This window comes from Pseudomonas sp. LBUM1655, assembly GCF_059716085.1.
On record NZ_CP166801.1, the window covers coordinates 5,582,501 to 5,697,843 of the forward strand.

A 115,343-nucleotide genomic window follows, 5' to 3' on the forward strand; every position below is an offset into this window, starting at 1 on the left:
CAGTATCAGTCCAGGTGGTCGCCTTCGCCACTGGTGTTCCTTCCTATATCTACGCATTTCACCGCTACACAGGAAATTCCACCACCCTCTACCATACTCTAGCTTGTCAGTTTTGAATGCAGTTCCCAGGTTGAGCCCGGGGATTTCACATCCAACTTAACAAACCACCTACGCGCGCTTTACGCCCAGTAATTCCGATTAACGCTTGCACCCTCTGTATTACCGCGGCTGCTGGCACAGAGTTAGCCGGTGCTTATTCTGTCGGTAACGTCAAAACACTAACGTATTAGGTTAATGCCCTTCCTCCCAACTTAAAGTGCTTTACAATCCGAAGACCTTCTTCACACACGCGGCATGGCTGGATCAGGCTTTCGCCCATTGTCCAATATTCCCCACTGCTGCCTCCCGTAGGAGTCTGGACCGTGTCTCAGTTCCAGTGTGACTGATCATCCTCTCAGACCAGTTACGGATCGTCGCCTTGGTGAGCCATTACCTCACCAACTAGCTAATCCGACCTAGGCTCATCTGATAGCGCAAGGCCCGAAGGTCCCCTGCTTTCTCCCGTAGGACGTATGCGGTATTAGCGCTCCTTTCGAAACGTTGTCCCCCACTACCAGGCAGATTCCTAGGCATTACTCACCCGTCCGCCGCTGAATCCAGGAGCAAGCTCCTCTCATCCGCTCGACTTGCATGTGTTAGGCCTGCCGCCAGCGTTCAATCTGAGCCATGATCAAACTCTTCAGTTCAAACATCTTTGGGTTTTTAAGAAACCCTAAACTTGGCTCAGCAATCGTTGGTTACATCTTTGATTTCTCGCGGAGTAACTTGTGATGCTGATAATCTTGTTGACTATCAGTCTGACTCCACAAGCACCCACACGAATTGCTTGATTCAGTTGTTAAAGAGCGGTTGGCTAAGATCTTTCGTCTCAACCGAGGCGCGCATTCTACAGCAGCCTCATTTGCTGTCAAGTGATTATTTTCAGAAGTTTTCGAAGAATTCTTCAACAACTTCAACCACTTGCGCTTCCGATCTCTCGTTAGCGGGAGGCGAATTCTACAGCGTTACTCGCTGTTGTCAACACCTCTTTTTCTCCGCTTTCGACCGAGAAGATCGAACCGTTAAAAGAGCCAAACATCACCGCTCTTTCAACTCCTTCCAGGCTTCGATGAACTGAAGCAACCCACTGCCGAAAACCGTATAACTCATTGAATCTCAAGGAGTTTTCCGTTTCGACTGCGCCGGAAGTGGGGCGAATTATAGACTCCTAGAATTCGCCGTCAACCCCCAATCTCAACTTTATTCAGATTTCAGCGTAATTCGCGCAAACGCCTTCTTGCCAGCCTGGCAAACGTGGGTCGCACCCACTACGTATATAAAGGAACGATCAACGACCTCACCATCTATACGCACACCACCGGAAGCGAGCAGATCGCGCGCCGCCGCAGAGTTCTTCACCAGCCCTGCTTTATTAAGGACGGCAGCAATCGGCATATCCTCAGCAGAAGCCAATTCGATTTCCGGCAGATCATCCGGCAGCTCACCATCCTTCATACGGTTACCCGCTGCACGATGAGCATTAGCCGCAGCCTCCTCACCATGGAAGCGCGCAACGATCTCTTCCGCCAGCTTGATCTTGATGTCACGCGGATTAGCACCTGCCTCCACATCGGCGCGGAACGCATTGATCTCATCCATGGAGCGGAAGCTGAGCAATTCAAAGTAGCGCCACATCAACGCATCCGGAATCGAAACCAACTTGCTGTACATGACACCCGGAGCTTCCTGAATGCCGACATAGTTGCCCAGCGATTTGGACATCTTCTTGACGCCATCCAGCCCCTCGAGCAGCGGCATGGTCAGAATGCACTGAGCCTCTTGACCATAACCACGTTGCAGCTCGCGCCCCATCAGCAAGTTGAACTTCTGATCGGTACCACCCAACTCGACGTCCGCACGCAGAGCGACCGAGTCATAACCCTGAACCAGCGGATAGAGGAACTCGTGAATAGCGATCGGCTGATTGGTGGTGTAGCGCTTGTCGAAGTCATCACGCTCAAGCATACGAGCGACGGTGTATTGCGAAGTCAGACGAATGAAGTCCGCCGGCCCCATCTGATCCATCCAGGTGGAGTTGAAAGCAACTTCGGTTTTCGCCGGATCAAGAATCTTGAAAACCTGAGTCTTGTAGGTTTCAGCGTTTTCCAGAACCTGCTCGCGCGTCAGCGGAGGACGAGTTGCGCTTTTGCCGCTCGGATCACCGATCATCCCGGTGAAATCACCTATAAGGAAGATCACCTGATGCCCCAGATCCTGGAACTGGCGCAGCTTATTAATAAGCACGGTGTGGCCCAAGTGCAGATCCGGAGCGGTTGGATCGAAACCAGCCTTGATACGCAGCGGTTGGCCACGCTTGAGCTTCTCGATCAGCTCGGACTCAACCAACAGTTCTTCCGCACCACGTTTAATCAGCGCTAGCTGCTCTTCAACCGACTTCATAACAGACCCGCAAGGCTCAGATTCAAAGGGAACCAACCATACAAGATCGCGCACCAATTACAAGTTTTGCCCGGCGCACGGACACCAATCCACAGACGTGATGTCTGTAGACTTGCTTAAGAGATGATTTGGTTATATTTTATACAGTTATTTCATCTTCATCATGTCATTCATCTTTTCCAATTCATCACTATTCAAAGTCAAAACTACTTATGACCACTGAACCGTCTAAAGCGCCACCGCTTTACCCGAAGACCCACCTGCTCGCCGCAAGTGGTATCGCCGCCCTTCTCAGCCTGGCGCTCCTGGTATTTCCTTCCAGTGATGTTGAAGCCAAAAAGACGACCCTGAGCCTTGAACTGGAAAGTCCTGCTGAACAACTGACACAAGATCAAGACGCTGCTGACGCCGCTCAAGCCACAAATGAGCCAGTAGCCTCACCGTTTGCACAAATCGAAAACACAGAAGAAAACGCTCCGCAAACCGCGGAAGCCAAACCTGCGCCCGAACCTCTCGCGGAAAAACCGAAAGCGCCAGGTCACCGGGAAGTCGTCGTTTCCAAGGGCGATACGCTTTCGACACTGTTCGAAAAAGTCGGCCTTCCAGCCACAGCCGTGCATGAAATACTGGCCAGCGACAAGCAAGCCAAACAGTTCAGCCAGCTCAAACGCGGCCAGAAGCTCGAATTTGAACTGAACCCGGAAGGCCAGCTCACCAGCCTGCACAGCAAGGTCAGCGATCTTGAAACCATCACGCTGACCAAGAATGACAAGGGTTACGCCTTCAATCGTGTAACCGCAAAACCTACCGTTCGTACCGCTTACGTTCACGGAGTGATCAACAGCTCGTTGTCACAGTCCGCTGCGCGTGCAGGCCTCTCTCACAGCCTGACCATGGATATGGCCAGCGTATTCGGATATGACGTCGACTTCGCACAAGACATCCGCCAGGGTGACGAATTCGATGTGATCTACGAACAGAAAGTGGTCAACGGTAAAGCTGTTGGCAATGGCCCGATCCTGTCCGCCCGCTTCACCAACCGCGGCAAGACCTACACCGCCGTGCGTTACACCAACAAGCAAGGCAACAGCAGCTATTACACCGCCGACGGCAATAGCATGCGCAAGGCGTTCATCCGAACGCCGGTGGACTTTGCCCGCATCAGCTCGAAGTTCTCCATGGGCCGCAAACACCCTATCCTCAACAAGATACGCGCGCACAAAGGCGTTGATTACGCTGCGCCACGCGGCACGCCAATCAAGGCTGCCGGTGACGGCAAAGTGCTGCTGGCCGGCCGTCGTGGCGGTTACGGCAACACTGTGATCATCCAGCACGGCAACACCTACCGCACGCTATACGGCCACATGCAAGGCTTCGCCAAAGGCGTGAAAACCGGCGGCACGGTCAAGCAAGGCCAAGTAATCGGTTTCATTGGCACGACAGGGCTGTCCACCGGACCGCACTTGCACTATGAGTTCCAGGTCAACGGCGTTCATGTCGATCCACTGGGCCAGAAGTTGCCAATGGCCGATCCGATTGCAAAAGCAGAACGTGCCCGCTTCATGGCTCAGAGCCAGCCGTTGATGGCGCGTATGGATCAAGAGAAGGCCACCATGCTGGCTTCGAGCAAGCGTTAAGCCATGGCCCTTTATATCGGTGTGATGTCCGGAACCAGCCTCGACGGCCTGGACATTGCCCTGATCGAACAGACCTCGGCGATCAACCTGATCGCCACGCACTACATTCCCATGCCTGAATCCCTGCGCGCCGAGCTGCTTGGCTTGTGCGCCAGCGGCCCTGACGAGATCGCCCGCTCGGCGATTGCCCAGCAGAACTGGGTGAAGCTTGCCGCACAGGGCATTCACACCCTCCTCGACCAGCAACAGCTCAAACCGGAGGCGATTCGCGCGATTGGCAGCCACGGCCAGACTATTCGCCATGAACCGGCTCGAGGTTTCACCATACAGATCGGCAACCCTGCCCTGCTGACCGAGCTGACAAGCATCACCGTTGTCAGCGACTTCCGCAGTCGCGATGTCGCTGCCGGTGGTCAAGGTGCCCCTCTGGTGCCCGTCTTCCATGAAGCTTTGTTCGAAGAGCGTACCGGTAACCAGGCTGTCCTGAATGTCGGCGGCTTCAGCAATCTCAGTCTGATAGAGCCGACCAAGGCTGTAGCCGGTTTCGACTGCGGTCCAGGGAATGTGCTGATGGATGCCTGGATTCACCAGCAACGCGGTGAAAACTACGATCGCAATGGCCAGTGGGCCGCTACCGGCACCGTTGAACCAACGCTGCTGAAAGCATTGCTCAGTGATCCGTTCTTCATGACCAAGGGCCCGAAAAGTACCGGCCGAGAAGTGTTCAACCTGCCTTGGCTGGAGCAGCACCTCTCACGTCTGCCAGCCTTCCCTGCTGAAAACGTACAGGCCACGCTGCTCGAGCTGACAGCGTTGACCGTTGTCGAGTCGCTGCAAAGCGCTCAAACGGATACTCAAGAGCTGCTGGTCTGTGGCGGTGGCGCGCACAACGCCACATTGATGAAGCGATTGGCTGATCTGCTGCCGAACGCAAAAGTCGCCAGCACCGCCACCCACGGTGTTGATCCGGACTGGGTTGAAGCCATGGCGTTCGCCTGGCTGGCCCATTGCTGCCTCGAAGGTATCGCCGCCAACCGGCCAAGTGTTACTGGCGCCAAAGGGCTGCGCGTACTGGGCGCCATCTACCCCAACTAAACAAAACGCTGACAACAAAAAACGCCGCAGAACCCAAGGCTCTGCGGCGTTTTATTGTGTGCAGCGAAGTGCGATCAGATCGAGAACGAAGAGCCGCAACCACAAGTCGTGGTGGCGTTCGGGTTCTTGATCACGAAGCGCGAACCTTCCAGACCTTCCTGGTAGTCCACTTCTGCACCGGCCAGGTACTGGAAACTCATCGGATCAACCACCAGGCTCACGCCTTCGCGCTCGACGATGGTGTCATCCTCAGCCACATCTTCATCGAAGGTGAAACCGTACTGAAACCCTGAACAACCGCCGCCCGTAACGAATACGCGCAGCTTCAAGCGATCATTCCCCTCTTCATCGACCAGGCTCTTCACCTTGTGCGCAGCACCTTGGGTGAATTGCAAAGCCGTGGGGGTGAAGGATTCGACGCTCATGCTGACTATCTCCCGGCGTTACGCCGCCATAATGCGTGATGACGCGCATTATCCGCTTGTCCGAGAAAATCGGTCAACTATTGTTACGGTATATCAATAAACCCGACCAGCTGTTCAGCATGCAAAAAGGCCCGTTTGACGGGCCTTTTTGCTGTGTCGGATTAAGTGTTACGGCAGCATGCCGGCATGGGACAGACCCAAGCGCTCATCCAGACCAAACAGGATGTTCATGTTCTGCACAGCCTGACCCGACGCGCCTTTGACCAGATTGTCGATCACCGACAACACCACCACCAGATCGCCATCCTGCGGACGGTGAACCGCAATGCGGCAAACGTTGGCGCCACGCACGCTGCGGGTTTCCGGATGGCTGCCGGCTGGCATTACATCGACGAACGGTTCGTTGGCATAACGCTTTTCAAACAGCGCCTGCAGATCCACCGAGCGATCAACCACGGTCGCGTAAAGCGTGGAGTGAATGCCACGGATCATCGGCGTCAGATGCGGGACGAATGTCAGACCGACATCCTTGCCGCCCGCTGCGCGACGCAGCCCCTGGCGAATTTCCGGCAGGTGACGGTGACCTTTCACCGCGTAAGCCTTCATGCTTTCCGACGTCTCCGAGTACAGGGAGCCTACAGCCGCACCGCGACCGGCACCGCTGACACCGGATTTGCAGTCGGCGATCAGACGCGAAGCATCAGCCAGACCCGCTTCAAGCAGCGGCAAGAAACCCAACTGAGTAGCGGTCGGATAGCAACCTGGCACCGCGATCAGGCGAGCCTTTTTGATCTGCTCACGATTGACTTCCGGCAAACCGTAAACCGCTTCGTCCAGCAGCTCCGGCGCACCGTGCGGCTGACCGTACCATTTGGCCCACTCCTCGGCGTCTTGCAGACGGAAGTCCGCCGACAGATCGATAACCTTGGTGCCCGCCGCCAGCAGTTCACCTGCCAAAGCGTGAGCGACACCGTGCGGTGTGGCGAAGAACACTACGTCACAGGCGCCCAAGGTCTTGATGTCCGGCACGCTGAAGGCCAGGCCGTCGTAGTGGCCGCGCAGGTTGGGGTACATGTCAGCCACGGCCAGACCGGCCTCGGATCGGGAAGTGATCACCACCACTTCTGCCTGCGGATGCTGTGCCAACAGACGCAGCAGTTCGACACCGGTGTAACCCGTGCCGCCGACGATACCGACCTTGACCATAAACCTGCCCTCAACGAACCCACTGGAAAGCCGTCGATAATAGGGGCCACGCGGCCCTGCGACAACCGTCAAGGTGACGCGCGGACGCTCAAGCCTCTACTATCCGGCTTACCGTGAATAAGGGAATAACTAAAAATGCTCTATCTGTGGATCAAAGCGTTTCACATCGTCAGCGTCGTTTGCTGGTTTGCCGGCCTGTTTTACCTGCCGCGACTGTTCGTTTATCACGCGCAAAGTGAAGACACGGTCAGCAAAGAACGCTTCAGCGTCATGGAGCGCAAGCTGTATCGCGGCATCATGGGCCCGGCAATGATCGCCACGCTGATCTTCGGCGGCTGGCTGATCTATCTCAACCCGGGCATCTTCAGCATGGGCGGCTGGATTCACGCCAAACTGACCCTGGTCGTCTTGCTGATCGGTTACCACCATATGTGCGGCGCGCAGGTAAAACGCTTCGTCCGTGGCGAGAACACCCGCAGCCATGTCTTTTATCGCTGGTTCAATGAAGTGCCGGTTCTGATATTGCTGGCTATCGTGATTCTGGTCGTGGTCAAGCCGTTCTAACTTTAATAAGTCAATCACTTCGGGGTACTTCCAATGTCGCTGCCCGCTTTGCTCGAACAACGTCTGCGCCTGCCTGTGGTGGCGGCGCCGATGTTCCTGATTTCCAACCCTGAACTGGTGCTGGCCTGCTGCCGCAATGGCGTGGTCGGCAGTTTTCCCGCGCTGAACCAGCGCGAAAGCAGCGGGTTCAAGGCTTGGCTGGAACAGATCGAAGCGGGCCTCGCGGCGCTGGACAACCCCGCGCCGTACGCGGTGAACCTCATCGTGCACAACAGTAATCCACGCTTGCAGGCGGATCTGGCCATTTGCGTGGAGCACAAGGTGCCGATCGTTATCACCAGCCTTGGCGCGGTGAAGGAACTGGTCGATGCAGTGCACAGTTATGGCGGCCTGGTCTTCCACGATGTCACCACCCGTCGGCATGCCGAGAAGGCCGCCGAGGCTGGTGTCGACGGTCTGATTGCGGTCGCGGCCGGGGCCGGTGGCCATGCCGGCACCTGGAGTCCGTTTGCGCTGATCGCCGAGATTCGCGAGTTCTTCGACAAAACCCTGCTGCTTGCAGGATGTCTTAACCACGGCCATGAGATTCTCGCCGCACAGATGCTCGGCGCGGATTTGGCCTACTTCGGTACGCGCTTTATCGGCACCACCGAAAGTCATGCACCTGACGCCTACAAGGAGATGCTGCTGACAGCCAAAGCGGCCGACATCATCCATACTCCAGCGGTGTCGGGAGTGCCGGCCAGTTTCATGCGGCAAAGCCTGGAGGCGGCCGGTTTCGACATGGCAGCGCTACAAGGTAAAGGCGAAGTGAATTTTGGCGACAAGCTCAAACCGATCAGCGATGAAGCCAAAGCCTGGAAGACCGTGTGGTCAGCCGGGCAAGGCGTGGGGCAGATCGACGATCTGCCAGGCGTGGATCAGTTGATCGCTCGACTCGATGCTGAATATCGTCAGGCACAGGAACGCGCAGCACAGCTGCCGAAACGCTGGCCAAGGTAAAAATCAAGCCAGTCGCTCATGGACTGGCCTTACACTAACGACCTTTCATTCTCTTCGCGACAAGGATGCCTCGGCCATGAGCGAACCCCGTTACAAGATCGTTTTCGACGGTGCTCTACAGCCCGGTGTCGATATCACCACTGCCAAGCTCAATCTGGCGGATTTGTTCAAAAGCGATGTTGCAGCCATCGAGCGACTGTTCAATGGCAGTACCGTGGCGCTTAAGCGTGATCTGTCGCACAGCGATGCGCAGACTTATCTGCAGGCATTGAGCAAAACCGGGATTGACGCACGGATCGAATCTGACACGGCCATCGAGCTGAATCTGTCGGACGTCCACGAGCACTCCCCCGCTCCCGCCTACGCGGAACCGAACTCACCTTATGCGCCACCCCGCGCCAGTGTTGGTGAAAACCTTCCGGCATTCGCCGTGCTCAAACCGTTAAGCGTCGAAGGCCGGATCGGACGTCTGCGCTTTCTGGCCTGGACGATGGTCGTGACGCTGGTAAGCCTGCCAATTCTCAGCATTTTTGCGCTGATCGCCGTCGGCCTTGTCAGTTCCGACTCCACCAGCGGCCTGATCATCGGCGGCCTCATCGCGGCCATTCTGGGTTTGGCGCTCATCATCATCAGCATTTTGTTCACCGTTCAACGCCTGCACGATATCGGCTGGTCCGGCTGGCTCTGGCTGCTGAATCTTGTCCCGTTGGTGGGCAGCATCTTTCCTTTTGTGATCATGATTGTGCCGGGCAATACCGGTGCCAACCGCTACGGGCCACCACCTCCGCCCAACAGCACAGCAGTCAAGGTGCTGTGCTCTCTGTGGATCGTATTCATCGGGCTGTTTTTCGTAGGTGGAATGCTCGGCGGGATCTCCGCCATTCAGCAGGAATACGAAACCAGCCTCGAAAGCAGCTACGACAGCGGCTCGGTAACTACCGATGAAATCGACGTCGAGGTCGAACCGGCAGCGAATTCCGCCGACGATGCAGCCGAAGCGGCGCAGGCCCCTGTAGACTCTGCGAAAGAATGAACAGCGCTCCCCGCCGTGACACCTGCGTCGCTGGCGCGGAGCTGTTGCGATGGAGAAATGCATGACCCGTTACGCTCTGATCACTGGCGCCTCCAGCGGTATCGGCCTGGCCATGGCCGAAGCGCTGGCCCGGCGCGGCCGCAGCCTGATTCTGGTGGCACGACAGCGTGATCAGCTGGAAAGTATTGCGATCGAGTTGACCCAGCGCTTCGGCGTCGAGGTGCTGTTTCGCGCCTGCGACCTCGGTGAGCCGTTGCGCCTGTCCGGCTTTTTGCTGGAACTGGAAGAAGGTGACCGGCAGATCGATCTGTTGGTGAACTGCGCCGGCATTGGCACCTGTGGTCCATTCCTGGCTCAGGACTGGATGACCGAGCAGGACTTGATCGAGGTGAACATCCTCGCCCTCACCCGTTTGTGCCATGCGATCGGCAACAGCATGGCGCTGCAAGGCGGTGGGCAGATTCTCAACGTTGCCTCGGTAGCGGCGTTCAACCCCGGCCCGTGGATGAGCACCTATTACGCCAGCAAGGCCTATGTGCTGCACTTCTCCGAAGCACTGCGAGTTGAACTCAAACAGAGCGCGGTGAAGGTTTCAGTGCTCTGCCCCGGCCCGACCCGCACGGCGTTTTTCCGCACCGCGCAGTTGAACAGCGACAAACTCAAAGACAGCAAGTTGCTGATGAGCCCCGAAGAGGTCGCGCTGTACACCGTGCGTGCGCTCGACAAGAACCGCGCAATCATTATTCCGGGACGACGCAACCGCTGGTTCGCGTTTCTGCCGCGACTGGGTTCGCGCTGGCTCAACCGCACCATCGTCGGCATGGTCAACAAGGCTTACTGCCCGCGCTGAACTGTCCTACGGCAAAACACTGGGCGGGTTCTTTCCCCATGAGTACACTCAGACCAGCCCACACCACGGAGAAAACAGCAGTGGATACTCTGTTCACCAAGATCATCAACCGGGAAATCCCGGCCAAGATCATCTACGAGGACGACCAGGTTCTGGCGTTCCACGACATCGCACCTCAGGCGCCAGTGCACTTTCTGGTGATCCCGAAAAAACCGGTGCGCACCCTCAATGACCTGACCGAAGACGACAAGGCATTGGCCGGGCACATTCTTTTCACAGCCCAGCGTCTGGCGCTGGAGCTGGGCTGCGAAGACGGCTTCCGGGTGGTGATGAACTGCAATGAGAAAGGTGGGCAGACCGTCTACCACATTCATATGCACGTACTCGGTCAGCGCCAGATGAACTGGCCGCCGGGCTGATCCACGGCAAATCTGTGGGAGCGCCCTGCTCCCACATGACCCAGCGCAAACGCTCCCCGGCCGATTCGGTTAAACTGGCCGCCGAGATTCTTCCCGGAGGTCAGCATGACTACCCAACGTCACTACTCGCCGATTGACCGTCTTCTGCTGCAAGCCGATGCCGCGATGCGTACCTTGCTGCCCTTCAGCGGCCAGCCATACCGTCCGTCGCCAGCGATTCTGCAGCCAGACACGCAGATGAGCGACGAAGACACTCGCCACGTCGCCGGCCTGATGCGTATCAACCATACCGGCGAAGTCTGCGCCCAGGCGCTGTATCAAGGGCAGGCCCTGACCGCCAAGCTGCCGCAGGTGCGCGAAGCCATGGAGCACGCAGCCGAAGAAGAGATCGATCATCTGGTCTGGTGCGAACAACGCCTTCACCAGTTGGGCAGCCATACCAGCGTTCTCAATCCGCTGTTCTACGGCATGTCGTTCGGGATTGGCGCGGTGGCCGGGCTGATCAGCGACAAGGTCAGCCTCGGGTTTGTCGCAGCGACCGAGCATCAGGTGTGCAAACACTTGAACGAGCATCTGGAACAACTTCCGGCCGAGGACGAGAAGTCCCGGGCGATTCTGGAGCAGATGCGTATTGATGAGGAGCATCATGCGGAGAGCGCGCTGGATGCTGGCGGCTTCCGTTTTCCGGCGCCGGTGAAGTTCGGGATGAGTCTGTTGGCGAAGGTTATGACCAAGAGTACTTATCGGATCTGAAGCTTTAGAGGCTTTAAGGGCCTCACCGCTAGTAGGCTCACTCCTACAGGGTTATGTGTTTGCGCGATAAAAAAGGCGACTACCACTAAGTAGTCGCCTTTTTTGCGCTTGGATTTCTTACGTCGGCATGTTCCGCGCGTAGAAAATTTCGAGCATTTCGTGTTTCACACGCTCAGTCACTTGAGCGCGCTGCCCAGGAGACAGGCTGCTGGTGGCGTCGCCGAACAGGTAGTTGTCCAGTTCGAAGTCCTTCAGCAGCATTTTGGTGTGGAACAGATTTTCCTGGTACACGTTCACGTCGGTCATCTGGTACGCGTCGCGGGTGTCTTCGGACAGGTAGTTCTGAATCGAATTGATCTCGTGGTCGATGAAGTGTTTGTTGCCTTCAACATCACGGGTGAAACCACGCACACGGTAATCCACAGTCACAATGTCCGAATCGAACTGGTGAATGAGGAAATTGAGCGCTTTAAGCGGTGAAATGACACCACACGTCGACACATCGATGTCCACACGGAAGGTGGCAATGCCGTCGTCCGGGTGGATTTCCGGATAGGTGTGCACCGTGATGTGGCTCTTGTCGAGGTGAGCCAGGATGATTTCAGGCAACGGGCCCGGGGACTCTTCAATCTGGCTTTCAGTCGGGATTACCGGCTCTTCAGAAATCAGAATCGTGACACTGGCGCCCTGAGGTTCATAGTCCTGACTGGCAATGTTCAGGATGTTGGCACCAATGATTTCGACAACTTCGGTGAGAATCTGCGTCAGGCGTTTCGCGTTGTACTCTTGATTGATGTACTCGACGTAAGCCTGCTGGTCTTGCGGGGTTTCCGCGTAGCAGATGTCATAGATGTTGAAGCTCAAGGTCTTTGTCAGGTTATTGAACCCGTGGAGCTTGAGTTTGCTTTTCACCGTTGAAAACTCTCTGTGTATGCGGCCCGGCCGCGTGATCAAGCATGCCCGTCAAGTGCGAACAACGCACCTGCGTAGGACGGTCAACACCTCTTCGCGATGGCGATTTTGGTTATCTGTTCAGGCGGATGACACGTCGGTTGACCGATCACCGCCCTGAAAAAAGTCGCGCATTATGCAGACGTCAGGAGGGGGATCCCCAGAGTCTGCACTGCTTTTATGATAGTTGAATGTCGGTTCAACCGAGTTCGATGATTTCGTAATCGTGGGTGATCGCCACGCCAGCCGCACCGAGCATGATCGAGGCCGAGCAATACTTCTCGGCGGACAGTTCGATGGCGCGCTTGACCTGGGCTTCTTTCAGGCCACGGCCCTTGACCACGAAATGCATGTGGATCTTGGTAAACACTTTTGGATCTTCGGTTGCGCGCTCGGCTTCGAGGAAGGCTTCACAGCTTTCAACAGCCTGGCGCGATTTCTTCAGAATGCTGACCACGTCGAAGTTGCTGCAACCGCCGACGCCCAGCAGGAGCATTTCCATCGGGCGAACACCCAGATTACGACCACCGGCGTCCGGCGGACCGTCCATGACCACGACATGGCCACTGCCGGATTCGCCGAGGAACATGGCTTCGCCAGCCCATTGGATGCGTGCCTTCATCGCCCAGACTCCACTGTAAAAAAAGGGTCGCCAGCTTAGCACAGGGTTTTGCTCTGACCGCGCGACTGTTCCTAGGACGGATGCTCCAACTGCGTAGGTAATTTCTCGAATTTTCGACGAAGTGTCTGGTAAGCTGGCGCCAATTCGCTGGCGCCCCATGCCAGCTGTGTAGCGACCGCCTTCAGCGCCTCATAAAAAAATCAAACATCACCGTGCAGTCTTTTCGGGATACAACCATGGTTGCTATTACCCCCACACCCAAAATCAAGAACCTCGACAAGCTGTTGATGCATTGCCAACGTCGCCGCCATGCGGCCAAGAGCAACATCATTTGCGCTGGCGATCGTTCGGACACGCTGTACTTCATCATCAAGGGCTCGGTAACGATCCTGATCGAGGATGACGACGGCCGCGAGATGATCATCGCGTATCTCAACGCCGGGGATTTCTTTGGTGAACTGGGACTGTTCGAGCAGGCTGGTCAGGAGCAGCAGCGCAGCGCCTGGGTGCGGGCCAAGGTCGAGTGTGAGACTGCGGAAATCAGCTACGCGAAATTCCGCGAATTATCGCAGCAGGATCCGGACATTCTTTACGTGCTCAGCGGACAAATCGCACAACGCCTGCGCAATACCACGCGCAAGGTCGGCGATCTGGCGTTCTTCGACGTTACCGGTCGCGTGGCTCGTTGCCTGCTGGAACTGTGCAAACAGCCGGACGCGATGACCCACCCCGACGGCATGCAGATCAAGGTGACCCGTCAGGAAATCGGGCGGATTGTCGGGTGTTCGCGGGAGATGGTCGGTCGCGTTCTCAAGGATCTTGAGGAACGCAACCTGGTCAATGTGAAGGGCAAGACCATGGTGGTCTTCGGTACACGTTAAACGCGAACGCTTAAACGCTGTACATCTGCGCCAGCATTAAACGAAACAACTCATCGAGACGCGCCAAGGCCTGTGGCGCGTTGAATTTTTCATGCAGGGCAATGTGGCTTTGCGCGCGTACCCGCTGCTCCAGACCACAGGCTTCGTTGAAGCGATTGACCGCTGCCACCATCGAATCCCGCTCGTTATCCATCAGCATCGCACCGTGTACCAAACCCACCGGACGCTGTCCGCCCTGACTCTGGCGCCAGCGCTGGGCGGTGCCGACCATTTTGCGGCCGTCGAGGTTGACGTTGAAGCGACCGTCGCAAAACGCGCCCTCGATTTCTCCCAATGACGAAGTGCCGCCCAACTCATCCAGCAATTGGCAGATCGGATCGCACAGACGGCGGTAGCCGGTTTCGATGCGGTTGAGATCGCCTTCGCTGCGAGGCGGTGCGTAAACCAGTGCGATATTGATGGTCGCGGCCGATTGCGGGACCGGTTCGCCGCCGGTTTCGCGTAGCAGCACCGGCCAGCCGGCGGCGGCGGAGACTTCGCAGGCGTGTTCGAATCCGGGTAGGCGGTTCAAGCGGCGAGGCATGACCAGAGCGCGGTCGCTGGGCTGCCAGAATAGAAGGCCGAATTCGGCGTCGCCGGCACAGATCGAGGCCAGCAAGTCCTGTTCGGCTTGCAGGCCGGCTTCGATGGTCAGGGAGGTTGGCAGCGGCATAGCGGACTCCGGCAGATCTGGAATCTTTAGGGAACTGGCTGGCCTCTTCGCGGGCAGCCCGCTCCCACTGGGGGCGCGGGTGCCTGTGAAGGAGTGATCAGTCGAGGGTCGAACCACTCACCGAAACACCGCGCTCCGGGAAGAACAATCGTTGCAGCTCAGTACCCGGGCTTTCGGCGCGCATGAACGCCTCACCGACCAGGAACGCATACACGTCGCTGATCTCCATCAGCTCGACATCGGCACGGTTGAGGATGCCGCTCTCAGTGATTACCAGACGATCACGCGGAATACGCGGCAGTAGATCGAGGGTGGTTTCCAGGCTGACGTCGAAGGTATGCAGGTTACGGTTGTTGACCCCGACCAGTGGCGTGTCGAGGGTTTTCAACGCGCGCTCCAGCTCATCGCCGTCGTGCACTTCCACCAGCACATCGAGACCAACGCCTTTTGCCACGGAAGCCAACTCGGCCATTTTCACGTCGTCCAGCGCGGAGACGATCAACAACACACAGTCGGCGCCCAGCGCACGGGCTTCGACGATCTGGTATGGATCGATCATGAAGTCCTTGCGGATCACCGGCAGCTTGCACGCGGCACGGGCCTGCTGCAGGTAGGCATCGGCGCCCTGGAAGTAATCGATATCAGTCAGCACCGAGAGACAGGTCGCCCCGCCCTTCTCGTAGCTTTTGGCGATGTCGGCGGGAACAAAGTTCTCGCGGATCACGCCTTTGCTTGGCGAAGCCTTTTTGATTTCGGCAATCACCGCCGGTTGTTTTTTCTTGGCCTGCGCCAGCAAAGCCCGGGCGAAACCACGGGGTGCATCGGCCGCCTTGGCCAGACTTTCCAGCTCGCTCAGGCTGACACGAGCGCTACGCTCGGCGACTTCCTGAACTTTGCGCGCCAGAATGTTTTCCAGAACCGTCGGTACACTCATCCCTCATTCTCCACTTTGAATACCGCGGTAAAGGCACCCAGCTCCTCGAGTTTTTCCCGAGCGAGGCCGGTGTGCAGGGCGTCGTGCGCAAGCTCCACGCCCTGTTTCAAACTGCTGGCTACGTCGGCGGCGTACAGCGCTGCACCGGCGTTGAGCACAATCATTTCAGCGGCTTTCTGGCCGTTTTCAGTCTTGCGCTTGCCCAGCGCATCGCGAATCAACGCCAACGAAGCTTCCGGGCCGTCGACCGACAGGCCGTGCAGGCTCTGGCTCTTCATGCCTAGATCTTCCGGCTCGACCCAATACTCGGTGATCTCGTTGTTCTTCAGCTCGGCAACAAAAGTCGGCGCCGCCAGACTGAATTCGTCCAGACCGTCCTTCGAATGCACCACCAGCACATGCTTGCTACCCAGACGCTGCAAGACTTCAGCCAACGGCCGGCACAACGCCTGATTGAACACACCCACCACCTGATGTTTAACACCGGCCGGATTCGTAAGCGGGCCGAGCATGTTGAACAGCGTACGCAGGCCGAGATCGCGGCGCGGGCCGGCGGCGTACTTCATGGCTTTGTGGTGTGTCTGGGCGAACATGAAACCGATGCCGACGTTGTCGATGCAACGGGCGACCTGCACCGGCGTCAGGTTGAGGTAGATGCCGGCGGCTTCCAGCAAGTCGGCACTGCCACTCTTGCCCGAGACCGCGCGGTTGCCGTGCTTGGCCACGGTGCAACCTGCTGCCGCAACGACAAAAGAAGAAGCGGTGGATACGTTGAAAATATTCGCACCGTCACCGCCGGTGCCAACCACATCGACCACACCGTCGAGGGTCTTGAGTTCGACCTGATCGGCCAGCTCACGCATCACCGATACCGCGCCGACGATTTCGTCGATGCTCTCGCTCTTCATGCGCATGGCCATCATGAACGCGCCGATCTGTGCCTCGGTGCACTGGCCGGTCATGATTTCGCGCATCACATCGCGCATTTCATCGGTGCTGAGGTCGAGGTGATCGACGATACGGCCCAGGGCTGTCTTGATATTCATGGGAAGTCCTTAGCGCGTGCCGCCGGTTTGTTTGAGGAAGTTGGCAAACAGTTCATGGCCCTGTTCGGTCAGGATCGACTCGGGGTGGAACTGTACGCCCTCAATGTTCAGGGTCTTGTGACGCAGGCCCATGATTTCGTCGACCGAACCATCATCGTGTTGCGTCCACGCGGTCAGTTCCAGGCAATCGGGCAACGTCTCGTGCTTGACGATCAACGAGTGGTAGCGGGTGACGGTCAGTGGATGATTCAGGCCTTGGAAAACGCCCTTGTCCTCGTGGAATACCGGACTAGTCTTACCGTGCATCACTTGGCGGGCACGCACCACATCACCACCAAAGGCTTGGCCGATGGACTGGTGGCCGAGGCAGACGCCGAGGATCGGCAGTTTGCCGGCGAAGTGCTTGATGGCGTCGATAGAGATGCCGGCTTCGGTCGGCGTGCAAGGGCCAGGGGACACGACGATACGCTCGGGCTTGAGCGTTTCGATTTCAGCAATGGTCAATTCATCGTTGCGCACGACTTTGACCTCGGCACCCAGCTCGCCGAGGTATTGCACAACGTTGTAAGTAAAGGAGTCGTAGTTGTCGATCATCAGCAACATGGCGTTTCGAACCTCTTGAATTCTGACTTGAAGACAGCCTTCAGATGACTTGCCCGCAGGGCGCTGCACGATGTCGGACACGCAAGTGGCGTCGGCAAAGCGGCATTTCAAACGGGCAAGGAAGGCAAAGCGATACAGATCCGGCCGGGCCGGCAGAAAAGATTCAGGCGCGCCAACGCCAACGGGCGTGTGCCTTGATGACTTGATCCAGAAGTTTGCTGGTGATCAACACGGGGAAGGTCTCGTTCATACGTTCCGGCACAGTAACTTAGCTGGGCAGAGCGTGCAATATGGCGGGCCCTTCGGGGGAGAAATCCAAGGGAGGGTTCGCGACCGATGGCACTAGGCCGGAAGTTTTTGGTACTGTCGTTTCGTTCACCTACAACAATAAATAAAACGGACTTGCTCATGATCAAACAGACGTTGTTTGTACCGCTGGCCGGCTGCTTGCTCGCACTGGCCTGTGCCCAGGCGAATGCGGCGCCCAATCCTTATTCGAATTTCATTGTCTTCGGCGACAGCCTCAACGACGCCGGGACCTTCGCCGATAGCGGCGGCCCGGCGGGTTCTACTGAACGCTATACCAACCGTACCGGCCCGGTTTATCTGGATGGCAGCGGTGAGCTGTATTCGCTGAACTCCACCCAACTGCTGGGCGGACGCCTCGGCTTTACGGCGGATCAGACGGCCTCTTCCAGTTCGGCAGTGCGCGCCGACAATGGCCAGCCCGACGGTAATAACTGGGCGGTCGGCGGCTACCGCACGGATCAGATCCTCGATTCGATCACCACGCAATCAGCCACCGGTGAACGCACCCGCGCCGGCTACCTGCCGTCAAACGGTTTCCGTGCCGATCCGAATGCGCTGTATTACATCTCCGGCGGCGGTAACGACTTCCTGCAAGGTCGTATTCTCAGCCTGCCCCAAGCCAATGCGGCGGCAGATCGACTGGCCGATAGCGTGCAAACCCTGCAAACCGCCGGTGCCAAATACGTGATGGTCTGGTTGCTGCCTGACGTCGGTTTGACCCCGGCCATCAACGGCACGCCGTTGCAGGCGTTCAGCAGTACGCTCGCCAGCCAGTTCAACAGCCAGTTGACCACCCGCCTGCAAGGCATCAACGCCGAAATCATTCCGTTGAACATTCCGGTGCTTCTGTCCGAAGTGTTTGCCGATCCAGGACGTTTCGGCCTCGCCACAGACCAAAACCTGACCGCAACCTGCTTCAGCGGCAGCAGTTGCACGGAAAACGCCCGTTACGGCATCAACAGTGGGACACCGGATCCGAGCAAGCTGATCTATAACGACGGCGTGCATCCGACTGAAGCCGGGCAGAAACTGATTTCCGATTACGCCTATTCCCTGCTGGCCGCGCCGTGGGAATTGACGCTGCTCCCGGAAATGGCCCACGCCACCGTGCGCGCGCATCAGGATGAACTGCGCAGCCAATGGCAGGCGGACTGGGAAAACTGGCAGGCAGTCGGCCAATGGCGCGCCATTGTTTCCGCCGGCGGCCAGCACCTGGACGTCGACAGCCAAAGCAGCGGCGCCAGCGCCGACGGCAGCGGTTACAACCTCAACGTGGGTGGCAGCTATCGCCTCAATGAGGCTTTGCGCGTTGGCGTGGCAGCGGGTTTTTACCGGCAGAATCTGGAGGCCGGTCATAACGATTCGGACTACAAACTCAACAGCTATCTGGCTACAGCGTTTGCCCAGTTCCAGCAAAATCGCTGGTGGGCTGATGCCGCGCTGACTGGTGGCAAGCTCGACTACGACAACCTCAAGCGCAAGTTCGATCTGGGTGTCAGCGAGGGGGCGGAGAAAGGTGATACCGACGGCCATCTGTGGGCATTCAGTACCCGCGTCGGCTACGACATCGCCCAGCCGGGCAGTGAATGGCATCTGTCGCCATTCGTCAGCGCCGACTACGCCAGTGTCGACGTCGACGGCTACTCGGAGAAGAGCAACCGCGCCACCGCACTGACTTTCGATGATCAGGCGCGCGATTCGAAACGTTTGGGCGTGGGTATTCAGGGCAAGTACAACTTCACTCCGCAAACTCAGGTGTTCGGCGAGTACGCCCACGAGCGTGAGTACGAAGATGATGTGCAGAAGGTCAACATCGCGCTCAACACCCTGCCGGCCAACGACTTCACACTTGAGGGCTATACGCCGCAGAGTCATTTGAACCGCTTGAGCCTGGGCGTCAGCCACAAACTCACGGCGGATCTGGCGCTGCGTGGTGGGTACACATTCCGCAAGGATGATGACTTTACCCAGCAAGGGGTTAACGTCGGCGTCGTGCTGGACTTCTGAAGCGCAGGCACAAAAAAGCGGCGCCCTCTCAGGCGCCGCTTTTTTATGCGTATTCATATTCCTCTGTGGCGAGGGGATTTATCCCCGATCGGCTGCGCAGCAGTCGCAAACCGTTGTTCACGGTATACCTGAAAAATCTCTGTTGCAGGTTTCAGGGCCGCTCCGCGCCCCATCGGGGATAAATCCCCTCACCACAGAGGATCGCTCCCACAGGTTTTACGCGGATTCAGGCTTCTGGGGTTTGCTCGGCCAGGGCCACAGCGCGGAACATCGCCCGACGCTTGTTCAGGGTTTCTTCCCATTCCAGCGCCGGCACCGAGTCGGCAACGATGCCGCCACCGGCCTGCACATGAAGTTCGCCGTTCTTGATCACTGCGGTACGGATGGCAATTGCGGTGTCCATGTTGCCGTTCCACGCGAAGTAACCGACCGCGCCGCCATACACACCACGCTTGACCGGTTCCAGTTCGTCGATGATTTCCATCGCGCGAATCTTCGGTGCGCCCGACAAGGTGCCCGCCGGCAGAATTGCCCGCAGCGCGTCCATCGCCGTCAGCCCGGCTTTCAACTGGCCGGTGACATTGGACACGATGTGCATCACGTTGGAATAACGCTCGATGACCATCTTCTCGGTGAGCTTCACCGAACCGATTTCCGAAACGCGACCAGTATCGTTACGACCGAGGTCGATCAGCATCAAGTGCTCGGCGATCTCTTTGTCGTCCGACAGCAGATCTTCTTCCAGCGCCAGATCCGCCTCTTCGGTCGCACCACGCGGTCGCGTCCCGGCAATCGGGCGCACGGTGATCAGATTGTCTTCTACCCGCACCAGCACTTCCGGCGAACTGCCGACGACGTGGAAGTCGCCGAAGTTGAAGAAGTACATGTACGGCGTCGGGTTGAAGCAACGCAGTGCACGATAGAGATCAATGGGTGCAGCCTTGAAGTCGATCGACATGCGCTGCGACGGCACGACCTGCATGCAGTCACCGGCAAGGATGTATTCCTTGATGGTGTCGACGGCTTTTTCGTAATCGTCCTGGGTGAAACTGGAGCGGAATACCGGGTCAGCCGATTGCTGCTTGCTGAAGTCCAGGCCACGACGCGGGGTGATCGGTTGGCGCAGTTTCTCCAGCAGGCCCTGCAATTGCGCCTGACCTTGCTCGTAGGCATCCGCCTGAGCAGGGTCGGCCAGTACGATTGCGTGCATCTTGCCGGCGAGGTTGTCGAACACCACGACCGCATCGGAAACCATGAGCAGAATGTCCGGCACGCCCAGCGGATCAGGGTTCGGGCATTTGCCCAGACGCTTTTCCACATAACGCACGCAGTCGTAACCGAAGTAACCGACCAGACCGCCATTGAAACGCGGCAGACCGGCGATGGTCGGCACGTTGTAGCGAGCCTTGAAGGTTTCGACGAAGGCCAACGGGTCTTCGACGTCATGGCTTTCAGTCTCGACGCCATCGACGGTGATACTGACGTGATGGTCGTGAACCCGCAGCACGGTGCGGCACGGCAGACCGATGATCGAGTAACGGCCCCATTTCTCGCCACCCTGCACCGATTCGAGCAGGTAGGAGTTGGGCTGGTCAGCCAGTTTCAGGTAGATCGACAGCGGCGTGTCGAAGTCGGCCAGGGTTTCGCAGGCCAACGGAATGCGGTTGTAGCCATCAGCGGCCAAGCGCAGGAATTCTTCGCGGATCATGAGGTGCCTCGTGGTGTGAGGTGCTAATCAGTCAGGTAGGCAAACGTGCCGGCGGGCCGGCCAGGAACAAGTCAGGCGCGCCAACGCCAGCGGGCCAGGGCCTTGATGACTTTCATCCAGAGTTTGCGAGTGACCACCACGATGGCGTTTCCGGCAGGGGGTTGAACAGCGTCGGGCAACGTTATCCCACCGGCCAGATCCAGGCAACCGGGAATTAGCTTGCGCAGATCGTCAATCACCAGCGCCGGGGATTCTTCGGCGATTGGTCGGCCATGGTTATAGCCATAACTCAGCGCCACGCATTTGACCCCCGCCGCTTTCGCCGCCAGCACATCGCTGCGCGAGTCGCCGACGAACAGCGATTGCGAGGCCGGGATGTTGGCCATTTTCATCACGAAGAACAGCGCTGCTGGATCAGGCTTCTTCTGCGGCAGGGTGTCGCCGCCAATGATCCACTTGAAGTAGCGGCCGATTTTCATCTGATCCAGCAGCGGCGCGACAAAACGCTCCGGTTTGTTGGTGATCAGTGCCATCGCCACGCCCTGCTTGTGCAGCCATTTCAGGGTGTCGCGCACGCCGGGATAGACCACGGTCAGCTCATGGCTGGCGCCATAGGCTTCCATGAACACTTCCAGCGCATGTTCGGCCTCGACGTCGTCGACAGCCGAGTGATCAATACCGCCGGCCAGCGCACGACGCACCAACACTGGCGCGCCGTTGCCGACCCACTCGCGCACCGAATCGATGCCCGCAGGCTGGCGGCCGAGGCTGAGCAGCATGTTGTCCACCGCCGCCGCCAGGTCGGGAACCGAGTCGATCAGCGTGCCATCCAGATCGAACATCACCAACCGTGGCAGTTTGCCCGGGAACAGCTGCTCAAAACCGCTCATGGGCGTGCCAGTGCCAGTTCGGAACGCATCTTGTCGATGACTTCCTGATAGTTCGGCGCGTTGAAGATCGCCGAGCCGGCAACAAAGGTGTCAGCGCCAGCGGCAGCGATTTCACGGATATTGTTGACGTTGACGCCGCCGTCGATTTCCAGACGAATGTCACGGCCCGACGCATCAATGATTGCCCGCGCTTCGCGCAGTTTGTCGAGGGTGCCGGGAATGAATTTCTGTCCGCCGAAGCCTGGGTTGACGCTCATCAGCAAGACCATGTCGACTTTGTCGATCACGTACTTGAGCACGTCCAGCGGGGTCGCCGGGTTGAACACCAGACCGGATTTGCAGCCGCCCTCGCGGATCAGTTGCAACGAGCGATCGACGTGCAGCGTGGCTTCCGGGTGGAATGTGATGTAAGTCGCGCCGGCTTCGATGAAGTCGCCAACAATGCGATCCACCGGACTGACCATCAGGTGCGCGTCGATTGGCGCGGTGATGCCGTACTTGCGCAATGCCGCGCAAACCATCGGACCGATGGTCAGATTGGGCACGTAGTGGTTGTCCATGACATCGAAGTGGACGAAGTCGGCGCCAGCGGCCAGGACGTTGTCCACTTCTTCGCCGAGGCGGGCGAAGTCGGCGGAGAGAATCGACGGAGCAATTACGAAGGGCTGCATGACGCACCTTTTCTGAGCTAAATCACGATGGCGCGCATTGTATACCTCAAGTTTCCGCGCGCGCACCGTGACCGCGATGATCAGTAGGCCGCGCGGTAGATCTTCTCGATATCGATGGCGCTGAGCTTGCGCGGGTTATTGCGCATCAAGCGCTCGATTCCCGCGGCCTCTACGGCCATGGCCGGGATTGCGTCTTCCGGCACACCGAAACTGCGCAGACCGGCGGGGATTTCCACCGCCACACAGAGGTCGGTCATGGCCTGCACGGCTTTGTCCGCCGCTTCGCTGGCACTCAGATGAGCGGTCTTCACGCCCATGGCCTCAGCGATATCCTGCATCCGCTCGACGCAGGCCATCTTGTTCCAGGTCATGACATACGGCAGCAGCAAGGCATTGCTGACGCCATGGGCAATGTTGAAACGCCCGCCCAGTGGATAGGCCAGCGCATGCACCGCGCCGACGCCGGCATTGCCGAACGCCATGCCGGCCATCAGGCTGGCGGTGGCCATGTCTTCTCGGGCTTGCAGGTTGGCGCCATTGGCGTAGGCCTTGGGCAGTGCGTTGGCGATCAGCTTGATGGCGCCGATGGCCAGGGAGTCAGTGATCGGCGAAGCGTTGACCGACAGATAGGATTCGATGGCGTGTACCAGCGCATCAACGCCACTGGCCGCGGTGACACTGCGCGGACAGGTCAGGGTCATTTGCGGGCTGACCAGCGCCACGTCCGGCAATAGATAGTCGCTGACGATGCCTTTCTTCAGTTGCGCAACCTTGTCGGAAAGGATGGCGACGTTGGTCACTTCCGAACCGGTGCCGGCGGTGGTCGGGATGGCGATCAGCGGCGGGCCTTTGCGTGGCACCTGTTCGACGCCGAACAGATCTTCCAGCGCGCCGTGATAACCGGCATAGGCCGCGACACTCTTGGCGATGTCGATGGCACTGCCGCCACCGAGACCGATCAAGCCGTCATGCCCACCCTCGCGATAGACACGCATGCAGTCTTCGACGATGGCGATTTCCGGATCCGGCAGCACGCGGTCGAAAATCTCGTACTCGCGCCCCCCCAATTGCACCAGCGCCAGCTCCACGGTGCCGGACTTGACCAGCGCGGCGTCGGTGACGATCAGCGGATTGTCGATATCGAGACGGGTGAGTTCGGCCGCCAGTTGCTCGATGCCCCCCGCGCCGGTAATCAATTTGTGAGCGATTTTGAACTGGGAAAGACTCATCGTGCGCAGCCTCTTATAGATGTGGGAGCTGGGCACAAGATTAGCTGGAGATTTGGGGTTGTCTGCTATTCAGGTCGTGAATGACCCATCAAGGGCAAGATCAACAGCCCCTCACCCTAGCCCTCTCCCGGAGGGAGAGGGGACTGACCGAGTTGTACTCTCGAAGTACATCGACCTGAATGACCGAGTCGAACTCAGGCCTTGAACAGCACAACGATCTGCTCCCTTCCCCCTCGCCCCCTTGGGGGAGAGGGCTGGGGTGAGGGGGTAAGCTTTTGATCTGGCCCTTAAACCTGAGCGGTACGCAGTTTTTCGCTACGGCCGCGTAGCCATTCCAGGGTCAGCAGGAGGATGACGGAGAACGCGATCAGCAACGTAGCAGCCGCCGCAATCGTCGGACTCAAATTCTCACGAATTCCGCTGAACATCTGTCGAGGCAACGTCGCCTGCTCGGGACCTGCAAGAAACAGCGTCACCACCACCTCATCAAACGACGTCGCGAAGGCAAACAGCGCACCGGAAATCACCCCCGGCGCAATCAGCGGCAAAGTCACCCGACGGAACGCGGTCAACGGCGAAGCGCCAAGGCTGGCCGCGGCACGCACCAGATTGTGGTTAAACCCCTGCAACGTCGCCGACACCGTGATGATCACAAACGGCACACCCAGCACCGCGTGCACAACGATCAACGAGAAGAAGCTATTACCTAGCCCCAGCGGTGCAAAGAACAGGTAACTCGCCACACCAATAATCACCACCGGCACCACCATCGGCGAAATCACCAGCGCCATCACCAGTGCTTTGCCGGGGAAGTCGCCACGGGTCAGGCCGATCGCCGCCAGCGTGCCGAAGATCATCGCCAGCACCGTCGCGGCCGGGGCGACGATGATGCTGTTCTTCAGCGCGCGCATCCATTCCGCCGAGGCGAAGAAGTCGTGATACCACTGCAGCGAGAAGCCTTGCAGTGGGTACACCAGAAAACTGCCCGAGTTGAACGACAGCGGCACGATCACCAGCACCGGCAGAATCAAAAACAGCAGAATCAAGCCGCAGAGGATCCGCAAGCTGTAGAACCACACCCGTTCAATGGGCGACATATAAGGACTCAGCATTTCAAATTCCCCTTAGCTCAGGCGCAGGCGACTGGCGCCCACCAGCCAGCTGTAAATCAGATAAAGCACCACGGTCGCCAGCAGCAACAGCCCGCCCAGCGCGGTGGCCATGCCCCAGTTGATGCTGGTGTTGGTGTAGAACGCGACGAAGTAGCTGACCATCTGATCGTTCGGGCTGCCGAGCAGCGCCGGGGTGATGTAGTAGCCGATGGCGAGGATGAACACCAACAGGCACCCGGCGCCGACACCGGCATAGGTCTGCGGGAAATACACGCGCCAGAAACTGGCGAACGGATGGCAACCCAGCGAGATCGCCGCACGCATGTAGGTCGGCGAGATGCCTTTCATCACGCTGTAGATCGGCAGGATCATGAACGGCAGCAGGATGTGCACCATCGAGATGTAGACGCCCGTGCGGTTGAACACCAGTTCCAGCGGTTTATCGATGATGCCCATGGCCAGCAGCGCGCTGTTGATCAGACCGCCCGATTGCAGCAGCACGATCCACGCCGCGACCCGCACCAGGATTGACGTCCAGAACGGCAGCAGCACCAGAATCATCAACAGGTTGCTCTGGCGCGATGGCAGGTTGGCCAGCAGGTATGCCAGTGGATAGGCGAGCAGCAGGCAGATCACGGTGATGACCAGACCCATCCAGAAGGTGCGGGCGAAGATGTCCAGGTAGATCGCCTGATCCGGGGTCGCCGGGGCGATTTCACCGAGGTCGTCGATGCGGTGATCGACCGATGCCAGCAAGTAATACGGCGTAATGCTGCTGGTGTTGCGTTTCACCGCTTGCCAGTAGGCCGGATCGCCCCAACGTTCGTCGAGTGCTTCCAGTGCTTCTTTATAAGAGGCCGGTTCGCTGGCAAATGGCAGCGCCCGGGCAGTTTTGGTCAGCAGGCTGCGATAGCCGGCCAACTCCATGTTCAAGCGCTTGGACAGATCGCCCAGCGTCTGGTTTTTGCGCGCTTCGGCGAGGTCTTCGCCGGCCGCTTTGTACACCGGTTCAGCGGGCAGGCCACGGCCGTCCCAACTGGCGATGGCCGCCACGGTGCGCGGCATGCCGCCGACCACTTCCGGGTTGCCGACGCTTTTGTAGAGCAGCGCCACGATCGGCACCAGAAACACCAGCAACAGAAACAGCACCAACGGCGCAATCAACGCCTGGGCTTTCCAGCGGTTGACCCGCTCGGCGCGCTTGAGCTTCTGCTTCAAGGTGGGGCTGGCGCCCTCGTTCAGGGGAACGGCGATGGCCATGACGTACTCCGCAAATCTTTGATCGTTACAGAGGTGGCGAACCACCTCTGTTGTGTTGGAACACAGCTACCTGTGGGCGCGAGCTTTCCTGAGAGATCGAACCTTGTGGCGAGGGGATTTATCCCCGATGGGTTGCGAAGCAGCCCCAAAACCACGCAGCTCGGTGTGTCAGGAAGGTTGGAGTCTCAGGTTCTACGACTGCTGCGCAGCCGATCGGGGATAAATCCCCTCGCCACAAAAGCACCCATCGCCATCTCCCATGCAGGTGAAACAGTGGTTACTTCGCCGCCCAGGAGTTGAAGCGCTGTTCCAGTTGCTCGCCGTTGTCAGCCCAGAAGCTGACGTCGATCTGCACCTGGTTGGCGATGTTTTCCGGGGTAGTCGGCATATCTTTCAGCACATCCTTGCTCAGCAACGGAACAGCCTGGGTGTTGGCCGGGCCGTAAGCGATGTTTTCCGAGTAGGTCTTCTGCTGCTGCGGCTGTACCGAGTAGGCGATGAACTTCTTCGCCGCTTCAGCACGCTTGGCGTCCAGACCTTTCGGGATGGCCCACGCGTCAAAGTCGTAGATACCGCCGTTCCACACCACTTTCAGGTTCGACTCTTTCTGCACGGCAGCGATGCGACCGTTGTAGGCAGAGCTCATGACCACGTCGCCGGAAGCGAGGTATTGCGGCGGTTGTGCGCCGGCCTCCCACCACTGAATGCTTGGCTTCAGCTCGTCGAGTTTCTTGAACGCGCGATCCTGACCACCCTTGCTCGCCAGCTCTTTGTAGACGTCTTTAGGCGCCACACCATCAGCCATCAAAGCGAATTCGAGGGTGTACTTGGCGCCTTTACGCAGGCCACGTTTGCCCGGGAATTTCTTGGTGTCCCAGAAATCGGCCCAACTGGTCGGCGCGGTTTTCAGCTTGTCGGCGTTGTAGGCGAGTACGGTCGACCAGACGAAGAAACCTACGCCGCACGGCTGAATCGCGCCTTTGACGTAGTCTTCGGTTTTGCCGAACAGTGCCGGGTCGAGTTGCTCGAACATGTCTTCGTCGCAGCCACGGGACAGCTCTGGCGATTCAACTTCGACCAGATCCCACGACACGCTCTTGGTGTCGACCATGGCTTTGACCTTGGCCATTTCGCCGTTGTACTCACCGGCGACGATTTTGCCGTTACCCGCCGCTTCCCACGGTGCATAGAAGGCTTTGACTTGCGCCGCCTTGTTCGCCCCGCCAAACGACACCACGGTCAAATCCGGGCCAGCGGCCATTGCGCTGGCCGCACCCATCAGGCCCAGGGTCAGGGCGGTGAACTTCAGGGATCTCAACATTTATTGTTCTCTCCACGTGCAGGGTTGGTGTTGGTATTGCGGGGGGCGATCAGTTCGCCTCTAACAGCGGATCAAGCGCGCGAACGTGCTCGACCTGCCAGCCAAGCGGAACCACGTCACCAACCGCGAGCGCGGGATCGAGCTCGGCAATCGGTTGTTTCACGAAGAAGTCGGTCTTGCCGCAGACTTCCAGGCGCACCCGGACGTGGTCGCCCAGATAGATGAATTCCGCCACCCTCCCTGAGAAGCGGTTGACGCATTGGTCGCTGGAACCGTTGAGACTGACGCGCTCCGGGCGAATCGACAGGGTCACTGGCTCGCCGGTCTGGCCGACGTTGACCGCCAGAGCCTCGACCTTCTCGCCACGGCCCAACTCGACGACGCAACGCTCACCGCTCTGGCTGAGCAAACGACCGTTGAGGCGATTGTTCTCGCCGATGAAGTTGGCGACGAAGGTGTTTTTAGGCTCTTCGTAAAGCGTGCGCGGCGGCGCGATCTGCTGAATTTCGCCTTGGTGGAACACGGCGACGCGATCGGACATGGTCAGCGCTTCGCCCTGATCGTGGGTTACGTAGACCACGGTCACGCCGAGGCGCTGGTGCAGATGCTTGATCTCCATCTGCATGTGTTCACGCAGTTGTTTGTCGAGGGCGCCGAGGGGTTCGTCCATCAGCACCAGTTGCGGCTCAAACACCAACGCACGGGCCAGGGCCACACGCTGTTGCTGACCGCCGGACAACTGCGCCGGGTAGCGCGAAGCGAACGCGTCGAGCTGCACCATGCTCAGGACTTTCTTGACCTTGTCGGCGACGTCACTCTTGTTCAGGCCACGCACGGTCAGCGGGAACCCGAGGTTTTCGGCGACGGTCATGTGCGGGAACAGTGCGTAGTTCTGGAACACCATGCCGATGTCGCGCTTATGCGGCGGCACGTTGTTGATCGCGCGCCCGGCCAAGAGGATTTCGCCAGCGGTCGGCGTTTCGAAACCGGCGAGCATCATCAGGCTGGTGGTCTTGCCGGAACCGGACGGCCCGAGCAGGGTAAGGAATTCGCCTTTGCGAATGTCCAGGTTGAGGTCTTTGACGATCAGGTTCTCGCCGTCGTAGCTCTTCTGCACTCCACGAAAGCTGACCAGCACATCACTGGCCCCTGCGTTTGTATCGACCTGGCTCATACCCACACCTTTGTTGTTGATGACTGCTTGTGTACCAAGCCTAGTGGCTGGCGGCAGGCACGCAAATCGGGGCGCAGGAGAGAATCGCCTCAGCGGGATGGAAGGTTGGGGGTAGGGATTGCCCTACAAGGATGGCGCGGATTGGCACGCCGACTACGAGCGTCAAGCTGCAAGCCGCCAGTAACGGCAAAAGCGTTTGTCGCGAATGGATATGCCAACGCGGTCTACTGTAGGAGCTGCCGAAGGCTGCGATCTTTTGACCCTGTAAACAGCAAGATCAAAAGATCGCAGCCTTCGGCAACTCCTACACAGAGCGCGGCGTTGTTCAGAGGAGTTTGTGTTCCATCGCGTACTTCACCAGTTCCGCCAGCGAGGTGATGTTGAGCTTCTGCATCAGCCGCGCCTTGTGGGTGCTGATGGTCTTGCTGCTCAGGGCCAATTGCTGGGCGATGTCGTTGACGTTGGCGCCCTGGGCCAAGCGCTCGAACACCGAGAACTCGCGCTCGGACAACAATGAATGCAACGGCCGCGCATCGGTCAGGCCGACCTCGAAGACCATGCGGTCGGCCAGATCCGGGTCGATGTAGCGCCCACCCGCCGCGACTTTGCGGATGGCCGTCAGCAACAGCGCCGGATCGCTGTCCTTGGTCGCATAACCCGCAGCGCCAACCTTCAAGGCGCGAGCAGCCATTTGCGCCTCGTCGTGCATCGACAACACCAGAATCGCCGGCGGATTGTTCAGCGCACGGATTCGCGGGATCGCTTCCAGGCCGTTGACGCCTGGCATGGAGATGTCCAGCAGCACCACTTCGCACGGCACATGGCGCAGGGTTTCGAGCAACTGCTCACCATTGCTCGCCTCTCCCACGACTTGCAGGTCCTTGGCCAGGCCGATCAATTGCTTGATGCCTTCACGAACGATGGTGTGGTCTTCGGCTACCAGTACACGGATCACGTTGTTCTCCAGATTCAGTCAAACCTCATCCACCGGCACCCAGACATTCAGACTGGTGCCCTCCCCCGGCTCACTCTCAAGCACCAGGCGCCCACCCATGATCAGCACCCGTTCACGCATGCCCACCAAGCCAAACGAAGTCGGCCGACCGGCAGCGGCGACAAATCCTACGCCATCATCGCTGACCGTCAGACACAATTCATCGCCTTCCAGCGCCAGCGTCAGTTCCACAGTATGCGCCTGGGCATGACGCATGACGTTGGTCAGCGCCTCCTGCAGGATGCGGAACAGGCCAATCGCCTTGGCATCGCTGAGCGGCGGCAGATTGTCCGGCACCTGCACAAGACACGGAATCTGCGTGCGCGCCTCGAACCGGCGCGCCTGCCACTCAATCGCTGACGCAATCCCCGCATCGAGAATCGGCGGGCGCAATGCGGTCGCTACATCACGCACCAACTGGAACAACTGGGCGATCAGGCGCTTCATGCTGTTCAACCTGTCGTGCAGACCGGGGTCGAGTTGCGCGTAGGCCAGTTCGCACATCGATGTCTCCAGTTTCAGCACCGTCAGCATCTGCCCCAGTTCATCGTGTACTTCCCGGGCAATCCGCGCCTTCTCTTCTTCGCGCACGCTCTCAAGGTGTGCCGACAGCTCGCGCAGTTGCTCACGCGATGCCGCCAGCTCCAGCTCGATGCGCTTGCTCTCGGTAATGTCCCAGACGATGCCGTCCCAGACATAAGCGCCATCTTCAAGCTGCCGGGTGATCGCCTTGATCTCGGCCCAGCGCTGCTCGCCCTGTCGTGTGAGAATTCGCCCCTGCCACGACCAGTCGCTATCGGTGTCCAGCGCCTGATCCTGGGTGCGGTGATAACTGGCCTTGTCATCCGGATGCACCAGACTGCGCAGGCCCATGTCGCGGTGGGCAATAGCGGCCGGCGCGTAGCCGACCAGACTTTCGCTGCCCTCACTGATGTAGGCAAAGTCGATCTGCCCGGTGACCGGCGCCCGCTCCAGGCGGAACACCAGGCCCGGTACATTGGCGGCGATGCCTTGAAGGCGCGCTTCACTTTCCTGCAACGCCGCGAGTGCGCGACGGCGCTCGGTGACGTCGTTGAGATAGACCACCAAATACTCGCTGTCGCGAAAACGCAGGAAACTCAGCGATACATCCGCCGGCAAAATACTTCCATCGGCACGCACACAGCTTGTCTCAAAACTCAGCGGCCCTTCTTCACTGGCACGCGCGCGTTTCCACAGATTGAGCCAGCGGTCCATGTGCAGACCCGGTTCGAAATCAATCAGCGGTCGCTCGATCAGCCCGCCCGAGGGGTAGCCGAGCATGTTTTCCGCCGCCCGGTTGGCGTAGCGCACATGGCTATCCCAGTTGACCCAAAGGATGCCGACGGTGCTTTGATCGATGGAAAACTGCGTCAGGCGCAGCGCTTCTTCGCTGGCGGCGCGCAAGGCGATGTCTTCCCGCGCCGCGAGCAGGCGTTGTTCGAGGCTATGTTGCTGGCGCCGCTGCCAGAACACGATCGCCACGCAACTGAGCAGCATGACCGCGAACAACAGACTGAGGTTCTGCCAGAACCCCGGCGATTCCGACAACCGTGGATATTTGGGTTGCAGCCATTGATTGTGCAGGCGCTCCAGATCCTTGGCCGGGATCGAGCGCAGCGCGCTCTGGACGATGCCGGCCAGCTCAGGCCAGTCCCGGCGCGAAGCGACTCGCAACAATTGCGGCAGGCCGATATCGCCGACCACTACCAGTTCAGCGAACTCCGGTTCTGCCGACAACCGCCCGAGTTGCGCTTCATCGACCACCGCGTAAGACGCCTGCTGACTCAGCAACAATTGCAGCGCTTGACGCTCCAGCGGCACGCCTTGCAGATTCAGGTGTGGATAGTTGCCGCGCAGATAGTCGGCGGTGGTGCTCGGCATACGCACGGCGACGCGGGTCTGGCCATCGAGTTTTTCCAGATCCACCACACCCCCGGCCTTCTGGTCGCTGACCACCAGTTGCGGCACACGCATGTACGGATCGGAAAACTGCCACAGGCGCAGCGCGCTCGGTGTCTGGGTCAGACCAGGAGCGATGTCGATCTCGCCATCGCGCAATGCGGTTTCCAATTGCGCCAGATCCTGAAAGTTGCGCCAGCTCAGCTCGATATTGAGAGCCTTGGCCAGCCATTTCATCAACTCGACGTTGGCCCCGGACAGTCGCTGCAAACGCCGATCGTATTGCGCGTACGGCGCCTGCAACACCAATCCGACCCGCAATTCGTTGTGTTGCGCGAGCCATTGCTGCTCGCTGGCTGACAACTGCGCAACGTGTGCCGATGGCGCAGGCGCCGCCCAGCCCATCAAGGGAAGCCACAAACAGCCGATAACCCACAGGCAGCAAAATCGCTTCATTGAAGTCTCATACACTGACAAATTCTGACCAACCCATTAGGCTGCCGGGATACTTTCTGGCCTGGAATAACCGATGCCCTCTGTCTACCGCCTGGCAATGCCAGCATTGTGCCTGTCGCTGATCCTGCCTTGTGCGTTTTCTGTCCACGCGGCCGACCCGGCCCCTGCCGCCCCTGCGGAAAAATCCGCCGAAGAAAAACCGGCCGAGCGCCAACCACTGCTTGAGCGTAGTCAGGAAGAGGCCGCGGCACTGGAACGTAAAGTCCCGGCGCAAGAACAGCAACAGCTTCAAGCCGGCAGCGACACTTTCCTCGCCTTGTGGAAACCGGCCAACACCGCTGAACCGAAAGGCGCGGTGATTATCGTCCCCGGTGCCGGCGAAACCGCTGACTGGCCACAAGCAATCGGCCCGTTGCGGAGCAAATTGCCGGACGCCGAATGGAGCAGTCTGAGTATCACCCTGCCCGATCTGCAAAGCGATGCCATCGCTCCGCGCGTAATTGAAGCCGTTGCCGCGCAGAAAGCCCCCGAAACAGGCAGCAAGGACGCCACCACCGCGCAGCCGATCGAACAAGCAGCAGGCGGTGAGGCCGAAGTCGCCGACCAGGTGATCGCCGAAACGACTGAAGAACAGTCCAAAGCCGATGCCGAACGCATCTTCGCGCGCATCGACGCCGCCATTGCCTACGCCGAACAGCAAAGTGCGCGGCGCATTGTCGTGCTCGGTCATGGAACCGGCGCGTATTGGGCGGCGCGCTTCTTGAGCGAGCGGCAAACGGCGCAGGTGGAGAAATTCGTCATGGTCGACGCGCAAACACCGGCCAAGGCCAAACCGCCGTTGGTGGAACTGACGCCAACGCTGAAACTGCCGACCGCTGATATTTTCTACATGGACAAAGCGCTGGATCGCAACGCGGCGCTGGAGCGCATGCAGGCGAGCAAGCGCTTGAAGACGTCGGCGTTCAGCCAAGTGGCGCTCAAGGCGTTACCGGATAACAAGGCTGAGCAGGAACAGTTGTTCCGTCGGGTGCGTGGCTGGTTGAGCCCACAGAACACAGACTGACCCAAAAGCAAAAGATCGTCCGAAGGCTCAGGCCGCGATCGGACGATCTTTTGATCTTGAAACCGCCTAACGAAAATCCCGCCGTTCACGAATCAACGTGTAGGCATTGTGCAACTCGCGGGTCTTATCGGTCGCCTCTCGCACCTGCATCGGCGTTGCACCGCTGCCGGCAATCTTGTCCGGATGATGACGGCTGAGCAGACGTCGATAAGCTCGTTTGATTTGCGCCGGTTCGCTGCTCGCCGAAACACCGAGCAATCGCATCGCTTCCTGATAGCTTACCGCCGCACTGACGATGGGCCGTTTGCCGGGCTCGTAATCACTGGCCAACGCCTGCACCTGATGCGTCGTCCAGCCCAGCCATTTACCCCACTGCGCCAACAATTCCCGCTCGCTGACGCCGGCACGACCATCGGCCCAGACCATCCGCCAACACGCGCGCAACACGCCTTCGGCCGCATGCGGCTGCGCACTCAGGCGCCGTAGATAACCGCGAAGATTATCGTCCCCGGACTTGCCGCGATTGAACGCCGCAATCGCCCGGCGCGTCGCCGGTTCGCTCATCTCCAGCGCGCGCATCTCATTGCGCGCCTGCTGGATATGTCCATCCGTCACACGTCCGTCACTCTTGGCCAGACGCCCGAGCAACACGAACAACAATTCGTCGTTGCGCAGCATCGGCCGACCACCGAGTTTCTCCCGCAGATGCCCCCAGCTCTGCAAATGCAGGCGCCGATCCAGCGCCTGCCCCAACAAAGCCCCAAGCATGGCCCCCGGAATGCTGGCAATCGCAAAACCCGCTCCGGCTCCAATCAGAGTCCCTGGCCACAACATATCAGCGACTCGCTTCTATCAAGGTTTCAGCTTCGGCCAGACGCTCATGCGTGCCGACATCCACCCAGTGGCCTTTCAGACGCTCGCCCGTCACCTGCCCATCCGCCATGGCCTTGCGCAGCAGCGGTGCCAGTTTGAAAGCCCCGTCGGCGCAGCCGTCGAACAGTTGCGGATGGATGACGGCGATGCCGCTGTAGGTCAGGGTGGCTGCAGTCGGCTGGCCGTCGATGACCTGACCGTCGACCAAAGAAAAATCACCTGTCGGGTGATGCGCCGGATTATCCGCCAGCACCAGATGCGCCAGACCGGTGATCGGCTGGTGCAGCACGCTGAAATCGTAATCGGTCCAGATATCACCGTTCACCACCAGGAACGCATCATCGCCGAGCAACGGCAGCGCACGGAAAATCCCGCCGCCGGTTTCCAGCGGCTCGCCTTCCTGCGAGTACTGGATGCTCAGACCAAACTGCGAACCGTCGCCCAGGTAATCCTCGATCTGCTGACCGAGCCAGGCGTGGTTGATTACAATCTCGCTGAAACCCGCCGACGCGAGGGCACGCAGGTGATATTCGATCAAAGGGACGCCGCCGGCACGTACCAGCGGTTTCGGCGTGGTCAGGGTCAGCGGGCGCATGCGCTCGCCTTTGCCTGCCGCCAGAATCATTGCTTTCATGCCGTCGCTCCACCACGCAGGCTGGTGAACAGCGCTTGCAGTTCGGCCAGCTCAGGACGACGGGCGATCACTGCTTCTATATAGGAGAAGAAGCGCGGTACGTCGGCGAGGTAACGCGGTTTGCCATCGCGATGGCAGATGCGAGCGAAAATGCCGATGACTTTCAGGTGACGCTGCACGCCCATCAGGTCGCTGGCGCGCAGGAAGTCTTCGAAATCCGGCTGCACAGGGATGTTGAGGGCCGAAGCTTGCTGCCAGTAGTTTTCCAGCCAGCCACGGACGCGCTCTTCAGGCCAACTGAGGAAGGCGTCCTTAAACAGGCAGGTCACGTCGTAGGTCACCGGGCCATAGACCGCATCCTGAAAATCCAGCACGCCGGGGTTCGGCTCGCTGAGCATCAGGTTGCGCGGCATGTAGTCGCGGTGCACCAGCACTTTCGGCTGGGCCAGGGCACTGTCGATCAGCAGGTCGCTGACGTGTTGCCACTGTTGCTGTTGGGTCGAATCGAATTCGATACCCAATTCACGCTTCACGTACCACTCGGGAAACAGTTCCAGCTCACGACGCAGTAATGCAACGTCGTAACTCGGTAACGGTGCGACCATCGGCAACTGCTGAAAAGCCAGCAGCGCTTGCAGGGCATCGCTGAACAATGCGTCGGCATTTTCGCCATCGATCACGTCCAGATAGGTCTTGTTGCCCAGGTCATTGAGCAAAAGAAATCCGCGTTCGAGGTCTTCGGCATAAATTTTCGGCACATTTATTCCGGATTTCGCCAGCAAAAAGGCGATATCCACGAACGGTTTGCAGTTTTCCTGGGGCGGCGGCGCGTCCATTACGACGAAACTGCGACCCGCGCCTTCCCAACGGAAGTAACGGCGGAAACTCGCGTCGCTACTGGCCGCGGTCAACGTGGCCGGGGGCACGGCGCCCCAGCCCTGATCTGCAAAGAGGATTGCCAACTGTTCATCGAGCCAAACTTTCAGGTGTTGCAAGCGTACATCTTGGTCAGGCATTGCAAGGGTCTCCGACGGCGCTAGCCGTCAAGCGGGTCATGCTTTATTATCCAGCATCTTTTTCAGACCATCGAGAGGCGTGCGGCCCACCACCGCGGGCAGATGGCACGCAGGAAGCCCGGACTAATAAGATGGCATTGAAATCCCCCGCGTTTCGTAAAAAATTTCCGTTGTTGGTAACCGGCAGTCTGCTGGCTATGCAACCTCTGGCCAGTCAATTCGTTGTTGCCGCCGAGCAGTATGACTGCTCCGTCTCGGCTTCGGGTGGTTGGGACTGTGCGCCCAAGACGCCGGCGGCTGCATTGCCACCGCGTCCAGTGCATGACGGCAGTGCCGTCAGCGCCACCGGCGAAGCCCCGAGCGACAAGGGTTCGGTTGCCGACACTGGCGCCAAGCCAGCGCTGGTCACCGAAGCCAAAGGCCGTGGTTTGAAATCCCGTAGCGAAGACTTCAGTCACCTCGACTGGGTTCCGCGCGAGAAGCTCACCGCCGCCCAATTGGCCGAGACGGGTCCTTACTGCTCTGGTGCTTATATCGAACCGATTCGTCCTGGCATGAATGACAAGACGAATAAAAGCGATGCTCCGACCTTTATCGGCGCAAAAGCTTCGCGCTATAACACCGATGATCAAGTCGGTACGCTGGCCGGTGATGTCGTCCTGCGTCAGGGCAGCATGCAGGTCGAGTCCGACGAGGCCAGCCTGTACCAGGCCGAGAGCCGCGCCGAACTCAATGGCGATGTACGTATCCGCGACAACGGCGCACTGATCGTCGGCGACCACGCCGATGTGCAGCTCGACACCGGTGAAGCCAAGGTCGATAACGCCGAATACGTGATGCACAAGTCGCGCATTCGCGGTAACGCGCTGTACGCCAAACGTGCGGAAAACGCGATCATCCGTCTCAAGGACGGCACGTACACCACGTGCGAACCGAACAGCAACGCCTGGCAGCTCAAGGGCAACAACATCACCTTGAACCCGGCCACCGGCTTCGGTACCGCGACCAACGTGACGCTGCGCGTAAAAGACATTCCGATCCTTTACACGCCATACATCTACTTCCCGATCGATGACCGTCGCCAGTCGGGCTTCCTGCCGCCGACCATCGGCACCGGCACCGATACCGGCTTCATGCTGGTCACGCCGTACTACTTCAACCTGGCGCCTAACTACGATGCCACGTTGTACCCGCGTTACATGAGCAAGCGTGGCATGTTGGTGGAAGGCGAGTTCCGTTACCTGACCAAGTCCAGCGAAGGCCAGTTCGGCGCTGCGTACCTGAACGATGACGACACCGAACGCAGCAAGCAGACCGACTACGAAAAAACCCGCTACATGTACAACTGGCAGCACAAGGGTGGTCTCGACTCCCGCGTGCTGACCGAAGTTGACTACACCAAGATCAGCGATCCGTATTACTTCCAGGATCTGCAGACAGATCAGATTGGTGTGAAGTCCAGCGACTTCGTGAATCAGCAGGGCGCGGTTACCTATCGTGGTGACAGCTACACCGCTCGCTTGAATGCTCAGCAGTACCAGTTGGCTACTGTTTCGAACATCACACCGTATGGCCGTCTGCCGCAGATCACCTTCAATGGTCAGCTGCCGTATCATCCGGAAGGGTTGAATTTCGATTACGAGACCGAGCTTGTGCGGTTTGATCGTGATTTGAAAACCGGTAATTTCATTGACGAAAATGGCACGGCGTCAGCGCGTCTGGATACCAACGTTGCAGGTCTGGCACGCGCCAACGGCGACCGTCTTAATCTGAAGCCAGGTGTCAGCCTGCCGATGAACTGGACCTATGGTTTCCTGAAGCCATCGCTCAAGTATCAGTACACCCAGTATCAACTTGATCTTGACGGACAAGGCAAAGACGACCTTGTAACTAACCGCAACAACGCTTCAGCACTAGGTGAATCGTTCAGCAGTTCGCAAAACCGTGGCGTACCGATCGCCAGCATCGACAGCGGCCTGTACTTCGACCGCAACACGTCGTTCTTCGGCAAAAACTACCGCCAGACCCTGGAACCACGCCTGTTCTATCTCTATGTACCTGAGAAAGACCAGACCGATATCCCGGTATTCGACACCAGCGAAACCACGTTCAACTACTCCTCGCTGTTCCGCGACAACCGCTTCTCCGGTGCCGACCGTGTCGGCGACGAGAACAAACTGTCGCTGGGCGTAACCAGCCGCTGGATTGAAGACGATGGCTTCGAGCGTCAACGCATCAGCGTCGGTCAAGCCCTGTACTTCAAGGATCGCGAAGTTCAACTGCCAGGTATCGATGCAAAAACCCGTGACGACGCGAAATCCAACGTTTCGCCTTACGCACTGGAATACGAATACCGCTGGAACCGCGATTGGCGCACCACAGCCGACTACAACTGGGATCCGGACAGCCGCAGCCCGCGTTCCGGCAGTGCGATGTTCCACTACCAGCCTGAAGACAACCCGAACAAGGTCATCAACGCTGGCTATCGCTATCGCAACGACCAGGTTCGTTACGACCAGAACACCGGTAAATGGTCGGTGGGTGGCGGTGACTACGGCACTCCAGGTCAGCCTGGCTACGTGAAGGACTACTACAAGATCCAGCAGCATGACTTCTCGGTCATCTGGCCGATCGTTCCACAGTGGAACGCCATCAGCCGCTGGCAGTATGACTACAACCGTAACCGTACGCTGGAAGCCTTCGGTGGTTTCGAGTACGACAACTGCTGCTGGAAACTGCGCCTGATCAACCGTTACTGGGTTTCCTATGACGAGTTCAGTCAGGAAGCTCCGCAAAACGAAAAAGGCGACCATGGCGTCTTCCTCCAAATTGTTCTGAAGGGACTCGGTGGCCTCACTGGCGCCAAGGTAGAGAGCTTCCTCGACAAAGGCATTCAAGGTTATCGTGAACGTGAAGACCAAGCTTTCTGATTGTCTGCGCCCGCTGATGCTGGGCGCGCTGTTCCTGGGTACTGCGGCCAACGCCGCAGTACAGTCCATCGATAAAGTGGTAGCGATCGTCGACAACGACGTGGTCATGCAGAGCCAACTGGACCAGCGCGTCCAGGAAGTTCAGCAGACCATCGCCAAGCGTGGCGGCGGCTCGCCACCTCCAGGCGTACTGGATCAGCAGGTGCTCGAACGCCTGATCGTCGAAAACCTGCAATTGCAGATCGGCGAACGTTCCGGCATTCGTATCACCGATGAAGAACTGAACCAGGCTGTCGGCACCATCGCACAGCGCAACAACATGACTATTGACCAGTTCCGCGCCGCCCTGGCTCGCGATGGCCTGTCTTACGACGACGCCCGTGACCAGATCCGTCGCGAGATGATCATCAGCCGTGTGCGTCAGCGCCGTGTTGCCGAACGCATTCAGGTGTCCGAGCAGGAAGTGAAGAACTTCCTCGCCTCCGACCTGGGCAAGATGCAACTGTCCGAAGAACTGCACTTGGCCAACATCCTGATCCCGACCCCGGAAAGCGCCAACTCTGAAGCGATTCAGAATGCTGCGCGTCAGGCCATGGAGGTTTACCAGCAGCTCAAGCAAGGCGCCGACTTCGGTCAATTGGCCGTGGCCAAATCCGCCAGCGACAACGCACTGGAAGGCGGCGACATGGGCTGGCGTAAAGCTGCTCAACTGCCACCGCCGTTCGATCGCGAGTTGAGCAGCATGGCAGTCGGTGACGTGACTCAGCCGGCACGCACTCCAGGCGGTTTCATCATCCTGAAGCTGTTGGCCAAGCGCGGTGGCGAAGCCCAGACCCGTGATGAAGTGCATGTGCGCCACATCCTGGTCAAGCCGAGCCCGATCCGCGACGAAGCCAAGACCAAAGCCCTGGTTCAGTCGTTGTATGAGCGCATCGTGGCAGGCGAAGATTTCGCCACCCTGGCGAAAAGCTACTCCGAAGACCCGGGCTCCGCGCTTAACGGCGGCGACCTGAACTGGATCGACCCGAACGTATTGGTGCCGGAATTCCGCGAAGTGATGGCCAAGACCCCACAAGGTCAGCTGTCCAAGCCGTTCCAGACTCAATACGGCTGGCATGTTCTGGAAGTCCTTGGCCGTCGCGCCACCGACAGCACCGAACAGGCTCGCGAACAGCAGGCCATGACCGTACTGCGTAACCGCAAATACGACGAAGAGCTGCAAACCTGGCTGCGTCAGATCCGTGACGAAGCGTACGTAGAGATCAAACTCCCTGGTGCAGACCAGGCAGCGCAGTGAAACCCAAGCGTTTCGCGCTGACACCCGGCGAACCAGCCGGCATCGGTCCCGACCTATGCCTGCTGCTCGCCTCGCAAGCCCAGCCTCATCCCCTGATTGCCATCACCAGCCGCGACCTGCTCCTTGAGCGGGCCGCGCAGTTGGGGCTGGCTGTCAATCTGCTCGACGTCGGGCCCGATCACTGGCCGGTCGCGCCGGCGCCCGCGAACAGTCTTTACGTCTGGGACACACCGCTCAGCGCCCCTGTGGTCGCCGGGCAACTGGACAAGGCCAATGCCGCGTTCGTCCTCGAAACCCTGACCCGCGCCGGTAACGGTTGTCTGAACGGCGACTTCGCCGGGATGATCACCGCTCCGGTGCACAAGGGCGTGATCAACGAGTCGGGCATCGCGTTCTCCGGGCACACGGAATTCCTGGCTGATCTGACCCACACCGCACAAGTGGTGATGATGCTCGCCACTCGCGGTTTGCGCGTTGCACTGGTCACCACCCACCTGCCGTTGCGCGAGATTGCCGATGCAATCACACCGGAGCGGCTGGAGCGGGTCACGCGCATTCTGCACGCCGACCTGCAAGAAAAATTCGGCATTGCCCGGCCACGCATTCTGGTGTGCGGACTCAACCCGCACGCCGGCGAAGGCGGACATCTGGGCCATGAAGAAATCGACATCATCGAACCTACCTTAGAGCGCCTGCGCGGCGAGGGCATGGACCTTCGTGGCCCGCTGCCTGCCGACACTCTGTTTACCCCCAAATATCTGGAGCACTGTGACGCAGTGCTGGCGATGTACCACGACCAGGGCCTGCCCGTGCTGAAGTACAAAGGCTTCGGCGCCGCCGTCAACGTGACCCTTGGCCTGCCGATCATCCGCACTTCGGTCGACCACGGCACCGCCCTGGATCTGGCCGGCAGCGGCAAGATCGATACCGGAAGCCTGCAAGTCGCCCTGGAAACCGCCTATCAGATGGCCGAGACCCGTTTATGACCGAGCAATACCAACACAAGGCGCGCAAACGCTTTGGCCAGAACTTCCTGCACGATGCCGGCGTTATCGACCGCATCCTGCGCTCCATCAGCGCCAAGTCCGAAGACCGCCTGCTGGAAATCGGCCCGGGCCAGGGCGCACTGACCGCCGGTCTGCTCAACTCCGGTGCGCAACTCGACGTGGTGGAACTGGACAAGGACCTGATCCCGATCCTCAACCAGCAATTTGCCGGCAAGAGCAACTTCAACCTGCATCAGGGCGATGCGCTGAAGTTCGACTTCAACACACTCAACGCCGCGCCGAACAGCCTGCGCGTCGTCGGCAACCTGCCGTACAACATCTCCACACCGCTGATTTTTCACCTGCTGAACAACGCCGGCATCATTCGCGACATGCACTTCATGTTGCAGAAGGAAGTGGTCGAGCGTCTGGCCGCAGGCCCCGGCGGTGGTGACTGGGGTCGCCTATCGATCATGGTTCAGTACCATTGCCGCGTAGAGCACCTGTTCAACGTTGGCCCGGGCGCGTTCAATCCACCGCCGAAAGTGGATTCGGCCATCGTCCGTCTGGTGCCACACGCGGTGCTGCCGCACCCGGCCAAGGATCATCGCCTGCTCGAGCGCGTTGTGCGTGAAGCGTTCAACCAGCGCCGCAAGACCCTGCGCAACACGCTCAAGCAATTGATGAGCAACGCCGAGATCGAAGCTGCCGGCGTCGATGGCAGTCTGCGCCCGGAGCAACTGGATCTGGCTGCCTTCGTGCGCCTGGCCGACAAGCTCAGCGAACAAGTCCCGGAAACTCCCGCCGCCGACTGACCGGCGATGAACGCTATCGGGCAGGACGCCACTCTGGTTTACTGCCCGATACTTGCCTAGACTGATTCCCCATCAGCTACGCCCCGCGTTCCGCTTCGTTTAAGGCCCTTTGCATGTCCGATTCCCGTTACCACGTCGATGTCCGCGTCGTTACCCACTATCTGGCAGACCAATCGCAACCCGAGCACAACCGCTTCGCGTTCGCCTACACCATCACCGTGCAAAACAATGGCGAGCTCCCTGCCCGGCTGATGTCGCGGCACTGGGTGATCACCGATGGTGATGGGCATGTCGAAGAAGTGCGCGGCGCCGGTGTCGTGGGTCAGCAGCCGCTGATCAAATCTGGCGGTGAGCACACCTACAGCAGCGGCACGGTGATGACTACCAAGGTCGGCACCATGCAGGGCACCTACGAAATGGTCGCCGACGACGGTAAGCATTTCGATGCCATCATCAAACCCTTCCGCCTCGCCGTCCCCGGAGCCTTGCACTGATGGCGACGTATGCCGTCGGTGACCTGCAAGGTTGCCTCGAGCCGCTCAAGTGCCTGCTCAAGCAAGTCGCTTTCGATCCGAAGCTCGATAAGCTCTGGCTGGTAGGCGACCTGGTCAACCGCGGCCCGCAGTCTCTGGAAACCCTGCGTTTGCTCTATGGCATGCGTGAGTCGCTGATCTGCGTGCTCGGCAACCATGATCTGCATCTGCTGGCGGCCAGTAAACATATCGAGCGTTTGAAGAAGTCCGACACCCTGCGCGAAATCATCGAAGCCCCTGACGGCCCCGTACTGATGGAGTGGCTGCGCCAGCAGAAGCTGATGCACTACGACGAGATGCGCGATGTCGCCATGGTTCACGCCGGCATCCCGCCGCAATGGTCACTGCGCCGCGCCTTGAAATGCGCCGCTGAAGTTGAAACTGCTTTGCGCGATGAAAACCTGCTTCCCGCCTTCCTTGACGGGATGTATGGCAATGAGCCGTCGAAATGGGACAACGACCTTAAAGGCGTCTCCCGTCTGCGAGTCATCACCAACTATTTCACCCGCATGCGTTTCTGCACCGCCGAGGGCAAGCTCGACCTCAAAAGCAAAGAAGGCCTCGATACTGCGCCGCCCGGCTACAAACCCTGGTTCCAGCACAAGGAGCGCAAGACCCGGGGCCTGCGGATCATCTTTGGCCATTGGGCTGCTCTGGAAGGCAATATCCATGAGCCTGGCATTTCGGCGCTGGACACCGGTTGTGTCTGGGGCGGCAGCCTGACCCTGATGAACGTCGACAGCGGCGAACGCGTGTCGTGCAAATGCGATGAGCACGGTGGCTTAGCACCGACAGTCGCACCACCTACCCCCGAAACTTTGCCGGTCAACGCCCTGCGTTAGACTGTGCTTTCAGCCGAGCTACAGGAACCCGCCATGAGCGAATTCAAACGAATCCCCCCGGAACAGGCCCAGGCCCTGCGTGAGCAAGGCGCCGTGGTGGTCGATGTACGTGACCCGCAAACCTACGCCGCACTGCATATCGCCGGCTCCAGGCATCTGGATAACGTTTCCATCTCGGATTTCATCCGTGCCGCTGACCTCGACGCACCGACTGTCGTAGTCTGCTATCACGGCAACTCCAGCCAAAGTGCCGCAGCCTACCTGATCAGCCAGGGCTTCTCCGACGTCTACAGCATGGATGGCGGCTTCGAGCTCTGGCGCACGACTTACCCTTCGGAAACTGCGCAAGGCACCTCCGAATAATTTTTTTGTCATGCGCAGGCCCCGGCTCACGCGGGCCTGCGCATGGCAGACGAACGGTCTGCCACAACTAATTACGTATCTCGCCTTTACCTCCCGAATTCCCAACTATCCTTAAGCCCAGGCCATCCAAAACAGGGGAGAGCCGGTACACCGGCGCACGGGTCATCGGGAGTGACTTTCAAGGTTGTCGACCGCGAAAGTGTTCTGGGGGGTAAACAAGTGGCCACAGCGGCTGCTTGCCAGCATCGACTGAGTGATCCGGCGTCGGCTCCACGTATCGAGCGAGGTGACGTCATGAGTATCTTTAGCCACTTCCAACAACGCTTCGAATCTACACGCCAGGAAGAACTCTCGCTGCAAGAGTACCTGGAGCTGTGCAAGAAAGACCGCAGCGCTTATGTTTCCGCCGCCGAGCGTCTATTGCTGGCCATCGGCGAACCGGAACTGCTCGACACCTCTACCAACTCCAGGCTGTCGCGCATCTTCTCCAACAAGGTGATCCGTCGCTATCCGGCCTTTGAAGACTTCCACGGGATGGAAGAATGCATCGACCAGATCGTCTCGTATTTCCGCCACGCCGCCCAAGGCCTGGAAGAGAAGAAACAAATCCTCTATCTGCTCGGCCCCGTCGGCGGTGGTAAATCGTCCCTGGCCGAGAAGCTGAAACAACTGATCGAGAAAGTCCCTTTCTACGCGATCAAAGGTTCGCCGGTATTCGAGTCGCCATTGGGTCTGTTCAATGCCACCGAAGATGGCGCGATCCTTGAGGAAGACTTCGGCATTCCTCGGCGCTACCTGAACACCATCATGTCGCCATGGGCGACCAAGCGCCTGGCCGAATTCGGTGGCGACATCAGTCAGTTTCGCGTGGTCAAACTGTATCCGTCGATCCTCAATCAGATCGCCGTGGCCAAGACTGAGCCAGGTGACGAGAACAACCAGGACATCTCCGCACTGGTCGGTAAGGTCGACATCCGCAAACTCGAGGAATACCCACAGAACGACGCCGATGCCTACAGCTATTCCGGTGCGCTGTGCCGGGCCAACCAGGGCCTGATGGAATTCGTCGAAATGTTCAAGGCACCGATCAAGGTGCTGCACCCATTGCTGACCGCAACCCAGGAAGGCAACTACAACAGTACCGAAGGTCTAGGCGCGATTCCGTTCACCGGTATTCTGCTGGCGCACTCCAACGAATCGGAATGGCACACCTTCCGTAACAACAAGAACAACGAGGCCTTCATCGACCGAATCTACATCGTCAAGGTGCCGTACTGCCTGCGGGTCAGCGATGAAGTGAAGATCTACGACAAACTGCTGTTCAACAGCTCCCTGGCCAAGGCGCATTGCGCGCCAGATACCTTGAAGATGCTCGCGCAGTTCACCGTGTTGTCGCGCCTCAAGGAGCCGGAAAACTCCAATATCTATTCGAAGATGCGCGTATACGACGGTGAGAACCTCAAGGACACCGACCCTAAAGCCAAGTCGATTCAGGAATACCGCGACTCGGCAGGCGTGGATGAAGGCATGAACGGCCTGTCGACCCGCTTCGCGTTCAAGATCCTCTCCAAAGTATTCAACTTTGATCCACATGAAATCGCCGCCAACCCGGTGCACTTGCTCTATGTCCTGGAGCAGCAGATCGAGCAGGAACAGTTCCAGGCTGAAACCCGCGAACGTTATTTGCGCTACCTGAAGGAATACCTGGCACCGCGTTATATCGAATTCATTGGCAAAGAGATCCAGACCGCGTACCTGGAGTCTTACAGCGAGTACGGCCAGAACATCTTCGACCGCTATGTGCTGTACGCGGATTTCTGGATTCAGGATCAGGAGTACCGCGATCCGGAAACCGGCGAAATCCTCAACCGCGTCGCGCTGAACGAAGAACTGGAGAAAATCGAAAAACCGGCCGGCATCAGCAATCCGAAGGACTTCCGCAACGAGATCGTCAACTTCGTACTGCGCGCCCGGGCCAACAACAACGGCAAGAACCCGACCTGGCTCAGCTACGAAAAACTGCGGGTGGTCATCGAGAAGAAAATGTTCTCGAACACCGAAGATCTGCTGCCGGTCATCAGCTTCAACGCCAAGGCGAGCAAAGAGGATCAGCAGAAGCACAACGACTTCGTTACACGAATGGTCGAACGCGGCTACACCGACAAACAGGTAAGGCTTCTGTCCGAATGGTACCTACGGGTCCGGAAATCGCAGTGAAGCAGCTGCAAGCTAACAGCTACGAGCTGCAAGAAAAAAGCGCATGAGCCTGACGTTCGGGCAATGGCGTCTACTTGCAGCTTGCAGCTCACAACTTGAAGCTGCCCGGAGGGCCACGTATGAGCTATGTGATCGACCGACGTCTCAATGGCAAGAACAAGAGCACGGTGAACCGCCAGCGTTTCCTGCGGCGTTACCGTGACCACATCAAGAAGGCTGTCGAAGAGGCGGTCAGCCGGCGCTCCATCACGGATATGGAACACGGCGAACAGATCAGCATTCCCGGTCGCGACATCGACGAACCGGTGCTTCACCACGGCCGTGGCGGCAAGCAGACCGTGGTTCATCCTGGCAACAAGGAATTCACTGCCGGCGAACACATCGCCCGCCCACCGGGAGGCGGCGGCGGACGCGGACCGGGCAAGGCCGGCAACTCCGGTGAAGGCATGGATGAGTTTGTCTTCCAGATCACCCAGGAAGAATTTCTGGAATTCATGTTCGAAGACCTCGAACTGCCGAACCTGGTGAAACGCAACCTGAGCGGCACCGACACCTTCAAAACCGTGCGCGCGGGGATCAGCAACGAAGGCAACCCTTCGCGCATCAACATCATCCGCACCCTGCGCTCAGCCCACGCACGGCGTATCGCCCTGTCGGGCAGCAGCCGCGCGAAACTGCGTGAAGCCAAAGAAGAACTGGCGCGCATCAAGCGTGAAGAGCCTGACAACTTCGGCGATATTCAGGAACTCGAGGCAGAGATCGAAAAACTCAGCGCGCGCATTCATCGCGTACCCTTCCTCGATACCTTCGACTTGAAATACAACCTGCTGATCAAGCAGCCCAATCCAAGTTCCAAAGCAGTGATGTTCTGCCTGATGGACGTCTCAGGCTCCATGACCCAGGCGACCAAGGACATTGCCAAGCGCTTTTTCATCCTGCTGTACCTGTTCCTGAAGCGGAACTACGACAAGATCGACGTGGTGTTCATCCGTCACCACACCAGCGCCCGGGAAGTGGACGAAGAGGAGTTTTTCTATTCACGGGAAACCGGCGGGACCATCGTTTCCAGCGCCCTGAAACTGATGCAGGAGATCATGGCCGAGCGTTATCCCAGCAACGAGTGGAACATCTATGCGGCTCAGGCTTCCGACGGCGACAACTGGAACGACGACTCGCCAATCTGCCGCGACATCCTCATCAACCAGATCATGCCGTTTGTGCAGTACTACACTTACGTGGAGATCACCCCGCGCGAACACCAAGCCCTCTGGTACGAATACGAACGCATCGCCGAAGCCTTTTCCGACACGTTTGCCCAGCAGCAACTGGTCTCGGCCGGGGATATTTATCCGGTCTTCCGTGAACTCTTCCAGCGCAGGTTAGTGACATGACCGCCAAAGAGCAGAAACGCCAACCCATTTCCACCGGCTCCGAATGGACGTTCGAACTGATCCAGACTTACGACCGCGAAATCGCCCGTATCGCGGCCGGCTATGCGCTGGATACCTACCCCAACCAGATTGAAGTCATCACCGCCGAGCAAATGATGGATGCTTACGCCTCGGTGGGCATGCCGCTGGGCTACCACCACTGGTCCTACGGCAAACACTTCCTCAGCACCGAGAAATCCTACAGCCGCGGACAAATGGGGCTGGCGTACGAGATCGTGATCAACTCGGATCCCTGCATCGCCTATCTGATGGAAGAGAACACCATCTGCATGCAGGCGCTGGTGGTGGCCCACGCGTGCTACGGTCACAACAGCTTCTTCAAGGGCAACTACCTGTTTCGCACCTGGACCGACGCCAGTTCGATCATCGATTATCTGGTGTTCGCCAAGCAGTACATCATGCAATGCGAGGAACGCCACGGCATCGATGCAGTCGAGGATTTGCTCGACTCGTGCCATGCGTTGATGAACTACGGTGTCGACCGCTATAAACGCCCCTACCCGATTTCCGCCGAGGAGGAACGGCGGCGGCAGAAAGATCGCGAAGAACATCTGCAGAAGCAGATCAACGACCTGTGGCGCACCATTCCAAAAGGCGCAGACAAATACAGCGACAAGGACAATGCGCGCTTCCCGGCCGAGCCGCAGGAAAACATCCTGTACTTCATCGAGAAGCACGCGCCATTGCTCGAGCCGTGGCAGCGGGAAATCGTGCGGATTGTGCGCAAGATCGCCCAGTATTTTTATCCACAGCGCCAGACCCAGGTGATGAACGAAGGCTGGGCGACGTTCTGGCACTACACGCTGATGAATGACCTGTACGACGAAGGCCTGGTCACCGACGGTTTCATGATGGAATTCCTGACGTCCCATACCAGCGTGGTGTTCCAGCCTGGTTTCGACAGCCCCTACTACAGCGGCATCAACCCCTACGCGCTCGGCTTTGCCATGTACCGCGACATCCGGCGCATGTGCGAAGAGCCCACCGAGGAAGACCGTCACTGGTTCCCGGAAATCGCCGGGACCGACTGGCTGTCGAGCATCAAGTTCGCCATGAGCAGCTTCAAGGACGAGAGCTTCATCCTGCAGTACCTGTCACCAAAGGTGATCCGCGACCTGAAACTGTTCAGCATCCTCGATGACGATCAAAAGGATGATCTGCTGGTACCGGCGATCCATGACGAAACCGGCTACCGAATCATCCGCGAAACCCTGGCAGCGCAGTACAACCTCGGCAATCGCGAACCCAACGTGCAGATCTACAGCATCGACCGTCGCGGCGACCGCTCATTGACCCTGCGTCACCAGCAACACGATCGCAAACCATTGGGCGACTCCACCGAAGAAGTCCTGAAACACTTGCATCGTTTGTGGGGCTTCGACATTCATCTGGAAACCCTGCAAGGCGACCAGGTCATGAAAACCCATCACGTACCGCCACGCAGTGAACACAGCGAAGGGGATTACGGTCGGCTCGATCTGGCCGTCATTCATCTTTGATCCGGTTCTGGCCTCCGAAAGTCCGACGCAAGGGTTATCCTGTCGGGCCAACGGAGGTTTTTTATGCAGATTTATAAGGTCGGCGGCGCGGTGCGTGATCGCTTGCTGGGCAAACCGGTCACTGATATCGACTGGGTGGTAGTAGGCGCTACTGCTGACGAGATGCTTGCCAAGGGGTTTCGTCCGGTGGGTGCGGACTTCCCGGTATTTCTTCATCCGAAAAGTGGCGAGGAATACGCCCTCGCCCGCACCGAGCGCAAAAGCGGTCGCGGCTACGGCGGTTTCACGTTTCACGCCAGCCCCGAGGTTACGCTTGAAGAAGACCTGATCCGCCGCGACCTGACCATCAACGCCATGGCCGAGGACGATCAGCACAATCTGACCGATCCTTATCATGGCCAGCGCGATCTTGAGGATCGGGTTCTGCGTCACGTATCCCCGGCATTCGCCGAAGATCCCCTCCGAGTATTGCGTGTTGCCCGCTTTGCCGCTCGCTATGCAGGGCTCGGTTTTACCGTCGCACCAGAGACACTGGAACTGATGAGCCAACTCAGTGAGTCCGGCGAACTGGAAGCTTTGACGGCTGAGCGCAGCTGGAAAGAAATCTCCCGCGCGTTGATGGAGGATCAGCCTCAGGTGTTCATTCAGGTACTGCGTGATTGCGGCGCGCTGAAAGTACTGATGCCGGAAGTCGACGCTCTGTTCGGCGTGCCTCAACCGGAAATCCATCATCCGGAAATCGACAGCGGCATCCACACCCTCAGCGTGCTGGAGCAATCAGCGCTGTACAAACAACCGCTGACCGTTCGCTGGGCGTGCCTGCTGCATGATCTCGGCAAGGGGCTGACGCCAGAAGAGGAATGGCCGCGACACATTGCCCATGAGCATAAGGGACTGAAGCTGATCAAAGCGGTCAACGAGCGCTTCAAGGCGCCGAAGGACTGTCAGGAATTGGCGCTACTGGTTTGTCAATATCACACCCATGGCCACCGCGCCCTGGAGTTGAAGGCTTCAACGCTGCTGGAATTGTTGCAGAGCTTTGATGTGTATCGTCGGCCCCAGCGCTTTGAGGAATTTATTGCCGCGTGCGAGATGGATGCACGCGGGCGCAAAGGTCTGGAGCAGAGAAGTTATCCACAGGCGGATTATTTGCGCGGCGCGGCGAATGCTGCGCGCGGCGTACCGGTGCAGCCATTGCTGGAGAAGGGATTCAAAGGCCCGGATCTGGGCGAAGCGCTCAAACGTGAACGGCTCAAGGCGTTGAAGGCTTACAAAGAAAACGCTTGAAGCAAGATCAAAAGACCGCAGCCTATGGCAGCGCCTACATGGAAACGGGAATCCCGGTGTAGGAGCTGCCGAAGGCTGCGATCTTTTGCTTTTAAAGATTCAGAGGTGTGAGCTGCTCGCCCCGCCACTCAAACCCCACCGGCGCCAACACCTGATCAATCTGCGCCTCCGCCCACAGCGTGGCGAAGCTTTTTCCCACACCGGGATGCACCCGATCCGGCGCAATCAGCGACAGCGGCCACAACACAAAAGCATTTTTCAGAATTTCGGCTCGCGGCAGGACCAATCCGTCGAAGTTTCCCACCAGATCGCCGTACAGCAGCACGTCGATGTCCAGCGGCAACCCCTTGCGATCCGGCGCATAGCGACCGTTATCCGCCTCGATGAATTTCAAGCGCCGATCCAGCTCCATCAACGGCAGGTCGGTATACGCCGACACCACAAAGTTGAAGAACGGCCCACTCTTGATCCCCACCGGCTGGCTTTCGAACACCGCCGAACAACGGATATCCACCAGAAACGTCGCCAATGCATCAAGACCGGCGCACAAATGGGTTTCACGCTCGATATTGCTACCAAGCCCGAGATACACCTGAGTCAGCGACATCCGCGCTCGATCTCCACGCCCACACCACCCTTGGCAGCCGGCACGGCGCCGGGCTTGGTCAGCTTCAAACGCACCCAGGTGATGTTGAATTCAGTCATCAGCACTTCGACCAGGCGCTCGGCGAAAGTCTCGACCAGTTGATACTGCGCCTGCTCGGCAAAGGCCTGGATGCGCGTGGAAACGCTGGCGTAATCGAGCGCCAGGGTCAGGTCGTCACCGGCGGCGGCCGGGCGATTGTCCCAGGCGAAGCTCAGATCAAGACGCAGGCACTGTCGGATGCCGCGCTCCCAGTCGTAGGCACCAATCACGGTGTCAACTTCCAGGCCCTCGATAAACACTCTGTCCAAGCACTTTTCTCCGCTGCACGACAAGGGCGCAATGCGCCGTTAGAATCAGGGCGTCCTCGCCCGGAATAGTTAGCATGTTTTGGTTACTGGCGACTCTCGCCTACCTGCTCGGCTCGCTGTCCTTCGCCATTTTGCTCAGCCGCCTGACCGGAAACCCGGATCCGCGAATGAGTGGCTCGGGTAATGCCGGAGCTACCAACATGCTGCGCCTGGCCGGCCGCAAACTCGCGATCCTGACCCTGCTGGGTGATCTGTGCAAAGGCTTGCTGCCGGTGCTGATCGCATCGGCTGTCGGCCTTTCGCTGCAGGATCAGGCCTGGATAGGCGTATGCGCCGTGATCGGTCACCTGTTCCCGCTGTACTTCCGCTTTCGCGGCGGCAAAGGCGTCGCCACTGCCGCCGGCATTCTGCTGGGCCTGTATCCGCCGGCTGCGCTGTTAGCGGTGTGCGCATGGCTGCTAACGTTTTACCTGACCCGTACCAGCTCACTGGCGGCGCTGATCGCCACGCCACTGACCCTGCCGCTGCTCGCTTGGCAAGAGCCAAAGGCTTTGCTGCCGATGAGCGCCTTGACGCTACTGATCGTCTGGCGCCACCGCGGCAATCTACGCGACCTGTTTGCCGGGCGCGAACGGCATTTTTAAATGCCGGCCTTCCGCACTGCTCATTACAACGCCGACAACTGCTCCATCGGCCAGCGCGCCTGCACGCTGATCGCCAGACTTTCCTGCTGGCCGGCCTGCAAACGCTGGCAACCGGCAAACGCGATCATCGCGCCATTGTCGGTGCAGAACTCGGGACGGGCGTAAAACACATCGCCCTTCATGTCGCCGAGCATTTTCTCCAGCGAAACACGCAAAGCCTTGTTTGCGCTGACGCCACCCGCGATGACCAGACGCTTCATGCCCGCCTGTTTCAGGGCACGCTTGCACTTGATGGTCAAAGTCTCCACCACGGCCTGCTGGAACGCCAGCGCGATGTCGCAACGGGCTTGCTCGCTGTCGTCCCCGGCGCTGACGCACTGCTGCCAGGTGTTGAGGGCGAAGGTTTTCAGACCGCTGAAGCTGAAATCCAGCCCAGGGCGATCACACATCGGACGCGGAAAAGTGAAACGTCCTGCAGCGCCCTTCTCCGCCAGCTTGGCAATTTCCGGTCCGCCTGGGTAATTGAGGCCCATCATCTTCGCGGTTTTGTCGAACGCTTCGCCGGCAGCATCGTCGAGCGTCTCGCCAAGCAAGGTGTATTGGCCGATGCCATCGACCTGAACAAGCTGCGTATGACCGCCGGAGACCAACAAAGCGACGAACGGGAATTCCGGTGGTTTTGGCTCCAGCATAGGTGCCAACAAGTGACCTTCCATATGATGCACGCCGAGTGCCGGAATGCCCCAGGCAAACGCCAGCGCCTGAGCACAGGAAGCACCAACCAGCAGAGCGCCAACCAGGCCAGGACCCGCGGTATAAGCGATCGCATCGATCTCGGTCGGCACACGGTCAGCCTCGGCCAACACCTGACGAATCAAGGGCAGCATGCGCTTGACGTGGTCACGTGAGGCCAGCTCAGGCACCACACCGCCATACACGCGATGCAGGTCGATCTGACTGAACAGTGCGTCGGCCAGCAGGCCGCGTTCACTGTCGTATAATGCGACGCCGGTTTCGTCGCAGGAGGTTTCTAATCCCAGTACTAGCATGGGTTTGCGCCTTGTTTAGGCTGACTTCGAAGGCGCGCATAATAGTCGCCGCGTGATGCCCCGGCCAGCGGTTTTCGATCAGAGGCTTTGCATTCCGAGCGATGAGGGGTTAACATCCGCAACCCTTAAAAACCGACGTCTTCAAGTGCTCTTTTGCCGCGAGGATGTTGACCCCGGTAATGAATGAAGGTAGCTCTGGATGCCAGCCGTCAAAGTTAAAGAGAACGAACCCTTCGACGTAGCTCTGCGTCGTTTCAAGCGCTCCTGCGAAAAAGCCGGTGTACTGGCTGAAGTTCGTAGCCGCGAATTTTACGAGAAGCCAACTTCTGAGCGTAAGCGTAAAGCAGCAGCCGCTGTTAAGCGTCACGCCAAGAAAGTTCAGCGCGAACAGCGCCGCGCCGTTCGTCTGTACTAATACACAGACGTTCGTAGCAAGCTTCTTGCCTAAGCCCGGCTCTCAGCCGGGCTAATGGCATTTGCGTAAAACGCTTGATGCTTCACCGTCAAAGCCGCACATGCGACCAAGACAAATCTGCTTCACGCGTCAGACCTGGCTCTTTTGCCAGCGGTGCACGTCTTTTCTGACGAGCCTTTAAAGGCTACTGACGAGCACACCCACTGATTCCTCTCACGACGATCAGCCCAAGGCACCTGCATGCGTGCCCGCTTTATTGAGCTATCCGAGGCCATTAACCGGCCGTCAGCGGATTCAGCGCAACACTTTCAAATAGTCGAAGGCTGATTGGTACTAACGTCAGTGGATTTTCGGCAGATACACTTCCCGACAGCGATTACGCAGACGACACCGGTCGAGCCGCACATTTTGCGCGCTTCAAACAACGACCCGCGTCCGGCCGCCGTTCGCATCGGACTCATTACAGCGCAGACGACGAGAACGCGATGGCCGGGCTGATTCCCCAGAGCTTTATTGACGACCTCCTGAACCGCACCGACATCGTCGACGTGGTCAGCTCGCGTGTGCAGCTAAAAAAAGCAGGCAAAAACTACACCGCCTGCTGCCCGTTTCACAAAGAGAAAACCCCGTCTTTCAGCGTCAGCCCCGACAAGCAGTTCTATTACTGCTTCGGTTGCGGCGCTGGCGGTAATGCCCTCGGCTTCCTCATGGACCACGACAACCTGGACTTCCCCCAGGCAGTCGAAGATCTGGCGAAAGCCGCCGGCATGGAAATCCCCCGCGAAGAAAGCGGCCGTGCGCACAAACCGCGACAACCGACCGATTCGCCGCTATACCCTTTGCTCACTGCCGCCGCCGACTTTTATCGGCAGGCACTCAAGAGCCACCCATCGCGCAAAGCTGCGGTGGATTACCTCAAGGGCCGCGGCCTGACTGGCGAGATCGCTCGGGATTTCGGCCTCGGCTTTGCGCCACCCGGCTGGGACAACCTGTTCAAACACTTAAGCAGCGACACTTTGCAACAGAAGGCCATGGTCGACGCCGGCTTGCTGATCGAGAACGCCGAAACCGGCAAACGCTATGACCGCTTCCGCGATCGCGTGATGTTCCCGATCCGCGACACGCGCGGGCGCATCATCGCCTTCGGTGGACGCGTGCTGGGCGATGACAAGCCGAAGTACCTGAACTCGCCGGAAACTCCGGTTTTCCATAAAGGCCAGGAACTTTACGGCCTCTATGAAGCGCGCAAGAACAACCGAAACCTCGACGAAATCATCGTCGTCGAGGGCTACATGGACGTCATCGCCCTCGCCCAACAGGGCTTGCGCAATGCCGTCGCGACGCTGGGCACCGCGACCAGCGAAGAACATTTGAAACGTCTGTTCCGCGTCGTTCCGAACGTATTGTTCTGCTTCGACGGCGACCAGGCTGGCCGCAACGCCGCATGGCGCGCGCTGGAGGCAACACTTCCATGCCTGCAAGACGGGCGCCGTGCGCGATTCCTGTTTCTGCCTGAAGGCGAAGACCCGGACACCCTGGTTCGCGCCGAAGGCACCGATGCGTTCAAGGCCCGAATCAATCAGCATGCGCAGCCGCTGGCCGATTATTTCTTCCAGCAACTGACCGAAGAAGCCGACCCGCGCTCGCTAGAAGGCAAGGCCCACATGGCCACCCTCGCCGCACCGCTGATCGACAAAGTGCCGGGCGCCAACCTGCGCATCCTGATGCGTCAGCGCCTGACCGAAATCACCGGCCTGAGCAGTGAAACCGTCAGCCAGCTCGCTCAAAGCGCGCCGCAGGAAGCACCGCCCGCCTATGATCCGGGCATCGATTACGACGCAATGCCGGACTACAGCGACTACCATCAGCCGCAGGCACAGGATTTGTACGTGCCGCAGCAGGAATGGACGCCGAAGAAACCCGGCGCCGGCGGCAAGAAATGGGACAAGAAACCCTGGGACAAGAACGGCAAGCGTGGCGGCGATCGCGATCAGCAACGCCCGCGGACGCCGATTGGCGTCGAGTCGCCAACCCTGACCGCCCTGCGCACATTGCTTCATCACCCGCAATTGGCCGAGCGCGTCGAAGACGCCGGGCACATCGCGGACGAAAATCAGACCAATGCCCAGTTGCTTGTGGCGCTGCTCGAAGCCGTACAGAAGAATCCCAAGCTAAACTCATTTCAGTTGATCGCGCGATGGCACGGCACTGAACAGGGCCGATTGCTCAAGGCGCTGGCAGAAAAGGAATGGCTGATTGATGGAGATAACCTTGAACAACAGTTTTTCGACACCATTACTAGCTTGTCAGCCCGCCAACGCGAGCGAAATCTGGAACAGTTGCTCAGGAAAGCGCGTCAAAGCGAACTGAGTATTGAAGAGAAAAATCAACTGCGCGACCTTCTAAGTCGCAATGTTTCCGCATCAAACCCGACCTCAACTGGCGCGTGAGGTCATAGCTCAGGTATAATCCTCGGCTTGTTTTTTGCCCGCCAAGACCTTCAGTGGATAGGGTGTTATGTCCGGAAAAGCGCAACAGCAGTCTCGTATTATTGAGTTGATCAAACTGGGTCGTGAGCAGAAGTATCTGACTTACGCCGAGGTCAACGACCACCTGCCCGAGGATATTTCAGATCCTGAGCAGGTGGAAGACATCATCCGCATGATTAACGACATGGGGATCCCCGTACACGAGAGTGCTCCGGATGCGGACGCCCTTATGTTGGCCGACGCCGATACCGACGAGGCCGCTGCGGAAGAAGCAGCAGCCGCGCTGGCAGCGGTGGAGACCGATATCGGTCGCACCACTGACCCTGTGCGCATGTACATGCGTGAAATGGGTACGGTCGAGCTTCTGACTCGTGAAGGCGAAATCGAAATCGCCAAGCGTATCGAAGAGGGCATCCGTGAAGTGATGAGCGCAATCGCGCACTTTCCTGGCACGGTTGACCACATTCTCTCCGAGTACACTCGCGTCACCACCGAAGGTGGTCGCCTGTCCGACGTCCTGAGCGGTTATATCGACCCGGACGACGGCATTGCGCCGCCTGCGGCAGAAGTGCCGCCGCCGATCGATCCAAAAGCTGCAAAGGCTGAGGAATCCGACGACGAGGAGCCTGACGCTTCTGACGATGACGAAGAAGAAGCCGAAAGCGGTCCGGATCCGGTCATCGCTGCCCAGCGTTTCGGCGCTGTGTCCGATCAGATGGAAATCACCCGCAAGGCGCTGAAAAAGCACGGCCGCAGCAACAAGGCAGCGATTGCCGAGTTGCTGGCTCTGGCCGAGCTGTTCATGCCGATCAAACTGGTACCGAAGCAATTCGAAGGCCTGGTCGAGCGTGTTCGCAGTGCCCTGGATCGTCTGCGTCAGCAAGAGCGCGCGATCATGCAACTGTGCGTACGTGATGCACGTATGCCACGCGCCGATTTCCTGCGTCAGTTCCCAGGCAACGAAGTCGACGAAAGCTGGTCCGACGCTCTGGCCAAAGGCAAGAGCAAGTACGCCGAAGCCATTGGCCGTGTTCAGCCGGATATCATCCGTTGCCAGCAGAAGCTGACGGCGCTGGAAACCGAAACCGGTTTGACCATCGCTGAGATCAAGGACATCAACCGTCGCATGTCGATCGGTGAGGCCAAGGCCCGCCGCGCGAAGAAAGAGATGGTTGAAGCGAACTTGCGTCTGGTGATCTCGATCGCCAAGAAGTACACCAACCGCGGCCTGCAATTCCTCGATCTGATCCAGGAAGGCAACATCGGTCTGATGAAAGCGGTGGACAAGTTCGAATACCGTCGTGGTTACAAGTTCTCGACTTATGCCACCTGGTGGATCCGTCAGGCGATCACTCGCTCGATCGCCGACCAGGCCCGCACCATCCGTATTCCGGTGCACATGATCGAGACGATCAACAAGCTCAACCGCATTTCCCGGCAGATGTTGCAGGAAATGGGTCGCGAACCGACCCCGGAAGAGCTGGGCGAACGCATGGAAATGCCTGAGGACAAGATCCGTAAGGTATTGAAGATCGCTAAAGAGCCGATCTCCATGGAAACCCCGATCGGTGATGACGAAGACTCCCATCTGGGTGACTTCATCGAAGACTCGACCATGCAGTCGCCAATCGATGTCGCCACTGTCGAGAGTCTGAAAGAAGCGACTCGCGAAGTCCTGTCCGGCCTCACTGCCCGTGAAGCCAAGGTACTGCGCATGCGTTTCGGTATCGACATGAACACCGACCATACGCTCGAAGAAGTGGGCAAACAGTTTGACGTAACGCGTGAGCGGATCCGTCAGATCGAAGCCAAGGCGCTGCGCAAGCTGCGCCACCCGACGCGAAGCGAGCATCTGCGCTCCTTCCTCGACGAGTGATACCAGAACCCCCGGCCCAGGCCGGGGGTTTTGTTTATATGGCAGATTAAATTCCTCGCACCACCCCTCCCCCGCATACCCCGTCTACACTCGAAACAATCACCCCCGTGCCATAACGAGAGCGTTATGCCCAGACTGGCGTCCGTGCTTTTTTTGCTGTCACTGATGATCTGGACCGCAACGGCTGACGCGCTGACTCTGACCGATGAAGAACGTAGCTGGCTGGCGGCTCACCCGAACTTGAAACTGGGTGTAGATGCGTCGTGGCCGCCCTTCGAGTTTCGCGACGACCAGGCCCGCTATCAGGGCCTGGCGGCTGACTATATCGACGTGATACGCCAGCGACTGGCGATCAAACTTACGCCCATCGAGCCAGTGAGTTGGACGGTGGTACTGGAGCAGGTCAAACAGGGCAAGATCGACTTGCTGCCGGGGATCATGTCCACACCCGAGCGCCAGACCTACCTGTCGTTTACCCGACCCTACCTCGACTTCCCGATCGTCATCCTCGCGCACATCGGTGGCGCGCAACCGCGCAAACTCGACGATCTGTACGGCCTGAAGATCGCCGTGGTCGAAAACTACGCGCCCCATGAACTCCTGCGTACCCACCACCCTGACCTGAATCTGGTCGCCATGCCCAACGTCAGCTCAGCCTTGCAGGCACTGGCGACCGACGAAGTGGACGCCGTGGTCGGCGACCTCGCCTCTAGCGTCTGGAGCCTTCGCCAACTCAAGCTCGACGGCCTCTACGTCAGCGGCGAAACCCCGTATCGCTATCAACTGGCGATGGCCGTACCGCGCGATAACAAGATGCTGGTGGGCATTCTGGACAAAGTTCTGGCAGACATGACCCCTGCTGAAATCAGCAGTATTCAAGAACACTGGGTCGGCAACGTCCTCGACCATCGGACATTCTGGAATGATCTGCTTGTTTATGGCCTGCCCGGCCTGCTGCTACTGATGATCGTGCTGGCCGTGGTGATCCGCATCAACCGGCGCCTGAGCTCAGAGATTGCGCGACGCATCGACCTCGAACAGGAACTGCGCAGCAGCGAGTACCACTATCGGGGCCTCGTGGAGAGCCTGTCCGCCATCGCGTGGGAAGCGCGGATGAGTGACTTCACTTACAGCTATGTGTCGCCGCACGCAGAGGACCTGCTCGGTTATCCACTGTCGCATTGGCTGATTCCGGGCTTCTGGCGCAACATCATTCACCCGGCGGATCTGACCCGCGCCCAGAGCTTCTGCGATCACGAAGTGCTGGCCGGGCGCGATCACAGCCTCGATTACCGGGTGATCACCGCAGATGGTCGCTGCCTGTGGGTGCGAGACATCGTCAGCCTGATCGAACACGGTCACGAACCGGTGATGCGCGGGTTGATGATCGACATCAGCGAAACCAAGCGCACCGAAGAAGCGCTGCGACTGTCGGAGCAGAAGTTCGCGTCGGTATTCCAGCAATGTCCGGACATCCTGGTGATCGCGCGCTTGTCCGACGGCTGTCTGCTGGAGGTCAACAAAGCCTTTGAAGAACAGATCGGCCTCAAAGCCGAAGACGTCATCGGCCAGACCGCCACCGACCTGAATATCTGGGGCATACCCGGCGTGGGTCCGGGGCTGTTGCAGCGTTTGCAGGCCGGCAGCATCCGCAACCTGGAGATGCCCTTTCGTCGCAATAATGGCCAAGTGTTCACCGGCCTGATTTCCGCCGAACCGTTCGACCTCGACACCACGCCAGCGTTGGTCGTGGTCGTGCGCGACATCACCCAGCTCAAAGAAACCCAACAGCAACTGCAAACCTCGGAAGAGAAATTCGCCAAGGCATTTCATGCCTCGCCGGACGGCTTGCTGCTGTCGCGCCAGAACGACGGCTTATTGCTGGAGGTCAACGAAGGTTTCAGCCGCATCACCGGGTTCAATAGCGCCATGTCGGTGGATCGTTCGACGCTGGATCTGGGAATCTGGGTCAACCTCAACGAACGCAAACAGATGCTCGACCTGTTGCACCGCGATGGTTTCGTCCGCGATTTCACCTGCCATATCCGCCGCAGCGACGGGCAGATTCGGCTCTGCGAAGTATCCAGCCGCCCGCTGCCGATCGGCGAAGAAGACTGCATGCTGACCATCGCCCGCGACATCACCGAACGCCACTTGATGCAGGAAAAGCTGCAACAGGCCGCGACCGTATTCGAGAGCACCGCCGAAGGCGTGTTGATCACCGATACCCAGCAGCACATCAGCGCGGTCAATCGGGCCTTCACTGAAATCACCGGTTACAGCGAAAGCGAAGCCCTCGGCCACACCCCGCGCCTGCTCGCCTCGGGGCTGCACGACAGCGCATTTTATGCCGCGATGTGGCACCAACTGACCGACGAAGGCCACTGGCAAGGCGAAATTTCCAACCGGCGCAAGAACGGTGAGCTGTACCCGAGTTGGCTGACCATCAGTGCCGTGCGCAACCGCGACAAATTCATCACCCACTTTGTCGCGGTGTTCGCCGACATCTCCAGCCTCAAACACGCGCAGGCCAAACTCGACTATCAGGCTCACCACGACCCGCTCACCGGCCTGCCGAACCGCACGCTGTTCGAAAGCCGCTTGCTGATGGCACTGAACGGTCAGCAGGAGAATGGCGGTCAGGGCGCAGTGCTGTTTCTCGACCTCGATCGCTTCAAGCACATCAACGACAGCCTCGGCCATCCGGTTGGCGACCTGCTGCTCAAAGGCATCGCCGTGCGCCTGAAAGAACAGTTGCGTGACATCGACACCGTCGCCCGACTGGGCGGCGACGAATTCATTATTCTGCTGCCCGGCCTGCAGCAAGCCAGCGATGCCGACAACATCGCACTAAAACTGCTCAACTGTTTCGGCGCACCGTTCCAGGCTGGCGAGCACGAGTTTTTCATCAGCGCGAGCATCGGCACCAGCCTGTACCCGCGCGACGGTTGTGACGTGGCCACCTTGGTGAAAAACGCCGATGCGGCGATGTATCGCTCCAAAGCCAAGGGCCGCAACCGCGTCGAGAGTTACACCCGCGACCTCACCGCCCAGGCCAGCGAACGCGTGGCACTGGAGCACGAGCTCCGCCGGGCCATCGAACGTGACGAGTTGCGTCTCTACTACCAACCGAAAATAAGCCTCGACGACCACAGCCTGGTCGGCGCCGAAGCGCTGATCCGCTGGCGTCATCCGACATTTGGCGATGTGCCGCCGGAGCACTTCATCCCACTGGCCGAAGAAAACGGAATGATTCTGCAGATCGGCGATTGGGTGCTGGAGACCGCCTGCCGCCAGATGTTCGAATGGAACCAGATCTACGAAAGCCTCGGGCCGCTGTCGGTCAACCTCGCCGGCGCCCAACTGCGCCAGCCGAATCTGCTCGGGCGCATCGAGCAACTGCTCAAGGAAAACCGCCTCAGGCCGGATTTACTGCAACTGGAAATTACCGAGAATTTCATCATGAGTCAGGCCGAAGAGGCCCTGGCGGTGTTGCACCAGCTCAAACACCTCGGTGTGCAACTGGCCATCGACGACTTCGGCACTGGCTATTCCTCACTCAGTTACCTCAAACGCCTGCCGCTGGACATCCTCAAAATCGACCAGTCTTTCGTCCGCGGACTGCCCGACGACCCCCACGACGCGGCGATTGTCCGCGCCATCATCGCCCTGGGCCGGAGCATGCAATTCACCGTGATCGCCGAAGGCGTGGAGACCCAGGCACAACAACAATTCCTTGCCGCCGAAGGCTGCGAACAGATCCAGGGCTACATCGTCAGCCTGCCGCTACCGCCGGAAGAATTCGCCGCAACGTTTCTGCGTATTGCCGTATCGGATTTTTCGGATAGCACAGCCGAGAAACCGTCGCTATAATCCGCGGCCTACTGAGGGCCTATAGCTCAGTTGGTTAGAGCAGAGGACTCATAATCCTTTGGTCCACGGTTCAAGTCCGTGTGGGCCCACCAAATTGAAAGCCGCGCTAAATGCGCGGCTTTTTCTTGGGTAATGGTTTGATACGGTTCGACTTCGCAGGACGACTTCTGCGAAGGCTGTAGGCAAATTCTGAAGCTGTGTTTTATGGCGACTTGGTGCCTGTTGGGCATTTCTTTGACGGGATACTCTCCGGACATCGCTGCTGATCAGCGGTCGGGATTGGAAACCCGTCGAATCAAAACGCAACAGCCCTCTTTTATGGCTGCTGTGCGTGGGACGTCTTCGGACGTGCCGGTTCCTTGGTTCCCGGTTTTCCAACCTGCGCACAGCCGCCACCTATTCGCTTGGAAACGTGTAGGACGGCTCCTCGAACCAAGGAGTATCACCATGCCTGACACAAAACTGCCCCACCCTTCAGACCTGACAACAATCGGCCTCACCCCCTTCATCTACTGCTCCAACCAACCCCTCTTCCATGTCAGCGCCGGCGTCCCGATTGGCGATGCCCTGTCTCAAGCCTCCGACCTGCTGTTTCTGGTCAAAGCCTTCGCTGAAGACGCCGCCTACGACAAAAAAACCGACCGTTATGCCTGGGGCGCTTATTTCCTCACGGCGATGAGCAAAGCGGTAATTGATGATGTGGTGAAGGTCATTAGCTATCCAAAACAAACTTCATCGAAATAAGCCGAGTATCCGCGTAGCTTTTTCGAGTTTGCTCGTCGTCGATTCACTCTCGCTGTGGGTATATTTTCGGAAGATAACCCCGGGTTCTGTAGGAGTTTTCCGAAGCTATGTTTTCATTCAGTTTTCTACCTTGTTGGTTTTTAATCCGAAGAAGTAACCTCCGGACGCCGTTATTCGCCCGGGATTACTTTCATGATTGTGACTGCAGCGCCACTGATAAAGGAAGCGGCTGGCCAGCAGACATGGATCGACCTTGCTTTACCCGATCTGCGAACGCTGGCCAGGGAGCTTCGCTCAGCCGCAATCGATGAGATAAAAAGAGCTGAAGACGCAGACGGAGCCCTGAAAATTCTCTTGGCTTACTTTGGTTTCGTCGACGAGGCATTACTGGCTATCACCATCCTCACACCCATCGGAAACATTGCGGTCAGGAGAGACAAGCTCGCCCATATTGTCGAAAAACGCCCAGACTCTCGAGAGCGGTATGTCCGACATGCTATCGATACGCTAACTGGACCTTTCGAAGTTTGGCGAATTCTTTACGATAACGGCGAATATCGGTTGGCATTCATCAACGCCTACGAGGCAAAAAATGACATGCTCGTCGTGGTCGATGTCAGAAACGGACATGTTCTCTGGAACTTCATGCATGCGCCGGCCAGAGCAATGAACAAGCATCGCCAAGGCAAACTTTTATACAAGCGATACGTTCTTGAAGACAAAGAAAAAGGGCAGCTATGAGGCTGCCCTTGAGTATTTGAATCCTGATATTGGCATCCTCAGGAAATGGGATGAAGAGGTCTCACCTTACACCGATGTTGCAGCATCGCTGAGGTACCTACGTCTGCTAAAGCCCTGCAAGGCAGCAGATTTCGCGCTCTTGTCGGTATTTTTGATAAAGACACCTGGCAAGTCAACCCATTTTTGGATTGCATGTATTCAAGGCATTTGGAGCGGGCGAAAAAATTCTTGAGGGTTACAAAACCATTCGATTATCCGCTCGCAAGCGATTCACTGGTTGAGCCTGTAACATGCCAAGTCTGAGACCCGCGCCCCATGGAGCACCCCTTGCCAGACATCCGCCCACCCGCGCTTGACGAAATCGACCGCCAGTTGATCGCCGCCCTGCAAATCAACGCCCGCGAAAGCGTGGCCATGCTCGCCCGGCAGTTGGGCATCGCCCGCACCACCGTGACGTCGCGGCTTGCACGGCTGGAAAAGGCCAAAGTGATCACCGGTTATGGCGTGCGTTTGGGGCAACGCGTGGTTGATGGCGGGTTGCAGGCGTATGTCGGGATCAAGGTGCAGCCGCGTTCTGGCAAAGAGGTGTTGCGCCGCTTGAGTGCGATGGCGCAGGTGCAGCAGTTGTGTGCGGTGAGTGGCGAGTTTGACTATGTGGCGTGGTTACGTACCGATTCGCCAGAGCAACTGGATCAGTTGCTGGATCAGATCGGGAGTGTGGATGGGGTGGAGAAGACGACGACTTCGATCATCCTGAGCAGCAAGATTGATCGGGGGCAGCCGGTTTGATCACACGTGGCTGAGAGGGCCTCATCGCCAGCAGGCTGGCTCCTACAGTGATCGAAATGAAGCCATGAATCGTCACTTTGATCAAAATAATGGCAAAACGACGACACTTTGCGTCTTATTAACGTGTTCTACGCTCCCTAGAATGGCTGGCATCTTTTCCTATACTCAGACGCGTATTCCGCGTCGGGTCGCCAGCAAGGTCAGCCATGAACAAGAACAATCGCCATCCTGCAGACGGTAAGAAGCCAATCACCATTTTTGGCCCGGACTTCCCGTTCGGCTTTGACGACTGGATCGAACACCCGGCCGGTCTCGGCAGCATTCCTGAACATAATCATGGTGCCGAAGTGGCGATTGTCGGCGCAGGCATTGCCGGACTTGTCGCCGCCTACGAACTGATGAAGCTTGGCTTGAAACCGGTTGTGTACGAGGCTTCCAAACTCGGTGGCCGTCTGCGTTCCCAGGCATTCAACGGCACAGACGGTATCGTCGCTGAACTCGGCGGCATGCGTTTCCCGGTATCGTCCACCGCGTTTTATCACTACGTCGACAAACTCGGACTCGAAACCAAGCCCTTCCCCAATCCGCTGACGCCGGCCTCCGGCAGCACCGTGATCGATCTGGAAGGCAAAACCCATTACGCACAGAAACTGGCGGATCTTCCTGCACTGTTTCAGGAAGTGGCTGACGCCTGGGCAGACGCACTGGAAGCTGGCTCGCAGTTCGCGGATATCCAGCAAGCCATCCGCGATCGCGATGTACCGCGCCTGAAAGAGCTGTGGAACACCCTCGTGCCGCTGTGGGACGACCGCACGTTCTACGATTTCGTCGCCACTTCCAAAGCCTTCGCCAAACTGTCGTTCCATCACCGCGAAGTGTTCGGTCAGGTGGGTTTCGGCACCGGCGGCTGGGACTCTGACTTCCCCAACTCAATGCTGGAAATCTTCCGCGTAGTGATGACCAACTGCGACGATCATCAGCACCTGGTGGTCGGCGGCGTGGAACAAGTGCCGCAAGGCATTTGGCGTCATGTGCCGGAACGCTGCGTGCACTGGCCAGAAGGCACCAGCCTGAAATCTCTGCACCGTGGCGCGCCGCGCTCCGGGGTGAAGAAAATCGCCCACGCCCCCGATGACCGCTTCGCCGTCACCGACAACAACGGTGACACCCGCGAATACGCCGCCGTGCTGACCACTTGCCAGAGCTGGCTGCTGACCACGCAGATCGAATGCGACGAAACCCTGTTCTCGCAAAAGATGTGGATGGCGCTGGACCGTACTCGCTACATGCAATCGTCGAAAACTTTCGTGATGGTCGACCGGCCGTTCTGGAAGGACAAGGATCCGGAAACCGGCCGCGACCTGATGAGCATGACCCTCACCGATCGCCTGACCCGTGGCACCTATCTGTTCGACAACGGCGACGACAAGCCGGGGGTGATCTGCCTGTCGTACTCGTGGATGAGCGATGCGTTGAAGATGCTCCCGCACCCGGTGGAAAAACGCGTGGAACTGGCGTTGAACGCGTTGAAGAAGATCTACCCGAAAGTCGACATCGCCGCACGCATCATCGGCGATCCGATCACCGTTTCGTGGGAAGCCGACCCGCACTTCCTCGGTGCGTTCAAGGGCGCCTTGCCCGGCCATTATCGCTACAACCAGCGGATGTACGCGCACTTCATGCAGGACGACATGCCCGCTGAGCAACGCGGGATTTTCATCGCCGGCGACGACGTGTCGTGGACGCCGGCGTGGGTTGAGGGCGCGGTACAGACGTCGCTCAACGCGGTGTGGGGGATCATGAAACATTTCGGCGGTTCTACACATAAAGAGAACCCGGGCCCGGGTGATGTGTTCAAAGACATCGGCCCTATCGCCCTGCCCGAGTAAGAGGAATCCCTGATGCGTGTAGCCCTTTACCAATGTCCGCCGCTGCCACTGGACCCCGCCGCCAACCTGCAACGCCTGCATCAGTTGGCGATGGAGGCCAAGGGCGCCGACCTGCTGGTGCTGCCGGAAATGTTCATGACCGGCTACAACATCGGCGCCGAGGCGGTCAGCACTTTGGCCGAGGTTTACAACGGTGAATGGGCTCAGCAGATCGGCCGGATCGCCAAGTCTGCCGGCTTGGCGATTGTTTACGGATACCCCGAGCGTACTGCTGACGGGCAGATCTACAACGCCGTGCAGTTGATCGACGCCCACGGCGAACGCCTGTGCAATTACCGCAAGACGCATCTGTTCGGCGATCTGGATAGGTCGATGTTCAGCCCCGGCGAAGACGCATTCCCCGTGGTTGAACTCAATGGCTGGAAGCTCGGATTCCTGATCTGCTACGACCTGGAATTCCCGGAAAACACCCGACGTCTGGCCCTGGCAGGCGCCGAGCTGATTCTGGTGCCGACGGCGAACATGATCCCGTTCGATTTCGTCGCAGACGTGACCGTCCGTTCCCGCGCCTTCGAAAACCAATGCTACGTGGCCTACGCCAACTACTGCGGCCATGAAGGCGATATCCACTATTGCGGGCAAAGCAGTATCGCTGCGCCGGACGGCAGTCGTATTGCTCAGGCCGGACTGGACGAGGCCTTGATTGTCGGCGAGCTGGATCGGCAGTTGATGACCGCCTCCCGCGCAGCCAATCGCTACCTCAGCGACCGTCGCCCCGAGCTTTACGGCGCGCTGAACCAGCGCTAATCCGCTAGCATTGGCACTTCACTGTTCTGGAAGTGCCCATGCCCGCGCCGACCCACCCTCGTCCCCACACTGAAACCCTGGCCAATGGCTTGCGCGTGTCCCTGCGTCATGTACCGGAACTCAAGCGCAGCGCCGCCGCCTTACGGGTGGCCGCTGGCAGCCATGACGTGCCGTTGGCGTGGCCGGGGCTGGCGCACTTCCTCGAGCATTTGCTGTTTCTCGGTACTGAGCGTTTTCCTGCGAATGAAGGGCTGATGGCCTACGTGCAGCGTCATGGCGGGCAGGTGAATGCCAGCACTCGGGAGCGCACCACGGACTTTTTCTTTGAGTTGCCGACGCAGTCTTTCGGTGCAGGGCTTGAACGTCTGTCGGACATGCTCGCCAACCCGCGTATGAATCCGGACGATCAGTTGCGGGAACGGGAAGTGTTGCAGGCGGAATTCGTCGCCTGGTCGCAAGATCCGACGGCTCAGCGGCAGTTTGCGTTGTACGAGGGATTGTCGGCGGAACATCCGTTGCGCGGTTTTCACGCTGGGAACCGCGACACGCTGCAAGTCGAGCAACCGTCGTTTCAGCTGGCGCTGACAGATTTCCATCAGCGCTTCTATCGCACCGCGCAAATGACCCTGAGCTTGGTTGGGCCGCAGAGTGTTGACGAGTTGCGCAGCTTGGCAGAGCAATTTGCTGCGATGCTGCCGGTTGGGGATAAAACGCCGCAGGCAGCCACCTCGCCATTGGCGCTGAAAAGTTATCAACAGGTCGGCGAGCAGTACTGCAATCTGTTGTTTGCCTTCGACGCGTTGCCCGACGCCTCTGCCGAGGCAATGGCGTTTCTCTGTCATTGGCTCAACAGCGCCAAACCGGGTGGTTTGCTCGCGTACTTACAGGCCAGAAATCTGGCCGACAGCTTGAAAGCAGCGCCGCTGTATCACTTCTCCCGGCAAGCCTTGTTGCATCTGCAGTTCTGCGCGCCTGCCGGATCGTTGAGCGCGATTGGCGAACAAGTGCACGATTGGCTGAGTTTCTTTGCACGGCAGGATTGGGCGCCGCTGCGTAAGGAATACGCAGCCCTGCTTCAGCGTCAGCAGCAAGTCAGCGGCGCGTTGCAGCTGGCGCGTATCGATATCGAACGGCTCGAAAGTGGCCTGACCGACGCCGGCGTGTCGGCCCTCAAGCAAATCCTTGGTGAAATCGGCACTGTGGATAACTTCAGCAGCCACTGGCGCCTGCCTGAAGCCAATCCGTTCTTGCGTGCGAATGAACCACTGGCCAACGCCGGATTGATCCGTGGCCAGACCAGCGCCCACCGTGGGTTGCGCACGTTTGCTCAGGATCGTTCGCGCGGCCGTCGCGAACGCTCGCCCATGCAGTTCAGTCAGGCATTGCCGGACAACGGTGATGAAGGCGCGATTTATCTGCGCTGGCAATTGGAGGCAGCAGCCAATGCTGACCTGCAAGCGCAACTGCATCGCAGCCTTCGGGAAACTCAGGACGACGCACGTCAGGCCGGGGTCGAGTTGTCGCTCGGCACAACCGGCAATCAATGGCTGCTGAAACTCACCGGCCTGCAAGAGCCGATGCCCATCGTCCTGGAGCACGCGCTGAAATGTCTGACGCAAATTGACGCCGATGCCGTGCGAGGCGAGCCAGAAACGCCGTTGATGCCGATCCGCCAGTTGCTCAAGGCGCTGCCGGTACATTGTTTGGCCTCAACGCCAACTTGCGCCGATGCCAAACATCTGTGGACAACTTCCCGCTGGGATGGCCTGGCGCTAGGCCTCAGCGCGCAAACCCAATCTGCCATGGGGCTGGCCCTGAGCCGTATTCCTGGCATCCCTGATAATCAATTGCCTGCTCCGTCGACCATCAACGGCCAACACCTGTGGAGCCACATCGACACCGCGTCCAGCGAACACTCGCTGCTGCTGTTCTGCCCGACCGCCAGCCGCGAAATCGCCGACGAAGCTGCATGGCGCCTGCTGGCGCAGCTGTGCCAGACGCCGTTCTATCAGCGCCTGCGCGTCGAATTGCAGTTGGGTTATGCGGTGTTCAGTGGTGTGCGGCAAATGCACGGGCAGACCGGGTTGCTGTTCGGCGTGCAATCGCCAAAAGCCACACCGGAAGCATTGCTCGGGCAAATTCAGCAATTCCTCCAAGGCATTCCGGCGCTGATTGAAACCCTGGATGACGCCAGTCTCAGCCAACAACACCAATCGCTAATCGATCAGTTCAATGACACAAATCTGTCGACCAAAGACTCCGCCGAACTGCTGTGGCAGGCCAGACTCGCGGGCCATTCGTCGGATTATCTGCCGCAATTGTTCGCCGCGATTGGCCAACTGGATCGTCCGGCATTGCTGGCAGCCGCACAGCGCTTAAACAACGCCGAAGGTGGCTGGCTCTGCCTTGCCAGCGACGCTATGCCCGGCGAACCATGGCAAGCGGCAAACTGATCATTACTCAGGCTGCAAGGAGCTTTCTCAAAGATTCACAGGCAATCGTGTTGAAATTTTGAGTAACATAGCCGCCTAACTATTTGGAACATCCCTGCGCTGCCGTGGACTATACCTATGGACAGCGCTATCCCACCCACCCGAAGGAGACACCCTATGTCCTGGACAAAACCGGCTTACACCGACCTGCGTATCGGCTTCGAAGTCACCATGTACTTCGCCAGCCGCTGAGTTCTGCCCACGCAGACTTGCAGTGCAACGCCTCGGCTCGCCGGGGCGTTTTATTTTCAGCGTTGAAATAATGGAGCGTTCATGTTCGTCCAGATTCTGGGTTCGGCCGCCGGTGGCGGTTTTCCGCAGTGGAATTGCAACTGCGTCAATTGCGCCGGTTTTCGCGACGGCAGCCTGAATGCCAAGGCCCGCACTCAATCGTCCATCGCGATTTCCGATGACGGCGTGAACTGGGTGCTGTGCAACGCCTCGCCAGACATCCGCGCGCAACTGCAGAACTTCGCTCCGATGCAACCGGGCCGTGCGCTGCGCGATACCGGTATCAGCGCGATCATCCTGATGGATAGCCAGATCGACCACACCACGGGCCTGCTCAGCCTGCGCGAAGGCTGCCCGCATCAGGTCTGGTGCACGGACATGGTTCACGAAGACCTGAGCACCGGTTTCCCGCTGTTCACCATGCTCAAACACTGGAACGGTGGGCTGGACTGGAACCGTATCGAACTCGATCAAAGCTTCACCGTCGCCGCGTGCCCGAACCTGCGTTTCACTCCCCTGCCCTTGCGCAGTGCCGCGCCGCCGTATTCGCCGCACCGCTTCGATCCGCACCCGGGCGACAACATCGGCCTGATCGTCGAAGACCTGAAGACCGGCGGCAAACTGTTCTATGCGCCGGGGCTGGGCAAGGTTGACGCGCCACTGCTGGAAATCATGGCCGGCAGCGATTGCGTGCTGGTGGACGGCACAATGTGGGACGACGATGAAATGCAGCGCCGTGGCGTCGGCACCCGCACCGGTCGCGAGATGGGCCATCTGGCGCAAAACGGCCCTGGCGGCATGCTCGAAGTGCTGGAACAGCTTCCCGAGCAACGCAAGGTGCTTATCCACATCAACAACACCAACCCGATTCTCGACGAGGATTCGCCGGAGCGCGCGGAACTGGCGCGGCGTGATGTTGAAGTGGCGTATGACGGCATGAGTATTGTGCTGTAGCTGATGGCCTCATCCCTGGCAAGCCAGCTCCCACAGGGTTCTGTGGCGTACACAAAAACTGTGGGAGCTGGCTCGCCAGCGATGACGTCCGAATAGACACAAGTGATTCCAACGGTTGTTCCCCGGAGAACCGCAATGACCGACCAACCGATGTCCCCCGCCGAATTCGAAGCGGCCCTGCGCGCCAAAGGCGCCTACTACCACATCCATCACCCGTACCACGTGGCGATGTATCAGGGCCGCGCCACCCGCGAACAGATTCAGGGCTGGGTCGCCAACCGCTTCTACTATCAGGTGAACATTCCCCTGAAAGACGCGGCGATCCTCGCCAACTGCCCGGATCGCGAAATCCGTCGCGAGTGGATTCAGCGCTTGCTCGACCACGACGGCGCCCCGGGTGAAGACGGCGGCATCGAAGCCTGGCTGCGCCTGGGTCAAGCGGTCGGCCTCGACCCGGATCAATTGCGCTCCCAGGAACTGGTGCTGCCCGGCGTACGCTTCGCCGTCGATGCCTACGTCAACTTCGCCCGCCGCGCCAGTTGGCAGGAAGCTGCCAGCAGCTCGTTGACCGAACTGTTCGCGCCGCAGATCCACCAGTCGCGCCTCGATAGCTGGCCGCAGCATTACCCGTGGATCGACCCGGCCGGTTACGAATATTTCCGCACCCGCCTCGGTCAGGCGCGCCGTGATGTCGAGCATGGCTTGGCGATCACGCTGGAGCACTACAAGACGCGCGATGGCCAGGAGCGCATGCTGGAAATTCTCCAGTTCAAACTGGACATCCTTTGGAGCATGCTCGACGCCATGAGCATGGCCTACGAACTGAACCGCCCGCCGTATCACAGCGTGACCGAACAACGGGTCTGGCATAAAGGAATCACCCTATGAGTTTCGACCGCAGCAAGACCCCGACCTGGCGCCCCGGTTACCGTTTCCAGTACGAACCGGCGCAAAAAGGCCATGTGCTGCTGTACCCCGAAGGCATGATCAAACTCAACGACAGCGCCGCGCTGATCGGCGGTTTGATCGACGGTGAGCGCGATGTCGCGGCGATCATTGCCGAACTCGACAAGCAGTTCCCCGGCGTGCCCGAACTCGGTGAAGACATCGAGCAATTCATGGAGGTTGCCCGTGCGCAGCACTGGATCGAACTTGCCTGATTCGTCGGTGAGAATGCCGCCCAAGCCTGAGGTCGGCCTGCCGCTGTGGTTGCTCGCCGAGCTGACTTACCGCTGCCCGCTGCAATGCCCGTACTGCTCCAATCCACTGGATTTTGCCGAGCAGGGCAAAGAGCTTAGCACCGAGCAGTGGATCAAGGTATTCCGCGAGGCGCGGGAGATGGGCGCGGCGCAACTGGGCTTTTCCGGTGGTGAGCCGCTGGTGCGCCAGGATCTCGCTGAACTGATCGGCGAGGCGCGCAAGCTCGGTTTTTACACCAACCTGATCACCTCGGGCATCGGCCTCACCGAGCAGAAAATCAGCGACTTCAAGAAGGCTGGTCTCGATCACATCCAGATCAGTTTCCAAGCCAGTGACGAGCAAGTGAACAACCTGCTCGCCGGCTCGAAAAAGGCTTTCGCGCAGAAGCTGGAAATGGCCCGTGCGGTGAAGGCCCACGGCTATCCGATGGTGCTGAACTTCGTCACTCATCGGCACAACATCGACAAGATCGACCGCATCATCGAGCTGTGCATTGCGCTCGAGGCGGATTTCGTCGAACTCGCCACCTGCCAGTTCTACGGCTGGGCGCAGCTCAACCGAGTCGGTCTGTTGCCGACCAAGGAACAGCTGGTGCGCGCCGAACGCATCACCAACGAATACCGCGCCAAACTGGAAGCCGAAGGGCATCCGTGCAAGCTGATTTTCGTCACCCCGGACTACTACGAAGAACGCCCGAAAGCCTGCATGAACGGCTGGGGCAGCATCTTTCTGACAGTCACCCCGGACGGCACTGCCCTGCCCTGTCATGGCGCCCGACAACTGCCCGTGCAATTTCCCAACGTGCGCGACCACAGCATGCAGCACATCTGGTACGACTCGTTCGGCTTCAACCGCTTTCGCGGTTACGACTGGATGCCCGAGCCTTGCCGCTCCTGCGACGAGAAAGAAAAGGACTTCGGCGGCTGTCGCTGCCAGGCGTTCATGCTCACGGGGGACGCGAGCAACGCTGACCCGGTGTGCAGCAAATCCGAACAGCACGGCGTGATTCTCAAGGCCCGCGAGGAAGCCGAACACGCTACTCAAACCATCGAACAACTGGCCTTCCGTAATGAACGAAACTCACGCCTCATCGCTAAAGGCTGAGCCTTTCAGCGCCGCTCAAGCCGTCGCCGCCGGGATGGATTTCGCCGAACTGCAACTCGGCGCCAACGGTTTGTTCTGGAATGAATATCGTCCCGAAGATGCCGCGTGCCGGATCTGGCACTGGCGTGACGGCGCGGCGAAATGTCTGACGCCGGCCGGTTTCAGCGTGCGCAGTCGGGTGTACGAATATGGCGGTGGCGCGTTTTGTCTGACGCCTGACGGGGTAGTTTTCGTCGGCGAGGCGGATCAGCAACTGTATCGGCAAACGCTGGATGGCGAGCCTGAGGCGCTGACGTCGGGCGAGTGCCGTTTTGGCGATCTGCATTTTGCCGATGGCCAGGTGTTGGCGGTTGAGGAACAACACGACACGCATCGGCTGGTGGCGATTGATCTGGCTGACGGCAAGCGTCATCTGCTGGCCGAAGGGGCGGACTTTTACGCCGCACCGACGGTAAGTCCTGATGGCCAGCGTCTGGCGTGGATCGAGTGGAGCCGCCCGCATCAGCCCTGGACGTCGACCCGGTTGATGGTGGCCGAAGGTGATTTTTCGGCGCCCCGTTGCGTGGCGGGCGAACAATTTGAGGAGTCCATTCAACAGCCGCGTTTCGATGCTGAAGGCCGTTTGTATTGTCTGACCGATCGTGGCGGATTCTGGCAACCGTGGATTGATACATCGAATGGCCTTCAGCCTTTGCCAAGTGCTGAAGCCGATCATGGACCCGCGCCTTGGCAGCTAGGCGGTTGCACCTGGCTGCCCGTTGGTGAGTCTTACCTGGCCAGTTGGAGCGAGGGTGGGTTCGGCTGCCTAGCGCTGAACGGCGAAGACTTTACCGGCGACTACAGCCGCTTTCGTCATCTGGCACTGGATCAGCAATTCATCTATTGCATCGCCGCGTCGCCGATCAGTCCTTCAGCGGTGATCGCCATTGATCGCGCATCCCGCGTAGTCAAAGTGCTGGCCGGCGGTGTTGCACCGTTGCCCGCCGAACGCATCAGCCGCCCGCAAACCCTGCGTTACCCCAGCGTTGCGGGCGAGGCTCACGGGTTCTTCTATCCGGCCATGAGCGGCGAGGCGAAACCGCCGCTGGTGGTGTTCATTCATGGCGGCCCGACTTCAGCCTGTTACCCGCTGCTCGACCCGCGCATCCAGTACTGGACGCAACGCGGCTTCGCCGTGGCCGACCTCAACTATCGCGGCAGCAGCGGTTATGGCCGCGACTATCGACAGGCGTTGCATTTGAGCTGGGGTGACGTCGACGTCGAAGATGCCTGCGCGGTGGTGGCGTATCTCGCCGAGCGTGGCATGGTCGATGGTGATCGCGCATTTATTCGGGGCGGCAGCGCGGGCGGTTACACGACGCTGTGCGCCCTGGCGTTCCATCAGGTGTTTCGTGCGGGCGCCAGCCTTTATGGCGTCAGCGATCCGGTGGCCCTTGCCCGAGCCACGCACAAGTTTGAAGGCGACTACCTCGACTGGCTGATCGGCGATCCCGAGCAAGACGCCGAACGTTACGCCGCCCGCACTCCGTTATTGCACGCGAGCAATATTCGCGTGCCAGTGATTTTCTTTCAGGGCGAACTGGATGCCGTCGTCGTACCGCAACAGACCCGCGACATGGTCACGGCGCTGGAGCAGAACGGCATCCCGGTCGAGGCGCATTACTACGCCGATGAACGCCACGGCTTCCGCCGCGCGGTGAATCAGGCGCATGCGCTGGAACAGGAGTGGTTGTTTTATCGGCGGGTGATGGGGCTAACGTTGACACAGAATTAGCGGTGTCCCGTTCGCGAGCAGGCTCGCTCCCACAGGGGATTTGTGAACGACACAGATCCAGTGTGGGAGCGAGCCTGCTCGCGAAGGCAATCTATCTGGCGCTGCAGGACTCAGCGCTTGGCGATGATGTACACCGCATGCACGATCCCCGGAATGTAGCCACACAACGTCAGCAGAATGTTCAGCCAAAACGCCCCGCCGAACCCGACCTGCAGAAACACACCCAGTGGCGGCAACAGAATGGCGATGATGATACGAATGAAATCCATGGGTCAGCTCCTGATTGGGGGTTGGCTCACTTGAGCCATACAAGCTAATCGACATTTGCCGTTCGTCAGGGTTCAGTGCTATCGCCATTTGTTCGCCACTACCCCACACAAAAAAACGCCCCACGCCAAAAGAATCAGGCGTGGGGCGTGCGTTATACCGCGAGACGGTTCTTCAATTCGGGTAGGACGTTTCGGATCAGACGGCAATCCCCTTACGGCATTGCAGTTGCGCAGTGCGCACGCGGGAAAAGGCGCGGGCCAGACGCAGGAGCATTTCGTCGATATTGGTTTTGCTGACGGTGAGTGCCGGGGTGAAACGCAGGCAGTTGGCTTGCGGGGCGTTGAGCAGCAGGCCTTCGTGCAGTGCGGCATTGATGACAGCAGCTGCAGAGTCGTCTGACAGGCTCAGTCCCCAGAACAGGCCTTGACCGCGCAGTTCACCGTGGCCATAGCGGTGGGCCAATCGCGCCAGACCTTCGCACAGGTGCTGGCCGTTTTCTCTAACCTGTTCGAGAAAAGTCCGGTCCTGCACGCTGTCGAGCACCACCAACCCTGCAGCTGTCATCAGCGCATTGCCGTGATGGGTGCCACCCAGTTCGCCGGCGTCGAAACAACACGCCTTGCCTCGCGCCAGCAGCGCCGCCAATGGCACCCCACCTCCGAGACCTTTGCCGAGCACGACGATATCGGCGTGTACACCGTAGGACTGTTCCGCGAGCAAGGTGCCGCATCGCCCGATGCCGGTCTGCACTTCGTCGAGGATCAACAGGATGCCCAGCTCACGGCACAAACGCTCGACGCCTTTGAGGTAATGCTCGGTGGCGGGAATGACGCCGGCATCGCTCTGGATCGGTTCAAGCATGATCGCTACGGTTTGCGCATCCACTGCAGCATGCATTGCCGGCAAATCGTTGAACGGCACCAGATCGAAGCCAGGCAACAACGGCGCGAAGCGGTTGGGCAGGTTCGCACTGTCCGACGCCGAGATCGTCGCCAGACTACGGCCGTGGCAGCCCTGCTTCGCAACGATGATCCGCGAGGCGCCGCCGCGATGCAGTTGACCCCACTTGCGCGCCAGTTTGATCGCCGCTTCACAGGCTTCGCTGCCGCTGTTGAGCAGATAAGCCTGATCGCTCGAGGTGCTCGCACAAAGGCGTTCGGCGAGGCTGAGCATGCCGCGATTGTGCAGATTGAAACCCGGATTGATCAGCGCCTGGGCCTGACTGGCGATGGCTTTGACCAGAGCCGACGGACTGTGACCGAGGCTGTTGGCGCCGCCAGCCTGAGAGAAGTCGAGATAAGCGCGGTCGTTGCTGTCCCACAACCAGGAACCCTGGCCACGGACGAAGACCTGCTGGGGCCGCTCGACGCTGGGCATCAGCCGATCGGCGTTCAGGCTGCCCCCAGCAACAGGCTGATCGGCCTCGAAAGCGAGGTCATCCAGACTCGGCACCGGGCGGCGCAAACTGAACAGATTCATTGGAAAAAACCTCCATTGAGGTTTTTTGAACTGCCTATGCAAACACTGTCGAAGCAAACGCTATTCATCGCGCTCTCTGGCCCTGTAAGCCTTGTGAATGCGGTTAGACTAGGCTCACTGACGGCTCCGGGCCATTTCGATTTCCCAGCATTTTCGATAAGCATTACTTATGGATTTCAAACAACTGCGTTATTTCGTCGCGGTCTACGAAGAAGGTCATGTCGGGCGGGCCGCCGAACGCCTGTCGATCTCGCAACCGGCACTCTCGCAGCAGATCCGCCAGCTCGAACAGAACCTCGATGTCACTCTGTTCGAACGCAGCAGCAAACGCCTTCTGCCGACCCTCGCCGCCCATACGTTGTACAACCACGCGTTGCCTTTGCTCGATGGTTTGCAACGGGCCCGGGAGGCGTTGGGCAACTTCAAGGGCCAGGCACTGCGCACGTTGGCAATCGGTGTGCTGCAAACGGTGCACACCAGCCTCGTACCGCAAATGCTTGAGCGGGTGCGCAAGGCGCAACCGCATCTGGTTGTGCAGATCTATGAACTGACGGGGCTGGAGATCGAGCGGCGCCTGCTCAATGGCTCACTGGATATCGGCATCAGCTATCTGCCGCCGCGTCAGCCCGGGCTGCATGGTGTGCTGCTGTATGAAGATGAGCTCACGCTGGTCATCCCGGCGGATCATCCGTTGCGTGAATTCAAGAAAGTCTCGATCCGACAGGCTGCCGAATTGCCGATGTTGCTGCTCGGAGAAGAGTTTCAGATTCGCCAGATCTGGCAGGCTCAATTGACCAGCCTCGGTCGGCGCCCGCAGGTGCAGGCAGAGCTGAACAATATGGTGGGGATTCTCGACAGCTTGCCGCACACCAAACTGGCAACAGTGCTGCCCGGCCAATCGCAAAAAGAATACGACGATGAGGATTTGCTCTGGAAACCATTGAGCGAACCACGGGTGCCGCTGAAGGTGGGCTTGGTGTGTCGCGACGTACAACGTCAGCAGGCGTCTTTGGCGTTGCTGCGGACATTGCTGGAAGAAGTGATGGGGCGCGAAGAGAAACCGCTCAAGGGCGCGCCGCCGCTGGATTCCCGGGCCTGAAAACTTTTCTGCAGACAAAAGAAAACCCCGCCGAAGCGGGGCTTTGCAGACTGTTTCCCTGACATCCATTTCACTCCGCCACCCTGGCAGAATCCTACGTGTCCCTGTTGTTGCTTTGCGCTTCCTGCGCGACGTCCATGAAATGTAGATTAGCCGTGGATCCAATCCGCGCATATGGGAGAACAGCAGCACGTGATGTAAGCGAATGCTTACATCACGTCATCGCATCAGAACTGCGCTGCATCCAGAAGGAACAGCGACTCGCTACCAGCCTTCACCGACGCGCTCAACGAGTGAGTGCGCGGCAGCAGACGGGCGAAATAGAAGCGCGCGGTGCCGAGCTTGCTGGCGTAGAAATCTTCCTGCGATTCCTTGCCGAACGCGGCTTTGGCCATCAGTGCCCACATGTAGGCATAAGCGGTGTAACCAAACGCTTGCAAATATTCGACCGAGGCTGCGCCGATTTCGTTCGGATTGTTTTTCGCCCGATCCAGCAGCCACGCCGTCAACTCGTCGAGGGTATCGACAGCGTCGTTCAGCGGCTTGGTGAATTCACCCAGATCAGCACTCGCCGTAGCGGTAAAGTGGCGGATCTCGTCGGCGAACAGTTGGTAGTACGCGCCGCCGCTGCCGACGATCTTGCGCCCCACCAAGTCCAGCGCCTGAATACCGTTGGTGCCTTCATAGATCTGTGTGATGCGCACATCACGCACCAATTGCTCTTGGCCCCACTCGCGGATGTAGCCGTGGCCGCCGAAAATCTGCTGGCCGTGGACGGTGGTTTCCAGACCCAGATCGGTCAGGAACGCCTTGGCCACCGGCGTCAGCAAGGCGACCAGATCTTCAGCACGTTTACGCGTGGTCGCGTCTTCGCTGAACTTGGCGGTGTCGAGTTGCATCGCCACGTAAGTGGAGAACGCACGGCCACCTTCGTTCGAGGCTTTCATGGTCAGCAGCATGCGCCGCACGTCCGGGTGGACGATGATCGGGTCAGCGACTTTGTCTTTGTTCTGTGCGCCAGTTGGCGAACGGCTTTGCAGACGGTCGCGCGCGTATTCGACGGCGTTCTGATAGGAGCGCTCGCCAGTGGCCAGGCCCTGAATGCCGACGCCCAGACGCTCGTAGTTCATCATGGTGAACATCGCGGCCAGGCCTTTGTTCGGCTCACCAACCAGATAACCGACGGCTTCGTCGAAGTTCATCACGCAGGTGGCGGATGCCTGGATACCCATCTTGTGTTCGATAGAACCGCAGTTCGCCGGATTGCGCGCGCCCAGGCTGCCGTCGGCATTGACCATGAACTTCGGCACCAGGAACAGCGAAATACCTTTCGGGCCGGCCGGTGCGTCAGGCAGCTTGGCCAAAACCAGATGAATGATGTTTTCCGTAAGGTCGTGTTCGCCACCAGTGATGAAGATCTTGGTGCCGCTGACCTTGTAGGAACCATCGGCCTGAGGCTCGGCCTTGGTGCGAATAATGCCCAGGTCGGTGCCGGCGTGCGGCTCGGTCAGGCACATGGAACCGGCCCAGACGCCGGCGTACATGTTCGGCAGGTACGCGGCTTTCAGCTCTTCGCTGGCGTGGGCGTTGATCGACAGGCAGGCGCCGGCAGTCAGCATCGGGTACAGACCGAAGGACAGGCTGGCGGAGTTGACCATTTCTTCGACCTGGGCCGAAACGGCTTTGGGCATGCCCATGCCACCGTATTGCGGATCACCGCCAACACCGACCCAACCGCCTTCAGCGTAAGTCTGATAAGCCTGTGGGAAACCGGCCGGCGTGGAGACGGCTCCGTCGGCCCAGCGGCAACCTTCTTCGTCTGCCGCACGGCTCAGGGGCGCGATGCTTTTGCTGGTGACCTTGCCGGCCTCTTCGAGAATCGCTTCAACGGTCTCGGCGTCGACAGTCTCGGCCAGCGCCGGCAGTTCGGCCCAGAGTTTGGCGACTTCGAACACTTCATTGAGGACGAAGCGCATATCGCGCAGCGGCGCTTTGTAGTCAGCCATGGCAAACCTCGCAAGATCTAAACAGGTATTCGTGGAAGGGTGTTTTCATTGAGGCCGAGTGTACCCCAACAACTTTTGCGACACATAGGGTCAACCGGTGACTGATTTGTTATTTTTAGTCACAAGAAAAAAATCGCAGCCTTCGTCAGCTCCTACAGGTAAAACGCGATCCCGTGTAGGAGCTGCCGCAGGCTGCGATCTTTTGATCTTCCTTAAAGCGCAAACATTTCGGCCGGCAGCTTCATCAAGCAATCACTCCCCGCCTCAATCGCCGCACGGTGCGCAGCCGTTCTTGGCAGCAACCGCTTGAAATAAAACTCGCACGTCGCCAGTTTGCCCCGGCAGAAATCCCCATCGCCCTCGCCCGCCTCCAGTTGCGCCTGCGCCACCAGCGCCATGCGCAACCACAGATAACCGAGGATGATGTAGCCGCTGTACATCAGGTAATCCACCGACGCGGCACCGACTTCGTCCGGATTCTTCATCGCCGCCATGCCGACCTTCATGGTCAGGTCGCCCCACTGCTGGTTGAGGTCGTTGAGCTGCGCAACAAAACTGCCTAGTTGCGCATGCCCGGCATTCGCCGCGCAGAACTTGTGGACGATTTTGGTGAAACCGCGCAGCAGTTTGCCCTGACTGCCGAGCACTTTGCGCCCGAGCAGATCCAGCGCCTGAATACCGTTGGTGCCTTCGTAGATCGGCGCAATCCGACAATCGCGAACCAACTGTTCCATGCCCCATTCACGAATGAAGCCATGCCCGCCGAACACCTGCATGCCGTGGTTGGTCACTTCCAGCCCGGTGTCGGTCATGAAGGCCTTGCAGATCGGCGTGAGGAACGCCAGCAAGTCTTCGGCCTCCTGACGCGCATCGGCATCACTGTTCAGGTGCGCGGTATCGAGCAGTTGAGCGGTAAAGTAAGTCAGCGCGCGGTTGCCTTCGTTGAAGGCTTTCATGGTCAGCAGCATGCGCCGCACGTCGGGGTGAACGATGATTGGGTCGGCCGGTTTATCCGGGGCTTTGGCACCGGTCAGGGCACGCATCTGCAAACGGTCGTTGGCGTATTTGATCGCGCCCTGGAAACTCGCTTCACCCAGACACAAACCCTGCATGCCGGTGCCGAGCCGCGCGTGGTTCATCATGGTGAACATGCAGTTCAGGCCTTTATTCGGCTCGCCGATCAGAAATCCTTTGGCGCCGTCGAAGTTCAACACGCAAGTAGCTGAAGCCTTGATGCCCATCTTGTGTTCGATCGAGCCGCAGGAAACGCCGTTGCGTTCACCCGCCTCGCCCACAGCATCCGGGAGGAATTTCGGCACGATGAACAGTGAAATCCCCTTGGTGCCCGCCGGCGCGTCCGGCAGCTTGGCCAACACCAGATGGATAATGTTGTCGCTCATGTCGTGCTCGCCGGCAGAGATGAAAATCTTGCTGCCGGTGACCGCGTAACTGCCGTCAGCTTGAGGCACGGCGCGGGTCTTGATGATGCCCAGATCAGTGCCGCAATGGGCTTCGGTCAGGCACATGGTGCCGGTCCATTGGCCGGCCGTCAGTTTGCTCAGGTACGTGGTTTTCTGATCTTCGGTGCCGTGGGCATGGATCGCCGACATCGCGCCGTGGGTCAGGCCCGGATACATGCCCCAGGAGGTGTTGCTGGAGCCGACCATTTCGCTGATCACCAGCCCCAGCGAACTCGGCAAGCCCTGGCCACCGTAGGTCGGATCCGCTGCCAGACCATGCCAGCCGCCCTCAACGTATTGTGCGAAGGCTTGCTTGAAGCCTGTAGGCGTTGTCACCACACCGTTGTCGAAATGGCAGCCCTCTTCGTCACCGCTACGATTGAGCGGTGCCAGAACGTTCTCACAAAACTTGGCGCCCTCTTCGAGGATCGCGTTGATCATGTCCGGGCTGGCGTCGTGGGCGCCGAGGGCGGCGTAGTTGCCGTGGAAGTCGAAGACGTGGTCGATCAGAAAGCGCATGTCGCGCAGGGGAGCTTTGTAGTCGGGCATGGTGGCTTCTCCGTCAGCAGATTTCTCCAACCTACTGCCGGGCACCACGCCCCACAATCACTGTCCAGACGCTGAATGCGCCGTCATCACTCAACCTGCGGCGGAGTCCATGCGCACCGCGCCACGGCGGTTTTGCCCGAACGCCACCACGCAGTTACGCCCCGCGCCCTTGGCGCTGTAGAGCGCCTCGTCCGCGGACTTGAGGACTTGTTCGGGGTTGCGCTGCTCTATCCGTTCGGCGACGCCGATACTGACCGTGACCGAAACGCTGGAAGCGCCGGAGCCTGCGCGACGCTGACGACCTTGCTGATCGTCCTGCGGGCGGTTTTCCTGGTTGCGCAGTTGAATGTTGTAGGACGCGATCGACTCGCGGATTACCTCCAAGTGCGGCATGCACTCCTCAAGGGTTTTGCCTGCAAACACCAGGGCGAATTCCTCACCGCCATAGCGATACGCCCTACCGCCTCCGCTGATTTTGGAGAGTTTGCTGGCGACCAGACGCAGCACCTGGTCACCGACATCGTGGCCGTGGGTGTCGTTGAATTTCTTGAAGTGATCGACATCACTCATCGCCAGCACATAGTTGCGGCCCAGACGCTGCATACGTTCGTTGAGCGCGCGACGTCCCGGCAGACCGGTGAGTTCGTCGCGGAAGGCCATTTGATAAGCCTCGTGTGCAACGGCGGCGGCGATCATCAACATCACCTGGCTGCACATGATGTTCAGGGTAAACGGCAGGATGAAGGTTTTCGGCAGCATCCAGAACACGCCGAGCAACCCGACCAGTTGCGCCGCGTGCAACGGACGCGGGTTGCGCCAGTATTGCCAGGCCAATAGCAGAAATGCCGAGATAAAAACGGGATAAGACAACTGGATCAGGCTCATCCACGCGCCGTGCAGCGCCGGCCAGCGGATCTCCGAAAGCCACATCAGCAGCGCCTGTGGGTAACTTTGCTCAAGCCCCAGCGCCACGCTGCCGAACGCCAGCAGCACGGCAAACCGGGCGACCATGTCTTGAAACAGGTGGGTACGCTCCTGCCACGCTGCGAATAACCCGAATAACAACGGCAGGAGCAGACAGACGAGATGGAACACCACGGCGGCGTCTTCGCGCACTTTGCCGTTGTCGCGGTAATAGTCGGTCTGGGTATCGAGCAGAAAGTAGGCGATGTACACCGTGAGCATCAGAAACAGTTCGCGCTGACGTCGGTAAACCGCGCAGTAAGCGCCACCCAACAGCAGCACCAGAGTGGGCAGTACGTTAAACAGGGACGTGAAAAACACGTTGAGGTCTTTGACGTACGCAGCCGCCAACCCCGCGAGCAACAACAGCAGTGAAGGTATGAAATGGCTGAAACGTACAGCGGAAGAACGCGGCAAGGGGTAGGACTCCGACCCGGCAAAAGATGGCATTGTGCCTGCATTTTGAGCAGTTAAGCACATGCGGTGTGACGTGCGTCACATCGAAGCCTCTTTAACGGCAGGAAAACCGCTTTTCTTAGCGTTTTAGTGGGGAATTTTCATCGCTTAAACAATATTTCATCAGGCATGAAAAAGCCGCTGTCCCCGAAGGAACAGCGGCTGTGAAAACTTCCCTGGGACTTAGTAGCCCAGTGCGAAGTCTTCTTCTTTCATGTCCATCAGGTTGTTGGCGCCCGACAGCATGGTTGCCACGTGTGTACGGGTACGCGGCAGGATGCGCTGGAAGTAGAAGCGCGCGGTTTGCAGCTTGGCAGTGTAGAACGCCGCATCGCCAGTGCCTTCTGCCAGCTTCTCGGCTGCCAGACGCGCCATGTCGGCCCAGAAATAGGCCAGGCAGGCGTAACCGGAGTACATCAGGTAGTCCACGGAGGCCGCGCCGACTTCTTCGCGATCTTTCATGGCAGCCATACCGACCTTCATGGTCAGCTCGCCCCATTCTTTGTTCAGTGCAGCCAGCGGAGTAACGAATTCCTGGACGGCTTCGTTGCCTTCGTTGGTCTGGCAGAACTTGTGGACGATCTTGGTGAAGCCTTTCAGAGCCTCGCCTTGAGTCATCAACACCTTACGGCCAAGCAGGTCGAGTGCCTGAATGCCGGTGGTGCCTTCGTACAGCATCGAAATGCGGCTGTCGCGGACGTTCTGCTCCATGCCCCACTCGGCGATGAAGCCGTGGCCGCCGTAGATCTGTACGCCGTGGTTGGCGGCTTCGAAACCGACTTCGGTCATGAACGCTTTGGCGATTGGAGTCATGAAGGCCAGCAGTGCGTCGGCTTTCTTCTTCTCTTCTTCGTCCACACCGTATTTGACGATATCGACCTGTTTGGCGGTGAAGTACACCATCGCACGGTTGCCTTCGGCGAATGCCTTCATGGTCAACAGCATGCGGCGTACGTCAGGGTGCACGATGATCGGGTCAGCGGCTTTGTCCGGCGCTTTCGGGCCAGTCAGGGAGCGCATTTGCAGACGATCGCGAGCGTATTTCAGGCCGCCCTGGAAGCCGATTTCGGCGTGGGCCAGACCTTGCAGCGCGGTACCCAGACGTGCGGTGTTCATAAAGGTGAACATGCAGTTCAGACCTTTGTTCGCCGGGCCGATCAGGTAACCGGTGGCGCCGTCGAAGTTCATTACGCAAGTAGCGTTGCCGTGGATGCCCATCTTGTGTTCCAGCGAACCGCAGGTCACAGCATTGCGCGCACCAACGGTACCATCGGCATTCGGCATGAACTTTGGAACGATGAACAGGGAAATGCCTTTGGTGCCAGCCGGTGCGTCCGGCAGGCGGGCCAGTACGATGTGGACGATGTTGTCGGCCATGTCGTGTTCACCGGCCGAGATGAAGATCTTGGTGCCGGAAACTTTGTAGGAACCGTCGGCCTGAGGTTCGGCCTTGGTGCGCAGCATGCCCAGGTCGGTGCCGCAGTGCGGTTCGGTCAGGCACATGGTGCCGGTCCACTCGCCGGAAACCAGTTTGGTCAGATAGGCTTCTTGCTGCTCAGGGGTGCCGTGCTCGGAAATGGTGTTCATCGCGCCGTGCGACAGGCCTGGGTACATGCCCCACGACCAGTTGGCTTCGCCAACCATTTCGCTGACCGCCAGACCCAGCGACTCAGGCAGACCTTGACCGCCGTGCTCGACGTCATGGGCAAGGCTTGGCCAGCCGCCTTCAACGAATTGCTTATAAGCCTCTTTGAAGCCAGTCGGGGTTTTCACGCCGGACTCGCTCCAGGTGCACCCTTCGATGTCGCCCACGCGGTTCAGCGGCGCCAGTACCTGCTCACAAAACTTGGCGCCTTCTTCGAGAATGGCGTCAACCATGTCCGGAGTTGCGTCTGCGCAAGCCGGGAGGCTCTGATAGTGCGCTTCGTAGCCGAGCAGTTCGTCACGAACGAAGCGAATATCACGCAAGGGGGCCTTGTAGTCAGGCATAGCGATAAACCTCTGCTGATGTAACCGGGAATGAACGACCGTGTTGATTTGTTGTGACGGTCAAACAGTTGTTTGAAACATACGTTTACGCCGAAATCTTGTCAAGCGTCGATCTTTTGCCGTTCGTCATCGCATTTTTCAAACGCCGGACACAACAAACCGCCATGGGCTCGAACGAGCCACGGGGCGATAAATAAAGATTAGTTGAGAGAGAAGGACTTAGAACGAAAAACGCCGCGACAAGGCGCGGCGTTTAACATGCACGGAGCTTAAAAAATCAGGCGAAGGTGTCGATAATCGTGCCAAGCATTTCATCGGATGCTTTGGCGACTTTCACACCCAGCTCTGCCTGAATCTTGCCCTGAGACATCTCGACCATGTTACTGGCCAAATCTGACTGCTGGCTGCGATCCACGCCACGCAGACGATCAACCTGTACTTCGGAAGACTGGCTGGTAACTGAACGTTCGATGGTGTTATTGGCGATCTGGCTGGCTGCCTGATCGACGCGATTCTGCCCGGTCTGAATGGAGCTCAAACCCGCATAAAAAGCTGTGTTACCGGAGATTTCCATAACAGTTCTCATCCTTGGGAAGGATCAATTGCCGCCATTGAACCAGAGGCGCCAGAAAAACACCCGTCAAAAACACTAATGGCACAGTGCCTGTTCATAGTTAAAAGCTTAGTCGAGCAGATCCAATTGCAAATGTTCAGCCACGGCCTCAGCGCTCATCGCTTTCAATTTCGGCACCCGCCCCAGGCAAGGCGCCGGAATCCGCTCGGCCAGTGTTGCCAGGTTTTCCTCCAGTCGCGATGTCTTCGGATCGATGATATTCGCCACCCACCCCGCCAGTTGCAGGCCATCCCGGGCAATCGCCTCGGCCGTCAGCAGCGCATGACTGATGCAACCCAACCGCACGCCGACCACCAGAATCACCGGCAGCTTTAGCGCAATGGCCAAATCCGAAAGATTATCCTGATCCGCCAGCGGCACCCGCCAGCCGCCCGCGCCTTCGATCAAAGTGAAATCGGCATTCATCGCCAGAATCTCGCGCATCGGCGCCAACAACGATTGCACCGTCAGCGCGACACCCGCCTCGCGCGCCGCCAGATGCGGCGCAATCGCCGGTTCGAACGCCACCGGATTGACCTGTTGATAACTCAGTGGCAATGAGCACTCGGCCAACAGCGCCAACGCATCAGCGTTGCGCAATCCTTTAGGCGTGACTTCGCAACCGGATGCCACCGGTTTGCCCGCCGCTGTGCTCAAGCCTGCCGAGCGCGCCGCGTGCAGTAATCCAGCAGCGACGGTGGTTTTGCCGACGTCGGTGTCCGTTCCGGTGATGAAATAGGCTGCGCTCATACGGGTTTCTCCAACACGGCATAAACCACTTGATAAGTCGCCGGCAGTCCCTGTGCCTGACGGAATTGCTCGTAAGCCTCGACCAGTCCCAGAATCCGCGCACGCCCGGTCAATCCGCCCGGTCGTCCGGGGTTCAGATTGTGCGCACCCAATGCCTTCAATTCATGGGTCAGACTGCGCACATCGGGGTAATGCAGCACATGCGCCTGCTTCTCCAGACTCACTGTGCGCAAACCACTGGCCGCACACAACTGTTCATAACGGGCGAATTCGCGGAAGCGGTTGACGTGTACCAGACCATCGACCTGACGCCAGCTGTCACGCAATTCGTACAACGTTCCAACACAAAGACTAGCAAACGCGAAAACACCGCCCGGTTTCAGCACGCGAAAAGCTTCGCTGAGCACCGCATCGAAATTCGCACACCACTGCACCGCCAAGCTGGAGAAGATCAAATCGCAGGTCGAATCCTGCAACGGCAGCCGTTCCGCATCACCGGCGATGAAATGCTCAGCGCCGCCCAACGGACGGGCGTGGTCAAGCATGCCCTCGGCGATATCCAGCGCCAGCCCTTGTCCATCGGCAAAATGCTCGGCCAATGTGCGAGTGAAATAACCGGTGCCGCAACCCATATCCAGCCAACGCGCCGGTACAAAATCCATCGGCAAGCGCTGCAGCAACTGTGTACCGACATCACGTTGCAACTCGGCGACACTGTCGTAGCTGGCCGCCGCGCGGGAGAAAGAGGCCGCGACCTGGCGCTTGTCAGGCAAGCCACCGGGCAGCGCAACAAGGGACAAATCAGTCATCACCGCACTCATGTAAAAAAGCCTGGATTGCACCCGCCACTCCATGGGGGTCTTCCAGAAGAAACGCATGGCTGGCCTGTTCGATCAGACCAATTTCGATATCCGGCAACAGGGCGAACAATTCGCCTGCAGCCTCTGCGGGCACCAATCCGTCCTGCCCGGCGAACAGATGCAACTGCGGGCCGCGAAACGCCTGCAGGGCTTCACGCGTGTCCAGTTGCGCGAGCAGCTCCAGCCCCGCCATCAATGTTGCCGGCGCAGCACTGGGAGCAGCGCCAAGTAACAGCCGTGACAAGCCACGCGGGTCTTGCGCGCCTTGGGCACACAGCAAAGAAAATCGTTTGAGGGTCATCCGGGGATCAGCTGTACATCCGGCAAGAAACGCATCGAATGTCTCGCCGGGCATCGCGCTCGGCCATTGTTCGTGGGCGACAAAAGAAGGATTGCTCGCCAGCGTCAGCAACCCACAGCAACGTTCGCCACGGCGCGACGCCAGTTCGGAGGCGAGCATGCCGCCCAGCGACCAGCCACCGAGCCAGACGTCTTGAGGAATGCGCTCGTCAAGTTCATCGAGCCAGTCTCGCAGGTCACTGGAATCGAGCTCCGGCAACGGCTCTATCTCGACATGCAGGTGTTCGTCGAGGCCTTGCAATGCGGCGGCCAAGGGTTCCATCGGCGAAACACCGAGGCCCCAGCCGGGCAGCAGAATCAGGCGATCACGCATGGCTTGGCTCCGATGACAGTTGCGCAAAGCAATCGGCCAGTCCTTCCAACAATAGCTGTACCTGCGCCTCACTGTGGGCGGCGGTCAGGGTCACCCGCAGTCGCGCACTGCCGGCGGGTACGGTCGGCGGACGGATTGCAGTGACCATCAGCCCACGCTCACGCAGCATTTGCGACAGACGCACCGCGCGACCAGCGTCGCCGATCATGATCGGCTGGATCGGCGTGAAGCTGTCCATCAGCTCCAGACCGATCTGTTCGGCGCCGTGGCGGAACTGGCGGATCAACGTCTGCAAATGCTCGCGTCGCCAGTGTTCGCTGCGCAGCAACTCAAGGCTTTTCAGCGTTGCGCAGGCCAGTGCCGGCGGCTGGCTGGTGGTGTAGATGTAGGGCCGAGCGAACTGGATCAGGCTTTCGATCAGCTCTTCGCTGCCGGCGACAAACGCACCGGCCGTGCCGAAGGCTTTGCCGAGGGTGCCGACCAGCACCGGCACATCGTCCTGGCTCAAGCCGAAGTGCTCGACGATGCCACCGCCATTGGCGCCCAGCGGGCCGAAACCGTGCGCATCGTCGACCATCAGCCACGCGCCTTTGGCCTTGGCCTCACGGGCCAGCGCCGGCAAATCGGCAATATCGCCGTCCATGCTGAACACGCCGTCGGTGACCACTAATGTATTGCCGGTGGCTTTCTCCAGGCGCTTGGCCAGACTGTCGGCATCGTTGTGCAGGTAACGATTGAAACGCGCGCCGGACAACAACCCTGCATCGAGCAACGAAGCGTGATTGAGCCGGTCTTCCAGCACCGTGTCGCCCTGCCCGACCAGCGCCGTGACCGCGCCGAGGTTGGCCATGTAACCGGTGGTAAACAGCAGCGCACGCGGGCGACCGGTGAGATCGGCCAGCGCTTCTTCCAAGGCGTGATGCGGGCCGCTGTGGCCGATCACCAGGTGCGACGCACCACCGCCCACGCCCCAGCGTTCGGCACCGGCGCGCCAGGCTTCGATGACTTGCGGGTGATTGGCCAGGCCCAGGTAGTCGTTATTGCAGAACGCCAGCAACGGCTGACCGTCGACCACTACTTCAGGTCCTTGGGGGGATTCGAGCAGCGGCCGCTGCCGGTAGAGATTTTCGGCACGGCGGGCAGAAAGGCGTGCGGCGAGATCGAAAGACATGCAGGCCTCGACTTTCAAATGACACAGATCCCTGTGGGGGCGACGGGGCGACGATTCGACCTGCTCGCGAATGCGGTCGGACATTCAACAGAAATGTCGACTGGACTAACGCCTTCGCGAGCAGGCTCGCTCCCACAGGGGGGGGGGTTGCATTCAATCTGCGAGATCGCGGGGGCGATCAAACAGCCGCGTTATAAAACTGCTCGCTGCTCTTCTGCTCCACCAACGCCTGCTCGATGGCAGCCTGATGCACTTCATCGGCATGTTCTTCGCGGGCTTCCGGTTGAATGCCCAGGCGCGCGAACAGTTGCATGTCCTTGTCCGCCTGCGGGTTGGCGGTGGTCAGCAACTTGTCGCCGTAGAAAATCGAGTTGGCACCGGCGAAAAACGCCAGGGCTTGCATTTGTTCGTTCATCGCTTCGCGGCCGGCGGACAGGCGCACATGGGATTGCGGCATGAGGATGCGCGCCACGGCGAGCATGCGGATGAAGTCGAACGGGTCGATGTCTTCGGCATTTTCCAGCGGCGTACCGGCGACTTTCACCAGCATGTTGATCGGCACCGATTCCGGATGCTCCGGCAGGTTGGCCAACTGGATCAGCAGATTGGCGCGGTCATCGAGCGACTCGCCCATGCCGAGAATGCCGCCGGAGCAGATCTTCATCCCCGATTCACGCACGTAGGCCAGGGTTTGCAGGCGCTCGCTGTAAGTGCGGGTGGTGATGATGCTGCCGTAGAACTCAGGCGAGGTGTCGAGGTTGTGGTTGTAGTAATCAAGACCGGCCTTGGCCAGCGCTTCGGTCTGGTCCTGATCGAGACGTCCGAGGGTCATGCAGGTTTCCAGGCCCATGGCTTTCACGCCTTCAACCATCTTCAGCACGTAAGGCATGTCTTTGGCCGACGGATGTTTCCACGCCGCGCCCATGCAGAAACGGGTCGAGCCGATGGCTTTGGCGCGGGCAGCCTCTTCGAGGACTTTCTGCACTTCCATCAACTTTTCTTTTTCCAGGCCAGTGTTGTAGTGACCGGACTGCGGACAGTATTTGCAGTCTTCCGGGCAGGCGCCGGTCTTGATCGATAGCAGTGTGGAAACCTGAACGCGGTTGGCGTTGAAATGGGCGCGGTGCACCGTCTGTGCCTGAAACAGCAAGTCGTTGAATGGCTGTACGAAGAGTGCTTTGACTTCGGCCAATGACCAATCGTGACGCAGGGTGGCGGTGGTGCTCGCGCTCATGGGTAATTCCTTGGTTATGCTTGGCTGGCATGTGGGTAAACGGAATACCCACAGGCGCTACACGGATGTTCGGCATATTTAAGGAAGAGTCATGCGCTGTCAACCACGATACGAAGGACAGGTTTACATCTGTTTAAAAAACGTACAGACCTGTTTGCTGTGCGATGAACCGGTAGATGCAGAAACGCCAATCTGCGTCCCCTGTGAAACCGAATTGCCCTGGCTCGGCGACCACTGTCAGACCTGCGCCCTGCCACTTCCCGCAGCGGGCCTGACCTGTGGCGAGTGCCTGCTAGAGCCGCCGGCGTTCGAACAGGTCGCCGTGCCCTGGCTTTATAGCTTCCCGGTGGACAGTTTGATTACGCGTTTTAAACACAACGCAAAATGGCCGTTTGGTCACCTGCTCGCCGACGTTCTCGGACAATACCTGCTATATCGCTTCGATGAAGAGTTGCCGCGCCCGGATATGTTGTTGCCGGTGCCACTGGCCAGCAAACGTCTGCGTCAGCGTGGGTTCAATCAAGCGGCGATGTTGGCGCGGTGGTTGAGCCGGCAGTTGGATTTGCCGTGCGAGGAAAACGTACTGCGAAGAATCAAGGACACCAACGCCCAGCAGGAACTCGATGCCAAGGCGCGCAAGCAAAATCTGCGTAGTGCCTTCGCCCTGGCGCCGGATGCAGACGTCAAAGGCCGGCATCTGGCGTTGATTGATGATGTGCTGACCACTGGAGCGACCACCCGCGCTCTCGCTCGATTGCTAAGGGATGCGGGCGCCGCAAGAGTGGACGTGTATTGCCTGGCCCGCACTCCAAAACCGGGGGATGCCACCTGACTTAAGAACACTGCAACTCCCTGTGGGAGTGAGCCTGCTCGCGATAGCGTCATCACTGCCAACATCCATGGTGGCTGATCCACCGCTATCGCGAGCAGGCTCACTCCTACAGGGATCTTTGTCCGGCTTGACTCGCGCGTCGCAAGCGGCCAACTTCAACTCCCACAGCCACAGCAAAAAAAGCATCCATTCATGTCCCTGCCCACCCTGTTGTCCCAGCACATCGTCCGCCGTCCGCAGCGTATTGCCCTGTTGCAACATATCGCCGAACAGGGCTCGATCACCCGTGCTGCGAAAAGCGCAGGCCTGAGTTACAAAGCGGCGTGGGACGCTATCGATGAGCTGAACAACCTCGCGCAGAAACCGCTGGTCGAACGTGCGGTCGGCGGCAAGGGTGGTGGCGGCGCCAGACTGTCCAGCGAAGGCGAGCGGGTGTTGCGCCTCTATCAAAAGCTGCAAGCCTTGCAGGCCCAAGTGCTGGAAGCGGCTGAAGATGCCAGCGACCTCGATCTGCTCGGTCGTTTGATGCTGCGCACAAGCGCGCGCAACCAGTTGCACGGCAAAGTCGTGGCGATCAAAAGCCAGGGGCGCAATGACCTGATTCGCCTGCAACTGGCCGAGGGCCTGTGCCTTGACGCGCAGATCACCCACGACAGCACCCTGCATCTGGAGCTACAAACCGGCACCGAAGTGGTGGCGCTGATCAAGGCCGGCTGGCTCGAATTGCTCGCCAGCGATCAACCGGCAACGTCCGGACACAATCTTCTCAAGGGCACCATCGAAGCGATTCTCGACGCCGAAGACGGCCCCAGCGAAGTGCGTATTTCCCTGCCCAACGGCCACACCCTCTGCGCGCTGGCCGAGCCGATCGATTTGCGCACTCGCGGGCTGACCGTCGAACAACCGGTGCAGGTGCAGTTTTCGCCGTCCAACGTGCTGATCGGCACACCGCTTTAATCTGCCCCTGCAACGAAAGCGTCATCGACGCTCATTAAGGTAGCTGCCAAAACCTAGCAGGGAGCCTGATGTGAGCCTATTAGAAGAAAACCAATCCACTGATCTGGAAAAAATGGTCGGCCTCAGCCGTCGCGGTTTCATCAGCGCCGGCGCGCTGTGCGGCGCGGCGATGTTTCTCGGTGGCAACCTGCTGACCCGCAGCGCACTGGCTGCGGGTGTCAGCGCCAGCAACAGCCGTTTGCTCGGCTTTGAGAGCATTCCGGCGGCGACCACCGACGTCATCAGCCTGCCCAAGGGCTACAAATCCTCGGTGTTGATCAGTTGGGGCCAGCCGTTGCAAAAGAACGGCCCGGCTTTCGACCCGAGCGGCAATGGCACCGCTGCCGCACAGGAAGTGCAGTTCGGCGACAACAACGACGGTATGAGCCTGTTCGAATTCCCCGACGACAGAAACCGCGCGTTGATGGCCATCAACAACGAATACACCAACTACCGCTACCTCTACCCGCACGGCGGCATGCCGCAATCGGCCGAAGACGTGCGCAAGGCGCTGGCCTGCGAAGGCGTGTCGGTGATTGAAGTGCAGCGCAGAAACGGTCAGTGGCAGTTCGTCCAGGGCTCGCGCTACAACCGTCGCATCCACGGCAATTCGCCGCTGCGCATCGGTGGCCCGGCCGCTGGCCATGACTTGATGAAAACCAGCGCCGACAAGCACGGCAAAAAAGTCCTCGGTACGTTCCAGAACTGCGCCAACGGTAAAACCCCGTGGGGCACGTATCTGACCTGCGAAGAGAACTTCACCGACTGCTTCGGCAGCAGCAACGCCCAGCAGCAGTTCGACCCGGCGCAGAAACGCTACGGCGTCTCGGCCGCCAGCCGCGAGATCAACTGGCATCCGTTTGATCCGCGCTTCGACATGGCCAAAAACCCTAACGAACTCAACCGTCACGGCTGGGTGGTCGAGATCGACCCGTTCGATCCGCAATCGACCCCGGTCAAACGCACCGCGCTGGGCCGCTTCAAACATGAAAACGCTGCTCTGGCCGAAACCGACGACGGCCGCGCCGTGGTGTACATGGGCGACGATGAGCGTGGCGAGTTCATCTACAAGTTCGTCAGCCGCGACCGCATCAACCACCGCAACGCCAAAGCCAACCGCGACATCCTCGATCACGGCACGCTGTACGTGGCGAAGTTCGATAACGGCGACAGCAATCCCGACCACCCGAAAGGCCAGGGCCAGTGGATCGAACTGACCCACGGCAAGAACGGCATCGACGCCAGCAGCGGTTTCGCCGATCAGGCCGAAGTGCTGATCCACGCGCGCCTCGCTGCCAGTGTCGTTGGCGCCACGCGCATGGACCGCCCGGAATGGATCGTGGTCAGTCCGAAAGACGGCCAGGTTTATTGCACCCTGACCAACAACGCCAAACGTGGCGAGGATGGCCAACCGGTGGGCGGGCCGAACCCGCGCGCGAAGAACGTCTATGGGCAGATTCTGCGCTGGCGCACCGACCGCGACGATCATGCGTCGAAGACGTTCTCATGGGATTTGTTCGTGGTCGCCGGCAACCCGGGCGTGCATGCCGGCACGCCGAAGGCTGGTTCGTCGAATATCACCCCGCAAAACATGTTCAACAGCCCCGATGGTCTGGGCTTCGACAAGGCTGGCCGGTTGTGGATTCTCACTGACGGCGATTCGAGCAATGCCGGGGATTTCGCCGGGATGGGTAACAACCAGATGCTCTGCGCCGATCCAAAGACCGGGGAGATTCGCCGGTTCTTGGTCGGGCCGATTGGTTGTGAAGTGACCGGGATCAGCTTCTCGCCGGATCAGAAGACGTTGTTTGTCGGGATCCAGCATCCGGGAGAGAACGGCGGGTCGACCTTCCCTGAGCATTTGCCGAATGGCAAGCCGCGGTCTTCGGTGATGGCGATTACCCGTGAGGACGGCGGAATCGTCGGCGCCTGATAGACCGCTTTCGCGAGCAGGCTCGCTCCCACAGGGTTTTGCATAAGACTTTGTGGAAGTGAGCCTGCTCGAGTCAGCACTGACACCATCCACCTTACTGCCTGCCATCTGCGCTACCATGCTGGGCCGGACGCGGCAGCCTGCTGCGCGCAGGAGTCAGCATGGCCCACCCGTTTGAAACCCTTACACCAGACCTTGTACTCGATGCCGTCGAAAGCATCGGGTTCCTGAGCGATGCGCGCATTCTGGCGCTCAACAGCTACGAAAACCGCGTCTATCAGGTCGGCATCGAAGACTCCGAACCGCTGATCGCCAAGTTCTATCGTCCGCAGCGCTGGACCAACGAAGCCATCCTCGAAGAACACAAGTTCACCTTTGAACTGGCCGACGTCGAGATCCCGGTGGTCGCGCCGCTGATCCACAACGGCGAAACCCTGCACGAGCACGCCGGCTTCCGCTTTACCCTGTTTCCCCGCCGTGGCGGTCGGGCGCCAGAGCCGGGCAATCTTGATCAGTTGTATCGCCTCGGCCAGTTGCTCGGGCGCATTCATGCGGTCGGCGCGACCAAGCCCTTCGAACACCGCGAAGCGCTGGGCGTGAAAAACTTCGGCCATGCCTCGCTGACCACATTGCTCGAAGGCAACTTCATCCCCAAAAGCCTGCTGCCGGCCTACGAGTCCGTCGCCCGTGACCTGCTCAAGCGCGTGGAAGATGTATACGCCGCCACACCGCACCAGAACATCCGTATGCACGGCGACTGCCACCCCGGCAACATGATGTGCCGCGACGAAATGTTCCACATCGTCGACCTCGACGACTGCCGCATGGGCCCGGCGGTGCAGGACATCTGGATGATGCTCGCCGGTGACCGGCAGGAATGCATGGGGCAATTGTCGGAACTGATGGACGGCTACAACGAATTCCACGATTTCGATCCGCGCGAACTGGCGCTGATCGAGCCGCTACGCGCGTTGCGCCTGATGCACTACAGCGCCTGGCTGGCGCGGCGCTGGGATGACCCGGCGTTCCCGCACAGCTTTCCGTGGTTCGGGACTGAGCGCTACTGGGGCGATCAGGTGCTGGCGTTGCGTGAGCAGCTTTCGGCACTGAATGAAGAGCCACTGAAACTTTTCTGATTAAAGATCAAAAGATCGCAGCCTTCGGCAGCTCCTACCCTGGAATACATTTCCCCTGTAGGAGCTGCCGAAGGCTGCGATCTTTTTCCTTTCTGACACGACACATCTATACAACCTCCTTACAATCCCTGCTTTGTTAGCTGCCTAAGCAAGGATTCTGCATGCAAGCCGCCAACCCGCGTCGCGGGTACATTCTGGGTCTGAGTGCCTACATCATCTGGGGCCTGTTCCCGATTTACTTCAAAGCCATCGCCGAAGTGCCGGCGGTCGAGATCATCATCCATCGAGTCCTGTGGTCGGCGCTGTTTGGCGCGCTGCTGTTGATGGTTTGGAAGCACCCAGGCTGGTTGCGCGAATTGCTCGACAACCCCAAGCGTCTGGCGATTCTGGCGTTGAGCGGCACGCTGATCGCCGCCAACTGGCTGACGTATGTGTGGTCGGTGAACAACGGGCGCATGCTTGAAGCGAGCCTCGGTTACTACATCAACCCGCTGGTGAACGTGTTGCTGGGGATGATGATTCTTGGCGAGCGTCTGCGGCGTATGCAGTGGCTCGCGGTAGGGCTGGCGGCGGTCGGTGTGGCGCAGCAGGTGTGGCAGGTCGGCAGTCTGCCGTGGGTGTCGCTGGTGCTGGCGTTGACCTTCGGTTTCTATGGCTTGATCCGCAAGCAGGCGCCGGTCAAGGCGTTGCCAGGGCTGGTGGTGGAAACCTGGATGCTGGTGCCTATCGCCATCGCCTGGTTGCTGTTCAATCAGACCGCGACAAGCGCTCAACCGGAATTCTGGACAACGTCGCAAGCCTGGTGGCTGGTCGCGGCCGGCCCTGTGACTTTGGTACCGCTGGTGTGCTTCAACGCCGCCACCCGGCACCTGCCCTATACCACCATCGGCTTCCTGCAATACATCGCACCGACGCTGGTGTTGTTGCAAGCGGTGCTGCTGTTCGGCGAGCACTTGTCGTCGAGCACGCTGATCGCGTTCATGTTTATCTGGGCCGGTCTGGCCGTGTACAGCGTCGATGCGTGGATAAGTTTACGCCGCCGCACCTGATCAAAAAACGTACAAACCCTCACAGGCCACGGTTCTCGTGGCCTGCATCGTTCCTTCCCAAGGTTATCCACAGCGTGATCTCCGCCGTTTGTGCGCAAGTCACTGAATGTTGGCGGTTTTTTGATCAACTCAAGCAAAGCCACGGCCGACGTGGGCTGGCGATCAGTCTCTACAGGTTATCCACAGGCAGGCTCACCTTTAAACTGGATAACCTGACTCCGCTCAAACGTCTGTGCGTAACACCAGTTCCACCATCAAATCATCGGCCAGGGTTTCCAGGCGCGATTGCAGCACATCCAGTGACAGCGTCAACGGCACCGCGAGAATCGCTTCGGCGTGGAACAACGGCTCGCTGCTCATCGGTGCCGGGCGCACTTCGGTTATCAGCCGTTCGAGGTTGACGCCCTGCTCGCTCAGCAGCCGAGTGATGTCGCGAACAATTCCCGGACGATCATTGCCCACCAACTCCATGGCGATCGGTTTCCAGGTGCAGGATTGCTCGATCCCGCTCTCAGCGATCAACACACGAATGCCGTGAGCCGACAGCGCTTGTAGGGAATCGACTAATTCGTCGTAAGCCTCCGCCGGTACGCCCACTCGAAGAATCCCGGCGAACTGCCCGGCCATCCGCGACATGCGGCTTTCCAGCCAGTTACCGCCATGTTCGGCGATGCATTGGGCGATGCGCTCGACCTGCCCGGGCTTGTCCGGAGCGAAGACGGTGAGTACGAGATGGTCCATGGCGCAGCCCTCTTGTCATGACTTTTGTTATCGAAGGGCAAGTATAGGCAAGCCCCGGAATTGAGCAGCAATGCTCCAAGTGAGCGCATACCTGTGGCGAGGGGATTTATCCCCGATGGGTGGCGAAGCCGCCCCCCGCTTTCTGGCAGATACACCGTGCAGGCAGGTTTCACGACTGCTGCGCAGCCGATCGGGGTGGTGCGGCATTCCGATGAATCCCCTCACCACAAAAGCGGGTACACCCGGACTGTCCCTTAGCAGCCCCACAGCATTTATGTGTACAACTTTTTATATTTAGCTGGAACAATCCAATGGTTTTTTGAGAACATCCCGTTCCGCGCTGTGACCGCAATGCGTCATGTGGTCGCAGAACGACGTAATTAGTCTGATTTTCACAAGCGCAACTCATCATGTAGTATGCCTCGGCACGCACTACATAACGCTGAATCGATGTCTGCCCAAGGCATGTTCGCAACCCTGAAAGCCCCGTCATCAAGGCCCCAAGCCGTTGATTGGTCCCAGCCCAGCCGCCAGCAATGGCATGTACTGGTCGGAAGGTTTGTGGTTTAAATGGCCAGAGGCTTCATTGTCAAATTGAAGAGCTGAAAAGCGAAATAGCTGAGCAGAGTGAGGCAAGCAATGACTGAACACGTTCAAGTCGGTGGCCTGCAGGTCGCCAAAGTCCTGTTCGACTTCGTGAACAACGAAGCCATTCCCGGTACCGGCCTCACCGCCGAAAAATTCTGGGAAGGTGCCGACAAGGTCATTCACGACCTGGCACCGAAGAACAAAGCCCTACTCGCCAAACGCGATGACTTCCAGGCCCGTATCGACGGCTGGCACCAGTCCCGTGCCGGTCAGTCACACGACGCCGTGGCCTACAAAGCCTTCCTGCAAGAAATCGGTTATCTGCTGCCAGAAGCGGCCGATTTCCAGGCAACGACGCAAAACGTCGATGACGAAATCGCCCGTACCGCCGGCCCGCAACTTGTTGTACCGGTGATGAACGCTCGCTTTGCCCTCAACGCCTCGAACGCCCGCTGGGGTTCGTTGTACGACGCCCTCTACGGCACCGACGCGATCAGCGAAGAAGGTGGCGCGGAGAAAGGCAAAGGCTACAACAAGGTGCGCGGCGATAAAGTCATCGCCTTCGCCCGCGCTTTCCTCGACGAAGCCGCGCCACTGGCCGCCGGCTCCCACGTCGACTCCACCGGCTACAAAATTGCTGACGGCAAACTGATTGTCACCCTCAAGGGCGGCAGCAACAGCGGCTTGCGCGACGACGCTCAGTTGATCGGTTTCCAGGGCGACGCCAACGCGCCAATCGCAGTCCTGCTGAAACACAACGGTCTGCATTTCGAAATCCAGATCGACGCCAGCACCCCGGTCGGCCAGACCGACGCAGCCGGCGTCAAAGACGTCCTGATGGAAGCGGCGCTGACCACCATCATGGACTGCGAAGACTCCGTCGCCGCCGTCGATGCCGACGACAAGGTGGTGATCTACCGTAACTGGCTCGGCCTGATGAAGGGCGATCTGTCGGAAGAAGTTGCCAAGGGCGGCAAGACCTTCACCCGCACCATGAACCCGGATCGCAGCTACACCACAGTCGATGGCGGTGAAGTGACGCTGCATGGTCGCTCGCTGTTGTTCGTGCGCAACGTCGGTCACCTGATGACCATCGACGCGATCCTCGACAGCCAAGGCAACGAAGTGCCGGAAGGCATCCTCGACGGTCTGATCACTTGCCTCGCGGCCATGCACAACCTCAACGGCAACACCTCGCGCAAGAACACCCGCACCGGTTCCGTCTACATCGTTAAACCGAAGATGCACGGCCCGGAAGAAGCGGCGTTCACCAACGAGTTGTTCGGCCGCATCGAAGACGTGCTGGGCCTGAAACGCAACACGCTGAAAGTCGGGATCATGGACGAGGAGCGCCGCACCACGGTCAACCTCAAGGCCTGCATCAAGGCAGCCAGCGAGCGCGTGGTATTCATCAACACCGGTTTCCTCGACCGTACTGGCGACGAAATCCACACCTCCATGGAAGCCGGCCCGATGGTGCGCAAAGCCGACATGAAGGCCGAGAAGTGGATCGGCGCCTACGAGAACTGGAACGTCGATATCGGTCTGAGCACCGGCCTGCAAGGTCGTGCGCAAATCGGTAAAGGCATGTGGGCGATGCCCGACCTGATGGCCGCGATGCTCGAACAGAAAATCGCCCATCCACTGGCCGGTGCCAACACCGCTTGGGTTCCATCGCCGACCGCCGCCGCGCTGCACGCGTTGCACTACCACAAGGTTGACGTGTTCGCCCGTCAGGCCGAACTGGCCAAACGTGCCCGCGCTTCGGTGGACGACATCCTGACCATCCCGCTGGCAGTCAATCCGAACTGGACGCCGGAGCAGATCAAGAACGAACTGGACAACAACGCCCAGGGCATTCTTGGTTACGTGGTGCGCTGGATCGACCAGGGCGTGGGTTGCTCGAAAGTGCCGGACATCAATGACGTCGGCCTGATGGAAGACCGCGCAACGCTGCGTATCTCCAGCCAGCACATCGCCAACTGGCTGCGCCACGGCATCGTGACTGAAGCGCAAGTGATGGAAAGCCTCAAGCGCATGGCGCCGGTGGTGGATCGTCAGAACGCCAACGACGCGCTGTACCGCCCGCTGGCACCGAACTTCGACAGCAACATCGCCTTCCAGGCGGCGGTCGAACTGGTGATCGAAGGCACCAAACAGCCGAACGGTTACACCGAGCCGGTGCTGCACCGTCGTCGTCGCGAGTTCAAGGCTGCCAACGGCCTGTAAATTTGCGTAGATGCCGGACATGAAAAAGCCCTGATCGAGAGATCAGGGCTTTTTTGTTTGTGCGGTGTGGGGGATTTGTGGAGGACTTTAGATCGATCCCCCTCACCCCAGCCCTCTCCCCCATTGGGGGCGAGGGGGAAAGGGAGCCGATCTTTGTGCTTTTCATAACCGGAGTTCGACTGAGGAATTTCAGGTCGGTGTACCTTGCACATCCACCGCGGTCAGTCCCCTCTCCTTCTGGGAGAGGGCTAGGGTGAGGGGCTAGTAGACTCAATACCCAATTCGTGTTTGACCAGACCGAGCAACTTGCCCGTATCAATCGGCTTGAGCAGAAAATCCACCACGCTCAGGTGCATCGCCGCAATGGCGTCTTTTACATCGGCATCGCCGGAAACGATGATGATCGGCAGCGCCGCCCTTACCGATTCACGCACCTGACGAATCAGATCCAGGCCATCGACATTGCCCATGCGCAGATCAGTGATCACCAGCCCGATCGAGGGTTTCTCGGCCAACATCTTCAGTGCGGTTTCACCGCTGGCTGCGGTCATGCAGCGAATGCCGTCGAGCGCCAGAATCTCCGAGAGCAGCTCCCGGGCATCCTTGTCGTCATCGACGATCAGGACTCGCTGCGGAGGCAGATCAGGTTCGAGCATCACAGCGCTGAGTGCTTCGCGCTCGGCGTCGCTCAAAATATCGTGGTCGGGCATGGCGTTCTCTACGTTTTCAAATCAATCACCTGGCACAGTCGTCAGACATCGCCAGGCAGAGCTTCAATGTGCACTTCGTCGGATTTTTTTCCAATAGCCGAGCGGTCGAATTTCCGACTGTTTTTGTAGGGTTCTTCCCAAATGTGCTCAACGGCATGGCAAACCTAGACTTACGTCCAATGGGCACCCCGGCCAGAGGGGTCGACCATGGCTGCAACGATCCGACAACAACAATTCGAAAAAGACTGCGGTAATGGTTATGAGTAAAGCGGACGCCTTCACCCAGGCAGGGAAAACCGCGGTGTTGCAGAACATTCAGGGCACTCTGCAATTCCTCCAGCGCTTCCCGCCCTTCAATCAGATGGAACACGCCCACCTCGCCTATCTGGTGGAGCAATGTCAGCTGCGCTTCTACGGCCAGGGCGAGAGCATCATCAAACCCGCCGATGGCCCGGTTGAACACTTCTATATCGTCAAACAGGGCCGCGTTGTCGGCGAGCGTCCGCACACGGCCAAGGGTGGCACCGAAACCACGTTTGAAATCACCACCGGCGAATGCTTTCCCCTCGCCGCGTTGCTGGGTGAGCGAGCGACCCGCACCGAGCATCTGGCCGGGGAAGATACCTTCTGCCTGCAACTGAACAAACCGGCGTTCATCAAACTGTTCGCCCTGTCCAACATCTTTCGCGATTTTGCCTTGCGCGGGGTCAGCAGCCTGCTCGATCAGGTCAACCAGCAAGTCCAGCAAAAAGCCGTGGAAACCCTCGGCACCCAGTATTCGCTGAATACCCGCCTCGGTGAGCTCGCGATGCGGCATCCGGTGACGTGCAGCCCTGAAACGCCGCTGCGTGAAGCGGTGAAATTGATGCACGAGCAGCAGGTCGGCAGCATCGTCGCGGTGGATGAGCACAAGGCGCCGCTGGGGATTTTCACCCTGCGAGATCTGCGCCATGTGGTGGCCGAAGGGGTGGACGATTTCAGCGAAGCCATTGAACGCCACATGACCCGTGCGCCCTTCTATCTTTCGCCGGATCACAGCGCCTTCGACGCGGCGATTGCCATGACCGAACGGCACATCGCCCACGTTTGTCTGGTCAAGGATCAGCGCCTGTGCGGCGTGGTGTCCGAGCGTGATCTGTTTTCCTTGCAGCGGGTCGATCTGGTGCATCTGGCCCGCACGATTCGCAGCGCCCAGCGCGTCGAACAACTGGTAACCCTGCGCGGCGAGATCGGCCAACTGGTCGAACGCATGCTCGCCCACGGCGCGTCGTCGACGCAGATCACCCACATCATCACCCTGCTCAACGATCACACCGTGTGCCGGGTGATCGAACTGACCCTCGCCGAAAAAGGCGACCCCGGCGTGCCGTTCAGTTGGCTGTGTTTCGGCAGCGAAGGCCGGCGCGAGCAAACGCTGCACACCGATCAAGACAACGGCATTCTGTTCGACGCCCGCGATGCCGCGCACGCGGCGGAGATTCGCGGCAAGCTGCTGCCCATCGCGCAGCAGATCAACCAGAGCCTGGCGCAGTGCGGCTTCACCCTGTGCAAGGGCAACATCATGGCCGGCAACCCGGAGCTGTGTTTGTCCCGGGCGGAGTGGGCGCGGCGCTTTGCGGCGTTTATTCGCGAGGCAACGCCGGAGAACCTGCTGGGCTCGAGCATCTATTTCGATCTGCGGGTGGTCTGGGGTGATGAACAGGGCTGCGCACAACTGCGCCGAGGAATTCTCGATCAGGTCGGCGACAACCGTTTGTTCCAGCGCATGATGGCCGACAACGCCTTGCGCAATCGCCCGCCGGTCGGGCGTTTCCGCGAGTTCGTGCTGGCGCGCAAGAACGGTGAAAAAGCCACACTGGATCTGAAAGTCCAGGGCCTGACGCCGTTCGTGGATGGCGCGCGCCTGCTCGCGCTGGCCAACGGCATCGACAGCAACAACACCCTTGAACGCTTCCGCCAACTGGTGGAAAAAGAAGTCATCGAGCGACTGGACGGCGCCGCGTATGAAGAGGCGTACCACTTCATTCAGCAAACCCGCATGCAGCAACATCAACTCCAGACCCGGGAGAATCTGCCGTACTCCAATCGTGTCGATCCCGACAGCCTCAATCATCTCGACCGACGCATCCTGCGCGAATCCCTGCGTCAGGCTCAGCGCCTGCAAAGCAGCCTGAGCCTGCGGTATCAGCTATGAGCCTGTTCTCGTGGTTGCGTCCGGCAAGTCCAGTGGTGCCGGCAGACCTGCAACAGCGTCTGAAGAAGCTGCCGGCGATCGCTGAGCTGGGCGAATGCAGCCTGCGTGAACAGCGCTGGGTGGTGCTGGATCTGGAAACCACCGGGCTGAACCTGAACAAGGATCGCGTGCTTTCGATTGGCGCGGTGGTGATCGAGGACGGCGCTATCGATTTCAGCCAGCAGTTCGAACGCACGCTGCAATGTCGTGAATTGAAGCTCAGCCCCAGCGTGTTGATTCATGGGCTGGGGCCGAATGCGATTGCCGCTGGCAGCGAACCTGCCGAGGCGTTGCTGGAGTTCATGGAGTTTGTCGGTGACAGCCCGGTGCTGGCGTTTCATGCGCCGTTCGATCAGCACATGCTTGGGCGGGCGCTGAAGGAGCACCTGGGGTACAAGTTGCAGCAGACGTTTCTGGATGTCGCGGATATTGCACCGCTGGTGTGCCCGCAGGCGAACATTCGCGAGGCCGGGCTGGATGAGTGGATCGACTGGTTCAAGCTTGAAGTGTTCGAGCGGCACAACGCGAGTGCCGATGCGCTGGCGACGGCGGAGCTGGCGTTGATCCTGTTCAGTCGGGCGCGGGGGCAGCAGATTCATAGCCCGCTGAATTTGCAGCAGCGGTTGAGTCAATGGAAGCGCAGGCAACAAACCCACTCTTTCTAACCCCCGTAGGAGCTGCGTCCCTCCCACCCGACCAGTGGCCAATTGCTAACCATTCCCACCTCTGCCAGAATCGCGAACAATTCTCGTTGGTTAACATTTCCCAATCGGTGCGTCTGGTGTCGTCAGTCCCAAGCCCTCACAGTGAGCTCGTCGGTGCGATGTATCGCGACCATCGCGGTTGGCTGCTGGCGTGGCTGCGGCGCAATGTGGCGTGTCCGCAACGTGCCGAAGACCTGAGTCAGGACACCTTCGTGCGTCTGCTCGGTCGCGATGAACTGCCATCGCCGCGCGAGCCCCGGGCTTTCCTGGTGGCGATCGCCAAGGGTCTGCTGTTCGATTACTTCCGCCGTGCCGCGCTGGAACAGGCCTACCTCACCGAACTGATGCTGATTCCCGAAGGCGAACAGCCATCGGTGGAAGAACAGCAACTGATCCTCGAAGACCTCAAAGCCATCGACCGTATGCTCGGCAAACTGTCGACCAAGGCCCGCGCCGCTTTCCTTTATAACCGCCTCGACGGCCTCAGCCATGCCGAGATCGCCGAGAAGCTCGGCGTGTCAGTACCGCGTGTGCGCCAGTATCTGGCGCAAGGGATTCGTCAGTGCTACATCGCCCTGTACGGTGAGCCGACATGAGCCCGGCCAGTTCCAGACCGGTGCCGGCGCATGTGCTGGACGCGGCGATTGCCTGGCAGCTGACGCTCGATTCGAGCAGCCCGCTGGAGCGCGAGGAATTCGCCAAATGGCACGCGGCCCATGAAGAACATGCCCGGGCGTGGCGCCAGTTGGGCATGCTCGATCAGCGTTTCAGCGTGGCCAAAGGGCCAGCCCGCAGTGCCTTGCTGCAATCACGCGAGGGCATTCGTCGTCGAGTGCGCAAGCTGGGCAGCGGATTGGCCAGTGTGGTGGCGGTGGTGGGGCTGGCGCTTTTTGCGGGCGATCGTTATCTGCCGCTGGATTACTGGCTGGCGGATCAGCGTACTGCGACTGGCGAACAGCGCACCGTGCGCCTGGCCGACGGCACCGTGCTCAATCTCAACACCCACAGCGCTGTGGATGTGCGCTTCGATGACAAGCAACGCCTGATTGTTTTGCAGGAAGGCGAAATCCTCGTCGAAACCGGCCACGGTGACGCGAGGCCATTCATTGTGGAAACACGCGAGGGCAGCATGCGTGCATTGGGCACGCGATTCCTGGTCAAGCGCGAAGAAGAAGGGACGCGCCTGAGCGTGTTGCAGTCGGCAGTCGCTGCGCATACGCGATCGAACCCTGAAGAACAGATCCTGCGTGAAGGCCAACAAGTGCTGCTGCGCCATGACGGACTGGACGCCATTGTCGCGCTCAACCCTGGCGCCGATGCGTGGACGCGCGGGATGCTGGTGGTCGATAACGCGCGACTGGGGGATCTGGTGCACGAGTTGGGGCGTTATCGACGCGGACATTTGGGCGTGGCACCGGAAGTAGCTGACTTGCGCATTACCGGCAGCTTCCCGTTGCACGACACCGATAAAGCCTTGAGCGCCCTGCTGCCGACCCTGCCGGTGCAGATCGAACAGCACACGCCATTTTGGGTCACCGTGGCGAAGGCTGATACCAAACCTGATTAATGTGGTGCCTGAGCTTTAGCTTTCGCGAGCAGGCTCGCTCCCACATTGGGATGCGTTACCCCTGTGGGAGCGAGTCTGCTCGCGAAGACGTCATCTGCCACAACTCGATTTTCAGTTAATCGAAATTATTTTCATCCAGCCCTATCACTTTTCCGATCTCGTCCGGCACACAGGCAATTGAGAAATGTTTCCATTCAGGAGCCGCCGTATGTCCCGTTCGCTAGACACCTTGTTGCGCCCCAGTCTGTTGGCTGTCGCCATCGCTCTGGGCGCCCCGCTGATCAGCAGCCCGTTGTTCGCCGCTGAACAAGCGTCCAGCGTGCGAGCCTACAACCTGCCGGCCGCGCCTCTGTCCACCACGTTGAACCAGATCGCCAGCCAGGGTGGCCTCGCGCTGTCGCTGAATCCGTCGCTGGCGGCAGGCAAGACCTCGGCCCCGGTGAACGGCCAGTACGACGCCACTGGCGCATTGCGTGCAGCGTTGCAAGGCACTGGCCTGCAACTGGAACAAAGCAGCACCGGCACTTACACCTTGGTCGCTGTGCCTGAGGGTGTGATGGCGCTGCCGGAAACATCGGTGATCGGTGTGGAAAATCTGGAAACCGCCTGGAGCCCTGTCGAGGGCTACACCGCCACGCGCACCGCCGCCGGCACCAAGACCGACACCGCGCTGGTCGAAGCACCGCGCTCGATCTCCATCGCCACCCGCCAGCAAATGGACGACCGTGGCGTGCACAGCCTCGATGACGCCGTGCGCTACATGCCAGGCATCACCGCCAGCAGCTACGGCAGCGACACCCGCGCGGACTGGCTGCGCGTGCGCGGCTTCGAACCGACCCAGTTCCTCGACGGTCTGCCGCTGCCAAAAGGCGTGTACGCCAACCCGAAACAGGAAACCTGGAACCTCGACCGCCTCGCCCTGCTCCGTGGCCCGGCCTCGTCGGTGTACGGCCAGACCCCGCCGGGCGGCCTGCTGGATATGGTCAGCCGCCGTCCAAGTGACATCGCCAGCAGCGAAATTCAGCTGCAATACGGCAGCGACAACCATCGCCAGATCAACTTCGCCAGCACCGGCAAGATCGACGACGCCGGCCAGTTTCTCTATGGCATCAGCGGCGTCGTACGTGACAGCGGTACGCAGGTCGACCACGTTGACAACAAGCGCTACAACATCGCGCCGAGCCTGACCTGGAACATCGACGACGACACCAAATTCACCCTGTTGAGCCAGTTCACCCGCGACGATACCGGCATCACCAGCCAGTTCCTGCCGATTCAGGGCACCAAGATCAAGTCGCCGCTGGGAGACATTTCCCATCACAAGAATCTGGGTGACCCGGATTGGGAATACTACGACCGCACTTACTACGCGCTGGGCTACGCGTTCGAACATCGCTTGAACGATACGTGGCAGTTCAAGCAGAACCTGCGTTACACCAAGTCGGATCTGTCGTTCCAGGCACTGACCGTTGGCTCGTACCCGTTCACCGAAGTGGATGATCAGGGCAACGTCGGCCGTACCAGCACCAGCGTCGACGAAGACATCAGCCAGTTCGCCGTGGACAACAACTTCCAGGCCGATTTCGCCACTGGCGATATCCGCCACACCTTGCTGCTGGGTCTGGATCACCAGCGCAGCAACACCAACTACACCTCTATATTTGGTGATGGTCTTCAAACCAACGTGATCAACCCGATCTACGGCCAGCCGATCGTGCGTCCGGCGCGCTCCACAGCGTTTTACGACTACAACCAGAAGACCTACCAGACCGGCCTCTACGTCCAAGATCAAATGGCCCTCGACCAATGGCGCCTGACCCTCGGCGGCCGTGAAGACTGGGTTCACACCAGCACGCGATTCATCAACAAAGCAGACGCCACCAACACCCAACGCGACAAGAAATTCAGCGGCAACGCGGCACTCAGCTATGTGTTCGATTCAGGCTTCGTGCCGTACCTGTCGTACGCCGAATCCTTCCAGCCGACCACGGGCGCCGACGCTACCTCCACCGGTTCGCTCAAGCCAACCGAAGGCAAGCAATGGGAGCTGGGCATCAAGTACCAGCCGCCGGGCAGCAAGACGCTGTTGAGCGCGGCCGTGTATGACCTCACCCAGAAAAACGTCTCGGTCAACACCTTCGTCGACGGCGTGTCGATCACCAGCCAGACCGGCGAAGTGAAAGTCAAAGGCCTGGAGCTGGAAGCGGTCTCGGACGTTACCGATAACCTGAAAGTCATCGCCGCCTACACCCTGGCCAAATCCGAAGTGCAGAACGGCACCGACAAGGGCAATCGCCTGCAACTGATGCCCAACCAGCAAGCGTCGTTGTGGACCGATTACACCTGGCACACCGGCGTACTCGATGGCTTCGGCATCGGTGCCGGCGTGCGTTACACCGGCAACACTTACGGCGACAAGGCCAACACCTGGCTGGGCAAGGCGGACGCCTACACCGTGTTCGACGCGAGCGTGCATTACGACCTCGGCCGTCTGGACAACAGCCTCAAGGGCGCGTCGCTGGCACTCAACGCGACCAACCTGTTCGACAAGGAATACATTTCCACCTGCGACAGCTTCTACTGCTACTACGGCGACACGCGCAGTGTCGTCGCCAGCGCCACTTATAAGTGGTAAGCGATTGAGCTGAAACAGGTCATGTCACCCGGCCGTCCTTCGTGGACGGCTTTGGTGTTTTTGAAGGTCATGAAATGAAAAGTAAAACAATCCGCCGCTGGTCGTTCATCCACACCTGGACCAGCCTGATCTGCACCGTGTTTTTGCTGATGCTGGCCTTGACCGGCCTGCCGTTGATTTTCAGCCATGAAATCGACCACCTGCTCGGCGATGCTCCGGTAGTACGCGAGATGCCGGCCGACACGCCGCGCCTGAATCTGGCGCAACTGGTCGAGGCTGCGGAAAAACATCGCCCGGATGACGTCGTGCAGTACTTCGGCTTCGACGACGATGAGCCGAACGCCGTGCTGACGATCATGGCGAAAACCGCCGGCACCGAGCCCAATTCTTCGCACACCTTCATGCTCGATGCGCGCACCGGCGAAGCGCTGGAAACGCCCTCGGCGAACGGCGGTTTGATGCTGTTCATCCTGCGCCTGCACGTCGACATGTTCGCCGGGTTGCCGGGCAAGTTGCTGCTGGCGTTCATGGGGCTGTTATTTGTCGTGGCGATAGTTTCCGGGACGGTGCTGTACCTGCCGTTCATGCGTCGTTTGAAATTCGGCACCGTGCGCCAGGACAAATCCACCCGCCTGCGCTGGCTCGACCTGCATAACCTGATCGGCGTCGTCACGCTGACGTGGGCGTTGGTTGTCGGTGTGACCGGTGTGATCAGCGCCTGCGCCGACTTGCTGATCGCTGCATGGCGCAACGACTCGCTCAATACCTTGATCGCGCCCTATCGCGATGCGCCACCGCTGACCCATCTGGCCCCGGCCACCCGCTTGCTCGACATTGCCGGCGAAGTCGCGCCGGGCATGAAGCCGGATTTCATCGCCTTCCCCGGCACGCGCTTTTCCAGCGAGCACCATTACTCGGTGTTCATGAAGGGCGGCACGCATTTGACCTCTCACCTGCTGACGCCGGTATTGATCGACGCCACGACCCTGCAAGTCACCGCCGTGGCGGAACGACCGTGGTACATGGACGCCATGGGCATGTCCCAGCCGTTGCACTTCGGTGACTACGGCGGCATGCCGATGAAGATTCTCTGGGCCGCCCTCGATGTACTGACAATCATCGTGCTCGGCAGCGGCGTGTATCTGTGGGTAGTACGGCGCAGAGCGGCCAAGCCCGTGCTGGAAACGACGGAGGCCTCTGCATGAAGCCGCGTCAGTCGAATTTCTGGAAGGTGTTCAGCACGCCGCTGGTGATCGCGCTACTCAGTGCGGCAGGGTTGTTTGCGGCGTTGCTGGGGGATGGGGTTTGGGATGCGCTGAGTTGGATCGGCTTGGGTGTGCCGGCATTTCTGGCCATAAGAGGTCTATTGCTGCGAAGCTGAAAAACCCTGTAGGAGTGAGCCTGCTCGCGATGGCTGCGGGTCAGTCAACATAGGTATTAAATGTCATTACGCTATCGCGATCAGGCTCACTCCTACATTTGGTTCGGCGCAAGGCTTGAGCTCGTGCACTGACAGGCTATGCTGCCCCATCACTGTCCTGATCGAGACCCTGCCAATGTCCGTCCCCAGCATGACCCTGTTCCACAACACGCTCTCCCCGTTCGTACGCAAAGTGATGGTGTTTCTGCACGAGACCGGCCAGCAGGATCGCGTCGCGTTGCAAGACTGTGTGCTCAGCCCGGTCAGCCCCAGTGCCGAGCTCAACGCCGACAACCCGCTGGGCAAGATCCCGGCCCTGCGCTTGGCCGACGGCGATGTCATCCATGACAGCCGCGTGATCCTCGATTACCTCGACCACCAACACGTCGGCAACCCGCTGATCCCTCGCGACGGTTCGGCCCGCTGGCGGCGTCTGACCCTGGCCTCGATGGCCGACGGAATCATGGATGCCTCGGTGATGGTGCGTTACGAGCAGGTGCTGCGTGCACCGGAAAAACACTGGGACGAATGGCTCGAAGCCCAGCGCGACAAGATCCGTCGCGCCTTGGCCGTTTTGGAAAGTGAAGCGATTGCCGAGCTGACCAGCCATTTCGATGTAGCGGCGATCAGCGTGGCGTGTGCACTTGGCTACCTCGATCTGCGCTTCCCGGACCTGGGCTGGCGCGAGGCCAATCCGCAACTCGCCAACTGGTTCTTCGAAGTGAGCCAGCGACCGTCCATGATCGCGACCATGCCCAAGCCTTAAAACGGCGGCGCCTGTTCCGGCCTCTTCGCGAGCAGGCTCGCTCCTACAAGTGATTTGTGTTCATGCACAGTGTGGGAGTGAGCCTGCTCGCGATGGCACCACCTCGGTTCCGGCGGCAGTGACGCAAAGATCAGCGTCACCAACACCGCAGCCTCCCGCTGATCCTCACGCAACCCGCTCATTGCACCGCCCCGATATCAAACTCCAGCGGCTTCTGCGGCTTCTGCCCGATCCCGTACCAATCGAGTTTACGCGTCAGCACCATAAACACACCGAGCAAGCCGAACAGCAGCAGTGAACCCATGAGCAGCGCGTAATCCTCGGCACTCAACAAGCCATAGAGCAGGCCATACAACGCCGCCAACCCCGCCGAAAAACTCAAGCCATGACGCACGCTGTGCAGCACGTGGCAGACATAGAACCCGATCAGCAACACACAACCACTGGCCGACAACAGATACGCCAGGGCAAACCCGATGTGTTCCGACAGCGACAGCAGCAACAGGTAAAAGAACGCCAGCGCCACCCCCACCAACGCATATTGCACCGGGTGCACCGCCAGACTCTTGAGCACTTCGAAGAGGAAGAAACCGGCGAACGTCAGGACGATAAACAACAGCGCATATTTGATCGCCCGGTCACTCTTCAGATATTGATCCACCGGGTCGATGAAGCTCACGCCGAAGCTACGGGCATTGAAGCCATCGCAATCATTGCTGCTGACACAGCGGCTCATGGCGTCTTGCAGGTTGGTGGAGAAGAACGTGGTCTGCCAGTCGGCGCTGAAACCGGCGTCGTTGATTTCCCGTTTGGCCGGCAGGAAGTTGCCGATGAAGCTTGGGTGCGGCCAGTTGGCGGTCAGGCTGACGCTGCTGCTCTTGCCCACCGGCAGCACCTGCAATGAACCGGTGCCTTGCAGACGCAGGTCGAAACCGAACGCCAGTTCGTTGGTTTTGCTGGTGTCGAGCTGCGGCAGCGTCACTCGCACACCCTCGCCGAGCCAGCCGACTTGAGTCCCGGGAACGAAGTCCAGGCGCTGGCCGTCGAGTTCCAGTTTCAAGGCATTTTCGATGCCGCGAATGTCGCTGATGCCGACCGCGAGAAACGGCGCATCGAACTGGTAATCGGTGAAGTCTTCCTTGATGCCCAATTGCGCTGGCAGCGAAAAACTGCCGTTGATGCGGTTCTCGGCATGGAACAGCCGCGCTTCGTAAATGCCCCGGGCGCGCAGTTCGGTCTGTACCTGGCCATCGAGTTCGAACCGTTCCGGCAGAAAGTACAAACGCCCGCGTTCTTCGCTCGGCTCGTCATAGCGCTTGTTGGTTTTGTCGTTGAGCTTCCAGTTGTGAATCACTTTGCGGTACGGCACCACCATCACCGGGCCGCTGATCTGCTGGCTGTAACTGGAGCTGCGGGCAATGTCTTGCAGCACGCCGTCGCGCAGTTGCTGGCGCTCGTCGATGACCCCGTCGATCATCAGCAGTGGTATCAGCAACAGCAGGATCAACAGGGCAATGGCCCCGAGCTTTATGGTCAGATTCTTGTTCATGGGACTCTCCCTGTTTTGATGGGCAGAGTCTGGATGGGCTGTATGGGGAATTTGTGGGGGGAATGTGGAGATTGTGTGGAGACTTCACTGACCCTATCGCGAGCAGGCTCACTCCCACATTGGAATGCGCCACCTGTGGGAGCGAGCCTGCTCGCGAAGGCAGCGACTCGGTCTCAAGGCAAGCGCAATGTCACTTCAACGCCATTTTCAACATTGCGAATACTCATCGACCCACCATGCAACTTGACCACTTCCTCGACGAAGTTGAGTCCCAGTCCGGTACTTTTGCGTCCACTGTCCGGGCGCGGCAATGAGTAGAAGCGTTCAGTCAAACGCGGCAAAGCGTAGTCAGGAATCGCCGCCGTCTCATTGAACAAACGAAATTCGATTTGCTCGCCAACCCGCTCGGCACTGAACCGCAGCAACCCCTCGACCGGGGTGAAATCCAGCGCATTCTCCAGCAGATTACCCAGCGCCTGACGCAGCAAAAATGGCTCGCCGATCAGCAGCAGACTCGCCGAGATCGCCTGTTCAATGCGCAGCTGCTTGCCTTCGATTCGCGCCGCCTGCCCCTGCAACAACTCATCGACCAACACCGCCAGCGGCACGGCCACTCGTTCCTCAAGACCCTGGCGCTGCTCAACCTGCGCCAGATTCAGCAAGCGCTCGATCAACTGCTGCATCCGCGCACTTTCGCTGTCGATATTGCCGACAAAACGCAGGCGCTGAACCGGCGGCATTTCACCTTGCAGCAACTCCGCCGCACCGCGAATCGCCGCCAGCGGACTTTTCAATTCATGGGTCAGCGTGTGCACATAGCGTTCAACGTAGGCCTTGCCTTCCAGTTGCGTACGCATCTGCTCGACCGCCGTGGCCAGTTGTTCCAGCTCACCGCCGCGATAGTGCGGCACTTCCACTCGCCGGCCTTCACTGACGGCCTGGGCATAACCGGTCAAGCGATGCAGTGCGCGGCTCAGCCACCATGACAGCAAGGCGCCGAACAACAAACCGAGACCGATCAGGCCAGCACCGTAAAACAGCAAGCGCCGTTCGGTGCGATCAACGTAAGGCTGCAACGAGCTGTTGGGTTTGGCCACGGTCACTACGCCAATGATCTGGCCGTTGTCGCGGATCGGCGCACCGACGTGCATCACCGACGAGCTCGGGTCATCCGGATCGCTGCGGCTGGAACGCGCACCGTATTCGCCGCGCAAAGTCAGGTAGACGTCATTCCAGCGCGAATAATCTTGCCCCACCGCCACACCGCTGGAATCCAGCACCACCCGGCCCTTGGCGTCGGTGACATAGATGCGATGGTTGACCTGATTCTTCGGCAGCCCCCAGATCGTCGCTTGCGGCTGGCGTTCGCCGTAGGCGCGCAGCAACTCGGGCCAGCGATTCTCGCTGAGGGTGCCGGCCTTGAAATCGTCGCGCAGGATTTCCGCCAGCAGGTTGGCGGTGTCGACGAGGGTTTCTTCGGTGGACTGACGCACACCGGGACGGATTTCCTCCATCACCGTGTTGAGCACGAAATAACCGGTCAGGCCGACAAACAGCACATACACCAGGAAAATCCGCAGCCCCAACGACATCAGCTGTGCCCCGGGCTGTAGCTGTAACCGAGGCCGCGATGGGTCTGGATCGGCTCGGCTTCGGCACGCACCAGACGCAGCTTGGCGCGCACGCTTTTGATGTGGCTGTCGATGCTGCGCTCGTAACCGGCGTCAGCAGCAACGCCTAACGCGTCGAGCAATTGCTCGCGACTGAAGACCCGCTCCGGTTGGTCGAGCAGGCATTGCAGCAGGCGGAATTCGTGACGGGTCAGGCTCAGAGGCTGACCGCGATAAGCAATCTGCACGCGCTCGGGATCGATGCGAAACAACGCCGAGGACACCTCAACCGTGGGCCGTGGCGCCATGCGCTTGAGAATCGCGCGAACCCGCGCCGCCACTTCCCGTGGGCTGAACGGCTTGACCACGTAGTCGTCGGCACCGATTTCAAGCCCCACGACACGGTCGATCTCGGCGTCCCGCGCACTGAGGAACAGCACCGGCACTTCACTGAAGCGGCGCAGCTGTTTGCAGGTTTCGAAACCGCTGATGTCCGGCAGGCCGATGTCGAGAATGATCAGATCGGCCGGGGTCTGGCGCTGATGTTCCAGCGCCGCCGCGCCGAGGCTCACCCAAGTGGTGGTGAACCCCTCGCCCTGCAAGGCAAAAATCAGCGTATCGGCAATCGCCGCTTCGTCTTCGACAATCAGGATATGAGGCATGGCGTCCGAGCCCGTGGGTTAAGTGCGCGAACGGTGCCCCAAGCCTGACGTTACGTCAATGAGACCACTTGGCTTAACAGTCCGGTTTGTCGGCGGTGAAGCGCCGTGCTGGGTTCACTGCTGCGCCAAACTCGCGCAAGGCCTTGGCACCGATCAGCAGCGGATAGTTGAAGTTGCTGCGGTCGGTCAGGTTGACCTCCACGGTGCGCTTGACGTTGCCCAGGCACAGCTCCAGATCGACCACCGGGCGCTTGGCGACTTCGGTGGCTTCGCGATCTTCGTCTTCTTCATCGGAGCGGCTCTTGATCTTGCTGATGCGCGCAACCTTGTGTTCGTAGACCTTGTTGCTGGCGTCCTTGGTGCCGAGACGGAAGCGCACCCAGTCGTCGCCATCGCGGGTGAAAGTCTCGATGTCCTTGGCCGACAGCGACGCGGTCAGCGCGCCGGTGTCCATTTTGGCCTTGAGCACTTCACCGCCTATTTCCGGCAGCGCGATGTATTCGTAACGCCCGTACAGGGTCGGCTCGGCGGCCATGACTGGCAGGGCGACGAGGGCAAACAGTGCAAGGAGGGATTTCACGTAAGGGGCTTCCTTGAAAAATGAGGGCGGCAGACGTGGGATTTTAGACCTTGTTCCACCCGATCGTTCCCACGCTCTGCGTGAGCATGCATCCAGTGACGCTCTGCGTCACTGGGACGCGGAGCGTCCCGGACGGCGTTCCCACGCAGAGCGTGGGAACGATCATCCAACCCGCAGCATAGCGGTACAAAAGTGAAACATTCGTCAGTGCAAATTTGGCCTGTCGCCCGAAGCCACTTATCATGGCGCGTCCATCCGCTTTCATAGAGTTGCTTATGCGCCGCCTGCTCACCGGCTGTTTCGTCACCCTGCTGCTGTTGCTCAACACCCTGATCCTGATCGGGCCGTTGATGATCTTTGCCCTGCTCAAACTGGTAGCGCCCGGGCGCTGGCGTGATTACGCGTCGGGGGCGGTAATGTGGATTGCCGAGACCTGGGCAGAAATCGACAAGCTGATTTTTCGCCTGTGCATTCCTACTCAATGGGACATTCGTGGCGGCGAAAACCTGCGCGGCGACACCTCTTATCTGGTGGTCAGCAACCATCAGTCGTGGGTCGACATTCCGGCGCTGATCCAGACCCTCAACCGGCGCACGCCGTTCTTCAAGTTCTTCCTCAAGAAAGAACTGATCTGGGTGCCGTTTCTGGGCCTGGCCTGGTGGGCCCTGGATTACCCGTTCATGAAGCGCTACACCAAGGCGTTTCTGGCGAAGAACCCGGAACTGGCGGGCAAGGATCTGGAGATCACCAAACAGGCATGCGAGCTGTTCAAGCGTCAGCCCGTGACCGTGGTGAATTATCTGGAGGGCACCCGATACACCGCTGCGAAAAGCGCGCAGCAACAGTCACCGTTCAGCCACTTGCTCAAGCCCAAGGCTGGCGGCGTGGCGTTTGTATTGGCGGCGATGGGTGAACAACTGGATGCGATCCTCGACGTCACCGTGGTTTATCCACAGGCGACGATTCCAGGATTCTGGGATTTGATCAGCGGCAACGTGCCGCGAGTGATCATCGACATCAAGACCCGCGAACTCGACCCGGCGCTGTGGCAGGGCGATTACGAAAACGATCCGGTGTTTCGCCAGAAGGTCCAGAACTGGGTCAACCAGCTCTGGACCGAGAAAGATCAGCGCATCGCTGAACTGAAGAACGGGCGCGGCTGAATCAGCTACCGGTGCCAGTGCCCCAGATGCCGCCCAGACTGCTCAGCAGCGAGCCGCCAACGCCTTGCTGACCGAGGTATTGCAGAATCACCGGGGCAAACTGGCCGATCATGCCGCTGTCCATGCCCAAGGCGCTGAACGCATTGTTCAGGTCATTGGTGTCCTTGACGTTGCCCAAGGCATTTTCCAGCCCGGCCGACTTGCCCGACGAGCCGAGCAAACCGCTCAGCGCAGCCAGATTGCCACCGCCGCCGGAGAGTTTATCGATGCCCGGCACTTCCTTGGCCAATTGCGAATAGTCGGTGCTGCTCAGCTGGTTCTTCGCCAGCCCCAGCATCGCACTGGTGCCGCCCACGGCTTGCTGCGGGGTAACGTTCAGCGCACTCAGAGCGCTCAACAAACCAGCGGTTTCCGAAGTCGGTGCCGCAGCGGCAGCCTTGTCGCCGCCCTGCATGCTCGAAGCTGCCTTGGTCACATCGTCCAGGCTGAAACCGGCGAACACCGGGCCGGCCGCCAGGGTCATGAGTGATGCCAAAGCAAAACCGCGTGAAATC

General features: G+C 59.3%; 99 protein-coding genes, 1 tRNA gene and 1 rRNA gene (2 of these 101 running past the window's edge). 56 read left to right on the top strand and 45 right to left on the bottom strand.

Translation table 11 applies throughout. The features are described from left to right. Together ACA074_RS25145 and tyrS are read right to left on the bottom strand one after the other, a co-directional pair. Positions 1 to 746 (bottom strand): 16S ribosomal RNA (locus ACA074_RS25145) (it extends 791 nt beyond the left edge of the window). A gap of 553 nt (positions 747 to 1,299) precedes the next feature. After that, a complete protein-coding gene (tyrS, locus tag ACA074_RS25150; protein WP_187681133.1) occupies positions 1,300 to 2,499 on the bottom strand; it encodes a tyrosine--tRNA ligase in 1,200 nt (399 codons plus the stop codon). Positions 2,500 to 2,711: 212 nt separating this feature from the next. On the opposite strand from tyrS, the gene ACA074_RS25155 reads away from it, so the two are divergent. Both ACA074_RS25155 and ACA074_RS25160 read left to right on the top strand, forming a co-directional pair. Beyond that, positions 2,712 to 4,136, top strand: coding sequence for a peptidoglycan DD-metalloendopeptidase family protein (locus tag ACA074_RS25155; RefSeq protein ID WP_187681131.1), 1,425 nt, complete (start codon positions 2,712 to 2,714; stop codon positions 4,134 to 4,136). Positions 4,137 to 4,139: 3 nt separating this feature from the next. Next, positions 4,140 to 5,231, top strand: coding sequence for an anhydro-N-acetylmuramic acid kinase (locus tag ACA074_RS25160; protein WP_497677979.1), 1,092 nt, complete (start codon positions 4,140 to 4,142; stop codon positions 5,229 to 5,231). Positions 5,232 to 5,305: 74 nt separating this feature from the next. On the opposite strand, the gene erpA is transcribed toward ACA074_RS25160, so the two are convergent. Further along, positions 5,306 to 5,656 carry an iron-sulfur cluster insertion protein ErpA gene (gene erpA, locus ACA074_RS25165; RefSeq protein WP_003228776.1) on the bottom strand — a complete coding sequence of 117 codons (351 nt, stop codon included), beginning with the start codon at positions 5,654 to 5,656 and terminating at the stop codon, positions 5,306 to 5,308. 168 nt (positions 5,657 to 5,824) lie between these two features. Continuing rightward, positions 5,825 to 6,862, bottom strand: a complete 1,038-nt coding sequence (gene argC / locus ACA074_RS25170) for an N-acetyl-gamma-glutamyl-phosphate reductase (protein WP_401270052.1) — start codon at positions 6,860 to 6,862, stop codon at positions 5,825 to 5,827. Positions 6,863 to 6,997: 135 nt separating this feature from the next. On the opposite strand from argC, the gene hemJ reads away from it, so the two are divergent. The 6 genes from hemJ (at position 6,998) to coq7 (ending at position 11,483) form a co-directional block, all read left to right on the top strand. Next, positions 6,998 to 7,426 (top strand): protoporphyrinogen oxidase HemJ, encoded by a 429-nt coding sequence (gene hemJ, locus ACA074_RS25175; protein ID WP_497677980.1) that lies wholly within the window; start codon positions 6,998 to 7,000, stop codon positions 7,424 to 7,426. Between the two features lie 33 nt (positions 7,427 to 7,459). Continuing rightward, a complete protein-coding gene (locus ACA074_RS25180) occupies positions 7,460 to 8,428 on the top strand; it encodes an NAD(P)H-dependent flavin oxidoreductase (protein ID WP_489879408.1) in 969 nt (322 codons plus the stop codon). Between the two features lie 76 nt (positions 8,429 to 8,504). Continuing rightward, positions 8,505 to 9,461, top strand: coding sequence for a DUF805 domain-containing protein (locus ACA074_RS25185; protein WP_187681132.1), 957 nt, complete (start codon positions 8,505 to 8,507; stop codon positions 9,459 to 9,461). A 61-nt stretch (positions 9,462 to 9,522) separates the two neighbouring features. Further along, positions 9,523 to 10,311, top strand: a complete 789-nt coding sequence (locus ACA074_RS25190; RefSeq protein WP_034155108.1) for an SDR family NAD(P)-dependent oxidoreductase — start codon at positions 9,523 to 9,525, stop codon at positions 10,309 to 10,311. Between the two features lie 80 nt (positions 10,312 to 10,391). Beyond that, the gene (locus tag ACA074_RS25195) at positions 10,392 to 10,730 is read left to right on the top strand and encodes a histidine triad nucleotide-binding protein (protein ID WP_053124353.1); all 339 of its coding nucleotides are present in this window, start codon (positions 10,392 to 10,394) and stop codon (positions 10,728 to 10,730) included. Between the two features lie 105 nt (positions 10,731 to 10,835). After that, a complete protein-coding gene (gene coq7, locus ACA074_RS25200) occupies positions 10,836 to 11,483 on the top strand; it encodes a 2-polyprenyl-3-methyl-6-methoxy-1,4-benzoquinone monooxygenase (RefSeq protein ID WP_123469224.1) in 648 nt (215 codons plus the stop codon). Positions 11,484 to 11,600: 117 nt separating this feature from the next. Here the strand turns inward: coq7 and speD are convergent, their stop codons facing one another. Together speD and ACA074_RS25210 are read right to left on the bottom strand one after the other, a co-directional pair. Then, complete coding sequence (gene speD, locus ACA074_RS25205) at positions 11,601 to 12,395, bottom strand: adenosylmethionine decarboxylase (RefSeq protein WP_497677981.1); 795 nt, start codon at positions 12,393 to 12,395, stop codon at positions 11,601 to 11,603. A gap of 238 nt (positions 12,396 to 12,633) precedes the next feature. After that, on the bottom strand, positions 12,634 to 13,056 hold the full coding sequence (locus ACA074_RS25210) for an OsmC family protein (protein WP_007941657.1): 423 nt from the start codon (positions 13,054 to 13,056) through the stop codon (positions 12,634 to 12,636). Positions 13,057 to 13,292: 236 nt separating this feature from the next. Here ACA074_RS25210 and crp point away from each other — a divergent pair, with 236 nt between their 5' ends. Then, the gene (gene crp, locus ACA074_RS25215) at positions 13,293 to 13,937 is read left to right on the top strand and encodes a cAMP-activated global transcriptional regulator CRP (protein WP_123532372.1); all 645 of its coding nucleotides are present in this window, start codon (positions 13,293 to 13,295) and stop codon (positions 13,935 to 13,937) included. 10 nt (positions 13,938 to 13,947) lie between these two features. Here the strand turns inward: crp and ACA074_RS25220 are convergent, their stop codons facing one another. The 4 genes from ACA074_RS25220 to ACA074_RS25235 form a co-directional block, all read right to left on the bottom strand. Continuing rightward, positions 13,948 to 14,649, bottom strand: coding sequence for a lipoate--protein ligase family protein (locus ACA074_RS25220; RefSeq protein WP_497658195.1), 702 nt, complete (start codon positions 14,647 to 14,649; stop codon positions 13,948 to 13,950). Positions 14,650 to 14,746: 97 nt separating this feature from the next. Continuing rightward, positions 14,747 to 15,583, bottom strand: coding sequence for an indole-3-glycerol phosphate synthase TrpC (trpC, locus tag ACA074_RS25225; protein WP_497658196.1), 837 nt, complete (start codon positions 15,581 to 15,583; stop codon positions 14,747 to 14,749). Beyond that, on the bottom strand, positions 15,580 to 16,629 hold the full coding sequence (gene trpD, locus ACA074_RS25230; RefSeq protein WP_187681122.1) for an anthranilate phosphoribosyltransferase: 1,050 nt from the start codon (positions 16,627 to 16,629) through the stop codon (positions 15,580 to 15,582). Before trpD ends, trpC begins: the two co-directional genes overlap by 4 nt. Before the next feature lie 9 nt (positions 16,630 to 16,638). Then, entirely contained in the window at positions 16,639 to 17,232 is a 594-nt protein-coding gene (locus ACA074_RS25235) for an aminodeoxychorismate/anthranilate synthase component II (protein WP_497677982.1), read from the bottom strand. 408 nt (positions 17,233 to 17,640) lie between these two features. On the opposite strand from ACA074_RS25235, the gene estP reads away from it, so the two are divergent. After that, on the top strand, positions 17,641 to 19,548 hold the full coding sequence (gene estP / locus ACA074_RS25240; RefSeq protein WP_497677983.1) for an esterase EstP: 1,908 nt from the start codon (positions 17,641 to 17,643) through the stop codon (positions 19,546 to 19,548). Positions 19,549 to 19,774: 226 nt separating this feature from the next. Here the strand turns inward: estP and trpE are convergent, their stop codons facing one another. From trpE to ACA074_RS25290, 10 genes are all read right to left on the bottom strand, one after another. Then, positions 19,775 to 21,256 carry an anthranilate synthase component I gene (gene trpE, locus ACA074_RS25245; RefSeq protein ID WP_401270068.1) on the bottom strand — a complete coding sequence of 494 codons (1,482 nt, stop codon included), beginning with the start codon at positions 21,254 to 21,256 and terminating at the stop codon, positions 19,775 to 19,777. Between the two features lie 71 nt (positions 21,257 to 21,327). Then, the gene (locus tag ACA074_RS25250) at positions 21,328 to 22,146 is read right to left on the bottom strand and encodes a phosphoglycolate phosphatase (RefSeq protein WP_489879406.1); all 819 of its coding nucleotides are present in this window, start codon (positions 22,144 to 22,146) and stop codon (positions 21,328 to 21,330) included. Next, complete coding sequence (gene rpe, locus ACA074_RS25255; protein ID WP_003228808.1) at positions 22,143 to 22,817, bottom strand: ribulose-phosphate 3-epimerase; 675 nt, start codon at positions 22,815 to 22,817, stop codon at positions 22,143 to 22,145. The genes ACA074_RS25250 and rpe overlap by 4 nt, the downstream gene beginning before the upstream one ends. Before the next feature lie 80 nt (positions 22,818 to 22,897). Next, positions 22,898 to 24,046 carry an iron-containing alcohol dehydrogenase gene (locus tag ACA074_RS25260; RefSeq protein ID WP_497677984.1) on the bottom strand — a complete coding sequence of 383 codons (1,149 nt, stop codon included), beginning with the start codon at positions 24,044 to 24,046 and terminating at the stop codon, positions 22,898 to 22,900. Between the two features lie 287 nt (positions 24,047 to 24,333). Beyond that, entirely contained in the window at positions 24,334 to 25,158 is an 825-nt protein-coding gene (locus tag ACA074_RS25265) for an ABC transporter permease (protein ID WP_186532890.1), read from the bottom strand. A 12-nt stretch (positions 25,159 to 25,170) separates the two neighbouring features. After that, complete coding sequence (locus tag ACA074_RS25270) at positions 25,171 to 26,418, bottom strand: ABC transporter permease (RefSeq protein ID WP_187681116.1); 1,248 nt, start codon at positions 26,416 to 26,418, stop codon at positions 25,171 to 25,173. Positions 26,419 to 26,695: 277 nt separating this feature from the next. Beyond that, positions 26,696 to 27,739, bottom strand: a complete 1,044-nt coding sequence (locus ACA074_RS25275) for an ABC transporter substrate-binding protein (protein ID WP_027610727.1) — start codon at positions 27,737 to 27,739, stop codon at positions 26,696 to 26,698. A 49-nt stretch (positions 27,740 to 27,788) separates the two neighbouring features. Then, positions 27,789 to 28,913 (bottom strand): ABC transporter ATP-binding protein, encoded by a 1,125-nt coding sequence (locus ACA074_RS25280; RefSeq protein WP_187681115.1) that lies wholly within the window; start codon positions 28,911 to 28,913, stop codon positions 27,789 to 27,791. A 325-nt stretch (positions 28,914 to 29,238) separates the two neighbouring features. Then, entirely contained in the window at positions 29,239 to 29,868 is a 630-nt protein-coding gene (locus tag ACA074_RS25285; protein ID WP_008085218.1) for a response regulator, read from the bottom strand. Between the two features lie 18 nt (positions 29,869 to 29,886). Beyond that, on the bottom strand, positions 29,887 to 32,283 hold the full coding sequence (locus ACA074_RS25290) for a PAS domain-containing sensor histidine kinase (RefSeq protein WP_497658199.1): 2,397 nt from the start codon (positions 32,281 to 32,283) through the stop codon (positions 29,887 to 29,889). 73 nt (positions 32,284 to 32,356) lie between these two features. Between ACA074_RS25290 and ACA074_RS25295 the strand changes: the two genes are divergently transcribed. Then, the gene (locus ACA074_RS25295; RefSeq protein WP_497677985.1) at positions 32,357 to 33,346 is read left to right on the top strand and encodes an alpha/beta hydrolase family protein; all 990 of its coding nucleotides are present in this window, start codon (positions 32,357 to 32,359) and stop codon (positions 33,344 to 33,346) included. Positions 33,347 to 33,412: 66 nt separating this feature from the next. Here ACA074_RS25295 and ACA074_RS25300 read toward each other — a convergent pair whose 3' ends face one another. The 3 genes from ACA074_RS25300 to ACA074_RS25310 are packed head-to-tail and all read right to left on the bottom strand — an operon-like array spanning position 33,413 to position 35,869. Next, a complete protein-coding gene (locus ACA074_RS25300) occupies positions 33,413 to 34,180 on the bottom strand; it encodes a TerB family tellurite resistance protein (protein WP_187680826.1) in 768 nt (255 codons plus the stop codon). A 1-nt stretch (position 34,181) separates the two neighbouring features. Then, on the bottom strand, positions 34,182 to 34,853 hold the full coding sequence (gene murU, locus ACA074_RS25305) for an N-acetylmuramate alpha-1-phosphate uridylyltransferase MurU (RefSeq protein ID WP_497677986.1): 672 nt from the start codon (positions 34,851 to 34,853) through the stop codon (positions 34,182 to 34,184). Continuing rightward, positions 34,850 to 35,869, bottom strand: a complete 1,020-nt coding sequence (locus ACA074_RS25310; protein WP_489879402.1) for an aminoglycoside phosphotransferase family protein — start codon at positions 35,867 to 35,869, stop codon at positions 34,850 to 34,852. The genes murU and ACA074_RS25310 overlap by 4 nt, the downstream gene beginning before the upstream one ends. A 131-nt stretch (positions 35,870 to 36,000) precedes the next feature. On the opposite strand from ACA074_RS25310, the gene ACA074_RS25315 reads away from it, so the two are divergent. From ACA074_RS25315 to ACA074_RS25365, 11 genes are all read left to right on the top strand, one after another. Continuing rightward, positions 36,001 to 38,799, top strand: coding sequence for an LPS-assembly protein LptD (locus ACA074_RS25315; RefSeq protein WP_497677987.1), 2,799 nt, complete (start codon positions 36,001 to 36,003; stop codon positions 38,797 to 38,799). Beyond that, complete coding sequence (surA, locus tag ACA074_RS25320) at positions 38,780 to 40,096, top strand: peptidylprolyl isomerase SurA (RefSeq protein ID WP_410458020.1); 1,317 nt, start codon at positions 38,780 to 38,782, stop codon at positions 40,094 to 40,096. Before ACA074_RS25315 ends, surA begins: the two co-directional genes overlap by 20 nt. Continuing rightward, the gene (gene pdxA / locus ACA074_RS25325) at positions 40,093 to 41,082 is read left to right on the top strand and encodes a 4-hydroxythreonine-4-phosphate dehydrogenase PdxA (protein WP_187680831.1); all 990 of its coding nucleotides are present in this window, start codon (positions 40,093 to 40,095) and stop codon (positions 41,080 to 41,082) included. Before surA ends, pdxA begins: the two co-directional genes overlap by 4 nt. Then, on the top strand, positions 41,079 to 41,897 hold the full coding sequence (gene rsmA, locus ACA074_RS25330; protein WP_187680832.1) for a 16S rRNA (adenine(1518)-N(6)/adenine(1519)-N(6))-dimethyltransferase RsmA: 819 nt from the start codon (positions 41,079 to 41,081) through the stop codon (positions 41,895 to 41,897). The genes pdxA and rsmA overlap by 4 nt, the downstream gene beginning before the upstream one ends. Positions 41,898 to 42,010: 113 nt before the next feature. Continuing rightward, positions 42,011 to 42,391 carry a Co2+/Mg2+ efflux facilitator ApaG/CorD gene (gene apaG, locus ACA074_RS25335; RefSeq protein WP_187680833.1) on the top strand — a complete coding sequence of 127 codons (381 nt, stop codon included), beginning with the start codon at positions 42,011 to 42,013 and terminating at the stop codon, positions 42,389 to 42,391. Beyond that, entirely contained in the window at positions 42,391 to 43,272 is an 882-nt protein-coding gene (locus ACA074_RS25340) for a symmetrical bis(5'-nucleosyl)-tetraphosphatase (RefSeq protein WP_497658204.1), read from the top strand. The genes apaG and ACA074_RS25340 overlap by 1 nt, the downstream gene beginning before the upstream one ends. 33 nt (positions 43,273 to 43,305) lie before the next feature. Beyond that, positions 43,306 to 43,635, top strand: a complete 330-nt coding sequence (gene glpE, locus ACA074_RS25345) for a thiosulfate sulfurtransferase GlpE (RefSeq protein WP_187680835.1) — start codon at positions 43,306 to 43,308, stop codon at positions 43,633 to 43,635. Positions 43,636 to 43,929: 294 nt separating this feature from the next. Then, positions 43,930 to 45,852, top strand: coding sequence for a PrkA family serine protein kinase (locus ACA074_RS25350; RefSeq protein ID WP_007910115.1), 1,923 nt, complete (start codon positions 43,930 to 43,932; stop codon positions 45,850 to 45,852). A 119-nt stretch (positions 45,853 to 45,971) separates the two neighbouring features. Beyond that, positions 45,972 to 47,243, top strand: coding sequence for a YeaH/YhbH family protein (locus ACA074_RS25355; protein ID WP_187680836.1), 1,272 nt, complete (start codon positions 45,972 to 45,974; stop codon positions 47,241 to 47,243). Then, a complete protein-coding gene (locus ACA074_RS25360; RefSeq protein WP_497615465.1) occupies positions 47,240 to 48,802 on the top strand; it encodes a SpoVR family protein in 1,563 nt (520 codons plus the stop codon). Before ACA074_RS25355 ends, ACA074_RS25360 begins: the two co-directional genes overlap by 4 nt. Positions 48,803 to 48,865: 63 nt before the next feature. Further along, positions 48,866 to 50,089, top strand: a complete 1,224-nt coding sequence (locus ACA074_RS25365; RefSeq protein WP_497615466.1) for a multifunctional CCA addition/repair protein — start codon at positions 48,866 to 48,868, stop codon at positions 50,087 to 50,089. 91 nt (positions 50,090 to 50,180) lie between these two features. On the opposite strand, the gene folK is transcribed toward ACA074_RS25365, so the two are convergent. Together folK and folB are read right to left on the bottom strand one after the other, a co-directional pair. Beyond that, a complete protein-coding gene (folK, locus tag ACA074_RS25370) occupies positions 50,181 to 50,696 on the bottom strand; it encodes a 2-amino-4-hydroxy-6-hydroxymethyldihydropteridine diphosphokinase (protein WP_187680839.1) in 516 nt (171 codons plus the stop codon). Then, positions 50,687 to 51,043 (bottom strand): dihydroneopterin aldolase, encoded by a 357-nt coding sequence (gene folB, locus ACA074_RS25375; RefSeq protein ID WP_401270118.1) that lies wholly within the window; start codon positions 51,041 to 51,043, stop codon positions 50,687 to 50,689. Before folB ends, folK begins: the two co-directional genes overlap by 10 nt. A 74-nt stretch (positions 51,044 to 51,117) precedes the next feature. Here folB and plsY point away from each other — a divergent pair, with 74 nt between their 5' ends. After that, the gene (plsY, locus tag ACA074_RS25380) at positions 51,118 to 51,687 is read left to right on the top strand and encodes a glycerol-3-phosphate 1-O-acyltransferase PlsY (protein ID WP_497677988.1); all 570 of its coding nucleotides are present in this window, start codon (positions 51,118 to 51,120) and stop codon (positions 51,685 to 51,687) included. A 23-nt stretch (positions 51,688 to 51,710) separates the two neighbouring features. On the opposite strand, the gene tsaD is transcribed toward plsY, so the two are convergent. Continuing rightward, the gene (gene tsaD / locus ACA074_RS25385; protein ID WP_187680841.1) at positions 51,711 to 52,736 is read right to left on the bottom strand and encodes a tRNA (adenosine(37)-N6)-threonylcarbamoyltransferase complex transferase subunit TsaD; all 1,026 of its coding nucleotides are present in this window, start codon (positions 52,734 to 52,736) and stop codon (positions 51,711 to 51,713) included. Between the two features lie 199 nt (positions 52,737 to 52,935). Between tsaD and rpsU the strand changes: the two genes are divergently transcribed. The 17 genes from rpsU (at position 52,936) to ACA074_RS25470 (ending at position 74,114) form a co-directional block, all read left to right on the top strand. Further along, a complete protein-coding gene (gene rpsU, locus ACA074_RS25390; RefSeq protein ID WP_002551877.1) occupies positions 52,936 to 53,151 on the top strand; it encodes a 30S ribosomal protein S21 in 216 nt (71 codons plus the stop codon). A gap of 485 nt (positions 53,152 to 53,636) precedes the next feature. Next, entirely contained in the window at positions 53,637 to 55,601 is a 1,965-nt protein-coding gene (gene dnaG, locus ACA074_RS25395) for a DNA primase (protein WP_401272258.1), read from the top strand. Between the two features lie 67 nt (positions 55,602 to 55,668). Then, complete coding sequence (gene rpoD / locus ACA074_RS25400) at positions 55,669 to 57,516, top strand: RNA polymerase sigma factor RpoD (protein WP_497677989.1); 1,848 nt, start codon at positions 55,669 to 55,671, stop codon at positions 57,514 to 57,516. Between the two features lie 126 nt (positions 57,517 to 57,642). Further along, positions 57,643 to 61,389 (top strand): EAL domain-containing protein, encoded by a 3,747-nt coding sequence (locus tag ACA074_RS25405; protein ID WP_497677990.1) that lies wholly within the window; start codon positions 57,643 to 57,645, stop codon positions 61,387 to 61,389. 15 nt (positions 61,390 to 61,404) lie between these two features. Further along, positions 61,405 to 61,481 (top strand) — tRNA-Ile (locus tag ACA074_RS25410). A 355-nt stretch (positions 61,482 to 61,836) separates the two neighbouring features. Then, positions 61,837 to 62,133 carry a DUF3077 domain-containing protein gene (locus ACA074_RS25415; protein ID WP_497677991.1) on the top strand — a complete coding sequence of 99 codons (297 nt, stop codon included), beginning with the start codon at positions 61,837 to 61,839 and terminating at the stop codon, positions 62,131 to 62,133. 192 nt (positions 62,134 to 62,325) lie between these two features. Next, complete coding sequence (locus ACA074_RS25420; protein WP_187680846.1) at positions 62,326 to 62,874, top strand: PBECR2 nuclease fold domain-containing protein; 549 nt, start codon at positions 62,326 to 62,328, stop codon at positions 62,872 to 62,874. Between the two features lie 327 nt (positions 62,875 to 63,201). Beyond that, on the top strand, positions 63,202 to 63,663 hold the full coding sequence (locus ACA074_RS25425) for an Lrp/AsnC family transcriptional regulator (RefSeq protein WP_187680847.1): 462 nt from the start codon (positions 63,202 to 63,204) through the stop codon (positions 63,661 to 63,663). A gap of 206 nt (positions 63,664 to 63,869) precedes the next feature. Further along, positions 63,870 to 65,552 (top strand): flavin monoamine oxidase family protein, encoded by a 1,683-nt coding sequence (locus ACA074_RS25430; RefSeq protein ID WP_497677992.1) that lies wholly within the window; start codon positions 63,870 to 63,872, stop codon positions 65,550 to 65,552. 12 nt (positions 65,553 to 65,564) lie between these two features. Further along, positions 65,565 to 66,359, top strand: coding sequence for a carbon-nitrogen hydrolase family protein (locus ACA074_RS25435; protein ID WP_489879390.1), 795 nt, complete (start codon positions 65,565 to 65,567; stop codon positions 66,357 to 66,359). Between the two features lie 38 nt (positions 66,360 to 66,397). Next, entirely contained in the window at positions 66,398 to 68,812 is a 2,415-nt protein-coding gene (gene pqqF, locus ACA074_RS25440) for a pyrroloquinoline quinone biosynthesis protein PqqF (protein ID WP_497677993.1), read from the top strand. A 156-nt stretch (positions 68,813 to 68,968) separates the two neighbouring features. Beyond that, positions 68,969 to 69,043, top strand: a complete 75-nt coding sequence (pqqA, locus tag ACA074_RS25445) for a pyrroloquinoline quinone precursor peptide PqqA (RefSeq protein WP_003422658.1) — start codon at positions 68,969 to 68,971, stop codon at positions 69,041 to 69,043. A gap of 81 nt (positions 69,044 to 69,124) precedes the next feature. Beyond that, the gene (gene pqqB / locus ACA074_RS25450) at positions 69,125 to 70,036 is read left to right on the top strand and encodes a pyrroloquinoline quinone biosynthesis protein PqqB (protein ID WP_187680851.1); all 912 of its coding nucleotides are present in this window, start codon (positions 69,125 to 69,127) and stop codon (positions 70,034 to 70,036) included. A gap of 135 nt (positions 70,037 to 70,171) precedes the next feature. Next, positions 70,172 to 70,924: a pyrroloquinoline-quinone synthase PqqC gene (gene pqqC, locus ACA074_RS25455; RefSeq protein ID WP_497615473.1), complete on the top strand. Its 753-nt coding sequence runs from the start codon at positions 70,172 to 70,174 to the stop codon at positions 70,922 to 70,924. Next, positions 70,921 to 71,196 carry a pyrroloquinoline quinone biosynthesis peptide chaperone PqqD gene (gene pqqD / locus ACA074_RS25460; RefSeq protein WP_489879387.1) on the top strand — a complete coding sequence of 92 codons (276 nt, stop codon included), beginning with the start codon at positions 70,921 to 70,923 and terminating at the stop codon, positions 71,194 to 71,196. The genes pqqC and pqqD overlap by 4 nt, the downstream gene beginning before the upstream one ends. Positions 71,197 to 71,209: 13 nt before the next feature. Further along, positions 71,210 to 72,340, top strand: coding sequence for a pyrroloquinoline quinone biosynthesis protein PqqE (gene pqqE, locus ACA074_RS25465; RefSeq protein ID WP_401268216.1), 1,131 nt, complete (start codon positions 71,210 to 71,212; stop codon positions 72,338 to 72,340). Next, positions 72,306 to 74,114, top strand: coding sequence for a S9 family peptidase (locus tag ACA074_RS25470; protein WP_497677994.1), 1,809 nt, complete (start codon positions 72,306 to 72,308; stop codon positions 74,112 to 74,114). Before pqqE ends, ACA074_RS25470 begins: the two co-directional genes overlap by 35 nt. 110 nt (positions 74,115 to 74,224) lie before the next feature. Here ACA074_RS25470 and ACA074_RS25475 read toward each other — a convergent pair whose 3' ends face one another. Together ACA074_RS25475 and ACA074_RS25480 are read right to left on the bottom strand one after the other, a co-directional pair. Next, on the bottom strand, positions 74,225 to 74,383 hold the full coding sequence (locus ACA074_RS25475) for a YqaE/Pmp3 family membrane protein (RefSeq protein WP_003228885.1): 159 nt from the start codon (positions 74,381 to 74,383) through the stop codon (positions 74,225 to 74,227). Positions 74,384 to 74,579: 196 nt separating this feature from the next. Then, entirely contained in the window at positions 74,580 to 75,863 is a 1,284-nt protein-coding gene (locus ACA074_RS25480) for an aspartate aminotransferase family protein (protein WP_497677995.1), read from the bottom strand. Between the two features lie 169 nt (positions 75,864 to 76,032). On the opposite strand from ACA074_RS25480, the gene ACA074_RS25485 reads away from it, so the two are divergent. Continuing rightward, on the top strand, positions 76,033 to 76,962 hold the full coding sequence (locus ACA074_RS25485; protein WP_187680795.1) for a LysR family transcriptional regulator: 930 nt from the start codon (positions 76,033 to 76,035) through the stop codon (positions 76,960 to 76,962). 227 nt (positions 76,963 to 77,189) lie between these two features. Here the strand turns inward: ACA074_RS25485 and ACA074_RS25490 are convergent, their stop codons facing one another. From ACA074_RS25490 to bioB, 10 genes are all read right to left on the bottom strand, one after another. Continuing rightward, on the bottom strand, positions 77,190 to 78,968 hold the full coding sequence (locus ACA074_RS25490) for an acyl-CoA dehydrogenase C-terminal domain-containing protein (RefSeq protein WP_497677996.1): 1,779 nt from the start codon (positions 78,966 to 78,968) through the stop codon (positions 77,190 to 77,192). Positions 78,969 to 79,180: 212 nt separating this feature from the next. Then, positions 79,181 to 80,977, bottom strand: a complete 1,797-nt coding sequence (locus tag ACA074_RS25495; protein WP_401268145.1) for an acyl-CoA dehydrogenase C-terminal domain-containing protein — start codon at positions 80,975 to 80,977, stop codon at positions 79,181 to 79,183. Positions 80,978 to 81,067: 90 nt separating this feature from the next. After that, the gene (locus ACA074_RS25500; RefSeq protein ID WP_187680792.1) at positions 81,068 to 82,357 is read right to left on the bottom strand and encodes a GGDEF domain-containing protein; all 1,290 of its coding nucleotides are present in this window, start codon (positions 82,355 to 82,357) and stop codon (positions 81,068 to 81,070) included. Between the two features lie 222 nt (positions 82,358 to 82,579). Further along, positions 82,580 to 84,385 carry a phenylacyl-CoA dehydrogenase gene (locus ACA074_RS25505; protein WP_187680791.1) on the bottom strand — a complete coding sequence of 602 codons (1,806 nt, stop codon included), beginning with the start codon at positions 84,383 to 84,385 and terminating at the stop codon, positions 82,580 to 82,582. A 277-nt stretch (positions 84,386 to 84,662) separates the two neighbouring features. After that, on the bottom strand, positions 84,663 to 84,959 hold the full coding sequence (locus ACA074_RS25510) for a pyrroloquinoline quinone biosynthesis protein PqqE (protein WP_187680790.1): 297 nt from the start codon (positions 84,957 to 84,959) through the stop codon (positions 84,663 to 84,665). A gap of 108 nt (positions 84,960 to 85,067) precedes the next feature. Then, positions 85,068 to 85,748: a dethiobiotin synthase gene (gene bioD, locus ACA074_RS25515; protein WP_187680789.1), complete on the bottom strand. Its 681-nt coding sequence runs from the start codon at positions 85,746 to 85,748 to the stop codon at positions 85,068 to 85,070. Further along, positions 85,745 to 86,557 (bottom strand): malonyl-ACP O-methyltransferase BioC, encoded by an 813-nt coding sequence (gene bioC / locus ACA074_RS25520; RefSeq protein ID WP_497677997.1) that lies wholly within the window; start codon positions 86,555 to 86,557, stop codon positions 85,745 to 85,747. Before bioC ends, bioD begins: the two co-directional genes overlap by 4 nt. After that, the gene (locus ACA074_RS25525; protein WP_497677998.1) at positions 86,550 to 87,281 is read right to left on the bottom strand and encodes an alpha/beta fold hydrolase; all 732 of its coding nucleotides are present in this window, start codon (positions 87,279 to 87,281) and stop codon (positions 86,550 to 86,552) included. Before ACA074_RS25525 ends, bioC begins: the two co-directional genes overlap by 8 nt. After that, positions 87,274 to 88,452, bottom strand: a complete 1,179-nt coding sequence (gene bioF, locus ACA074_RS25530) for an 8-amino-7-oxononanoate synthase (RefSeq protein ID WP_497677999.1) — start codon at positions 88,450 to 88,452, stop codon at positions 87,274 to 87,276. The genes ACA074_RS25525 and bioF overlap by 8 nt, the downstream gene beginning before the upstream one ends. A 178-nt stretch (positions 88,453 to 88,630) precedes the next feature. Then, positions 88,631 to 89,686 (bottom strand): biotin synthase BioB, encoded by a 1,056-nt coding sequence (bioB, locus tag ACA074_RS25535; protein WP_064388191.1) that lies wholly within the window; start codon positions 89,684 to 89,686, stop codon positions 88,631 to 88,633. Positions 89,687 to 89,777: 91 nt separating this feature from the next. Here bioB and ACA074_RS25540 point away from each other — a divergent pair, with 91 nt between their 5' ends. From ACA074_RS25540 to rarD, 5 genes are all read left to right on the top strand, one after another. Next, positions 89,778 to 90,518 carry a ComFC family protein gene (locus ACA074_RS25540; RefSeq protein WP_497678000.1) on the top strand — a complete coding sequence of 247 codons (741 nt, stop codon included), beginning with the start codon at positions 89,778 to 89,780 and terminating at the stop codon, positions 90,516 to 90,518. A 192-nt stretch (positions 90,519 to 90,710) separates the two neighbouring features. Continuing rightward, positions 90,711 to 91,475, top strand: coding sequence for a TOBE domain-containing protein (locus tag ACA074_RS25545; RefSeq protein ID WP_497678001.1), 765 nt, complete (start codon positions 90,711 to 90,713; stop codon positions 91,473 to 91,475). A 70-nt stretch (positions 91,476 to 91,545) separates the two neighbouring features. Next, on the top strand, positions 91,546 to 93,447 hold the full coding sequence (locus ACA074_RS25550) for a PhoX family protein (RefSeq protein ID WP_497678002.1): 1,902 nt from the start codon (positions 91,546 to 91,548) through the stop codon (positions 93,445 to 93,447). 161 nt (positions 93,448 to 93,608) lie between these two features. Further along, on the top strand, positions 93,609 to 94,583 hold the full coding sequence (locus ACA074_RS25555) for a serine/threonine protein kinase (RefSeq protein ID WP_187680782.1): 975 nt from the start codon (positions 93,609 to 93,611) through the stop codon (positions 94,581 to 94,583). Positions 94,584 to 94,744: 161 nt separating this feature from the next. After that, on the top strand, positions 94,745 to 95,632 hold the full coding sequence (rarD, locus tag ACA074_RS25560) for an EamA family transporter RarD (protein ID WP_187680781.1): 888 nt from the start codon (positions 94,745 to 94,747) through the stop codon (positions 95,630 to 95,632). 222 nt (positions 95,633 to 95,854) lie between these two features. On the opposite strand, the gene ACA074_RS25565 is transcribed toward rarD, so the two are convergent. Next, positions 95,855 to 96,373 carry a glycine cleavage system transcriptional repressor gene (locus ACA074_RS25565; protein WP_187680780.1) on the bottom strand — a complete coding sequence of 173 codons (519 nt, stop codon included), beginning with the start codon at positions 96,371 to 96,373 and terminating at the stop codon, positions 95,855 to 95,857. A gap of 639 nt (positions 96,374 to 97,012) precedes the next feature. Between ACA074_RS25565 and ACA074_RS25570 the strand changes: the two genes are divergently transcribed. Beyond that, positions 97,013 to 99,190 carry a malate synthase G gene (locus tag ACA074_RS25570; protein ID WP_401268164.1) on the top strand — a complete coding sequence of 726 codons (2,178 nt, stop codon included), beginning with the start codon at positions 97,013 to 97,015 and terminating at the stop codon, positions 99,188 to 99,190. Positions 99,191 to 99,438: 248 nt separating this feature from the next. Here ACA074_RS25570 and ACA074_RS25575 read toward each other — a convergent pair whose 3' ends face one another. Next, positions 99,439 to 99,900, bottom strand: a complete 462-nt coding sequence (locus tag ACA074_RS25575) for a response regulator (protein WP_401268167.1) — start codon at positions 99,898 to 99,900, stop codon at positions 99,439 to 99,441. 253 nt (positions 99,901 to 100,153) lie between these two features. Between ACA074_RS25575 and ACA074_RS25580 the strand changes: the two genes are divergently transcribed. The 8 genes from ACA074_RS25580 (at position 100,154) to ACA074_RS25615 (ending at position 109,225) form a co-directional block, all read left to right on the top strand. Then, complete coding sequence (locus tag ACA074_RS25580; RefSeq protein WP_497678003.1) at positions 100,154 to 102,094, top strand: DUF294 nucleotidyltransferase-like domain-containing protein; 1,941 nt, start codon at positions 100,154 to 100,156, stop codon at positions 102,092 to 102,094. Then, positions 102,091 to 102,798 (top strand): 3'-5' exonuclease, encoded by a 708-nt coding sequence (locus ACA074_RS25585; RefSeq protein ID WP_497678004.1) that lies wholly within the window; start codon positions 102,091 to 102,093, stop codon positions 102,796 to 102,798. Before ACA074_RS25580 ends, ACA074_RS25585 begins: the two co-directional genes overlap by 4 nt. Before the next feature lie 158 nt (positions 102,799 to 102,956). Beyond that, positions 102,957 to 103,433, top strand: a complete 477-nt coding sequence (locus ACA074_RS25590; RefSeq protein ID WP_497678005.1) for an RNA polymerase sigma factor — start codon at positions 102,957 to 102,959, stop codon at positions 103,431 to 103,433. Next, positions 103,430 to 104,404 carry a FecR domain-containing protein gene (locus tag ACA074_RS25595; RefSeq protein WP_497678006.1) on the top strand — a complete coding sequence of 325 codons (975 nt, stop codon included), beginning with the start codon at positions 103,430 to 103,432 and terminating at the stop codon, positions 104,402 to 104,404. Before ACA074_RS25590 ends, ACA074_RS25595 begins: the two co-directional genes overlap by 4 nt. A gap of 208 nt (positions 104,405 to 104,612) precedes the next feature. Continuing rightward, entirely contained in the window at positions 104,613 to 107,039 is a 2,427-nt protein-coding gene (locus ACA074_RS25600) for a TonB-dependent siderophore receptor (RefSeq protein WP_497678007.1), read from the top strand. A 74-nt stretch (positions 107,040 to 107,113) separates the two neighbouring features. Further along, a complete protein-coding gene (locus tag ACA074_RS25605) occupies positions 107,114 to 108,244 on the top strand; it encodes a PepSY-associated TM helix domain-containing protein (RefSeq protein ID WP_401268179.1) in 1,131 nt (376 codons plus the stop codon). After that, positions 108,241 to 108,420: a hypothetical protein gene (locus ACA074_RS25610; protein ID WP_401268181.1), complete on the top strand. Its 180-nt coding sequence runs from the start codon at positions 108,241 to 108,243 to the stop codon at positions 108,418 to 108,420. Before ACA074_RS25605 ends, ACA074_RS25610 begins: the two co-directional genes overlap by 4 nt. A gap of 175 nt (positions 108,421 to 108,595) precedes the next feature. Further along, positions 108,596 to 109,225: a glutathione S-transferase gene (locus ACA074_RS25615; protein WP_497678008.1), complete on the top strand. Its 630-nt coding sequence runs from the start codon at positions 108,596 to 108,598 to the stop codon at positions 109,223 to 109,225. Positions 109,226 to 109,403: 178 nt separating this feature from the next. Here the strand turns inward: ACA074_RS25615 and creD are convergent, their stop codons facing one another. The 4 genes from creD to rloA2 all read right to left on the bottom strand — a co-directional run bounded on the left by creD (position 109,404) and on the right by rloA2 (position 113,626). Further along, a complete protein-coding gene (gene creD / locus ACA074_RS25620; RefSeq protein WP_489879369.1) occupies positions 109,404 to 110,774 on the bottom strand; it encodes a cell envelope integrity protein CreD in 1,371 nt (456 codons plus the stop codon). A 173-nt stretch (positions 110,775 to 110,947) separates the two neighbouring features. Continuing rightward, the gene (gene creC / locus ACA074_RS25625) at positions 110,948 to 112,366 is read right to left on the bottom strand and encodes a two-component system sensor histidine kinase CreC (RefSeq protein WP_187680768.1); all 1,419 of its coding nucleotides are present in this window, start codon (positions 112,364 to 112,366) and stop codon (positions 110,948 to 110,950) included. Continuing rightward, complete coding sequence (gene creB / locus ACA074_RS25630) at positions 112,366 to 113,046, bottom strand: two-component system response regulator CreB (RefSeq protein ID WP_401268192.1); 681 nt, start codon at positions 113,044 to 113,046, stop codon at positions 112,366 to 112,368. Before creB ends, creC begins: the two co-directional genes overlap by 1 nt. A 73-nt stretch (positions 113,047 to 113,119) precedes the next feature. Beyond that, on the bottom strand, positions 113,120 to 113,626 hold the full coding sequence (gene rloA2 / locus ACA074_RS25635) for a retropepsin-like aspartic peptidase RloA2 (protein WP_187680766.1): 507 nt from the start codon (positions 113,624 to 113,626) through the stop codon (positions 113,120 to 113,122). 275 nt (positions 113,627 to 113,901) lie between these two features. On the opposite strand from rloA2, the gene yihG reads away from it, so the two are divergent. Further along, positions 113,902 to 114,789, top strand: coding sequence for a 1-acylglycerol-3-phosphate O-acyltransferase, YihG family (gene yihG / locus ACA074_RS25640; RefSeq protein ID WP_401268195.1), 888 nt, complete (start codon positions 113,902 to 113,904; stop codon positions 114,787 to 114,789). A gap of 1 nt (position 114,790) precedes the next feature. Here the strand turns inward: yihG and ACA074_RS25645 are convergent, their stop codons facing one another. Then, on the bottom strand, positions 114,791 to 115,343 hold the 3' portion of the coding sequence (locus tag ACA074_RS25645; protein WP_497615492.1) for a DUF2780 domain-containing protein. The gene runs 5 nt beyond the window's last position; the window shows 553 of its 558 coding nt (coding positions 6–558); its start codon lies off the right edge, out of view; its stop codon occupies positions 114,791 to 114,793.

What these genes read in the sequence shown, in the direction of transcription:
- creD (WP_489879369.1), bottom strand. Translation starts at nt 110,774, where the DNA reads ATGAACAAGAATCTGACCATAAAGCTCGGGGCCATTGCCCTGTTGATC.
- ACA074_RS25190 (WP_034155108.1), top strand. Translation starts at nt 9,523, where the DNA reads ATGACCCGTTACGCTCTGATCACTGGCGCCTCCAGCGGTATCGGCCTG.
- ACA074_RS25480 (WP_497677995.1), bottom strand. Translation starts at nt 75,863, where the DNA reads ATGAATCTGTTCAGTTTGCGCCGCCCGGTGCCGAGTCTGGATGACCTC.
- coq7 (WP_123469224.1), top strand. Translation starts at nt 10,836, where the DNA reads ATGACTACCCAACGTCACTACTCGCCGATTGACCGTCTTCTGCTGCAA.
- pqqF (WP_497677993.1), top strand. Translation starts at nt 66,398, where the DNA reads ATGCCCGCGCCGACCCACCCTCGTCCCCACACTGAAACCCTGGCCAAT.
- ACA074_RS25355 (WP_187680836.1), top strand. Translation starts at nt 45,972, where the DNA reads ATGAGCTATGTGATCGACCGACGTCTCAATGGCAAGAACAAGAGCACG.
- crp (WP_123532372.1), top strand. Translation starts at nt 13,293, where the DNA reads ATGGTTGCTATTACCCCCACACCCAAAATCAAGAACCTCGACAAGCTG.
- ACA074_RS25430 (WP_497677992.1), top strand. Translation starts at nt 63,870, where the DNA reads ATGAACAAGAACAATCGCCATCCTGCAGACGGTAAGAAGCCAATCACC.
- ACA074_RS25590 (WP_497678005.1), top strand. Translation starts at nt 102,957, where the DNA reads ATGTATCGCGACCATCGCGGTTGGCTGCTGGCGTGGCTGCGGCGCAAT.
- pqqE (WP_401268216.1), top strand. Translation starts at nt 71,210, where the DNA reads ATGCCGCCCAAGCCTGAGGTCGGCCTGCCGCTGTGGTTGCTCGCCGAG.
- glpE (WP_187680835.1), top strand. Translation starts at nt 43,306, where the DNA reads ATGAGCGAATTCAAACGAATCCCCCCGGAACAGGCCCAGGCCCTGCGT.
- creC (WP_187680768.1), bottom strand. Translation starts at nt 112,366, where the DNA reads ATGTCGTTGGGGCTGCGGATTTTCCTGGTGTATGTGCTGTTTGTCGGC.
- ACA074_RS25180 (WP_489879408.1), top strand. Translation starts at nt 7,460, where the DNA reads ATGTCGCTGCCCGCTTTGCTCGAACAACGTCTGCGCCTGCCTGTGGTG.
- ACA074_RS25210 (WP_007941657.1), bottom strand. Translation starts at nt 13,056, where the DNA reads ATGAAGGCACGCATCCAATGGGCTGGCGAAGCCATGTTCCTCGGCGAA.
- ACA074_RS25160 (WP_497677979.1), top strand. Translation starts at nt 4,140, where the DNA reads ATGGCCCTTTATATCGGTGTGATGTCCGGAACCAGCCTCGACGGCCTG.
- ACA074_RS25340 (WP_497658204.1), top strand. Translation starts at nt 42,391, where the DNA reads ATGGCGACGTATGCCGTCGGTGACCTGCAAGGTTGCCTCGAGCCGCTC.
- ACA074_RS25595 (WP_497678006.1), top strand. Translation starts at nt 103,430, where the DNA reads ATGAGCCCGGCCAGTTCCAGACCGGTGCCGGCGCATGTGCTGGACGCG.
- ACA074_RS25310 (WP_489879402.1), bottom strand. Translation starts at nt 35,869, where the DNA reads ATGCCTGACCAAGATGTACGCTTGCAACACCTGAAAGTTTGGCTCGAT.
- ACA074_RS25265 (WP_186532890.1), bottom strand. Translation starts at nt 25,158, where the DNA reads ATGCTGAGTCCTTATATGTCGCCCATTGAACGGGTGTGGTTCTACAGC.
- ACA074_RS25555 (WP_187680782.1), top strand. Translation starts at nt 93,609, where the DNA reads ATGGCCCACCCGTTTGAAACCCTTACACCAGACCTTGTACTCGATGCC.
- ACA074_RS25235 (WP_497677982.1), bottom strand. Translation starts at nt 17,232, where the DNA reads ATGTTGCTGATGATCGACAACTACGACTCCTTTACTTACAACGTTGTG.
- ACA074_RS25510 (WP_187680790.1), bottom strand. Translation starts at nt 84,959, where the DNA reads ATGGAAATCTCCGGTAACACAGCTTTTTATGCGGGTTTGAGCTCCATT.
- ACA074_RS25260 (WP_497677984.1), bottom strand. Translation starts at nt 24,046, where the DNA reads ATGAGTCTTTCCCAGTTCAAAATCGCTCACAAATTGATTACCGGCGCG.
- ACA074_RS25615 (WP_497678008.1), top strand. Translation starts at nt 108,596, where the DNA reads ATGTCCGTCCCCAGCATGACCCTGTTCCACAACACGCTCTCCCCGTTC.
- ACA074_RS25250 (WP_489879406.1), bottom strand. Translation starts at nt 22,146, where the DNA reads ATGAGCGGTTTTGAGCAGCTGTTCCCGGGCAAACTGCCACGGTTGGTG.
- ACA074_RS25610 (WP_401268181.1), top strand. Translation starts at nt 108,241, where the DNA reads ATGAAGCCGCGTCAGTCGAATTTCTGGAAGGTGTTCAGCACGCCGCTG.
- ACA074_RS25565 (WP_187680780.1), bottom strand. Translation starts at nt 96,373, where the DNA reads ATGGACCATCTCGTACTCACCGTCTTCGCTCCGGACAAGCCCGGGCAG.
- ACA074_RS25485 (WP_187680795.1), top strand. Translation starts at nt 76,033, where the DNA reads ATGGATTTCAAACAACTGCGTTATTTCGTCGCGGTCTACGAAGAAGGT.
- ACA074_RS25540 (WP_497678000.1), top strand. Translation starts at nt 89,778, where the DNA reads ATGCGCTGTCAACCACGATACGAAGGACAGGTTTACATCTGTTTAAAA.
- ACA074_RS25470 (WP_497677994.1), top strand. Translation starts at nt 72,306, where the DNA reads ATGAACGAAACTCACGCCTCATCGCTAAAGGCTGAGCCTTTCAGCGCC.
- trpC (WP_497658196.1), bottom strand. Translation starts at nt 15,583, where the DNA reads ATGAGTGTACCGACGGTTCTGGAAAACATTCTGGCGCGCAAAGTTCAG.
- rsmA (WP_187680832.1), top strand. Translation starts at nt 41,079, where the DNA reads ATGACCGAGCAATACCAACACAAGGCGCGCAAACGCTTTGGCCAGAAC.
- ACA074_RS25315 (WP_497677987.1), top strand. Translation starts at nt 36,001, where the DNA reads ATGGCATTGAAATCCCCCGCGTTTCGTAAAAAATTTCCGTTGTTGGTA.
- rarD (WP_187680781.1), top strand. Translation starts at nt 94,745, where the DNA reads ATGCAAGCCGCCAACCCGCGTCGCGGGTACATTCTGGGTCTGAGTGCC.
- ACA074_RS25155 (WP_187681131.1), top strand. Translation starts at nt 2,712, where the DNA reads ATGACCACTGAACCGTCTAAAGCGCCACCGCTTTACCCGAAGACCCAC.
- ACA074_RS25420 (WP_187680846.1), top strand. Translation starts at nt 62,326, where the DNA reads ATGATTGTGACTGCAGCGCCACTGATAAAGGAAGCGGCTGGCCAGCAG.
- ACA074_RS25475 (WP_003228885.1), bottom strand. Translation starts at nt 74,383, where the DNA reads ATGGATTTCATTCGTATCATCATCGCCATTCTGTTGCCGCCACTGGGT.
- ACA074_RS25415 (WP_497677991.1), top strand. Translation starts at nt 61,837, where the DNA reads ATGCCTGACACAAAACTGCCCCACCCTTCAGACCTGACAACAATCGGC.
- ACA074_RS25570 (WP_401268164.1), top strand. Translation starts at nt 97,013, where the DNA reads ATGACTGAACACGTTCAAGTCGGTGGCCTGCAGGTCGCCAAAGTCCTG.
- apaG (WP_187680833.1), top strand. Translation starts at nt 42,011, where the DNA reads ATGTCCGATTCCCGTTACCACGTCGATGTCCGCGTCGTTACCCACTAT.
- ACA074_RS25580 (WP_497678003.1), top strand. Translation starts at nt 100,154, where the DNA reads ATGGTTATGAGTAAAGCGGACGCCTTCACCCAGGCAGGGAAAACCGCG.
- ACA074_RS25360 (WP_497615465.1), top strand. Translation starts at nt 47,240, where the DNA reads ATGACCGCCAAAGAGCAGAAACGCCAACCCATTTCCACCGGCTCCGAA.
- ACA074_RS25600 (WP_497678007.1), top strand. Translation starts at nt 104,613, where the DNA reads ATGTCCCGTTCGCTAGACACCTTGTTGCGCCCCAGTCTGTTGGCTGTC.
- ACA074_RS25405 (WP_497677990.1), top strand. Translation starts at nt 57,643, where the DNA reads ATGCCCAGACTGGCGTCCGTGCTTTTTTTGCTGTCACTGATGATCTGG.
- ACA074_RS25435 (WP_489879390.1), top strand. Translation starts at nt 65,565, where the DNA reads ATGCGTGTAGCCCTTTACCAATGTCCGCCGCTGCCACTGGACCCCGCC.
- hemJ (WP_497677980.1), top strand. Translation starts at nt 6,998, where the DNA reads ATGCTCTATCTGTGGATCAAAGCGTTTCACATCGTCAGCGTCGTTTGC.
- ACA074_RS25605 (WP_401268179.1), top strand. Translation starts at nt 107,114, where the DNA reads ATGAAAAGTAAAACAATCCGCCGCTGGTCGTTCATCCACACCTGGACC.
- bioC (WP_497677997.1), bottom strand. Translation starts at nt 86,557, where the DNA reads ATGACTGATTTGTCCCTTGTTGCGCTGCCCGGTGGCTTGCCTGACAAG.
- yihG (WP_401268195.1), top strand. Translation starts at nt 113,902, where the DNA reads ATGCGCCGCCTGCTCACCGGCTGTTTCGTCACCCTGCTGCTGTTGCTC.
- argC (WP_401270052.1), bottom strand. Translation starts at nt 6,862, where the DNA reads ATGGTCAAGGTCGGTATCGTCGGCGGCACGGGTTACACCGGTGTCGAA.
- murU (WP_497677986.1), bottom strand. Translation starts at nt 34,853, where the DNA reads ATGAAAGCAATGATTCTGGCGGCAGGCAAAGGCGAGCGCATGCGCCCG.
- rpsU (WP_002551877.1), top strand. Translation starts at nt 52,936, where the DNA reads ATGCCAGCCGTCAAAGTTAAAGAGAACGAACCCTTCGACGTAGCTCTG.
- tyrS (WP_187681133.1), bottom strand. Translation starts at nt 2,499, where the DNA reads ATGAAGTCGGTTGAAGAGCAGCTAGCGCTGATTAAACGTGGTGCGGAA.
- ACA074_RS25575 (WP_401268167.1), bottom strand. Translation starts at nt 99,900, where the DNA reads ATGCCCGACCACGATATTTTGAGCGACGCCGAGCGCGAAGCACTCAGC.
- trpD (WP_187681122.1), bottom strand. Translation starts at nt 16,629, where the DNA reads ATGAATATCAAGACAGCCCTGGGCCGTATCGTCGATCACCTCGACCTC.
- pqqB (WP_187680851.1), top strand. Translation starts at nt 69,125, where the DNA reads ATGTTCGTCCAGATTCTGGGTTCGGCCGCCGGTGGCGGTTTTCCGCAG.
- ACA074_RS25290 (WP_497658199.1), bottom strand. Translation starts at nt 32,283, where the DNA reads ATGAAGCGATTTTGCTGCCTGTGGGTTATCGGCTGTTTGTGGCTTCCC.
- ACA074_RS25295 (WP_497677985.1), top strand. Translation starts at nt 32,357, where the DNA reads ATGCCCTCTGTCTACCGCCTGGCAATGCCAGCATTGTGCCTGTCGCTG.
- ACA074_RS25275 (WP_027610727.1), bottom strand. Translation starts at nt 27,739, where the DNA reads ATGTTGAGATCCCTGAAGTTCACCGCCCTGACCCTGGGCCTGATGGGT.
- ACA074_RS25505 (WP_187680791.1), bottom strand. Translation starts at nt 84,385, where the DNA reads ATGCCTGACTACAAGGCCCCCTTGCGTGATATTCGCTTCGTTCGTGAC.
- erpA (WP_003228776.1), bottom strand. Translation starts at nt 5,656, where the DNA reads ATGAGCGTCGAATCCTTCACCCCCACGGCTTTGCAATTCACCCAAGGT.
- pqqC (WP_497615473.1), top strand. Translation starts at nt 70,172, where the DNA reads ATGACCGACCAACCGATGTCCCCCGCCGAATTCGAAGCGGCCCTGCGC.
- ACA074_RS25585 (WP_497678004.1), top strand. Translation starts at nt 102,091, where the DNA reads ATGAGCCTGTTCTCGTGGTTGCGTCCGGCAAGTCCAGTGGTGCCGGCA.
- ACA074_RS25525 (WP_497677998.1), bottom strand. Translation starts at nt 87,281, where the DNA reads ATGCGTGATCGCCTGATTCTGCTGCCCGGCTGGGGCCTCGGTGTTTCG.
- tsaD (WP_187680841.1), bottom strand. Translation starts at nt 52,736, where the DNA reads ATGCTAGTACTGGGATTAGAAACCTCCTGCGACGAAACCGGCGTCGCA.
- ACA074_RS25185 (WP_187681132.1), top strand. Translation starts at nt 8,505, where the DNA reads ATGAGCGAACCCCGTTACAAGATCGTTTTCGACGGTGCTCTACAGCCC.
- rpoD (WP_497677989.1), top strand. Translation starts at nt 55,669, where the DNA reads ATGTCCGGAAAAGCGCAACAGCAGTCTCGTATTATTGAGTTGATCAAA.
- bioB (WP_064388191.1), bottom strand. Translation starts at nt 89,686, where the DNA reads ATGAGCGCGAGCACCACCGCCACCCTGCGTCACGATTGGTCATTGGCC.
- bioF (WP_497677999.1), bottom strand. Translation starts at nt 88,452, where the DNA reads ATGTCTTTCGATCTCGCCGCACGCCTTTCTGCCCGCCGTGCCGAAAAT.
- trpE (WP_401270068.1), bottom strand. Translation starts at nt 21,256, where the DNA reads ATGATCCGCGAAGAATTCCTGCGCTTGGCCGCTGATGGCTACAACCGC.
- ACA074_RS25545 (WP_497678001.1), top strand. Translation starts at nt 90,711, where the DNA reads ATGTCCCTGCCCACCCTGTTGTCCCAGCACATCGTCCGCCGTCCGCAG.
- bioD (WP_187680789.1), bottom strand. Translation starts at nt 85,748, where the DNA reads ATGAGCGCAGCCTATTTCATCACCGGAACGGACACCGACGTCGGCAAA.
- ACA074_RS25365 (WP_497615466.1), top strand. Translation starts at nt 48,866, where the DNA reads ATGCAGATTTATAAGGTCGGCGGCGCGGTGCGTGATCGCTTGCTGGGC.
- ACA074_RS25350 (WP_007910115.1), top strand. Translation starts at nt 43,930, where the DNA reads ATGAGTATCTTTAGCCACTTCCAACAACGCTTCGAATCTACACGCCAG.
- pqqD (WP_489879387.1), top strand. Translation starts at nt 70,921, where the DNA reads ATGAGTTTCGACCGCAGCAAGACCCCGACCTGGCGCCCCGGTTACCGT.
- ACA074_RS25280 (WP_187681115.1), bottom strand. Translation starts at nt 28,913, where the DNA reads ATGAGCCAGGTCGATACAAACGCAGGGGCCAGTGATGTGCTGGTCAGC.
- dnaG (WP_401272258.1), top strand. Translation starts at nt 53,637, where the DNA reads ATGGCCGGGCTGATTCCCCAGAGCTTTATTGACGACCTCCTGAACCGC.
- folK (WP_187680839.1), bottom strand. Translation starts at nt 50,696, where the DNA reads ATGTCGCTGACTCAGGTGTATCTCGGGCTTGGTAGCAATATCGAGCGT.
- creB (WP_401268192.1), bottom strand. Translation starts at nt 113,046, where the DNA reads ATGCCTCATATCCTGATTGTCGAAGACGAAGCGGCGATTGCCGATACG.
- ACA074_RS25495 (WP_401268145.1), bottom strand. Translation starts at nt 80,977, where the DNA reads ATGCCCGACTACAAAGCTCCCCTGCGCGACATGCGCTTTCTGATCGAC.
- ACA074_RS25220 (WP_497658195.1), bottom strand. Translation starts at nt 14,649, where the DNA reads ATGCCGCTGCCAACCTCCCTGACCATCGAAGCCGGCCTGCAAGCCGAA.
- plsY (WP_497677988.1), top strand. Translation starts at nt 51,118, where the DNA reads ATGTTTTGGTTACTGGCGACTCTCGCCTACCTGCTCGGCTCGCTGTCC.
- ACA074_RS25300 (WP_187680826.1), bottom strand. Translation starts at nt 34,180, where the DNA reads ATGTTGTGGCCAGGGACTCTGATTGGAGCCGGAGCGGGTTTTGCGATT.
- estP (WP_497677983.1), top strand. Translation starts at nt 17,641, where the DNA reads ATGATCAAACAGACGTTGTTTGTACCGCTGGCCGGCTGCTTGCTCGCA.
- ACA074_RS25270 (WP_187681116.1), bottom strand. Translation starts at nt 26,418, where the DNA reads ATGGCCATCGCCGTTCCCCTGAACGAGGGCGCCAGCCCCACCTTGAAG.
- ACA074_RS25490 (WP_497677996.1), bottom strand. Translation starts at nt 78,968, where the DNA reads ATGGCTGACTACAAAGCGCCGCTGCGCGATATGCGCTTCGTCCTCAAT.
- rpe (WP_003228808.1), bottom strand. Translation starts at nt 22,817, where the DNA reads ATGCAGCCCTTCGTAATTGCTCCGTCGATTCTCTCCGCCGACTTCGCC.